The organism is Candidatus Nitrosotenuis chungbukensis (genome assembly GCF_000685395.1).
Classification (GTDB): Archaea; Thermoproteota; Nitrososphaeria; order Nitrososphaerales; family Nitrosopumilaceae; genus Nitrosotenuis; species Nitrosotenuis chungbukensis.
On sequence record NZ_AVSQ01000009.1, the window covers coordinates 1 to 112,866 of the forward strand.

Here is a 112,866-nt window from a genome sequence, read left to right on the forward strand (position 1 = left end):
TCTGTGAGCTGGTAAAACATCAGGATGTTTTTCATCGGAAAAAGTACGGGTTTGTGTCTTTTGCAAAAATTCAAGCTATTTGATTTTGAGTTTTGTTAGACTTTGGATTGCTAGTTTCTCGGTTTAGTAATTTTTGCTGGCGTAATTTTTTCCCTGTCAAAAATTTCTCAAAAAATCTTTTGATTAATTTTTGTTTTTGTAAATCAACTGACGGTGATTACCTCGCCGTGTTAATCGGGTCAGAATTATTACTAACCCATGTTTCCACTCCACGAACAATATTGCCAAAAAACGCATTCATTATAGTTAAATCTTTTTATTTAGAATCAAAAAACTTGGTTTGAACTTATGACACAAACTTCACGAAGTAGCGATAGATGTCCACGTTGCTCTAAAGGATCAATGTTAACAGATGGAAGTACAGGAGAGATGTTTTGTAATACCTGCGGTTTTGTCGCAACCGAAAGAGTTGAGGAAGAAGGACCAGAATGGCGTTCATTTTCAAAAGAAGAAGGAGAGAACCGAACTAGAACGGGAACCCCAACTTCGCTTGCAATGCACGATATGGGCCTTGCAACCATAATCGGTCAGGCAGACAAGGACGCATCGGGAAAGCCCCTTACATCCTCAATGAAAAGCACCATTGAGAGACTCCGAACTTGGGATAGCCGAAGCCAGGTACACGAACCAGTAGACAGGAACTTTAGACAGGCATTCAGCGAGTTAGACAGGCTAAAAGACAAGTTGGCACTATCTGATGCCGTAATCGAAAAGACCGCCTATATCTACAGAAAGGCACTTGATAAAGGCCTTGTTAGAGGTCGCTCAATTCCAGGACTAGTTGCTGCAGCGCTATATGCAGCGTGCAGAAATACAGAGACTCCAAGAACGCTTACAGATGTGGCAAATGGAATCAACATCAAGCGAAAGGATGTAGCAAGATGTTACAGATTGCTTCTCAGGGAGCTAGAACTGAAAATGCCAGTAGTAGATCCAATCAAGGGAGTTGCAAGGATTGCAAGTATTGCAGACCTAAGCGAGAAGACAAAAAGAAAGGCACTTGAATTCCTAAAGGAAGCTAGCCGTATTGAGGTATCTGCTGGAAAGGATCCGATGGGCCTTGCAGCAGCAGCACTTTACTTGGCTTGTGTGATGTTAGGAGAGAACAAGACTCAGAAAGACATCGCTCAAGCAGCAGGTGTAACAGAAGTAACAATCCGAAATCGATACAAGGGTCTTAAAGAAGCACTAAAACTCTAATCTTTTTTTAATTATTCTAAAATCTTAATATCGATTGATTTCCACTTTTACTTGTGGGAAAGAAACTGACAGTTATAGTCATGATCGTAATCACCATAGCTGCTGCAGCTGCAATTGGCTCATCGTCGTTTTCTGGAACAAAAAACCAACATGAGGAAATTTATCATGTAATGCTTGCAGATCCCAAATTATACCATGATGGAGTATTTACTGATACGTTTACTATCAAAGAGGGTACATACCAATTCAGATTTGTCCCAAATGGCGACAGCCCCAAAGTCCTGACAATCACGCTCAAGGGAAGTTCGTTTTCGTTTTCTGAAGACTTTATGCTGGAGGGAACGCTGCAGGACACCGGAATTTCGAAATACTATACATGGAAGTACAACGGGCAGGATACAATAAGCGTGCCAGAGGATCAAGAACTACAGATCAGTATTAATCCACAAGGAAATATTTTGGGGCCGGTTTCTGTTTATCTAATTAAATAGGCTGGCGTGGCCCCAAACGCAGAACTTGAGAGATTCCCTCTCACTTGCATAACGCAAATGCGTTAATGGTTTGCCTAATTGTTCTGCTGGACCACGCGTCCTTCAGTCGATAGGAATTATGTCCTTTCGCATTGTTTCATATAGGAATTTATCTTATTTAAGATTTAGTGTGAATTTTTACATAAAAGATCTCCTTATAATCAAATTATTTTGGCAATGCTTTGAAAAGCAATAATATCAAACCCTACGCAACCAAGTCATGAGTCTTTCAGGAAAGGTTGCCCTCGTAACGGGAGGCAGCAGAGGAATTGGAAAATCAATTGCCACGCTTTTTCTAAGAGAGGGTGCAAAGGTGGCAATAACTGGCAAGGACACGGACAGGCTTGAACAAGTAAGAAAAGAACTTGTAGATGTTTTGACAATACCTGCAGATATACGAAATGAAAAAAAGGTACAGTCTGCAGTAGAGAAAACAATAGAAAAATTTGGCAGACTAGATATCTTAGTAAACAATGCCGGAATACTTCCACGAGTCAAAATGCTACATCAGATCAGGGAATCAGAATGGAATGAGGTCATTGACGTAAACTTGACAGGGCAGTTTCGTTTTACAAAAGCAGCCATTCCATATTTGCAAAAGAACGGCGGAAGCATAATCAACATCGCATCAAACGCAGGACTAAAGGCGTTTGATAACTTTCATGCGGACGCATATACGGCGTCAAAGGGAGCCCTTGTTTTGCTGACAAAGTCATGGGCACTAGAATATGCCAAAGATAAGATCAGGGTAAATTGTATTTGCCCTGGCGTTGTCGATACTGACATGACAAAAGAATTTCTTACCACGCAAGCACAGAGGGAAATGCTTGATTTGGAATATCCGATTGGAAGAATTGGTACTGTGGAAGACATCGCAAGATCTGCACTGTATTTTGCATCTGACGGTTCAGGATGGGTCACAGGCTCTGTTTTGGCAATAGATGGCGGCGAGTCAGCAAAATAGTCCATCCCTCATAAATTCAAGCCAAATCAATTTAATATCGATGTTTCAAGGAAATTTGTTGAGTCCGCAAAAGAAAAGAAAGGCCAGGATTATCATTTTGCTTGCCATGATCTGGTTTGTGATTTCCCTTCCTTTGCCGTGGCTTTACCAAACACCTGAGGAGGCAAGGCCGCAAATGTACATCTTACTACAGATGATAGGCATTATTTCGATTCCATTCGTAGTACTTGGAGTTGCCTGGACACTAAAGCCGGAACTGACCACATAGTAAATTGTCAATCAAACTACCATTTGCAAATCCACTAGACGAGGCCAGACTTGCCGTTGACGCTGCAATACGGGCAAGTAAGGTAGTGATGGAAATTTATGCTCAGGATTTTGCAATAGAGCGCAAAGACGATGACTCCCCAATAACAAAGGCAGACTTGGAAAGCAATCAGATCATAAAAGAAACCCTCTCAAATTCTGGCTTGCCAATTTTGTCAGAAGAAGATGAGGATGACAAATCGAGGCTAGAACATGAGAAGATTTGGATTGTTGATCCGCTGGACGGCACAAGCGATTTTGTAAACAAGACTGGGGAGTTCACAATCATGATCGCCCTAGTCGAAAAGAAAAAACCCATTCTTGGGATAATTTCAAGGCCAACTACAGACATGTTGTTTTTGGCGCAAAAAGGAAGCGGCGCATTTGTTTTTGAAAAAGAATCGTGGAAAAGACTTGCCGTAAGTAAAACCAACGAATTAAAAAAATGCAATGCCGTTGGAAGCAGATTTCATTTAACAGAGGCAGAAAAGGAGTTTTTCAAAAGCCTTGGGGTTGAAAGTTTTGCAAGCAGGGGCAGCTCACTAAAGGTTGCGGAAATTTGCATGGGAATGGCTGACATTTATCTCACAACCTCAAGCAAGATAAAACAGTGGGATACTTGTGCGTCTTATTGTCTGATTACCGAATCTGGAGGAAAAATGACCGATATGTATGGGGGCGATATTCTATACAATACTGAAAGAATAAACCATGAAAACGGTCTACTTGTGACAAACAGTCTTGTGCATGATCAGATAATCAAAAAATACCAATCACTTGGCCAGGTTTTTTGATTTTAAGAAATTTAACAGATTTTGAACGCTTTGCTCTAGTGTTTCTTTTTCCGTATCAAGCACAAAGTCCGGATTTGGGGGGGCTTCGTATGGATCGCTTATGCCAGTAAAGTTCTTGATTTCGTTGGCTCGCGCCTTTTTGTACATTCCCTTGACATCGCGGGTTTCACACTCTTGTAACGAGCATTTTACGTACACCTCAAAGAACCGTGTGTCATCCCCGACTATTTTTCTTGCGTCCTCTCTGTTTTCAACAAATGGACTAACCAGAGAAACGCCGCATGGGACGTTGTGCTTCAGGAGCAGTTTTGCTAAATGTGCAACTTTTTTGTTGTGTTCGACTCGCCCCTCTTTGGAGAAGTCCTTTGGCGATAGCCATTCCCGCAATTCGTCGCCATCTAATATGGCAAGGTTTGGGACGTGTTTCTGCATTGCCCTAACTATCGTAGTCTTGCCAGAACATGGAAGGCCAGTCATCCATACCACAAATGTCATTTCATTTTAACTCAAAATTATAGTTCTTAAAGACTTTACGAAAATTACGAGATAAACCAGACTTGTTTTTCCAGATACTCGATCTCCTTCATTACAGTTTCAATCTTTGTTGATACGGCCATTACTGACTGGAACTGCTCATACATTGCCTGCTCCTCCTCTTTTGAGAGAACCTCAGGTGCTCTTTTGAAGAACTCGTCTTCCTTAGAGAGGTGGTCATTTAGGTAAATGGCATATGTCCGCAGGAACCTTGCAACCGGTTCTCGTGCGTCTTCGCCGTTTTTCCATCTTTGAACGTGTTTTGCAATGTTTTTTGCAATTCTCCTGCTAAATTCGTGTTCTATTGTGAATTTTCTAATTTCTTCTTTTAGTGTGTCATAACTGGCAACGCATGCAAAATACGAGTCCTCCTCCCTGGAATAATGAATTGCATCCAAAAACTCGGAAATTACAAAGGTGATTTTTTCTAAATCAGAAATGGGAATTGGTTTTTCTGCATACAGATCCTTGTGGCACTTTATGACGATTTTTTCTAGGCGCCTTATCTTGAGATGATCTTGCCGGAGGGTTTCAGTCGCACTCATTTGGTATTGGTATAATTTTGCAGATTATAAATTCAAGGTGAGCAGATTTTACAGTCGCACTTCATCATGCCGTCCTTCTGCATGCAGTTATCGTGCTTTTCTTCAAAGCATTTGAGGCAAATTACCATAAATCTAGTAAAATCATATCACTATTATCGGTTTGGCTAGAGGACAGAATTAGAGTTTGCGCCATCAAAGTTTATCGTGACGCCGGATAGATACTTGATTTTGTTTTCAACTATAGATTTGACAAAATTTCCAATTTCTGAAGGCTCCCCTAGTCTTTTCATCGGTAATGACTTTGCGTATTTGTTAATATCTCCAACCAGTTCTTTCATTCTGTCTGTGTTGATTGGCCCTGGCGCAATATTGATGCAATTGATATTTTTTGATACGAGTTCCTTGCTCAGTACTTTGAAAACTGCAGTGAACGCAAGTCGGTATGCGCTTGAGATTATCAATCTCGGGTTCGGTTCCTTGATAACATTAGATGTTATTACAAAAACATAGCCGCCATTCCTTACCTTTAGTTTTTGTAACAACAAACAGAATCCCAAGAATAGCTGGTTGTGGTATTTTTGCCAGTCCTTTTCGGTAACATCATGGAATTGTTTTGGTGCGGGGCCACCCGTGTTCAAAACCAAAATGTCCGTTTCTTTGTGTTTTTTGATGAAATTTTTTACACTGTTCAAATCTGATGTGTCAATGTCTTTTCGTGATGCAGCAAACACATCACATCCAATAGAAGACAATGATTCTGCAATTGCCTTGCCTATCCCACGTGTACCGCCAAGAACTATTGCCTTCATCATACAGTGATATTAGAGTAATTCATTTTAATTTACTGTTTATTCCAGGCCGAAGAGAATTACTTTTTTTGGATCGTGTTGGATTACGCCAAAATGCGGCTTTGCAAAGCCCCCACTATGGTGTCCTTGTGGGCCTCCGAGCCCAACTCGAAACAAATAGTTGCTGGTTTTGTCAATCTCAAACTCGCGTTTGTGCACAACAAACGATTCAATTTTTTCTGTTACGGGCTGAAATGGCCAAATGTTTGTAATTTCATTTTGGTTCTGCCGTATGGCTGCTTCTATGTGCTGATGGCCGCATAGGATAATGAAATTCTCAAGCTTAGTTTTCCCCTCCTCAAATGCAGAAGACGCCCTGTAATGATATCCATAATAACTGTAAAACTCGTTGTTTTCCTCAGATAGTCTTTGCCAGGTTTTTTGATACAGCCATGGATCTCCTCCCTCTTTGGTTATTTTTTTTGGGTCTAATGGCCCCCCGTGGACGCAGAGAAGCTTGTTTTTTGCATCTATTATTTGCTGCTCCCCAAACGTCCCATCCTTGTTTTGATGAAAAAATTCAAGGTCTTGTTCGGATAATAATTCATGCGCTCTTGCACTTGCAAACGAGCTACCGCTGATTGATTTTTTGTACAGTACACTCTCATCGTGATTTCCCATCACAGATATGACAGGATATGTTTTTGAAAGTCCTTGTATTTTTTGCAAGACCTCTTTTGGGCCGGTTCCCCTCTCCAAGAGATCTCCTAGATTAATTATTCTCGATATCTTGCCGTATTTTTCTTCAAATTCGGGGGAAAGTGCAATTTTCAGAATAGTCTCAAGTCCGTCCATGTCTGCGTGAATGTCGGAAAATACTAGATCCATTTTCGATAAACTATCTTAAATTTATTATATAATGCAATCATTTGTGAGGAAAAAATCATCATGTGCCGAATTGGAATTGGTTTTATGACATGGTGCCGAATTGGTCAATGCCGGTTAATAAAGCAAGTACGCACAGATTATAGATTAAGCCGATTCATGGTTGCCAAATGTATGACGATCTGGTAAAGGAGGCAGTACGTGGACAAACTGCAGACAGTGCGTCTGCCATAATGCAAAGCACCGTTCCAAACGAGGTAAAAGGATTCATCCCGGATTTAGTGTCGCAGCTAGACCAAGGAGTAGACCCGTCAGATGTCGCAGACCAGGCACTAAACAAGACATTTGACATCGTACAGTCGTCCTTGTTAGGAGATGCGTCAAACCACGTAATCGACAAATTCGGGCACAGGATAGTAGATCTGCTTTTTGGGGTACCGTTTCTGAATATTTTGCAAAAGGCATCACTACTCATATCAAATAGTACAAATCCGTTTTAGTTTGTATTTATGAAAAGGATGTGCAGTTGCAGCCCTTGACTAGGCATTTGCCGTTTTTGTCATGTATGGCAGAATCATGAAAACAGCCAGACATGAGATTTTTGCACTTCATAGACTTGATTAGAATTCCTGATTAATTCGCTTTATGCTATGACTACTTGGACTTGTCTTGATTCATGTTTGCAAATGTCCTTGTGCAGGTTTGCGTGCACCTCTTGTTTGAATGTCAGGTCGCATCTATAACATTTCCAAGCTGTTGTTGTCATAATGGAACAAACGATATTTTTGTATATAATTAAGACGTAGCTTTTATTCATAGAAATGATCAGTGTGTTTATTCGCCGTATAGCGATATTTTTGAGAAGTGCGTCTACAATACAACCCTTAGATGTCAAAACAGCGATTTCCCTCAAAATTTAAGAGTCCCCCTTAGTTCGTTGATTTGTTGTCTGTTACAGTAATTGGGGGAAAAGCATCAGAAGATCTGGCAAAAAAACTGTCTAAAAGACTAAAGGCAGACTTTATTTCATCGGATCTTAGAATTTTTCCAGACGGAGAAAGCAAAATTACCATAAACGCCAACCCAAAAAAAGGCAAAATCATTATTGTAAATTCGACATATCCACCGGTTGATTCCAATCTAATGCAGACATTATCGTTAATCGCAAAAGCAAGACAGTTTTCATCAGATGTGATCTCAGTCATACCCTACTTGGGTTATGCAAGACAGGACAGAGAGTTTCTTCCGGGTGAAATAGTGACTCTTTCAGTTATAGCGAAGCTGCTCAAGGCATCTGGCGCATCAAAGGTGATTGTTGTTGACATTCACAGTCAAATGGGTTTGAAACACTTTGACATTCCAATTAAAAATGTCTCTGCAGTACAAGAACTTGTAAATCATTTTAAAAAGCTAAAGCTAAAGGATCCGCTTGTTGTATCACCTGACCTTGGAGGAGCTACGCGTGCGGAAGAGTTTGCAAAATTATATGGAACTGATTTTATTGCACTTAAAAAACAACGTGACCGAAAGACCGGGAAAGTAGAAATCATGACTTTGAATTTGGACGGAGTAAAAGGTAGGGATTTGGTCCTAGTAGATGACATGATTAGCACAGGAGGTAGCATAGTAAAGGCAACGGAATTTCTCAGGAAGCAGAAATGCGGGAAAGTCTATGTTGCATGCACACATGCTTTACTAATTGACAGTGCGGAAAATAAGATAAGAAAGGCAGGCATCTCTGGAATCATCTCCACAAACACAATTCCAGGAAATACATCTGTTGTTGATGTTTCAGGAATCATAGCAAAGGCTATCTAGATGCCAGAAAGCTTTTTCATCGTTTCGAAAGAATATCTGGAGCTTGCAGTAGACGAGGTGACAGCTATTGCAAAAATGTATGATAGGTTCTGCAAAGTCAAGCCAATTTCAAATCTCATCATCATACAGTCAAAGACACCTTGGGAAAAAATAGCAGGTCGTGCCACATTTGTAAAAATCGCAGGCCAGATAGAGCGAAAAATGTCTGGCGTGTTTCTTGATGAGAAAAACTACAACCTACTATTTGGTGCAAAATCATTTATGTGTAAGGCAATCAATCTTTCACAAAAGACAATTAACATTACAGAAATAGAACGCTCATTAGGAAACATGGTTGTAACATTTTGCAATGCAAAGGTTTCCTTGGAAGATCCAGATGTTACTATTTATCTAATATTCACAGATACTGAAAACTTCTTTGGTTTTACGACAAGATTCAAACCGCTAGAACGACCAAAAAAACTAACAAAGTTCCATCATGAATTGGATTGGAAGTTGACTCGCGCAATGATTAATCTGGCAAGGTTAAATGATGATGAAGTTGTGTGTGATCCTTTTTGTGGCACCGGTAGTACGCTTTTGGAGGCAGAATCCATGGGAATAAAATCAATTGGGATTGATTTTGATGAAAAAATGTGTAAGATTTCAAAGGATAATCTAGCGGAGAATAATTTCAAATCCAAAGTAATCAATCAGAACTATGACTATATGCTACAAATCAAGGATAGTTTTGATGGAATAGTAACTGATTTGCCATACGGGACAGCGTCAAAAATATCGGAACCTCCGCAAAAACTAATGCAAAACTTTGTATCAAAAATGCCAAAAGGTAAAAAGTTTGCAATTATGTGCAAAAAAGGCCTTGATTCAAATCTCAAGATAAAACTAACAAAAAAATATGAAATCTATAGGCATAAGAGCTTGACGAGGATGATTCTGGTAAAATGAAACTGGTATTTTTAGGCACATCAGCCGCACAGCCAACAGAAAATCGCGGATTATCTTCTACGTGTCTTGAAAAAGACGGGGAAATTCTGATGTTTGATGCAGGGGAAGGCACCCAGGTTTCATATCTAAAATCCGGATTGGGATGGAATAAAAAGATGAAAATTTTTGTTACTCATTTGCACGGCGATCATTGCATCGGAGTGTTAGGGCTTTTGCAAACGATGACCTTACAGCACAGGACAGAGGCGATGGAAATCTACGGCCCTGACGGAATTGACATATTCATAGGTGAAAACGTCAGAATTCTAAATTTCGGTTTGTCATTTCCAGTCAAAATAACTGTAGTGACCCCAGGACTGGTTTGTGAAGAAAAAACTTATTCTGTATATGTGGAAGAGGCAGAACATTCCACCCCAGCATTTTCTTATTTGTTCGAAGAAAAAGACAAGCCAGGCAAATTTGATTTGCAAAAAATAAAAAGCCTTGGCATTCCAGAGGGAAGCCTCTGGCATGATCTCCAGATGGGAAAAGAAATTACATTTGAAAACAAGACGGTAAAACCGTCAGATATCATGGGAGAGAAAAGGCCTGGCAAAAAGATTGGGATATCTGGCGATACAAGACCTACAAAAAAGCTTGAGGCATTTTTTAAAAACTGTGATTATCTAAGCTTTGATTCCACATTTTCTGATAAAATAAAGGAAAAAGCGATAGAGACAGGACACAGTACGGCAAAGGAAGCGGCTACGCTTGCAAAAAACGCAAGTGTTTCAAATTTGATCTTGACTCATTTTTCTGCGCGATACAAAGACGAAGCGGAGTTGCTCGAAGAAGCAAAAAGCATTCATGGTTCGGTGATTGCAGCAAGAGACTTGCTGGAAATTGAGATAAAATAAGCATGTTTGAGTCTGTTTCAGACCGAATCAGAGACGCAGAAAAAATTGTCTTTGTGACAGGTGCTGGGATTTCGCAGGAAAGCGGAATTCCGACATTTAGGGGAAAAGACGGATATTGGAGAAAGTATGATCCTATGCAGCTTGCAACAATTGACGCGTTCTATCAAAATCCAAAACTTGTCTGGGAGTGGTACGAGGATAGAAGAAAAAACATCCTTGCTGCGCATCCAAACAAGGGTCATTTGGCAATTTCCGATCTTGCAAAATACAAAGACGTTATCGTACTGACGCAAAACATTGACGGGCTACACCAGAGAGCTGGAAGCAACCAGGTTCTTGAGCTTCACGGTAGCATAATTAGAATAAAATGCACTGTTTGTGATTTCAAAGATAACATTACAGGCAGTTTTGATGAATTGCCGCCAAAATGCAAGTGTGGTGGGATACTAAGGCCAGATGTTGTGTGGTTTGGAGAAGCCTTACCACAAGATATCTGGCGTGATGCCATAAATCACGCAAAGAGTTGCGATGTTATGATAATTGCAGGAACCTCGTTGGCCGTGTCTCCTGCAAACACTCTTCCAATCTTTGCAAAACAAAATGGAACTGTATTGATCGAAGTGAATCCAGAGCGAACCGTAATGTCTGAGCACATGGATCTGTCGATAATGGAAACATCCACAAATGCGCTGCCCCAACTGATTTCATTATTAGAGTAGTTTAGGCGCTGGCAATATAGCTCATTAGCATTCTACCAGCCATTAGTGCGCCAATTGAAAGTCCAACGTTTGCCATTATGTTAATTGCAGCAAGACCAAATTGCGAATTATCCATAAGATTTGTTGTTTGGAGTGCAAAGGCAGACATCGTAGTAAGCGAGCCACAAAAACCCACTGCCACAAAAAGCGCGTATTTTGCTTCGAGATTCCATTGCTGCGCAAGCACTACAAACATGCCAAGTATGAATGCACCAATGATGTTCACCACCAATATGCTAACAGAAAGCGTACCCAACATCATTTGGGAATCGGTGATTTTGTATCTTAGAAAGGTTCCAAGTACTCCCCCAACTGAAAGAAAGACAATCTCTAATCCTTTCATAGCTTTTCCTTAGCTAGGTGGTTGTGTAAATACACCATAGATGGCAGTATCCTGATCTCCTTGCGGATTGTAAACAGAGGATGATACCGTACCGTAATCTGGGTGCTCTACTACCATTTCAATTATGTGAGGACTAGACGATATATCATTTACATTAGTATCAAATTTTGATGAAAAGAATTCGCCTACAAATAACTGCTTTTCAGAATTTCGCAATGTTACCGTTACTTTGACTGTCTTTCCAGACGTATCTTCATACTGGATAGAGATTGTATTGTCATCATGTCGTACTGTCTTTAACTGCAAGGTTTCAAAGATTTTTGACTGTGGTAATGATTCTACTGCAATCGCTTCTGCATTTACAGGATTAGTTGTTTCTGTTACTTGAACTGGCTCTTGTTTTTGAAATTTGCAGTTTTCCAAGTCAATCGTATGCGTTAGTTCTTTTTTGCCGTTTACTGTCTTTGCCATTTGGGGGATTGAGATTTTGCATTTTTGCTGCTCTTCGTCTTTTTCATACACTTGGCCATAGTAGGTTTGCTGTTTTGGCGAGATCACCATGTCCTGTATTTGTTTGACTGGATTTAGATCGTCCGCACTTGGAGTCATTGTATCAATTTTGTTTTCTACCGTATCGACTGTTTGATCTATTGTTCCACTTACTTTACGGATTGTGTTATCTTTGAAATCACCAACGTCGTCCGCGACTGCATTAAAGGCGATATTGGCGCTAGAAGGCAATTTTGCTAAATATGGGTAAAGTGAAAATCCGCCTACGATGAGTATTGCGCTTATTACAACAAGCTTTAGCAGCATATAACCAAATGTTTTGAAATGGCGTTAAAAGTTCAGAAATTCATTCTAGCTGAGCAAATAGGAAAAAAAGCTGACTAATCAGTTAGCCATTCTATTACACGCTCGATGTTCTTTGAGCGTAGGGTTATCTTGATTGGTCCCAAGGCAGATTCATCTGCATGTTCACAAAGCGAAATGCTATTGACAAAAGCAGCCTGTTTGTTGAGATAAAACCAAGTTTCATCGCCATCCAAATTATCGTCCAAAAAACGCAAGTATACATTCTGTGAGCGATGTTTTTGAATCGACTCACGAATTTTTGATAGTGACTCTATTTCCCTCGATGTTGCGGTGATGGAGCCTTTGCCAATTTTAAATTCGGCATTGTTTAGCACGTTTGTCATTACCTGTTCAATTTTTTCTGGATCTTCAGAAGGATTGATCTCACAGAATGCCTCTATTTTACAGTCTAAAATTGGAATCAATTTACTTTAACCACTTTTGAATGAGATCATACGCAGTATCGATAAGCTCAGAAACTGTAAGGTTGTTATTTGATATAGTCTCGTCTGCAAGTGCAATTGATGCACTGATACCAACACCGATTTCCCTGCTGTCACGTTCGTCAAACATTGTTCTATCATGAGGATCGTCGGATCTTGCTCGTACGGTTAGAAAATTAAAGCGGGTGTTAGTTGATGCATGAATTGCCAATAATTTGACTGTTGCAATTTTTTTCAAGACTTCGATTTCCGCATTAGAGCGAACTCCGTCTATTATAACAACGTCAGATTTTGAATTGATGATTTGATCCTTGATTAGTTCTGCTACTGCGCCCTGCCCATTTTTTTCACGTAGATCAAGCATTAGCTTGCCGAGGTTCTGGCCTGTTGGTTCAAGATTTCTTCTTTTTGCTTCAGATCTAACAGCATCTCCCATGTTGATGCTTGTGAACCCTTTTTGCTGCAAACCAGATGCAATTGTCGACTTGCCAGCCCCTGGCATTCCCGTAAGACATACGATTAGTTTTGGCAACAAGCTTAGTTTTTTGTGCCTAGCGTATGAAGCTACCGGAAGCCATTAAAAAGCCGAAAACAAAAATCTGTAATGCGTACCTTTGTCGCAGTAGAGATAACAGATCAAAATATTTTAAATTCGATAAAGAATCTGCAATCCGATCTCAGAATAGAGGCAAAGCCCGTAGAGTCGCAAAACATGCACTTTACATTATTGTTTCTTGGTGAAATATCAGACGACATGGCACAAAGAGTACAAAACGAACTAAAAACTATCCAGTTTGATTCGTTTGATATTAGTTTTGAGGGAGTAGGAGCGTTTCCAAAGCCAAAATTCCCAAGAGTTGTGTGGATTGGGGTAAAAGGTGGTGCGGGGGAGCTTGTAGAACTTGCAAAGACTGTAGAAAAAAAACTGGCTCCTCTTGGATTTAAAAGTGATAAAGAGTTCAAACCACACATTACAGTATTTAGAATTAAAAATAAAATTGGCGACATTACAGACGAATTGGTAAAATATTCCAATGAAAAATTTGGCTCGCAGAAAATTTCAGGAATTAAATTCAAAAAAAGCATTCTTACGCCAAGCGGTCCAATCTACTCTGATTTGCAGGAGATAAAGGCGTCAAGATGAAAATTCTAAAGCAGGTAGAAAAAATCGTCATTCCTAATGCCAAGCTGCAAGAACATAAAAAATCAATTGTAGATAATGTGTTAGATCTTGTACAGAAACAAATTACAAAATATCCCCAAGTGACTGGAATCGAAGTAGGAGGATCTTATGCAAAAGGAACCTGGCTGCCGGAAAAAGCAGACATTGACGTTTTCATTAAATTCCAAACCAGCGTATCTGAGAAGGATTTTGCGAATATTGGAAAGAAAATAGGTTTTGATGCGCTAAAAAACTTCAAGCCATACATCAGATATGCAGAACATCCATTCGTCGAGGCAAAAATCAAGGACACCAAGGTGAATCTAGTACCCTGTTACGACGTGGAGGAAGGAAAATGGAAAAGTTCTGCTGACAGGTCCACTTTTCACACAAAATTCATGAAAAAATCACTTTCAGAATCCATGAAAGACGAAGTCAGAGTGCTCAAAAGGTTTCTTATGAACAACGGCATTTACGGTGCAGAGATTGCAAGGCAGGGCTTTAGTGGATATGTAGCAGAGGTACTGGTGCTGAATTTCGGAAGCTTTCTTGGAGTACTCAAGGCAATATCTGAGATAAAGCAGGGCCAGATCATCGGAAACGCAACAAAAGAATTCGATACCCCAATAGTAATTATGGATCCTATAGACGGAAAGAGAAATCTTGCTGCTGCCATTTCGACTGACAACATTGGAAACTTTGTGTTTGTATCAAGAGCATTTCTAAAAAATCCTTCAATCAAGTTTTTCATGCCGAGAAAAATTCAAAAAACACCAAAAAGCGTAACCAAAAACACACTAGTTCTGACATTCAGATACAGGCCACGAAGTCCCGACATAATTTGGGGTCAAGTAAAGAGGGCTGCAAATTCAATTGCCACACAAATAGGGCAGGCCGGCTTTGTTGTGTTGAAGAAATCCGCTCTAGTTGAGGAGGATACTTCAAGTGCCGCACTGCTGTTCTTGTTGCAAACAACCAAACTAGATGAAAGCTATCTTAGGGTTGGGCCAGATTTCTTTGGTGCTGATTTTTCTGCAAAATTCATCATAGCCAATAAGAAAAAGAGCATAATGATGTGGGTAAACGATGACGGCAAGGTGTGTTCCCTTCAGAAAAGGCCACAATCAGATGCATCGCTATTGGTGAAAAATTTACTGAAAAAGAATATTGAAAAATCCGGCATATCGGCCGGATTAAAAGAAGACATATCACGTTTCAATCTTGTATTGGGCGATAAAATAACAAGCAAATCCATTAAAGAGGCAATTGCAAAACTTGTCTCAACTGATGAAACCGTCTTTTCTTCCAGTTGACAAGCTAGCCCAAGAACCATACTCTGGAATACTTGGATATCCAAAGGCCACAAAAAAGCAGATTGCCTTGAGAATCGCAGAGCTGCAAGAGCTTGGAATATCAGGAGTATTGTTTGACGGTCCCATGACAATAGGCACTGTAAACGTACTAGGAAAGGGTTATGCAGGAATTGTTGTTTTGGCAAAAAAAGGAACAAAAAAAATTGCGCTGAAAATTAGAAGGACGGACTCCCCAAGGAAAACCATGGAACGGGAAACCATTTTGCTGCGAGCGGCAAACAAGGCAGGTGTTGGACCCATATTACTTCAGAGCAGCAAGAACTTTATTGTAATGGAGTATCTTGCAGGCAAGAAAATTTTTGACTGGATAAGCGATCTCAGAGGAGGAAGCGCATCCGAACTAAAAGCGGTCATAAAAAAAGTGCTTTCTGACTGTCATAGGTTGGATATGGCAGGAATTGATCATGGAGAGCTAAGCAACATCACAAAGCATGTCATTGTTGGAAAATCAATCAAGATCATTGATTTTGAAAGCTCAAGCCTTGAACGAAGAGTATCAAATGTTACATCAGCTACACAAGCCATTTTCATTGGATCAGGCCTTGCAAAAACAGTCCAAAAAATTTACAGTGTTCCACCAAGGCCGAAAATTATTAACGCATTACGGGAATATAAGAAACAACAAACACAGCAAAGTTTTGATAATGTGTTTAGAATACTAAAGCTCTGAATTGTCAGAAAAAGCAATAAGATTTTTAAAAAAAGATCCAAAGATGGCCAAAATAATTTACCAAGTTGGAGAATACAAAATCAGTCTTGTGAAAAATCCATACAGATCTTTGATTGATGCAATCATAACACAGCAGCTTTCCGGTGCAGCTGCGGATTCAATTTCAAAAAAATTCCAGAAGATATACCAGAGGTATCCAAAGCCAGTCGAGGTGATCAATACTTCTGATTCCAGGCTTAGATCAGCAGGACTATCGAAGATGAAAGTAGATTATATCAAAGACTTGTCAGAAAAGATTCAGTCAAAGGATCTCAGGCTCAGCTCGCTAAAGGACAAGTCAGATGAGGAGGTAATATCGCACCTGACACAGGTCAAAGGAATCGGCAGGTGGACCGCGGAGATGTTTCTAATTTTTTCACTTGGCAGGCTCGATGTTCTGCCTGTTGGTGATTTGGGCCTCAAAAAAGGCATTCAACGCCTTTACTCCATGCCCGATCTCCCTGAAAAAGAGGAAATTGAGAAAATCGCTGAGAAGTGGCGCCCATACAGGACGGTTGCAACGTGGTACATTTGGAAAAGCCTAAATCAATTTGGCAAAATCGGATAAAACTAGAATTGAGTAGCACCTTTTATTATTACGAATGTGGATTTAATGAGGTTGCAAAGCGTAATTCTTGTTTTGGCTGTAATTGTTATGATGTTTGCTGTAAGCTCAGCCTGCACCATGCATCTTGCATATGCAGAAGAAATTCCAAACTCCATAAAAAACAAGATCAGCTCTTGGGTTTCAAATCAGAGGGCAGACGATTTTTCTGATGCCATGACTAGTCTCAGCAATCTTGAAATTCTCAAAGCTAAGATCACATCAAAACAGAACATCTACTCCTTACCAAATTACGGCGAAACTACTTTCATCAAGATCTCAGGAAAGACGGGCGAACATGGTGAGGCAAAATACGTATCCCTTGCTGTAGTAGATCCAGACGGCGCAAAGTCAGAATATACCATTCCGGTGCTAGAGAGCGGGACATATTACACGATGATTCCCTTAACGCATAACTCACCAAAGGGAACTTACACCATAACAGCACAGTATGAGGGAAAAAGGCTTCCAGAATCATACTTTTATGTAGAGTATCCAAACGCGATAATCCCAAGCTGGGTCGCACGCGTTGCAAAATGGTGGCTTGAGGAAAAAATTACAGATGAGGATTTTCTTGCGGGAATTAGCTACCTAATTAACAACAAAATAATCAGGTTTGGTGCAGGCGATACAATTCAGGAATCTGCATTGAATGTAAGCGTGGACGGGCAAAAAGCAGTCAGACGTGGAACCGCTCAAAATATTTCAGTCCACGTTACAGATGCAGGCAGCCCAGTGGATGGCGCAACCGTGTTTGTACGGGTGGAAGATTATGGTGAGGATGTTTTTGAAGAATTTAATGGGTTCACGGATTCCAGAGGAGAATACAGTGTTTCATGGGAGATCAGCGAGGACTTTCCAAATCTCAAAACCCTGCTAGTATATGTAGATGTGACTGACGGACTGTCATCTATCACCAAGGTGTTTACATTTGAGGTGTATTGCCTATGCGGGGAGCCAAACTGCAAGTGTCGTACTTGAAAATGATGGGACCGGTGAGATTTGAACTCACGATCTCTAGCACCCCAGGCTAGCATCTTAACCAAGCTGGACTACGGCCCCTCAAAACTTGGAGCAAATTATGAAATTATAAATCGTAGGTTCGGCTAATAGAGATCATGAAACTCTGCTCCATTTGTCACAAAATTTCTGCAACAGATGATGATCACCTTCACTGTAAAGAAAAGCTGAGAATTGAGCTGGAGGCAGAGGACTTTAAAAATAGCATTCCTGAAAAGCTAGACATTGCAAGAAACGCAGGCGATGTTCAAACAGACATCAAGGCATTGCTTGGCCACATGTCAAGAGAAAAGAAGTCAGAATCATAGCCATTTTTCTAGTCGTTCTTTTTCGAATTGTTCCTTTTCTACCATGTGTTCAGTTGCCGGCTTGTCAAGTCGTGTTATTGGATTTGGCTCTGCAAACATGTCGACGTAAACATATCCGGCAGTCGTTCCCATCTCAACAAAACATCCTCCCCTTCCTTCGAAAATTGAATTTGTTTTTTCTTTCCTAATTTGAGAGATTATGTCTTGTGCAACTGCAACACCCTGGCCTTCTGCAAATATCCCAGCCTTTGGAACTGCAATTTTTTCTGTAGCCATCATGTTTGTGACATCACCAATGGCATAGACCTTATCGAATTGTGTCCTGCAGTCCCGCTTCACAGGGATGAACATCCCTTCTTGTGCGAGTCCGGTGTCATAGATTACTTGGGGTGCCTTGTGCGGAGGAACTGCAATCAGTAAATCAAAATTTGCAGTACTTTGATCTTCGAATTTTAACGTGTTTTGCTCGACTGATATGATCTTGTGCGAGCCGTGAAACCTGATGTTTTCTGATTCTAATATGTCCAAGAGTTGTTTGCTTACCACTGGCCCTGCTGCGGGAAGTGTGATTGGGCCCAAACTGTAAAAATCAATCGAGATGTTTTTTCTAGTTCCAATCTCTTGCAGCATAGAATTGATTATCAGTGCAGCTTCAAATGGAGCGGGAGGACACTTGTACGGCATCCCAGTGATTGCAAAGGCAATCTTGCCTGATTTTATATCAAGTATTTTTTGTCTGATCTTTGACACGTGTTCCAAATCATACAGGATCATTCCGTTTGCAGAAAGGCCTGGGATTTTTTCAGGCGCAAGTTCAACTCCTGCTGCAACAATCAGATAATCGTAGGAGAGTTCCTTTGTGGCTGTTTTTACTTTTTGTTGGCCTGTATCGATTAGTGTTACTTGCTCGTTTACAAAATCAATTCCTTTCTTCACTATTGTATTCAAAGGTCTTTTTGAGGTCTCGAATTTTCTTGTCCCCTTTATGATCCAAAGCTTGACTAGATCCATCATGAAATAGTCCTTCCTGTCGATGATGGTAATTTTTACATCGGATGGAAGGTTTGCCCGCAGTTCGTTTGCGGCTGCAAGTCCGCCAAATCCTCCTCCGATAATGAGAATTTGTAATGCCATTCTAGCGTTCTTGTGTCACGGGTCTGATCAGAATTTCATTTACGTTTACGTGGCTTGGGGCCTCTACTGCATACAGGATTGCATTTGCAATGTCTTCTCCTTGTAATGCCTCCATCTTTTTTGTAGACTCGACAAATGATTTGAGGTTGTCATCCGTTATGGTGTTTGTGAGCTCAGTTGCTACAACGCCTGGCTCAACGCATGTTACCCGTATTCCAGAGCGCTGGCTGAATTCTTGCCTGAGCCCTTCGCTTATGGCAGTTACTGCGTGCTTTGTTGCACAGTAGACGGTTCCTGAAGGAAACACGATTCTTCCTGCAACAGATGAAATGTTGACAATGTGTCCTGATTTTTTTGCATACATGTGCGGGATCACGGCAGCAGTGCAATAGAGCACGCCTTTTATGTTGACATCAATCATTTGATCCCATTCGTTTACTTTGAGATTTTTCATAAAACTCAATGGCATCAAGCCTGCGTTGTTTACTAGGATGTCTACCGTCCCCCATTTTTTGATCACCGCGTCAACAAACGAGTCACATTCTGATTTTTTTGTCACGTCAAGTTTTTGGACAAAGACCTCCCCCCCGTTTTTAGTAATTTGATCTTTCAGGGATTCCAATTTATCGGTGCGCCTTGCACCAATTGCCACCTTTGCGCCAGCCTTTGATAGTGCCAGGGCAGTTACGTATCCAATTCCGCTACTTGCGCCGGTAACTATGGCAACTTTATCTTTTATCATTACATCCAGTTTGGTTCTGATCATTGTTTTATGTTTTTGCAAAAACTTTACGGTTTATTAGATGACAAAACCAAATGTAGCCATTGAAGAAGGTCGATTGCTCATACTGTGGCAACGAAACAGAGTTACCGTTTGAATGCAATTACTGCAAAGATCCTTTCTGCTCTGAGCACAGGCTGCCAGAAGAACACAGGTGTGTCAAGCTGTCCCAGATCAGAGCAAAACGGTTTGGGCAAAAAAGCATAATCAGAGAGCAAAAGGGCGGAATTTTCAAAAAAATATTTCGTAGACGGAAAAACTAGTACAGTGATCTGCCAGGCTTTAGTTTTGAGAGCCTTGCCTGATAGAACAATGCTGCAGCAAGTGCAAACAAGACAAGTGCTGTAAGCCAGTGTGCAGTAATCAAGGTCAGATAGGCAATTGCAAACCCAATAGAAAGTATTGCCTGGGATGTCAGCTTTATCCAGTTTTTGAGCTTGATTGCCCTGCTTGCCATTTCTACAAGAAACAGTCCCGCAACTGGATAGATGGTAAGCAAGAGAAAGTCTACGACATCAATGTTGAGGTGAGACATCTTTGATTATTGTTTTGGCAGGTCAGTATAATTATCTAGTCTTCCAAATGCAGCTTAATTGAAATGTTTTTGGCAATCAAGGCCTGAGCGTTCTCGTTTGGGATTGTCGCAATATCTTCTGTCTTAAATGGCCCATATTTTGTAAAATCAGCACCTACAAACTGATCAAAGTCTTGTAGGAACCTAACCGTAATTGGTTTTGTCTTGTGTTTTTTCGATACGGATTCTAGGACCTTGGTTCTTCCATTCAGGGTTGCAGAGAGAATCATTTCCTTTCTTTCGCGAATGTCCTGCTGGGATTCCAAGATGAATTTTTCTGCATCAAGAAGATTTGTAAAGTCAAGATCTTTCTGCTCTATTACCTTTTCAATCCTAGTCTTCAACAGAAGCGTCGTGATTTGAGTTATCATCTCGACAAGCTTATTTTTTATCTTGTTCTCGATCCCGTCATACCCCTCACTTTTTAGCTTCCCGACATAATCTGAAATCGAAGCATAAAGCTCTGGATCCAGTTCCTGTACCGAATCATTCTCCACCTCTCTAAGTAGAACACTATACAACGAGTTTACATCTATTTTTTTTGCTTCTGACATTACGCACCTGAATCCTTAAATGGTAGATTCCTTCGTGTAAAATTGAAGAGAGTAAATTGCCATATAAAGTAACTCACGGTGAAGCAACGCAGATAAAATATTCCTCCGACGAGGTTTTCGCAAAGATAAAGCACGAGAACATCAGATTTATCGATTTACAGTTTTCTAGTCTGCTTGGCAGATTCCACCACACCACAATATCTGCCGATACTTTTACTCCCGAACAAATGCAGGACGGGCTTCCAAAGCTTGACGGATCCTCAATTGTCGGATTTACCAGCGTGGACGACTCCGATCTGGTCTTAAAGCCGGATCCAAACACATTTGCAATAATCCCGTGGATTACTGAGAAAAAAACGGCCAGACTGCTCTGCGACATTTACTGGGGTCGTGGAAGGGGAAGGCTAGAACGTGACCCGAGAGGAATTGCACAAAAGGCCGAAGAGTATCTAAAAACACAGGGCTTTGATTTCAGCTATTGGGGTCCTGAGGTAGAATTCTTTGTTTTTGACAAGGTTCACTGGGATGTTCTGACTCCATACAAGGGCCAGTCATATTCTATAGAATCAAAAGAAGCTCCATGGAGTCAGGAAGGAACGGGTTACCCGATGGGGCTGCAAGAAGGATACTATCCAAGTACGCCATCTGATACATTGACCTCGTTTAGAAATGAATGTGTGGATGTTCTGAATGAGTATTTTGGAATTTTGTGCGACAATCATCACCACGAGGTTGCTACTGCTGGTCAGTGTGAAATTGACATCAAATATGATTATTTGACTAATGCCGCAGACGGTGCACAGACATACAAGTTTGCCATTAGAAACATTGCTCAGAAGTTTGGCAAGGTTGCAACAATGATGCCAAAGCCGATTTCCATGGATGCCGGCTCTGGCATGCACACAAACGTCAGTCTATGGAAGAATAAGAAGAATGTATTTTATGACAAGGATGAAAAAGACGAGATCAGTCAAACTGGGAGATACTTTTGCGGTGGAGTTTTATCTCATGCAAGGGCATTATGTGCAATTACAAACCCAACTACAAACTCCTATCACAGGCTAGTTCCCGGATATGAGGCGCCAGTGTACATTGCATGGAGTCCTAGCAACAGGTCTGCTGCAATCAGAGTTCCACAACACTTTACTGGAGAAAAATACGCGTATCTTAAAAGATTTGAATACAGAGCGCCAGATCCTTCCGCAAACCCCTACCTGGTATTTGCAGCTGTATTATCAGCAGGTCTTGACGGAATAAAGAAAAAGACAGAGCCAGGCGATCCAGTTCTAGAAGACATTTACAAGATGTCAAAAGAAGAGCGTGCAAAACGTGGAATAAAGACGGTTCCGGCTAACTTGGGCGAGGCATTAGACGAACTGGAAAGCGACCGCAAGTTCCTCAACCCAATTTTCACAAACGATGTGATTGACAAAATAATAGAATTAGAAAGAAAGGATCATCGCGAGATTTCGATAAGACCTCATCCGCACGAGTTCTACCTTTACTTTGATGTCTAAAATATCGATCTTCCAGTAAACTGCAAAACATAAGTAAGCGATATTGCAACTAGGCCAAACCCAATTCCAATATAGATTCCGCGTCTTTTCTCTGAGGTTGCTGCCTTGTACACCAAGATTGTCCCTGCCAGACCGACAAACAGTATCGTCACTCCAAGAACCGTATAGTCAAGTGTACCACCCTGGATAAACGGGTAAAATATGCCAGAAAGCAATGCCAAAAATCCTATCAGATACGCGTACTTGACGCTGGTAATTACCTTAGTTGCGGTACTCAATGATTTTTTCTAAAGAATGTTGGCAAATAAACGTTTGAGGATATGGTTTGTAATTTGTATAACTACATCATTCCTTCCATGCCTTCCATACCAGGCATGCCGCCCATGCCACCCATTCCTGGCATGCCGCCCATGCCACCCATTCCTGGCATGCCGCCTTCTCCCCCTGGCGGTCCTGCGGACTTGGCAATTGCAATTACATCATCAATTCTAAGAAGCATACATGCGGCCTCGGTTGCTGAAGACACGATTTGATTCTTTACTGCTAGCGGTTCGATTATTTCGCTTGTTTTCATGTTGCCTACCTTGCCCTTCATGACGTCAATGCCGGTCCATTTTTCTCCCTTGAGCTGTTTTGAGCGCAAGTTAGTCAGCGTGTCAATGGGATCCATCCCGGCATTCTCAGAAAGCGTCAATGGGATTATTTCAAGCGAGTCTGCAAATTTTTCCACTGCAAGCTGCTCTCGGCCTTCAAGTGATTTTGCCCAAGATCTAATCTTTGTTGCAGCAAATGTTTCTGGAGCCCCGCCGCCTGCTACAATTGCCGGGTTTTCCATCACATCCTTTACTACCATTATTGCATCGTGAACTGATCTTTCAACCTCGTCAACTACCCTTTGTGAGCCGCCCCTTAACAGAAGTGTTACGGCCTTTGGATTCTTGCATCCTTCGACAAAGACCCATCTGTCTTCTTCAATTTTTCTTTCTTCCACTAGTTGTGCAGATCCGAGATCCTTTTCAAATAGGTCATCAAGGTTAGTAACTATTCTAGCACTGGTCGCTTTTGCAAGCTTTGTCAGGTCGCTTTCTTTTACTCTTCTTACTGCCAAGATCCCTGCTCGAGCCAGGTAGTGCTGCGCCATGTCATCGATTCCTTTTTGACACAGCAAGACGTTTGCGCCAGATGCGATAACCTTGTCCACCATGTTTTTGATCATTCTGTTTTCTTCATCTAGGAATGTCTTCATTTGTTGTGGATTTGAGATATTGATTTTAGCGTCAAATTCAGTTTTGTCAATTTCAAGCGCAGAGTTGATTAGTGCAATTTTTGCATCGGTGATCTTTTTTGGCATCCCGCTGTGTATTACTTCCTTGTCCAAGACTATGCCCTCAATTAGAACGGAATCCTTCATAGATCCTCCTGCCTTCTTTTCTACTTTGACGTCATCTTGGTCAATTACGAATTTGTTGTTGTCTTTTTCTGCTACAGATATTACTGCCTTTACAATAAGATCTGCCAGATAATCGGAATCCTTTCTCACGATTTTTGTCTGCATCGAGGTTCTTGCAATTTTTGTTAAAATTGATTTGTCGTTTGCGGTAACTTCTTCTGCGATTTCTTTTAGATATTGTAATGCTTTTCTTGATGCCTTTTTGTAGCCGTCAACTATGACTGTCGGGTGAACGTTCTGGGCTAGCAGTGATTCTGCGTTTTCCAACAGTGCGCCTGCCAAGACAACTGCAGATGTGGTTCCATCCCCTACTTCGGAGTCAGTTGTCTTTGAAATTTCAACTAGCATTTTTGCTGCAGGGTGCTGGACGTCAATTTCTTTTAGAATTGTGGCACCGTCGTTTGTTATTGTAACGTCGCCTAAGGCATCAACTAGCATTTTGTCCATTCCCCTTGGACCTAGGCTGCTACGGACTATTTCGGCAATAATTTTAGCTGCCTGAATGTTGTTTTTCTGGGCTTCGCGGCCTTTGCTTTCAGACGAGCCTTCTTTTAGTAAGATAACTGGTAAACTTCCCCTCTGGGTTTGCATACTCATAACGATCAAGATTTTATTTTTCCCCTTTTATACTTTGTTTGTTTTTTGAAATTACAAAATCGGTGTTTTTAAATTGGGAAAACAAGCCGCTACAACATGGCAAAGACCTCAAATCGAGACTCGTACAAGAAAATTCTATCGAGCCTTCAGACTCACAACAAGTGGTTTGAGAACTCTATACCGCTAATAGCAAGTGAAAATATTCCAAGCCCAGCCGTAAAAGAGGCGCTGCTTTCAGACTTTGGAAACAGATATGCAGAAGGCTGGCCCGGCGAGCGCGTTTATGCAGGCTGCATCTACATTGACGAGGTCGAATTTGAGTGCATGGCACTTGCAAAAAAACTCTTCAAGGCAGAGTTTGCTGACGTAAGACCAATTTCTGGCGTTGTGGCAAACCTTGCAATTTATTCTGCTTTTACCAATCCTGGAGACATCATGATTGCACCGTCAATTCCTGCAGGCGGCCACATTTCCCATGGCAAAAAGGAGCATTCTGGAACTGCAGGACTGGTACACGGACTTGATGTTGAATTCTATCCATTTGATGCCGAAGAAATGACTATCGATGTAGATAAAACCAAAGACAAAATTGAAGAGCTCAAAAAGGCAGGAAGGCTTCCCAAGATGGCAATGTTTGGAGGCTCGTTGTTTCTGTTTCCACATCCAGTAAAGGAGCTTGCCGATTTTATGAAAAGCCATAATATTTACATCAATTATGACGCGGCACACGTAGCAGGTCTGATTGCAGGAGGCCGGTTCCAAGATCCTCTAAGGGAGGGGGCAGACAGCATGACAATGAGTACGCACAAGACCCTGTTTGGCCCTCAGGGAGGCCTAGTCCTGGCATCTGCACAATACGGCGAGGCAATAAAAAAGGCAACGTTTCCTGGTCTTACGAGCAGCCATCACATTCATCACATGGCGGCAAAGGCAATCACCTTTACAGAAGCATTAGAGTTTGGCAAGGATTATGCAAAACAGGTGATAAAGAATGCAAAAATATTGGCAGAGGCTTTGAGCGAAAATGGGTTCAAGGTTTTGGGAGAAAGACGCGGGTTCACGGAATCTCACCAGATTGCAGTAAACGTTCTTGATTACAGTGATGGTGGAAAGGTAGAGGCAGACTTGGAAAAGGCAAACATTATCGTAAACAGGCAGCTGATCCCAGGCGACATCAAGGCAGGAAGAAACTATTTCCATCCAGGCGGAATCAGGCTAGGCGTTGCAGAGATAACAAGGCTTGGCATGAAGGGATCCGAAATGAAAGAGATTGCGTCATTTATCAAAAAAATTGTAATTGACAAAAAGGATCCAAAGAAAATGATATCAACTATCAAGAAATTCAGAAAGGACTATCAAAAGGTGCATTACTGCTTTGACAACAAGCTTGGCGCCTACGAATACGTAAAGCTCAGATAGAATTATTCGTAATCGGTAAGAAGTAATTGATCGCCTTTTCTTTTACCAAATACCAAGTCTATTTCGTCCGATAAAGTGTAGATTCTTCCCCTCAGGTATGGGCCCACCTCGTATTTTTCGACGAGTCTCTTTGCAAGTTTGAGGTATTTTTCAATAGAGGGCCTAGTTATTGTCTGGATTAGATTATTTCCGCAGATGCAGTGCTGGAGCAACGGGGTTCGCCTGTATTTTCTCCCGCACGCGGTACACCTGAATTTCTGCCTCCCGTATGCCCTCAGGTTTCCAATTATATCCGGAACAAGATGTGTCGTGATGACATTTGTGACAATCTCGTTTGCGTCAACTGCGTTTATGAGTTCGGCATTTCGAATCTGCATGTCGAATTTGTCAAGCATTGATCCAAGTGTAGAGTAGGCACTCCTTGATCTTGATGTGGTAAGAGTCGACGTGGAATGCGTGTAATGATACCCGTAGAATTGCTCATTTGTTTCAAGGCGTGATTTTATTATTTCAACGCAGGATATCTCTGAGGCCTTTTTTCCCTGGAATGTGGATTCAAAAAATTCAAGTGGAAGTTTTTTTGTCACCTCAAAGTTGTGGGCCTGCGGCTGGGATTCGTGAGGAAGAACTATCGGTTGTATTAAAAGCGGGGCGTCCATCAAACCACCTATTTTGTCTGACAGAAACTGTCTAGAAAAATTAAGCAGTGCGTCCATCAGCAGCATTATCGAGTCGGCGTCTCCATCTGCGTCACGACGTTTTGCAGAATGCCAGTTTGGTGTGCCGTAGCAGACATGTGTTTCAGTGTAACCAATTATTCTCCCCACTATGCCAACCGATGTATGCGGCGCCAGGCCAATTACCAAATGTCCAACAAGGTCATCTATGTTTCTTACATTATAGAATGCAGATTTTCCGTAGAACTTTTCAAGTTCAATGTCAATGTACCTGCACGTCTGCACGAGATACCTTCCACTTTCAAATGGGATGATCACATCCTGCATTCTGATTTCGACGATCTGATCAGGGCTTGTCAGTGGATTTCCGTCAGCATCGTGCGTGTAGCCCAATTCCCTGAGTTTTTCAACCGATGTTCCAATCCATGACGGTTTGAAGTGAGTCAGGGGCGAGTTTGTTGCATCAAAGCGCACAGTCCCGTCCTTGAACACTGTTAGATCCAGGCTCTGACGGATGAGTCCTTTCTCAAGGGGCTCTGCTATCCTGTCCTGGTTGATTAGTTCCATCACGCCCTTGAACGGCTCTTGCACCCGTATTCCCATTTTTTCCTGCGCAAGGAGTATCTTTTGTTTCAATGGGAATGGTTTGAACGAGTGAGTTGGCGCCTTTTTCTTGCATTTTTGGCAGTATGGGGCATCAAGGTCTGATCTGCAGACGGGACAGACATAATCAGTCGATGTTCTGTTTCCGCATTTTTGGCAGTTTATGCTAATTGACGGTTCATTGCAATTTTTGCACATGCGGTGGAAAATATTGCAGTAAAAGTCAGAAGATGCATTACTTGCCTTGAGCAGGTCACGTGTCATGCCACCCTTTTCGCCCACCGGGAATAGCGTGTGGACAGGCGGCTTCATTTGTCTTGCTGCCGCTTTTTCAGGCCTTCCGATTCTTACTCCAATCGAGATTGAAAATTTGGGTCGTATTTTGATTCCAGATGATTCTGAGATTATTTCCGGTACGGTGTTTTGGTTTTCAAATTTGATTGGATTTGCAAACAACAACTCGTAAAATATTCGAGCCTCCATTTCCCTAAGAATCAGGTCGTCCTCTGAGACCTCATGGGGAACCCCGAGTTTCTCTAGGATTATTTTGTGTTTTTTTGGATATGTGATTGTGTCATCTGCTATGTTTGTCGGTTGCAGGATTTCTTTTAGTTCGTCAACTGAAATCTGCTCCCAATAGTACAGGTACTTTGGGTGCAGAGGAATTTTGAAGTTTAATGAGATTTCCAACGCCTCGTCAAACGACGGCGTCTTCTCCAGCTTTTCCATCCCAGAGTTTGGCTCATATTTGATTAGTTTTTCACGCAGTTCCTCCACCCAGTATTCCTCGACGTAGCCACTTGGGAACAGTTGTGAGTTGTTCTCAAGAAAATCCCCATATGAGATTAGAATATCGCCGAGGTGGATTATTTTGTCTATGTCATTTTTGATTCTGATGCCGTGTTCTACGTTTTGGATTTTTACCACGTTTCCGTTTTTGAGCCTGACTATTGGGGTCTCAATGGTATCAACAAAGGCAACCGTTGCGCCCTTGCTTGGAACGTCAAGCTTTACCTGCGTGCCAACAGCTATTGTGTGGTGGAGTATTTCCGCCACCACTGGGTGCACGCCTACTGATGCAAAGCCCGTATTGCATGACCTGCCATAGCGAAGTCTGAATCCTCCAAGCTTGTTTGGCAGAGACAGGACGGATCTGCCTGCGATCACTTCCTTGAGCCTTTTTGCGGACGCGCCCTCGTCGTCGCCTGTCTGGACTGCGCCTTTTAGCTCATTTAGCCACTCCCACCCTTCTAGGCCATACAGCTCTATTCTTTTGAGCAGTTTCTTTGATCTTCCAATCAATCCGTCGTTTAAAACCCGAAGGGCGCCTCCCCTTACACGATCAGTCTTGATCCTAGCCATGTTTTTGTGGTTGACCACCTCGTTTGGATCAGTATCTACGCCATCAAGTTCAACAGGCAGGTTTGAAATTACTGTAACAATGTCCTCGTCAAGGACGTGAAACTGGAAACTTCCGACATCCCTCTCATAGATTCTAAGCTCCTCTACAAACCGGCCCGTTTCGTCGTCAAACGTGTTTGCCACGTATTTTGCAAGGCCTACTGCCTTTCTTACATGGTCTGCAATTAGCATCGTTACTGCGGATTCTGTCCCCCCCGCGGATCTCATCGGTCCTGCGATTGAAACTGAAAGATATTCAGAGCCATCCCTGTTGGTTTTGATTGTCACCTCGCTTATTCCCTGAAGCGGTGCAATTGTGACCCCTTCTGTGACTATTGCAAGGCCTACCCTTACTGCAAGGTCCAGTCTTTCTTCCAGTGATGAGTCCTCAGGCAAGTAATTTCCCAAGGCAATGCTTTTTGATAGTTCGAGGGCTGCAAGCTCCTTTCCCTTTACTTTTAACAGTTCGCGCAACGGGTCCGCTATGTCAATGTCGTGCATCTTTGCAACACGGTCGGCAAGGTCAAAGGCAATCTTTGGCTCCACTATTCCCGATGAATCCACGTGGGTCGATTTTGCTTCTGCCGCCTTTTCGAATGTCTGGTATGCCTTCTCCGATAGACGTCCATAATATTCCAGATAATAGTCAGGCATTGGAACCCCCTTAATTCGGGATATAGCCGTGTCTTCAGACATGTTATTTCTTAATATTCTTGATACTATTTGCTATTTCGGCTAGTCTTTTGAGGCTGTTGCCTTCTCTCTCAAGCATTGTTCCAATCACCAAGGCGTCTGCCCCAGCCGCAACTATCTCCTTTGCCGTGTTGACATCCCTTATGCCTCCACCTACGATTAGAAACCCCCTGAAGACCTTTCGCACAGCCCTCACCATCTCTGGCTTGACACTCTGCTTGGCGCCTGAGCCTGCCTCCAGGTAGACAAATCTCATGCCCAGAAACTGGGCTGCAAGGGAATATGCCGCAGCAATGCCTGCCTTGTCAAATGGGATCGCCCTAGCTGCGCCAACAAACCAGGCGGTTGTTCCCTCACCAATTATGATGTATGCTGTGGGAAGCGGCTCTAGCCCAAACTTTAGTACGCTTGGGGCTCCAAGAGCCTGAGCCTGCGTTATATAGTATGGATTTTCCGAGTTCAAAAGAGAGCTAAACAAAATAGCGTCGGCCTGTGGAACCACACCGGTAACATTGCCTGGAAATAGAATTATTGGAATTTTTATTGATTTTTTCAGAGTTTTTACAACTTGTGCCATCTCGATTTGATCGGTTGCTGAAGAACCTCCAACAAGTATGGCAGATGCACCTATTTTTTCCACGTTTTTTGCCAGCGTTACAGATTCTCTGATCTTTGATACTTCAGAATCAATCAGTACAAAGATTAATGCCGCTTTCTTCCTTCGTGATGCATGAAGGTATTCTTCGATTTTTCCCATACCAATGGTTCGGAATAAGCGCTTTAAAGTTTAATTGATATGGCGGTATACAGATTTGTATAGCTATGGCAGAGATTGAGGATTCTAATTTTAACAATATTATTCGTCAAATTATCAAAAAATCGTTGTTTACAGAGAAACAAATTAAAATTATTTTAAACCGGAAGAACATATCTGAGTTCGAGTTTAGCATCTCAAAAGGTGCTTATTTTAGGCAGGTAGGCCAGTCAAGGGACAAGCTAATGGGTCTATATTATTCGATAATATTGCTTCGTGGTTTGGGAGTATTGCTTCCAGATGATATCGATGTGATATCTAGGCTCGCAGAACAGGTTTCTGTGATAAAAGATAGTGATGTTTTTCCTGAAAGGGAGGAACAGGTGATAAACATCATAGACAAACTGGTTGCTCAGGCGTGTGGAATGTGATGTGTCACATGTTTTGTACGATTCAGATCTGAGTGATGTGACAGTAAATGACATTGGTGTTGATGTAAAGTGTGAAATTATGTTGGCCAATCACAATAAATCACAACAATTTATCATTTTAAGTGATGTTAGTAGAGATACCAGACCCTCAAATCATTGCTGGTGTGATAATTGCGTTCTTTGTAGGCATATTCGGCATGCTCGTTTACAATAAAATTAGGTCATTTACGAACCAAAAGGGTCCAGATCCCTCCCACCTATCACGCATGGAGTACTATGAAAGGCAGTTAATTGATATGAAAATACGCATGGACGCACTAGATTTGGAAGAAAAGCCCCCAGTTGAGGCGGTTTTGGAGAAAATAGAGCCCATAATTGAGAGAAAAGAGCAGGCTGTGGTCAAAAAAGAGCCTGAAAGACAGGTTCAGAAGCCCAGAATGCCCAATATGGACTTTAACGGTGTTGCAGAACACGTGTTGGGACTAATCACACTCAAGGAAATGACGTCACGTGACATCCAAATCACAATAGGAAGGAGTAGAGAGCATACTTCAAGGCTCATGAAGCGGCTTTTCGAGGAGGGCTTGGTGGAAAGAAATACCAAGCTAAAACCATTCACTTACAAGATAACCGAAAAGGGAAGAGCCAAATTGGGATCTCCAGAACAGGCAGTTACCGCCTAATTCGGACAATCATTAGTTTCAGTTTTCAGAATTTCTTGTCAAATTAAGTCGTTTTTTATTATAAAATTATTTTCTAATAATTTATAAATATCACAGATTATAAAATTATAATAATGCCAGAAAATGAAGAATTGGTCAAGATCACGGCCACAGGAACCATATCCATACCAAAACAGTTTAGGAAATACTTGGGAATGCAGAAAGGAGATTATGTCAAAGTCGTCCTTCAGGACGATTCCATGGTTCTAAAAAGAGCTGTTATTTCCTAATCGGGCCGTTTTTGTGCTATTTTGGCTATCTGGTAAACCCACTCTCTACCGTTTCGTAGGCGGTCTATCCTGCCTTTGGTGTTAAACCTGGCCAAATATGTCGAAATTATGCTAAGTTTTATCGGCTCGTTGTACTCATCCTCAAATTTCTCCAATAATTCAGTTGAGGTAAACTTGCCCATTGGGAAGTATTTGTCTACAATATGCCATATTTTTGCTCCAACCGAGTCTAATTGTGGCACCTCTTCCTGATCTTCAATGTTTAGTAGGTTCATCATTTCAAATATCTTCAATACCTTATCTCTAGTGATATTCCCCTCGATGTTAAAGTTGTATTTTGCACCGTCCGAGTCCTCCAAATCAATGCGTATGCGCTTCTTGGCCATCGTGATCGATCGTGTTAACTGGTTAACAATTGAACAGATCCTCTTAGAATTGTTAACAATTGGGGTTGTTAACGTTGACCGTATGGCTCACGCCTAGCCAATCTCTATATGTTAACAAATTAGCTTTACCTAATTATTTGGAATTACCTTGTTCCCATGCCTGGAGTGGAAATAATGGGGTCTATCTTGGCTCGTTAACATTGTTAATGCCATTCTTCACGCCTGGACTCGAAATAAAGGGGTCAAAATTGGCTTTTCTGGCGTCTGTCTTAACAACTCCTTAACTGTTTGTTAATTACTCACACACCTTCATTTCCACTCTTTCTTCTTTCAAATTTTTTTTGAAAAATAAATTAAAAATAATTAATTACGAACTAAACTACAACTACTAATTGTATTCTAAACATAACTAATTCATTGTTAAATGAAATGGTTATGGACTGGAAAAATAGGTGTGTGAGATTCAATGAATGATGATCCTGTAGACAGACTTTTGGATGCTGCAGAAAGCGGCAAATCAATCATAAAAGACAGGAAGGTATTACATTTTACCTATCTTCCAGACGTGATTTTACATAGGAAAGATGAGCAGGAAAAGCTTACCCAATCACTACTTCCAATATTAAAACAATCAAGGCCGTCAAACATTCTGATTTACGGCAAACCTGGTACTGGAAAAACACTAGTTGTAAAAAAAATACTAACTAAAATTCAACAACGAGTAGAAAAATCAAACTTTCCAATAAAATTGATTTATACAAACTCTAAGGACGAGACAACCCTTTATGGACTACTTGTGAGTATCGGGAGGCAACTTGGTTTAGAAAAAGAAGACCTGCCACCAACTGGGCTGGCAACGAGCGAGGTCTTCAAACGCCTTTTAAAATCAATTGAAACAAACCAATACAACATCATACTTGTTATAGACGAAATAGACTATCTGGCGCATCTGGTGTCAAAAACCGGGAAGGACATTCTTTATCAGCTTACTAGGGCAAATGAGCGGCTAAAGAAGGGAAGCATGACGCTTGTAGGAATATCAAACGACCTTACCTTCAAAGATAGGCTTGATGGACGCGTAATCAGCTCGCTAGGCGAAGAAGAGATCGTCTTTACCAATTATGACGTTAATCAGCTAAAGGAAATCCTTCTTGATAGGATCAAGGAGGCCTTTTTGGACGATGTGGTAGAGACATCAGCACTGAACCTATGTGCTGCAATGGCAGGACGTGAGCATGGGGATGCAAGAAGGGCAATCGACCTATTGAGGGTGGCAGGCGAGATCGCCGAAAGGCAGCAATCCGAAACCGTAAGGGAAGAACACGTGAGAATAGCGTCCCAGAAAATGGAGGAGGATAAGGAGGTAACGGCTCTTAAATCATACCCGCTTCACGAAAAACTACTGATTATAGCAGTGATGAAGGCATCTGGCCTATCCACAGGAGAAATATTTTCAGCCTACAAAAGCCTCTGCAAGGCAATACGGCAAAAAGAACTCACACAGAGGAGGGTCACCCAAATGCTTGGCGAAATAGAGATGTCTGGAATAATTTCGGGTAAGATTGTTCATCAGGGAATCCACGGAAGAACAAAAAAATTCACGCTCACCATTTCTGCTGAAACAGTGAAAGATACTTTCAAAAACGAAGTTACTCTGGAGGATATTATCTAATTTTTGGATGCAAAGTCTTTTGTGTAGACTTTGAAAGTTTTCAGATTAACCAAAACCACCATTCCCGGCGTCGGCGTAATTCCAACGCTTGTCTGGAACGGTGTTTGGGCCTGCCATGCACCTGAATTTAGGATTAGGACTCCTCTGTACAGGTCTAAATCTATGACATGGACATGGCCTCCATGGAAAATGTCTGGAACCTCATCAATCACCATAAGATCCTCCAATTCTGGCGCAATCGGGGTCTGACTGCCATAAATTGGACTCATATGCCTGGCCTTGAGCAAATACTGCATGACTTTTGCAGGCTTGTCGTAACTTAATCCAGGCGTGGTCTTTACAATATCATCGATGCTCTGACCGTGGAAAATGAGCACCTTTACCCCATTTAGTGAAACCATTGCCGGATTGCCAATCATGAAAAAATTCTTCCTGCCCCAGAGGTTTGGGTTGTATTTTGCAGGAATTGCAGGCTGCGGGAGAGCGCGTCTTCCCGGATCGTGGTTTCCGGGCGCTATGAAGACCTTGATATGTTTTGGAATCTTATCCAAAATGTCAAACACCATCTGGAGTTGCGCGCTTGTGTCAAGGGCCACTAGCTCCTTGTCCTGGTTTGGGTAGATTCCAATCCCGTCCACCACGTCGCCGCCCAGGACTATGAATCTCACTCTTCGCGCGATTGGATCTGGGCTTGAAAGCCACGAAATCATCTCTAGGAACTCTTTTTCCATAAAGTACTTGCTGCCTATGTGAAGATCGGACAAAAAGAGGGCATAAGTCTCGGTTTTTGAGCGGTTTGGCAGATGATCCGGAATATCAGGCAAAATGATGTCCTTGACAATAAAGCCGCCGTTCTTTGCCGCTACGATTTTTTCCATAATAAATTGGTCCATCAGCAAGGAAGACGCCACACTTTGCAGATCTTCGTCAATAACTATGGTCTCAATCGAACCTGTAATGTCATCTATGGTTATCTTGGTTATGTTTCTGTCCGTTTTTCTGTCCGTTACAAGGCCGCAGACATAGATTTCCTCCTTTGATTTGGTTGAAATCACTGCTGAGATGGATTTGAGCATTTTTGATTCTGGACGGTTTGATATGATTTTCTTTAGTTTGGCATACCTGCTTGAGAATAACGCAGTAAAGCCGTCAACTCCCTCAGCTGTGGCAATCTTTGTGGTTGGATCAAATAGAATTTCGTGAAAATCGTCTAGAATTTCATCTTCTGCGATTCCCAAAAATACCTCAAGATCCTGCTGGCTAATCAGGAACAGTTTCTGCCTTTCTTTTTCTCGAACAACCTGCTTGATGATTTTCTCTAATTCCTTCACATCTATCTGCTCTAGAATTCTGAGTGCGTTTGGATGGATCTGAAAGCCCTTGTTTAATGCAAAATCTAACGCAGAACTGACATCCCTTATCATGATGAAGGTTTCATAAAACAAGTTTTAATTAAATCTGTGGAAAACAAGACTCAAATAATCTACAACAAATTTTTTGTTGTGCTAAATCGGAGAATATTGTTCTTCTTTGTCTTTTTAGCCGTGTTCTCAATTGCCTTCTCTATCGGAGCCGAGATGGAGGTATCAGAGGAAGATGCCGGTCTTTTCCTAGACGAATTTAACAAATTGCTAGACTCACTAAAGGGCGAAAATTTTGGGTTAGAGATATTTCTTCATAACATAGAGATTGCGTTACCCATGTTTATCCCGGGCTTTGGTATTGTATGGGGAATATTCTCTGCGTTTTCTACAGGCTTTGCGTTTGCTGCCATAGCTACTACAAACTCACTATTGGAAAAAATCCCGCCAATTACAATGATCTTTACCACACCGTTTGGCCTAATGGAGCTTGCAGCATATTCTATTGGTATGTCACGAAGCTTCCTTTTGATAGCAGACATTCTCAAAAAAAGATCCATCTTACAACAATGGAAGCAGACGGTGCTGGAAATAGGCATTGTAATAGGACTGCTGTTGCTGGGAGGAATCGTAGAAGCATACATGATTGAAACACTCGCAGGCCCAAACGTCACACTTCCAAAAGTGAACTGATCCAATTGACAAAATTTAGTAGAATAGGCAAAAACAATTCATTAGTAAATTATAAACGAAATCAGAGGATAGTCATACTGTGAGACTTGTATATGTAGCAGGTTTGGTGCTGATTAGCGTTTTAGTTGGCATATCTGCTCAAAACGCAAACGCCCAGCTTGGCGTCAACAAGGCATTTACCCTAGAGGGAACTGGCTATGCGATATCTGGCAGCTCTGTTTTACCTGCAACCGCCGATTTACAATTTACAATAAACCAAAAGGGCACTAAGGCCGAATTTGTCCTGCAAAATGGATTACTTGACATAAATGGGGTGGAGCTTACTTCCTCCGATATTAGTGGTACATTGCTAAGAAATGGACAGTACTTTAGAATTGAATCCAATGTTTCAGATTCTGATGATCAAGAATTTTCACTCAAAGCATTTGGAAGATTGGTGGCAAAAACCCAGACCAACTCTATCTACAGTCTGACTGGAACGTTAACAGACTCTGCAGATATATCAACAAGACTGGTCTATACGATCAAAGTTTTAGAATTCACAACAACAGTAAAGCCGACAGATACGAGCAAAAAGAACGAAGTAATGGTTCGTATTTTGGAGGGCTCTGCAAGTCCAGAGGAGCAGACGTACAAAGAGAGAACAAATGACTTTTTCTTAAAATATTTTTCAGAGGATAGAATATCTATTCCGGTAGGTGGAACAGTTACGTTCGTAAATGAAGATGTGTCTTCTCACAGCCTAAAAAGTGGCATTGCTCATACTGTGTCACGTCACAAAATGTTCACTGCAGACGGAAAGATTTCAAGTGGTGACATATTACCAGGCAAGTCTTGGAGCGTGACGTTTGCAGAGCCTGGATTCTACAGGATCTTTGATGACAAATACCAATGGATGGACACAACAATTTTTGTGACCCAAGAATCCAGCTCAAAAACTCTGGGCTCTGGCAATCCGCGCAACTAGTCCTTGAAATTGATGTATGACTCTAAACTAGACTGATTGATCACCATTACGGAAAGATCGGAAAACTCCTTTCCTTCCAAATCTTTGACTGTACCTACAAACTCTGTTTCTCGCTCTGTGGTCAAAAATTCAAAAACATGTACCTTTAGGCTCGTGGTATCAAAACCGTTTTTTCTGAGGTAATGGGCAATCTCTGACTGCATAAAGTGTTTTTCAGGCGCTTTTGGCCATGGTCGTGGAACCAAAACAACACTAAATCCATCGATGAGTGCCTTTTGCAACTCAAGTTTCTTTTCTTCAATTGTGGTGGTTACATGCATTGTGATTACCTTGGATTTGTCCAGTGGAACTCTGGCCTTTGAAGCAGCAACTTGGATCGCACTAATTCCGGGGATTATTTCGACATCGCCAAAAATTTCGATCAACCTGTCTACGACCTCTGATTCAGAAAAATTAACATCGCCGGTAAACGGAATGACTAATTTTTTGTCGCCAAGCGTTTTAGCAACTTCCTGGTATGCTTCTTCCTGATTTTTCATTGTTATTTCATAGACTTGTTTTCCTTTGATCAGTAAGTCTATCGTGTTTAGAGTATACTTGTAACCAATAATGATATCACAATTCTGTATTACATCCTTGACAATTCCTGTGACATATCTGCTGGAGCCAGGTCCTACACCTACCGCATAAACTTGGGCCATTTACTTGGCCCTCTGCTTATTGATAAATTCCACGATTGGACTCCAGTTTACCTTGAGAAATTTTACTGGATCCTTAACCGGATACGTTACCCAATCCTTTACCACTGATAGCTGATAGTTTTTTTCCTTGCCATCTTTTTTTAGCTTTAATTTTAGGACGCTCCCCCATTTTTTTCCTTCAGACTCTACACCGACTACATTATCAAAGATGTATTCCTCATTTTTCTTATTTTCCAAGTCCTGCGCCAGTTCTTTCCCATCATACCCATCATGGATAAGCATTGGATCGTCTGATTTCAAAAGGGTAACCACCTGTCTTTCGACTGCAGCACTCCACCATCGTGATTTTGCCTCGGTTTTACTGACAAAAGCAAGACGCCTGTCGGTTAGAATAAACATGCATTCCTTCCCTCTGGAAAAAAGCTTCTTTTCCACTTTCCACACGGAAACCAAATGAGCTTTGATCTGTTCATCAGATTCCATAGTGTAATTCAAAAATTACTTGTTAAAAACTAATACAATTAGCTTTTATCTGCGAATTGTGGGGGGAGTATGTTGAAATTCGGACTGGTTTTCTCTCTTGCATCCGTAGTTGTATTTTTAGGAATCCTGCCCGTTTTTGCTCAAACAACCGAAGTATCAGACAAGGTAGTTGTCTTGCATACACAGTCAGGCGACATGGTAATTGAGCTTTTTCCAAACGACGCGCCAAAAACCGTTGCAAATTTTTTAAACCTAACTGAACACCAAATTTATGACAGGACTGTTTTTCATAGAGTCATAAAAGATTTCATGATTCAGGGTGGAGATCCAAAATCAAAACCTGGCGCATCTGAACATTTTTCAGATTGGGGAAGCGGTGATGTGGGATATACAATTCCCGGCGAATTTAATACAATTAAGCACAAACGTGGAATCGTCTCAATGGCACGCGGCTTTGATCCGGACAGTGCAAGCTCACAGTTTTTCATTGTTCATGAAGACTCATTCTTTTTAGACCAAAACTATGCCGCCTTTGGGCGTTTGGCAACAAACACTAGCTATGAGACCCTTGATAAAATTGCCAACCTGACAACTGGGGGGGAACAGATGAACAATCGCCCACTCGATTTTGAAAAGGGCGAAATTTTAAAAGCTGAAGTAAAAATGCGAGCAGAAATTCCAGACCTGCTTGATTTGGGTGAGCCAGAAAGGGTAGAGTCATTTACAAATCAGAATACGCAGGAATACTCCACCGAAAAGTTTGACATTTCATTTCTTGCGCCCGCTGGCTGGCTAGTGCAGGAACCGCCTACGAAAACTCCAAACTCTCCAGATATCGTTGCAGTGGGTCCAAAAATTGCTGGCTTTACCCCCGCCATTTCCATATCTGTAAAAGCTGCCAATGGAACATCGCTTGACGATTATTCAAACGAGATCAAAAATTCTCTACAAAAGACAATAGACGCTGGCAATCTCTCAATTCTGTCAGAAGACAAAACAGCAATCAATGGAAATGAGGCTATTACCAAAGTCATGTTGGCAAAATTCAACACAGGCAGTGGGCAAATCAATGTAAAGTTCAAAGAAACAATAATCAAGGCCAACGACAAATTCTACATCCTTACCTACACAAACAGCGACAGAAATTTTGACAATGCTCTTGACAAATTCAGCCAAGTCGTTGATTCTTTCAAGACGACGGCAGCGAAAACTCCGAATCCCGATAGCTCAGAAAAATCCGGATGCCTTATTGCGACTGCAGCATATGGCTCTGAACTTGCGCCACAAGTACAGCTGTTAAGGGAGGTACGGGATAACGTTCTGGGCACAAACTCCGGAACATCATTTATGACTGCATTTAACGCAGTTTACTATTCCTTTAGCCCAACCATATCTGATTGGGAAAGACAAAGCCCAATATTCAAAGATGCAGTAAGGATTACGCTTCAGCCGCTTTTATCATCGCTTTCAATTTTGAACTATGCTGAAATTGACTCTGAGCAAGAAATGCTGGGATATGGCATAGGTGTGATTTTACTTAACATCGGAATGTACTTTGTAGTTCCTGCAATTATTATCGTAAAGTCAAAAAATAAAATTCAGAAGTTTATTGCAAAAACCTAGGAATTTTCTTTAATGCGTGGGAAAGGGATATCCGGCCCGGTCCTATTGCAATTATTGCCAAGTTTCCTGCCAGCAAGATCAAGTCAATCTCGAATCCGCGCTCACCAGTCAAGCTTGCAGCCTGCTTTACTAGGAAAATTGCTCCAAGCATAACTATGGATAATAATGCAGAGGAAATTCTGGTCAAAACGCCAATAATTAATAGGATTCCTGGCACAAATTCTGCAAGTGCGATAGGAATTTGCATTTCTGCTGGGATGCCAAGGCTTGTCAAAAACCCAACAAATCCGGGATTGAATTTTTGGGAACCGTGTACCATGAAAATTACGCCAATTGCAGCCCTTATTCCAAAATGAGTAATGTCATGAAGTTTGCCTTGTCGAATTGCTGCATCCATCAATCGTATATGCTCTGACGATATAATAAAAGGTGTTGCCATAACTATAGAGAACTTGACAAGATCAAAGAAACTGTCTCATTTAGAATACAAGAAACGACTAATCAAAATCTGGAACGAAGTTGCCCCAAGATACCATAAGAGATGGGCAAAGTACGACATTGGCCCGTTTAGGAGCAGTTCAGAGCTAGTAAAACTGGCTGATGTTCGGCCCGGTCATATGGTTCTGGATTTGGCCTGTGGAACTGGTGCCATCACAAAAAGAATTGCCGCAAAGGTAGGTTCAACTGGCAGAGTCGTGGGTGTTGACAGCTCCATATCTGCAATTAAGATTGCAAAAAAAGAAATCAACAATAAAACCAATCTGGACTTTATTTTATCAGATGCGGAATTTATAAAATTCAATAAAAAATTTGATCTAGTTACGTGCCAATACGCATTGTTCTTTTTTCCAAACGCGGGCAAAGTCTTACGGAACATCAAACAGTATTTGAAAAAAAATGGAACGTTGGCGTTAACATTGCACGGGAATAAAGACACGGTTCCATATTTTAGTAGCATTTTGGATGTGGTGGAAAAATTCATACCCGATTATGTTCCGCAAGGAACGCCAAACCTTGATAGATTTGGAACTAGTTCTAATCTGAAAAAAACCATTTCAGCATCAGGCTTTATTGACATCAGAATACAAGAATACACATTTACCTACCGCCCTGGAACATTTTCTGACTACTGGCAAAACTACCTCAAATATCTTGCAAAACCACTAAGAGAAAAAATCAAAACGTTATCTGCTGAGCAAAGGAGAAAAATGAAGGACCAAATCAAGCAAAATACGCTTCCCCATACAAAAAAGAGCGGGCAAATCGTATTCCCGTGGAAAATTCTCATATTAACTGCAAAAAAACCTTAAAAAAATTGTTGGGGCTCCAATGAATTTTGGAAGCATACTCCCAACAACTGACTCCACTTGACACTATTGCAACAGATTTCTAATTAGGTTCATGTATGTACAAAATGAACAGCACATGTGATCAAGAGTTAGATGATCACTAAATCTTTTGTAAATTTATGCAAAACCATCGGCCTGTCTTTTACAATAACAGAGTCTTCTATTCTTACTCCAAACTTTTTTGGAATGTAGATGCCAGGCTCTACGGTTATTGCCATGTCCTTTTGCAAAATGGTCTGGCTTTTTTGGCTTATTGTCGGAAATTCGTGCACTTCAAGTCCAATCCCATGTCCAGTTGAGTGAATAAAATACTGACCATAATTTTTTTTATCGATATAATTTCTGCAAGCATCGTCTATTGATCTGCACAACGCTCCTATCCTTACATTTTTTAAACCAGCCTTCTGCGATTCCTTCACTATCTCGTAGACCTCTTTTGCATTATCACTGAGGGTTCCCAAACCAAACGTTCTAGTCGCATCGCTAACATATCCTTTGTAGCGTAGTGTGAGGTCAACTACTATCATGTCACCCCTGGCAAATTTTCTCCTAGTTACCTGTGCATGAGGCAATGCGCCGTTTGGCCCTCCTGCAATTATCAGAGGATTCAAAGTTGATCTGTATCCGGTACTGAACATCTCACGTTCCATGGCAAAAGACATCAAAATAGACTGAAGCTCCGATTCCCGTAACCCTGTCTTTATTTTTTTGACACAGAGCTCGTACATTTCGTCAATTATCTGTGATGCCTTCTTTAGAATGGTAATTTCCTTAGAGTCTTTTACTTCGCGTGCTCGATAAAATGGATCAGTCGAATATTTTATGGAGGGAATAGATTTTTTGAGCGATTCCATGGTAGGATAATTCTGGCAATCTGTGCATACTCTGCTGTTTTTTACTTTTGACGCCAAACTAGAAATCAAACCGACGCCGCGCTCTGCCGTAACCACTTTACAGTCAACGGATTCTTCTTCTGCCCTTCCAACTTCGAGCTCAGGCGAAATTATGGTAGTCTGGCCGTTTTTTTCTAATATGCCGACTGCCTCGCCCCAAAAACCAGTCATGTAATAGAGGTTTTCAGGCTCAAAAGATACAAGAACATCACAATCTAGACCGTGAGTATATTTGAGGAGCCTTTTTCGTCGTTCTTCCAATTTGAAATGATAACGGGTTAGTGGATTTATGTTTGTTGCAAAGTTTGTATATTGGAAACTCAGCTTTTCTAATGTTGGAAGAAAACACGGGGAAAAGAAAAGTTGTAGCACTGCTTTCAGGCGGTTTAGATAGTCAGCTTGCAGTAAAAATGATGCAAAGCCAGGGCTTTGAAGTATCTGCAGTTGCGATCAAGACTCCATTTTGTGATTTTGATTGTGGAAGAGGATGCGGTTTTGAAATTAGGGAAAGAGCAGATACGCTCGGTGTCAACCTGAAGACTGTTTACCTTGGAGATGAATACATTGAGATGTTAAAGAACCCAAAACATGGATTTGGATCGGGTATGAACCCATGCATTGACTGCAGATCAATGATGTTCAAGGCTGCAAAAAAACACATGGATGAGATCGGAGCTGATTTTATCATTTCAGGAGAAGTATTGGGACAAAGACCGATGAGTCAACATGGGCCAGCACTGAAAACCATAGAAAAAGAATCAGAGTTGGAAGGATACATAGTAAGGCCACTGTCTGGTGCGCTGTTGCCAAAAACAATACCTGAAGAAAATGGTTTGATCAAAAGAGAAAACTTGGGTATGGTTCGGGGCCGCACAAGAAGAATGCAATTGCAAATGGCACAGGAATATGGAATTGAGAATCCTCCAAATGCAGGAGGAGGTTGTCTTCTTACAGATCCTGCATTTGCAATACGAGCAAAAGATCTTTTTGCACACATTGATAACCCAACAACAAACGATATTGACTTACTAAAAATAGGAAGGCACTTTCGTCTTGATAAAACAACAAAACTAATTGTGGGGCGAAATCAGGACGAGAACAACATGATTAAAGCTCTGGCATTGCCAAATGATATTGTGTTTTATGCAAAAGATCATGTTGGACCAAACGCACTTTTGCGTGGTGACAATGTTGAAAACCACAAACAAATCTCTGCCGCGATAACATTGCGCTATTCCGATGCTCCAAAAGAAACTTCGGGAACCGTAATAGCTGAAAAAGCCAACGACAAATCGGACATCTCGGTAATCAGAGCAGAAGAATCTGAATATCTCCAGTACAGGGTTTAGGAACAAAAATTACGCACTATTTTACATTTGATGCGAAAGACTTTTTGAGGGTGTAGATCGCATTCATTATAGATGCAAAAACAGGAAAGCCCAACATACCTAAAGGCAATTACGATTCGTGACCCAAGTGACATTCATTCAATAAAAGACGACATGAAAAAAAACATGATACTCATACTACGGGTTACTCCGCTTGCACAAAAAGACGTAGAGCAACTACGAAAGCTAGTTGAGGAATTGTATAGTCTGGCAAAAAGCCATGATGCTGACATTGCAAGATTGGGCGAAGAAAGAATCATAGTTACACCACCAGGCGTTAAAATCTGGAAACCAGAATACGATCTAAAATAAAATATTAAAACAAAACGAATCATTCCTACGTCTACTTAATATCAAAACAACATCAAATGTTGTAAAATTGAGAAAATCTGTTTTATTGTTTACCTTGCTGTCAATCCTAACGCTTACATCTGGAGCACAACTAGCAGCTGCACAAAGCTCTGATAACAAGGAAAAAATGAACATAATTCAGAACTGCGAAAAAATTTATCCGGAATTACAAAAATTAGGAAACATCAAATTTCGTGAAAGGTATCAGTACTTTGATAGTTTTAGAGACTGTATCGTACTGTATAACGATTCTAGGTGGGATTCTACAGACTCAGATCGTATAGATCGACTAGTTTTACTCTTGGAAAAACCAATACAAACCAAAATCATACGAGATCGCTTCAATGATACTCCAAGCATTCCTCCATGGATAAAAGATGACGCAAAACGATGGGAGGAAGGAGATGAAAAAGACAACGTTTTTTCATATGGTATAAGGTACATGATGAATTCTAAAATAATAAAATCTGCAAACGCGTTAGACTACAAAAATTGTTCGTCTGGAAGCATTTGCTTGTCTCAGAATGATTTTGTGAAATACTCAATTAAAAACAGCGGTAATAACGATACAATCATTCTGACACACACATTTGGTGATGAATTCAACAACATCATACCTGTGATCTCAGAAGAATCTTCAAAAAACAGTAAATCTGTTACAAATTTTCAAATAAACAAAACAACGGGACTTGTGAAACACGACAAGAAATGTTGTATTCAATATCCGTTTGTACATCAAATTCCTATGGCTCTGGGAACAAAACTCAACCAAGAACATTCATCTGAGGTGGTAAGTGAGGTGATTTTTTCATTCAAGGATTACAAAAGACCCTCGTTTGTCGCAAAAGAAAAGACAGGGAAATACCTGGAAATCGTAGACAAAGAAACAGGAATAGTCTTTTTTTCAAAATATCAGGACAAAACAAAACCATTGCAGACAGTACAACTTGTTGACACTAATATTCTCAAAAAAGACACAACAATCCGATACAATGATATGAAAATTCCATTTTGGTTTAAAAACACCGTTAAATGGTGGACAGAAGGAAAAATTTCAGATTCTGAATACGTTTCAGGAATATCGTATCTGCTAAAAAATGATATTTTGCGTATCTGATAAGCTCAAAACAGCCTAACTGCTTCTTGGACCTGTGGGTAGTGTGCAGGAACTCTAAACATTCTGCGAACGGTCATCGCAAGATTTTCACATTTCCTTCTTTCGCCGTGATTTACAAGAACTCTTCTTAGCTTTGGCCTTAGTTTGTGGATAAATGAGAGCAGCTGATTATAGTCGCTGTGACCGCTAAATCCGTCAAGCTTTATCATTGAACAGTTGATGTTTACGACCTCCACCTTTCCGTCTTTTCCCAAGAGCGATACTTGTTTTGCGCCATCTAATACTCTGCGTCCAAGCGTTCCATTTACCTGATATGAGACAAAAATTATTTTGTTCTTGCTTCCCGGCGCAATGTTTTTGAAATATTCTAGGACGGGACCACCCTCCAGCATACCTGACGTTGCAAGTATGATACACGGCGTACCTTCCCGCAGCGGCTCTTCTCTTGCGTCAGAGTGTTCTATGTTAGTAAAGTATTCTGAATCAAACGGATTGTCATCAGTCTCAAGAATTTTCTGCCTAAGCTCACGTGCTAGATATTCTGGGTATGCCTCATGAATTGCGGTCGCTTCTGATATCATGCCCTCCATAAACACAGGCGCTTCCATCATTTGGCCTGCCTTCATGTAATGATCAATTACCATCATTATTTCCTGCGCGCGTCCAACTGCTGGAATGGGGATAAGCACCTTGCCGCCGTCGACAAGCGCATTATTGACTGCGTTAATGAATGCAGATTCGACTTCTTGCCTTGTCGGCTGAATGTCTTCTTTTGCACCATACGTACTTTCAATTAGCAGAGTTTCAACTCGTGGATAGTTCCATGAGGCACTTTCAAACAAAATACTTTTTCCAAACTTTATGTCTCCAGTGTATACAAAATTATGATCACCATTACCAATATGGAAATGACACGTTGCTGATCCTAAAATATGCCCTGCATTTGAAAAGACAAGTTTGATGTCAGGCGAAATATCTGTTACGGTTCCATATGGAATTGTAATTGCTTGCTTCATAATTTGCTTGACGTCTCTTTCTGCATACAATGCGGCTCGCCCCTGTGCAGCAGCTACCTTTACTGCATCCAACTGAATCAAATTCATCATCGGCAGTGTTGGCTCTGTGCAGTAGATCGGCCCTTTATATCCATACTTACAGAGAACTGGCAAGAATCCTGTATGATCCAAGTGCGCATGACCTATGACAATTGCATCAATCTCGTCCAACGTGACATTTGCCCAGTCAAGTCGTGGAAATGCCTCCATCGGGCTCCTAGCTCCTGGGTTGATGCCACAATCAATCAAAATTTTACTCTCAGGAGTAGTCAGTATCATGCTTGATCTTCCTACCTGGCCAAAGCCACCAAGGGTTAACAACGAAACTTCGGATTTTTGGGCTAGGCGAGGGCGGAATATGCTTTCACCAATCTGCTTGAGATGCTTTGCCCTGTCTGACGCGGAAACCTTGAGATTGTAGTTTATTGCCTGAATTGTGCTTGACGGAACCGTCGTTGCCTTTCTTACCCGTATTCTCCAACCCATGCTTTCTGTCAACTGTGGGCTGTTAAAGCTAGGATTATTGTACAGTAACCACGGTCGTTTTACCTCTATTGAGACCTCACCAGTGGTGGTGTCAAAAAAGGCACCCTGAAGCTCTGCTTCCTTAGGCAAAGCTTTTGCAATTACCTGTCTTGCCTCGTCCTCCGGCTTTCTGATGGATTCCTCGGTTCTTACTACGATTCTTTTTTTAATCACATTGACTAGATCAGAAATAATCTCGTTGTGCTCCATCAAGTATAGTGGAGATTTTGTGTATAGTGCAATCCTTGGCCCCTCGTAGTCGATTTTACTTACTTTGGCCTCTTTTGGAATACTTTGCAGTATGGTTGCCATTACATTCTGGGTTGTTGATTGTGTATCCTTTTCCTGTTGTTTTTTTTGCATGAAATCACTATAGTGCGATTATTGCTTTCTTTTGCTCTTTTGTCAAAAGACGGAATCCATCTTTGTCGATAACTGCGACATTGATGCCGTCGCCAGTTCCGATATTTCTTACGATTGCTGCCTTTACAGCACGTAACGCTATGACCTTGGCCTGTTCAGTTGTAAGATTGTCCTTGTACTCTTCTTCCAATAGACCGTATGCCACAGGAGACCCGCTGCCGGTGGTTACGTATTTCTTCTCCTCAACTGAGCCGAACATGTCTATATTTAGAAGTGCGGGACCGTTTTTGTCATATCCGCCAATCAAAATGTCTGCAATAAACGGATAGCCTCTGTTCTGATGGAACAAGAGCGAACAGAGTCTTGCAAGGGATTTGATTGGAATGTTCTCGTTCTTTTGGACTCGGTGTATGGCTGCATGATAGCGTAAGACGTCTGTTATGTTTTGTGCATCAGCGACACCGCCTGCTAATGTCAAACCTGCGTGTTTTGCCAGTTGCTGGATTTTCATGGTGTTGTTGTTGGCAATGAAATAGCCTGCGCTTGCACGCATGTCTGCGCAAAGGATTACTCCATCAGTAGCCTTGATACCTACAGTGGTAGTTCCGTGTAAAATCTTCTCTTCTACATTAGTTGACAAATAAAATGCTCCTAGATGTTCTGGAATGGCTTTGACCCTTTTAAATAACTTATTGTTGGAGGGAGGTTGATAAGGAGTGAAACTATCAACAATTTGTGCTCAACTCCGCCTCTCACACAATGGAGCTACCACGGCTAATTGTGATCGGTGACAAAAACCTCGGAAATATAGGGAAATTTCTACATTCCTTAAATGAGCCAAAAAAGGTCTCTGTAATTTCCGGCAGGCACGTTAAAAAAATAATTCAAAACAAATTTCAAAAATCCTTACTCAAGACCGGAATCAAAAGCGTCTGGCATGATGCCAATAACAACGATGAGACGTCAATAGACAAAATTCAGAATGACGTCAAAAAAGACAAAAGCGACCTAATCATTGGAATGGGCGGCGGCAGATCAGTGGACATTGCAAAAATGATCTCATTTAATCTGGAAAAGCCGTTTGTCAGCGTACCTACCGCCGCATCACACGATGGAATCGCAAGTCCTTTTGTCTCCATACGTGGCGACAAACCGCATTCTGTTGTGGCAACCGCACCGCTTGGTGTTTTTGTTGATATTGACGTGATTAAAAGGGCGCCAAAGAAACTCTTGGCAAGTGGATGCGGCGATCTGATTGCAAAAATCACCGCAGTCAGGGACTGGGAAATCGGGAGAGACAAAACAGGAGAATATTTTGGAAGATATTCTGCAAACCTTGCATCCATGAGTGCAAAAATCCTTCTAGAGGCATCAGAAAAGAGAAAAGTCCCAGACATAAGAGAAATAGTTGAGGCGTTGATCAGTGCAGGAGTTGCGTCGTGTATTGCGGGAAGCAGCAGACCGTGCTCTGGAGCAGAGCATCTCTTCTCACACGCGCTAGATAAGCTTGCCCCTGGAATAGGACTTCATGGGGAGAAATGTGGAATTGGTGCAATCATGATGGCAAAACTGCAAGGACAAGATTGGAAAAAAATAACAAAGACTTTGAAAAACGTCGGTGCGCCTACCACCGCAAAGGAAATCGGCCTGACACAAAACCTGCTTACAAAGGCACTTGTTATTGCACAGTCGCTAAGACCTGAAAGGTACACAATTCTAAAGGAAATTCACATGACTGAAAAAACGGCCTTAGATCTTGCAAAAAGCACTAACGTGCTGTGATTAAGCTGCCTTGGTCTCTTTTGCTTCGGAAGATTTTGCCTCTGCCTTTTTGTTGGCATAGCTTTCAATAAAGTTGATCTTCTCTAGGCTTGGCACGAACTTGAATATGTCGATCTGAGCAAAGTGTTTGATCACTCGCAAACCTTCTGCACCAAAAATTTCTTCAGGTATTGTGACATCAAGTGTTTTGCCGTTTAATTTTGAAACTATCTTTGAATCTTCAACTGGCAGGTGTCTCTTTAGAATCGCAGCAATCTTGTCTTCGTCAGTCTCAAGCGATTTGATGTTGTTCACATCATAGGTGATTGTCTTGCCCGCAAATCTGTGGTTAAAGTCAACTTGGACTCGACCAGATCCGATGAATCTGACAATTCCAACCTTTTGGTCTACCTCTATTGTATCTCCTACTGTTACCTTTTCTGCATCCTCGCCAAGCTTTCTAAGCGGGATCATTCTTACCTTTCCTGGATCACGATCGCCAAATCCCTTGTCAGGAGTGACATCTACTGTGAGTTTGTCGCCTGCCTTGGCATTTGCCAGCGCGTCGTCTAATCCTTTGATTACCCACGATTCTCCAACAGAAACAAGTTTTGGCTGGTACTTGGCATTTTCTTCAAAAATGGAGTGCTTTTTTGCCTCTTCTGCTATTGTTGTTTCAAAAACCTCGTTTGAGTCTTTTACTTTTGCAGTATAATCGATTAGAACAAGTGAACCTTTAGTGAAAGTCAACGCGATCCGTCATCGGATTTCCTTATATTAAGTTAAGGCGAGCTAAAGCGGTTTTAGTTTTTCTTCAGCTACTCTAAGTGCATCTGGATTAGTTTTGTAACCCATCATGTCAAGTGTGGATGAAATGGAAGATATGGTTCTCATGACATGGTACTTGTTTACCTCTCCCATGCAACCGACTCTGAACACCTTGCCTTTCAGATTTCCAAATCCTCCTGCCACTAGCACACGGAATTTTTCTGCAAGTGTGTTTCTGAATTTTTTATCTTCTAATCCTTCCAAGTAATTCAGTGCGACGACAACTGTCGAACGGTCAGCTTCTTTTGCAAAAGGAGTAAGTCCAATTGCGCTGAGCCCTGAGTATAATGCTTGAGAGCAAATTCTGTGGCGTCTGATTCGTGCATCCAGTCCTTCTTCTAAAATCATGCTCAATGCCTCTCTGTATGCATACAATAATGGCAGCGCTGGAGTAAACGGAGTGTGTTTTGCCTCTTCGTAGTATTTGAAATACCTTGATAAATTAAAGTACATTGTATTTGGGGGATTTTCCATCATGTATTTTTTTGCTCTCTTGTTTACTACGATTGGTGAAATTCCAGGTGGTGCGGCAAATGCTTTTTGTGCGCCAGTCATGCAAACATCAATTCCCCACTTGTCAACATACAGTTCCTCCCCCCCTACAATTGAGACACCGTCAACAACATAGTAAGAGTCGTTGCGTGCAGTAAGATCTTTTATTCTATCCAGATATTTTATCATGGTTCCTGTGGAAGTTTCATTCCATACGCAATAGAAAGCCTTGACATCCTTGTTATTGTCAAATGCAGCCTTTACATCGTCAAAGGTAGCGTTTTGTCCAGGCGTTGTCTCTAATTTTACTACGTTTGCCCCAGCCCACTCTAGCATCTGGGCAAGCCTGCCGCTGAATTCTCCGTTGACGGGAATTATTACCTTGTCTCCTTTTTTGATTAAGTTTATGACACTTGCCTCAACGGCACCAGTGCCGGAAGCAGATAGACAAACTGCCTCACCGTCTGTCTGAAACACTTTTTTTGTTTTCTCTACCGCGTCTTCATATAATTCAACAAAATCGTCACTTCTATGATTTATCATTGGAGTAATCATTGAACGCATCACTCTTTCTGGTACATTTGTTGGACCGGGTAACATGACTAAATATTCCAAATAATTTCGCCTGAAAGGATGTTTTAGTGGCTTTATTTATAATTAAAGATTGGTTAGTCTATTTTTGGCGTTGATCTTTAACAATACTTTTTGGGTGCCTTTTGGTACCAATTCCGCCCAATCCTGATCTTCCTTGATTCTGACTCGAATGTCTGTACCAGACAAAATTTCTCTTTGCTTTAGCGGAACTGAAATTACCCTGACTCCGCGTTTGCCAAAGAGCGTATGCGTAAATTCATCATTTGAAAACACCACATCGTATCTTGGAACTATCTCATCTACTCGATATGTCCACCTTTCGTGGTCATCTACATCTGGAATGTAGTAGATCCTCACTTTTTTTAATGTAGCATCATCAAGGGACGATTCTATCATTTCTCTTCTTTCGTCTGCAGTAAACGGATTTCTTTTTTCATTGGATTTGTTGGAGCTTCCTATTCCGATTAGTAATTCATCTACGTTTGATAGTGCAAATTTGACTGCATCCAAATGGCCAATATGAAACGGTTGAAACCTTCCTATTAAGAGGCCAATCACATTTTCTATTTTTTCTAATTTACATAAAAACTATCATAAGCAGTTAAGCTAGAGCAAATTCATGGAGATTTTGAAAATTGACGGCTCACACGGGGAAAGTGGAGGACAAATCCTCCGCAGCGCAGTAACATTATCGTCAATAACAGGAAGACCAATACAAATTGAAAACATTCGCAAAAACCGCAAGATACCTGGACTGAGAGCGCAACACCTATCAGCTGTAAAACTGCTTGCAAAACTCTGCAATGCCAAAGTGGAAGGGCTGCACATCGGATCTTCAACTATAGCATTTCATCCAAATCAACTACAGGACATGTCTTTACAGGAAAATGTCGGTACAGCTGGTAGCATCTCTTTGATTTTACAAGTATTGATACCTGCAGTTGCACTTGCAAGGAGGAAATTAGAACTATCTATAATTGGAGGAACAGACGTGCTTTGGAGCCCCACCGGTGATTATACAAAACATGTGCTAGGAGAGGCGTTCTCAAGAATAGGAATTAATTTTTCAATGAAAATAAAAAAGCGCGGATATTATCCAAAGGGGGGCGGAATAGTTGACGTTCTGGTACACCCATCAAAAAAACTAAATCCAATATTTCTTACAAAGCAAAATACAAAGGACGCAAAAGTACTATGCTCTCATTCTGGAATATATGACGTTGAGTCATTTGTGGATGATGTAAATAACACTCTGAAAAAAAATGGGTTTTCAGCGCAATCTCAAATTAATGAACAGCCCGCTCAAAATCAGGGTGCATCACTAGTTGTTTTCAGTCAGGATTCCACATCGATCAATGGCGCAGACGAATTGCTGGATTTTAAAAATAAAGACATCTTTGGCAAAAAATGCCAAAACAGTTTTCTTGAATCTAATCTTGGGGTTGACACCAACTTATCTGACATGCTGGTAGTACCGCTAAGCCTGATAAATGAAACGTCTGTTTTTACAGTAAGAGAAATTTCAGAACACCTGCAAACAAATCTTTACATCACGTCAAAAATTACCGGATGCAAGTACGGTGTAGGTAAAATTGATAACGGCTATGAAATAAGAATTCAAGGAAACTCAGACTCCAGCATCCAATAATGAGGCCATAAATAAAACCGCGACAGAAAGGCCCACAGTTACTTGGCCGACGATTATTATCTTTGTGCGTAGCTTTGTGATTTGAGAATCAGATAGCTGTTTTGACATTATTTTCTGTTCCACCTCCTTTCTAATTATTCTGACATGAACTCCAAACGCCACTAGCAAACCTATAACAAAAATTATTTTGATGACTAAAAGCATGCCATAACTGGTTGAAAATAAAAAATCCGGCCTAATCAGCATCTGGTGCGCATTAAATATTCCAGTTGCAATCATAATTACCAGTGATGGAATTGCGACTCGGTTGAACTTCCTTCCAACCTTTATCATAATTTGCAGCCTGTCCTCTACTGATGAGGACATTGTCTTTAGGACTGGAGCAAAAACCATTGCAATAAACAAAGAGCCCCCAACCCAAATAGCAGAAGCTACCAAATGAATCCACGTGATGATAGCTTGTTCAATTGCCATCACTCATGATGAATCTGTGTACAAATATTATCTATTTGACCTGAACAACATTTTTTAGTTGTAGTATTTTGGTACAAATGATTGTTCATTCAAGGAAAGGGCATAATTTATGTCGCAATAGCGGGGCTTTTAGCTATGCTTGGGGGAATCACTTGGTATGCAAGTCTTGACAACCCACAGCTTGGCATGGCAGAAATTCAACTGACCAATGTCAAAGTTGTAAACACAAATACCGTTGACAACCGAGTTACCCTAGAAGTCAGTTTTCTAATCAAAAATCCGAGCGAAAAAACATTCACAGTATCAAACATAGATTACGAGTTATTTGCAAATGGCAAACCTGTTGGAAAAGGCTCATACTCAACTGAGGACATTGCTCTTCCAGGACGAGCCGCATTCTATCCTGGCTCGCAAATTGAATTGCCAACAAACCTCAACTTGATACTCTCTGACAGCAATACCGATGAATACAATTCAATAATCAATGGTCAGGATCTAAAGTTTAGCGCAAAGGGTAAAATGGTTGTTGAATCGGCTTGGAGCCTAGTAGAAAGGGATTTTGACACCTCACAGTAAACAGAACGCAAAAACTTGTGGTGATTATTTAGTGGGCCGAGAGAGATTCGAACTCTCGATCACCGCCGTGTCGAGGCGGTATCCTAACCAGCTAGACTACCGGCCCAATGAAGTACAGAACCTGGTGCCTACATTATTAATCTTTAAACGGGAAGGAGCAAACTAGATTAAAATGAGCGACAAGTTTTCAAACCAAGAAAAATCCGGCCTATACAAGGCAATTTACACAAGGAGAGATGTTCGCTCCCACTTTAACTCAAAACCAATAGGCGACGAAATCTTGACACGAATCCTAAATGCCGCGCATCGTGCTCCATCTGTGGGATTTTCCCAACCGTGGAACTTTATTCTGATAAGAGACTCTCAAACAAAAGCAAAGGTAAAACAATCATTTGAAGAGGAAAAAAGCAGATCTACAAACCAAGTCGATGATTCAAAAAAAGAAAAATACACCTCGCTAAAACTGGAAGGAATTTTAGAATCAGACGTAAACATTTGCATCACTTATGATCCAACAAGATTTGGGCCATTTGTGATCGGAAGATCAAGCATACCGGAAACCGGAATCTATAGCGTATGCTGTGCAGTGCAGAACCTCTGGCTTGCCGCAAGATCAGAAGAGATAGGGGTGGGCTGGGTCAGCATTCTGTCCAATGATACGCTAAAAAAAGCACTAGATCTGCCTGATCACATTGTCCCCGTGGCGTACCTGTGCTTGGGACATGTGGAGGAATTTGCAGAAAAGCCTGATCTGGAAGCTGCAAAATGGCTGCCCCGATTAGAGCTAAAAGACGTTGTATATTTTGAGAAATGGGGGCAAACTCAAAACACGCCCATTTGGAGCCAAATACACGAGCTAATTAGGACAAACCTTGATTACGCTTTTAAATAATCACTCTGCAGTTTCTGGCTGGGCTTGTAGCGCAGAGTCAATTATGACGCGAAACATGGATAGCGCGGCAGCCTCCTAAGTTGCAGGTCGAGGGATCGAAGCCCTCCAAGCCCGTCCAATTTTTTTCAAAATATTATTTTAATTTAAATACAGAATGGTCAACAAGAGAGCGTGAAAACTGTAGTAATTTCCGGCAGCCCAAGAAAAACCGCAAATACCCAAATCATGATGAAATTTGTTTACGATTATGCCAAATCAAAGAACCAGGACATAAAATTCATTAATTTGTCAGAGGGTGGAATCGACTATTTCAGTGGATCAAATGAAAATTATAGCCAAACAACACTGCAAGCTGCCAAAGATATAATGGATGCAGACGTGTGGATTATAGGCACGCCGATTTATAATTCGTTTTTCAGTGCGGCACTAAAAAATCTCTTTGAGTTTGTCAATTACAAAAGCACGGCGGGAAAAACTGCAGGTCTTGCAATCCTTGCGTCCGGAAACATTGGCTTTATCGATGTTCAAACACTACTGACACAGCTAATGAGCTACTTTAGGGTAGTCACAAACCCAAAGGCCGTCTTCATGACTGTCGATGCAATAAAGGATGGCCAAATTGGAGAAAATGAAAAAACAAAACTAAAAGAACTGGTTGATGAAACTATGCTTCTTGCATCTAGGCAAAAGTAGAGCTTTTGTCAAGATACACCACTTTGAATATCTTGACAGTATAGTCGCCCTCAAAGATTTTAGTAACTACGTCATTTGTTACGTCTCTTACCCTGAACTTGTATTCGTATGAGCCGTCCTTTTTGACATCAGTTTGGGCAAAATGAACTGCCTCGCCATTTTTGTAAATCTGAATTATTACCGGATACTCCTCTACAGGACTTGCTATTTTTCCTTCAACAAAACCCCATGGTAATTTGTTTTCTTTTGGTGCATGAAAAGGCACGATTGTTTTTTCAAGTCCAATTGATGAGTTAATTGGAGTTATTGTTGTCTGAGTATCTACTGTTTCTGCAGATGAAGTAGAGATTGCCGAAAGAATTGCAATCATTGCAAAACTTGCAAATACTGTTTTGTTTAGAAACATTAGGAATAATCATGAAATAGTCAAATATTAACATGACGTATCAATTACACGTGTTAATGAACCAAGACATTCTAAATGACGGATGTGTGTGCAAATGCCACTTTGGTGGTGCAGTAAGTTGTCCTGGATGCAAACGAAATCACAAATCGAGTATATGCAAGCACTGTCAGTAGCTTATTTCTTCGTGCCCTTTTCTTTTGATGCAAGAACTTTGAGATTTGCAAGTTCTGCTTTGAGCGCCTCAATTTGAACTAGGGTTTCTAGACTTGCGATCTGCTGCTTTAATCGATCAATTTCGCCATCTTTGAGCTTTACAGTATCGTGTAATTCGTTTAACTGAGCTGTAAATGTGGTCTTGGCCGTGTTTAATTCGTCATATGTCGCTGTCTTTGCTTGTGCTGTTTGCGATCTGTGTTCTATGCTAGGTGAGCTTTTTTTTTCCTCATGACCATGTTTGTGGGCATAGTCAGCACTTTTTTGTGCAGCCCAACAAATTCCTACCAAAAACCACGTTACAATTGATGATACTAGTAGCAGTTGGTGTAGCGCGGCAGGCATTACAAAGTAAAGCCATGTCAAAATTGAAGCAAAAATAGCAACAACAACCGTGGCTAGATGGTTGCCCAGATAACCCATGTCTATGCGGAGACCATGTCGAATATAACAGTAATGCTTGATTTTGGAATTTGATAATAAAAGAAAAGATAAGCGAAGTTTATTCGTCTTTTTCTTGACTTGCAGCGGATTCCAGTTGTGGGATCTCTGATTGTAAAATTTTAATTTTTGTCAATAGTTCGTTTCTGAGATCTCTTGCAACTCTTCGTACTGTAGGTCGTGGAACGCCAAGCTCATCAACCACTTTGGAGTAAATGTCTTGTTTGTCAGTTAGCCCCTTTTCAAGATAAGAATTGATTGCTTGTTTAATGACGGTGCTTTGATTTGTGCGATTCACAATCTGTAATTTTTTCCGTTCTATATAAGACTATAACTTTTTCAAACAAACATTAGAGCTGTATTTTACTTCAAAAAATTCTTATACCATTTAATATTCCAAACTTGATTTTAATTGTAAAATAAATATTCTATAACTTGGTACCAAATTAAAAAACGCATCAAAACAAAACTTTGTAATAATTACAATCTTGCTTGAATTACTTAGCTAAAAATAGTAAGACTCTTATGATAAAGACGGAGCCTGTCATTGTTTGGCAAAGGTAACAATAGAAACCAGATTTGGAAAAATTGTATTTAAACTATTACCTGAAATTGCTCCGGAAACCGTTAGAAACTTTGCAAAGCTTGCCGGCTCTGGATTTTATGATGGGACGCTATTCCATAGAGTTATTCCTGGCTTTATGATTCAGGGGGGGGATCCGAATACCAAAAAGCCAGACAAAGGTAGGTGGGGACAAGGTGGCCCTGGCTACACGGTCAAAGCCGAATTCAATTCCCGCTCACATTTACGTGGAATAGTGTCGATGGCAAGAGCAACGGATCCAAACAGCGCAGGCTCGCAGTTCTTTATAGTTACCACCGACAGCACGTTTTTAGACAGACAGTATACCGTGTTTGGGGAGGTAATTGAGGGAATGAGTGTGGCAGATGCCATAGTCAATCAGCCACGTGATAGAAACGACTGTCCGCTCCAGGACATACAGATGTCAAAGGTAACGATGTCAGAATAATAAAAATGAAAAAAATCATACTTGGAATCATACTTGGCGTATTATTTTCATCAGTAGGCACTGTATTTGCGCAACAAGCAACAATTGGCAACCCTCCAACACAGATAGTAAAAATCACAATAGACGAGGATGGATCTGCCCATGTTATTCATGTGGTGGAACCGAGCATACAGCCACAACAAGTAACTGTCATTCAGAACAATTTTACTAATTTGCAAATTAAAGAGGAGAACGGCTACATACCTCAGTATGGGGAGGTAAGCGGAAATGTAAAGAGCTTCATGCTGTTCCCAACAGACAAAAGAACTCTCATCGAATATGATCTGAAAAACGTAGTGAAGCTAAAAGATGGAATGTGGAGATGGGACTATGTGTATCTTGCAGAGACCAAGTTCTATCTTCCAGAAGATGCTAATCTAATATTTACAAATGAAACCCCAATCAACCTTGCCGAGAAAAGGGGAGTCAACTGTCACGGTTGCCAAGTAAAACTAGAATATGAGTTGGGCCAGACAGAAATTGTAAAGCAGGTTCAATGGCAAGACAAAAAATTCGACGTCAGAATCATAACACTGGCCGATATCTCGTCATTCAAATTTGATCAACCAAACAAAAAAATCACATTTGATGTAAACGATGAAAACAAGTACGTTACATTGATCATACCACTCGAATTGCTTTGGAATCCTTACCAAGTGCTACTTAATGGAAATACCACACTGGATAATGAATTTTATTCGGACGGCAAAACCATGTGGCTTGGCATAAAGCCTGACAAAGTAGGTACCGTAGAAATAATTGGCGTTTCTGCAGTGCCCGAATTTCCTCTAGTGTCACTTTTGATATTTGGCTCCGCAATGGTTGTTGCCGTAAGATACAAGAACAAATTTAGTCTCCGCTAGAACCACAGGAACAGAACCCATACTCATCGATTCTTACATTGCAGAGGGGGCATTTTTCCCCGTAATCGACCTCCCACGGCTCCTTACCAAACAACTTGAAATGATCGTCAATTTCTTCCGGTACGATTCGCTTTTTTGCCAATAATCCAATATGGTAAAAAAAGGTATAATAGCATTCAATAACAAAAAATCAAATTTGTGAATTTATTAATAGAAATGACCTGATCAATCTATGAGGTGTGACTGTGGATGTCATTGCATAAGGTGCAAGAGCACAAACCTTGAGTCATTCCAAGTGGGAAATGTAGAACCTGATGGGTATTTTGACATGCATCACACCTGTAAAGAATGTAATACGCATTTTGATCATCTGGATGGCACTGTTTTTGCCAAATGTGATATCTGCAAACACGATTAGCTGATAATTTGGGGTTCCTTGAAATAGTAGGTTTTATTTTCCTGCGAGTTTTTCTCAAGTTCCTTATGAAATGCCATTCTTGATAGTGCTTTTGATACATCAAGGGGGCTTGCGATCCAACCGTATTCTCTTAGGTGCTCTACTGTCTCTGAAACTGTTCTCGGTTTTGCAAAGAACAGATCTCTTTCTAACAGTTCAATCTTACTTGGCACCTCATCCTGGTCTATGGGGGTTGGCGGTGAAAATTCTGGTTCATGCACTTCGGCGTCATTTAGTATCTTAAGGTAATCCAAATTTGCTTGATATGCCTGCGTTATTTCTCTTGGCGGCTCTAGCGAAACGACCTCATCGCTGATAATTCTGGCCCTGCCTTCTCCAAGCCTGCTTGTAAGGTCAGAAATCACTTGGCCTATTGTTTCATTATCTATGTAAAAGTCTCTAGATTCAACTTCTACCTCGTTTTCACCGAATTTGAGCCTAATTTTTGCCATTTGTATTAAAAACGACAAATTTTCATTTATTCTACTAGCTCTAAGTAGCTTTAAGATTGGATCAAAAATTTTACACATCTTATCGGAAATTTTTTGTCCCTGTTATAGAAAAACAAATTTTTGATCAATAGGCATGGGTAAAAAAGCACTTGCCGTCATTCTGGTTATAACAGGCATTGCCGTATTTGGATATACTCAATACGCGTCAGCTTCTCAAATTAGCGTTGCAATAACTAGCAGCAAACTAATTGAAAAAACTGACAAGGGCTCATTGTACAATCTGGAGCTGGAATTCAAAAATCCGTCACTATTGATGCTTAATGCAGGAAAAACTGATTTTACGTTATCAACTGAGGACAAAACGCTGGGAGGAGGAACCTTGGATCCGTTCATGCTTCCAGCTATGGGAAAGATTACAACAAATGGTATGTTTTTAAAAGATCAGAGCACCGATTCTAAGAATCCACAGGTAAAGATCTCTGGAACCACAAAATACCAGTTGCTGTTTGCCACACTTGATGTGCCGTTTACATACTATCCGACACAGGACCAAACTAGAGAATTTATACAAGACTCTTAATTTTTCCAATTAATGCTTACTGTTTTTGGATCAACTGCGTTAGACACCATACGAACCCCAAACAAGGTTCTCAAGGATGTCTTGGGCGGTGCGGCGACTTTTGCCGGAATCTCTGCCAGTTTCTTTGTGGACACTGGATTAATCGCCGTGGTTGGAAGCGACTTTCCAAAAAAATACCACAACACACTTGCAAAATATCTTGATCTGCGGGGATTTGTTATTCAAAAAGGAAAAACGTTTCGTTATGACGGCAGCTATGATCAAACCCTCAGTACTAGAACAACGAATAAGACTGAGTTGAATGTTCTTGGTACGTTCAAACCCGAGGTTCCTGAGTCATATAAAAAATCGGAATTTGTATACCTTGCAAACAATGATCCTGATCAAAATTCATCACTGATACGGGAATTTGACAACCTAAAATTCTCAATGTGTGATACTATAGAATTTTGGATTTCAACAAAACGCAATTCTGTCATAAAAATGATAAAGAATGTAGATGCCGTTGTGATTAATGACGAGGAGGCAAAACTCCTCACAAAAGAACACAATTTGATCAAATGCGCAAAAAAGATGATGAGCTGGGGCGCAAAATACATAATCATCAAAAAGGGGGAGCATGGCTCGCTTCTCTTTTTTGATGACGTTATTTTTCCATCCGTCGCATTTTCGCTTGAAGATATTGTAGATCCAACTGGAGCTGGCGACTCGTTTGCAGGCGCAATGATTGGGTATTTGGCAAGCAAAAAAAGCACAAATCTTTCTGACATAAAAAAATCCGTAATCTATGGAAATGTGATGGGATCGTTTGCAGTAGAAAGATTTGGCCTAGATGGACTACTTTGTACGAACAAGAAAAAAATCGAAGCTAGGATACAACAATACCAAAAAATGATCGACTTCTGAAAGGTTATAGACAACAGATCCAAAAAGCAAACCATGGATAAACTAGAATCTCTCTTCTCACTCCAAAAAGGACTTTCGGAAATGATGAACCTTGATAGATACCCAAAAGACACCGAGGGAAAAATATCTGCACTATGTACTGCAATAATTCACGAAGCTACCGAGTTGCAGCGCACAACAAATTGGAAGTGGTGGAAAAAACCGACTCCGTTTGATATAGCAGACGCAAAAGAAGAACTAATTGACATCTGGCATTTTGTAGTACAGGCATCACTTGAGCTAAATTTGACACCTGATGACATACTAGACGAGTACAAAAGAAAAAATGAAATTAACCGAAACAGACAGAAAAACGGATACTAGATTTTAGATAATCCTGTCCAGTCTGGTTTCCCCAATTCTGTCCACAAGTGTTATTTGTTTTTGAAATTTTTCCACGTCTTTTCTTGAAACAGTAAGAAATGGGCTTGGACTGTGCGAGTTTACTATTCTACTGTCATCGTCAATACCGTACTTGTATAATGACACCAATGCATGACCTGTCTTGTGACCCGAGACTTCTTTTCCGCAAACAATCAGAGTTTGAAGATTTGGGTTTTTGATAATGTTACGGATCAACTCGTCAATTCCCTTGTTTTCGGAAAGCAATCTTCCAGATATGGCAATTTTTCCCATCAAATCAGAATTTGATATTTCCTTCAAGAGTTCCATGCTTGACAAAGTACACACGGCAATCGTTGACTCGCTGTTTCCAAGAAAAACCTCCTCATGTATTGGAAATATTATTTTGCAAACTTCTCCTGCGATATTTAATAGCGGATTCAAGTCAGTACGCTGCGGATTGTTCTGGCAGTTAGTCTCAAATTGTCTTCTGTGACCATTGGCTGTACGGGCAGGGAAAGGACACTGCGCGCAGCCCAGTCCGTAACTGGCAGATTTAGCTTTTTACCATAGTATGGTGTCTTGTGGACAGGCGTGGAATAATAAATTGCAGCACCAATCCCATTTGAATTCAAATCCTTCATTATCCTGCCTCTTAATCTTGTGGCAACAGTGTAAAGATACCAGTTTACCTCCTCATACTTTCTTTTTTGTGGAAGGATTAGATCCAAACCTGAAAGCAGATCTGTGAGAATTTTTGCATTTGTCTTCCGCTTGAGCAAAAATTTTGGTAACTTTTTCATCTGTACTTTGGCAATTGCCGCATTGATCTCCGGCAGCCTAAAATTCAGGCCAAGTATCCTCGTATCGTATCCGTGAACCATTCCGTGATTTCTTATCATGAGAAGCTTTTCCCGCAGACTTTTGTTGCTTGTAACTATGACTCCGCCCTCACCCGAAGTCATTACCTTTGCTGCATACAGACTAAAACAACCAAGCTCAGAAAACGTGCCAGTTTGCTTTCCTTTGTAGCTTGATCCCATAGATTGAGCTGCATCCTCAATTATGCGCAAACTGTGCTTTCTCGCAATCTCGGAAATCTCATCCATGTATGCGACATTGCCGTACAGGTGAACTGGGATTATGACCTTTGATTTTTTTGTTATCTTTTTTTCCAAATCTGTTGGATCCATGGTGTAATTGTCGCGTCTAATATCAACAAAGATTGGCTTTGCGCCAACTGATACGACTGCATTTGCAGTTGCAACAAATGTGAAGGAAGGCAAAAGGACCTCGTCGCCACTTTTTATATCAAGTGCGTATAGCGCTGCCTGTAATGCAGCTGTGCCTGAATTTACTGCTATTGCATACTTTGATTTTACAAAGGAAGATGCCAATTTTTCAAACTCTTGAACGTTTTTTCCGCCAAGATTTGCAGCAGAGGTAAGCGCACCTTTTTTCAGAACTGACACAACTTCGGAAATCTCTTCCTTTCCAATAATCGGAATATTTACTGGAATCGTCATGGCTTGCTTTTCCAAATAACTCTAATAAACTTGGTTAATTTTTATAGCTAGTACTCAGAGTTGTGACATTAATGAAAGTAGATTACTTGCGTGAAAACGAAACAGGCTACAAAGTGTTTTTGTACATTTTCTATACTTGTTCATTTTTGATGCTATCAATCACAGCGTACGGGGTTTATGCGATGTTACAAGAATGGAGTGCACATGGAACATACGTGATGGGCGAAGTCTTGGTAAAAACCGAATTCCCATTTCCGCATTTTGCCAAACTCACAACCTGGTTGTTCTTCTCTACAATTATCGGCTGGTACTGCTGTTCGCGAATAGGCTGGAAAAGAACAGTGAGGCTTTACACGTGGAAGATGGCACTACTGCAGCTAATGCTTCTAGGATTTACTGTAATCTGTCTTTATGAAGTCTTGTACAACTTTATGGTGCTAAACGCGCAAGTTACCGCCGGAATCAAGGATGGAAACGTGCCAGACATTGACGCACTCACAATCGCATATCCTGATCCGTCAAGACCCTGGAATCTCATTTTTGCAACAAAGATGTTCCTTGCAGGATTTTTGATCAGTGCCCATGCGTTCTATCTTAGCACAAAACCAAGAAAGTCAATTGACGACATAAACCCGTAAATCCAAACTCGGAAAATGTTTTAAACATATGTGAGAAAAGTCAAGCATATGTCAGTAAAACCAATTCCGGATGGTTATGGTACAGTTACGCCTACCATAACGGTACATGAGGCAGCAAAGGCAATTGAGTTTTATAAAAAAGCATTTGACGCACAAGAAATTTTTCGATTTCCAAGCCCTGATGGAAAAACAATAATGCATGCAGAAATTAAAATTGGAAATTCAATTGTAATGCTAAATGATGAGTTTCCACAAATGAACTGCCGTTCTCCACAATCAATAGGTGGTACAGGCTCATCTATTTTTCTGTACGTCAATGATGCTGATGCAACATTTAACAAAGCGATTTCTGCTGGGGCAAAACCACTCGTGCCGTTAATGGATGCATTCTGGGGAGACAGATTTGGCTCAATTCAGGATCCTTTCGGACATGTTTGGAGCATTGCAACTCACAAAAAGGACATGACTCCTGAGGAAATAAAGACGGCCCAAGAAGCGTTCAAAAACACATGCCAATAATCTACGATTTTTCATAACGTCCAGTCATTAGCTTTATAGGGTTACAAGTAAAAGTTGAACCAAATTGGATGTTACAACAAAGATAGATCTTGTCGCAAGGCCGCCAACTGAGGAAATAGTAACAAAAGAAGAACTGACAAATCTTTTTGAAACAAATTCAAAACCAAAGCACTACATTGGGCTTGAGATTTCCGGGTTTCTCCACCTAGGCAGCCTGATCAGTACGGGGTTTAAGATTAATGACTTTATCAAAGCAGGCGTACAATGTAATGTCTTTTTGGCCGATTGGCACACGTTAATCAACGATAAGCTTGGCGGAAACTGGGAAACAATCTCCAAAGTTTCAAAGTATTATGAGGATGCATTCAAAACAGTATGCCCAGGCGTTGGAATAATCCGTGGAACCGAACTATACAACTCTACAAAAGAATACTGGAAAGACCTAGTTCAATTCACAAAACACATGTCACTTGCAAGAACCATGAGAACGCTTACCATAATGGGAAGATCTGAAAGCGAGGAAAAAATAGACCTGGCAAAGCTTCTCTATCCGCCGATGCAGGCAGTGGACATTCATTCCATGGAAATTGATATTGCGCATGCGGGAATGGATCAGAGAAAAATCCACATGCTTGTTAGAGAAATTTTTCCAAAAATGAAGTGGAAGGTTCCAGTCGCGGTACACCACAGCCTGCTTCCGGGGTTGCTAGAGCCGGTACCAGACGATGATTTAGGATCAAAAATGAGCAAATCAAAGCCGGGATCAGGAATTTTCATTCATGATTCTGATGAGGAAATAGGAAACAAAATAAAAAAGGCTTGGTGCGATGTTGCACAGATATCAAACAATCCAATTCTACAAATTGTAAAGAATGTGATTTTCCACGAATTCAACGAAATCTATATCGCACGGCCACAAAAATTCGGAGGAAACGTAACGTATGGTAATTATCCTCAACTCGAAGCAGACTTTGCCGCAGGAAAACTGCATCCGTCTGACCTAAAACAAACAGTTGCAGATCACTTGATAAAAATAATTGCCCCAATTCGTGACAAGATTGCGCTGGATCCGGAGCTATACTCCACAATAAAAAACAGTGTTTAGCTTTGCAGATTATATTTCGATGTGTAGCCACGTGGATTAATCATTAAATTCTTAAAGTTATAGGTTGACGAGTTGCCAATTATCACAGTACTGATCATGCCAAGCTTGTCTGCATGCTCTTCCATGTTTTCAAGATCTGTCATGACTATTGTCTGGGATTCACGGAACGCTCCTTTTATTATTGCAACCGGAGTGTCTGGTTTGCGATATTTCAGCAGGAGCTTTCTTGTGTCTTGCAGCTGATGAATTCTTTTTTTGCTTGATGGATTGTATATTACAATTACATAGTCGCCTTGCGCTGCAGCCTCTACTCTTTTCGTTATTATCTCCCATGGAACCAAAAGATCGCTCATTGACACAACTGCAAAATCCGTCATGAGTGGCGAGCCGACCAGAGATGCGCACGAGTTAAGAGCGGATACGCCTGGAATGATTTCCACCTGCAACCCTGTTTTCGGATCCCATCCTGCCTCTGCTAATGTCTCGTAAATCAGCCCTGCCATGCCGTAGATTCCGGGATCTCCGCTTGATACTAGCGAGACTATCTTTCCCTCCTGTGCCAAATCTATGCACTGTTTGGCGCGCTCTACCTCTTGGGTCATTGCGTATCTGTAGATGTCTTTTCCCTTGATGAGATCCTCAACCAAAGTCACGTACGTATCGTATCCGACTATGGTATCGCTTTCCTCAATTACCTCTTTTGCGCGAAATGTCATGTGGTCGTGACTTCCTGGTCCGACACCAACAATGTAGAGTTTTCCTGCCAAGCGATTCTAGTCTTCTGTAAGATAATTTATCCTTTGTTTTGGAATTTAGCTGGGGGGTTCTATTAGCGGACAGTTTACAATATGGTCGCTGCTTAACGGTCTTGCAAGCTGAACAGTTATCATTTTTTCTGATTTTTTACTGTTAATATCAGAAACAGTTTCAAGAATTCCTGCATAGATAGGATCATTCCACTCCACTATGGATACTCGGCAAACTGGCACGTAGCTTCCTTCTTCTAAAGTTGATGACATAACACTTGCTTGATATCCCAAAGGCCCAGGTCCCTTGACTCCATTTTTAAACTGGTACATTTCTGAGACGATCGAATTTGACAATGCGTTTGCAAGCTTTGGTACATTAGGTACTCCCAAAAGATTTGCAGGTCCCATCGGAGTTGCATCTGTTATGATATAGTATGTGGTCCTGCCGTCAGCCCCCCATCCTCTATGTGCAACAAAAGTTACTTTTTTTGTCTCGTTACTGACTGAAAGGACCTGTCCTTTGTCAAATGATGATTCATCTGTTATGCTGGTGCTGTTTCTTAGCTGCATCTGTCCTCCAGGCCACAATATGTGTGGCATATTGATCACCACATTTGTTTTTACCAGTTTTACTCTGCTTTCTTTTTCTGCCTTTAGAATTGCCTCTGCAGAGTTTAGAACCTGTGCCTTTTGTCCCTGCTTCCACGATACGGTTACTAGGGAATGAAGCGGGCTGTACGAATCAGGCTGGGAAGGACTGCTTGAGAATACTTCGTTTTGATAGCCATGCAGGCCTTCTCCTTTGATACCGTTTGTGAACGAGTAAACCGTACTCTGTGCAGAAGATGATATCTTTGCAAGTCTTGGAGAAAATTCTACTGACCAATTTTGCTTGCCCGTTATTTTGTCACCAAATGTCTTGTTGCTCGAATCTGTAATGATATAGGAAACAGGTCCGCCTGCAAAAAATCCGGAATGCATTGGAATGATTACTGGAACGTGCGGCTTTGGAAGCGTAAATGACTGCTGTTTTGGCTCTATCTTCTGTACTTCCATCTGTTTTGGCTCGCCCCTTATCCACCCATCCACGCTTGCAGTAACGGTAAATGGCACTTTGCTCCTAAATCCAAGTGCTGCGCCGGTAAAGTCAAGCGAATCTGCCTTTGCTGGTGGCCCTATAATCGAAATCCCGTAGATGGTATTCCCATCAACGCTCCATGTTGCCTGCCCATTTACGTCCCGCTTGTCAAGATCATGCAGTACTATGATTTCAACTGGCACACTCGATGTGTATGTTACAGAGCCATGGTACAGACTTTTCTGGTTTGCAGATAAGAGCAGTGCAAATTGAAATCCTTCCTGTCCTATTCCGGGATCGTCAAACGAATCAAGTGTCTTTGTAAACTGGATCTTTGTTTGAGGTACTGCTATTGCGAGCTGGTCAATGATGGACAACGATACTGCAACTGTTGAAATTATTAAAACTGCAAAAGCGATTATAATCTTATTCACGAATGATCCAGTTTCTTAAACATCTTTAAGTTTTTCAATGATTGTTTGCAAGATTGAACTCGTCATGCAGTGCTTTTACTACGGATTCACAGTCGTTATCCTTTACGACAAATGCCAAATTTAGCTCGGACGAACCTTGTGCAATCATGATCACGTTTACCTTGTTTCTTGCAGCAGCTCCAAACACTTTGGAGGCAACGCCTACCATTCCACGCATTCCAGAGCCGATTAGAGCTATTATGGCAACGTCTATTGTAACGTCAATTTTCTTTATGACCTTGCCAAGAAGGTTCATCTCAAGCGTGTTTACTGCCCTGTCAAGATCATTTTTCTTTACTACGATTGAAATGCTTGATTCTGAGGGGCTCTGAGAAATCATCATGATGTTTACACCTGCCTTTGCCAAAAGTGAAAATATTGTAGCTGCAGTACCGGGCGCGCCAACCATGCTTCCGCCTCTGACGTCGATTAATCCGTTGTGTCGTATGGCACTAACGCACTTGACTGTCCTGTTTGTCGCCTCATCAGGCGTGGCAGTAACTAGGGTTCCCGGGTTTTCCACATTGAAGGTGTTTCGGATTCGCATTGGGATTTTCTTTGACAGGAGAGGCTCAAACGAGCGGGGATGGATCTGTTTTGCGCCGAAAAGTGCCATCTCCATTGCCTCTACATATGAGACCTCCGGTATCACCTTTGCATTTTTGACCAGTTTTGGATCAGCACTCATCAGCCCGTCAACGTCGCTCATCAGCCAAACCTCGTCTGCCTTGATACACGATGCGATTATGGTTGCAGTATAGTCTGATCCGCCCCTGCCAAAAGTCGTGATATGTCCGTGCTGATCCGCACCAGCAAAGCCGCCTATCACCGGAATGGCTTTCTTTCCAAGAAGTGGCTCCAAAGTCTTTGAGACCCTTAGTCTTGTTGTATCCATCAGTGGCTTTGATGAGCCAAAATTAGAATCAGTTACAATTCCTACATCCTTTCCTGTAAGAGTGACTGATTTTTCTTTTAGATCAGACAATGCATGTGAAACAATTTCAATTGAGAGCCTTTCCCCGAACGATATTAGATAGTCAAGCGATCTGGGAGTGACCTCACCTAACAGTATCATTCCATGGAGCAAGCCCTCCAGCTCCGACAGACTGGAGTCAAGTTTTTCAAAAAGCTTTTTCCTTATCTTTTGGCTTAAAACAGAATCCTTTGCTAGCTGTTTGTGCTCTTTTATTATTTTGAGCATCAGAGAATTCGCAGAATCCTTGTTTCCCTTTTGTATGAATTCTGATATGTCAAGCAGCTGGTCAGTTACATCGTTTACTGCAGAGCAGACCACTATGACTTGATTTTTTCTGGAGAGTGAATGTATAAACCTGGCAACACTCCTGATGTTTTTTGCAGTAGAAATCGAGGTTCCGCCGAACTTTACTACTAATCTCAAACTAGATGTCATTTGGATCTAAACCTTAAATGCTTTTAACTTTCGACTCGCGGCGCTAGGTAAAAATGAATTCGTCCCATGTTTGCCACCTTGAACTCTATACGCAACGGCTTGGCAGATGAATACTCACAAACAATCGAGCCTGAGGCTGTGCCCACTGCCTTTACTATTGGGTTTAGGTATTCGAGGCTGTAAGTGCCTATGCTTTCCTCTTTTACTGAAATTTCAGACAGCTCATCCTGCTGCTTTTGGAGTGATATCAGCACTTCGCCAGAATCGCCCTTGCCTGAAAATTCTGATTTTGTGGCATTTGTCTTTATTGTCAGATAATCGGAAACAACTTGGACATCTCCAAGAATTTTATCAAACAGGCCAGTTGCCAAACTAATTCTAGTGTCATATGGGATCTTTGGCAGTGGGGTATCTGTTGCAGAGCTCTCAATTAATCTCATCTTGTACTGTTTGTTTTTCCCAATTGATATCAACAACATATTGTCCGAAAGACTGATCTCAATTGCCTCCGTCTTGTCTGATCTTTTGATTAATTTTGAGAACTCGTCGATTCTTACACCAAATTTTATGTCGCCGTCACATTCGTATTTTTCAAAGGCAGAGTTTGGCCAAGAAATGTCGATTAGCGCAACGTGTGACGGATCCATTCCTCTAAATGAAATTCCTTCCGCGGTAGCTTCAAAGGTTGCCTCTTCTACCAGTGTAGAAATTGCTGAAAGTATTGCTTTCCATTCATCTGATCCGCTTGTTTTAGCTGAAAACACCAAAGCTAAATGAAATGTCTTAAAGCTTCCAGTTAAACGTTATGCGTAGTTACGCCAAGTATGGTTGCATTGTATGCAACGATAAAATTGCGTGGTAGGCTCATCTGCACTTCTTGTTTGCAACATCCACCAGACAGCTTCTGTGTGGCCGCATTTTTCACAATCTATTGTAATCGTAGGCAAAGTTTGCTTGGTATCGTTTTCATCCAAAATTGTCAGTTCTGATTTTTGTTCCTGTGATTTCTTTTTTGTGTCTTGCTTGGCTTCGTTTTCAGCATGACCGCATTTCTGACAAGTTCCTTTTTTTAGTCGTATGCCACACTTGGGGCAAAATTGCATCTAAACACCCTTGAATTTTGAATGAATAAGTTGTTTCATTTGTCCCGCAAACTCGATTGCCGAATCAGTAGCCTTTACTATTTCCTTAATTGGACTGCTCTTTGCATTTACGCGCATCCAGTACTCGTTTGTGAGTGGATGTCTGAGAATTACCCCTGCAAAGTCAACTTGGTGATCCTTTAACAACTCGTGCTGTACTATGTACAAAGTACCAATGTCCGATCCCTTTAGCGAGATACTTGTCTCCTTTGTGGATGACTTTATTATTTGGGCATTCATTCTATCGGAAAACCACTTATTGCGGATATAAATCATCGTGCATTATGGGAAGCGAAAATACACTTTCAGACATAAGCCTGACTCCTGACAAGGAGGAATACTCACAAAATGACGAGATCACAATTGGAGTCAAATTTTCAATCCAGGGCGGACTCAGGGACGCATTTAATGAAAAAAACTGGACAGAGTCTTACAACAAATATGATAACCTATTCAAGCTAAAATACGGAATAAAGCTGGCCTCAGGCGGATTTAGAAAGCATGAGCTAAAGTCAATTGACACATACAGAAAAGCCTCGTTTTTTTGGACACGCAATCCTAAACTGGTAAACCCGATGAAGGAAAAAAGAGTCTGGGTCCAAGTTGCAAAAAACTTTGAGCCAATCATAAGACTGACAGAGGACGAAGTACGACAGGAATTATTTGACTTTGAAGAAAAACTTACCTTTAAGGCATCAGAACTTGGATCGGGAAAACACAAAATTGGTGCCGAAGTATTTGCTTCTTGGCAAAAGCATCACTATACAGAACCTGACAATGTCAAATCAAACGCACAGGAAATTGAAATAAAAATCAATTAAGGATTATAAAACAGGAGAAATCGACAAAACCAATGGCAAAATATGATGGACTTTTGGGCCAGCCTGTACTCGAAGTGGAAGAACCCGATTCAGAGGGCGGGATTACTTTGATTTTCAAGGACAATAGATTTCTGTTTGTCAAACTGGTGGATGGAAAGATAGATACAATCTCTATTCCAGAATAAATTCAATTTTTTTATTGTCAGTCTTTGTGTTTTAGGTATTTTTCATACATGGATACCGCCATTTCCTGCACATCTGATTGGACGGAGCCAGGCCTTTCATTTCTTAGCTTTTCGATTGCGTCCTTTGCTGTCATTTTTTGGTACTTGATCAAATAACTTGCCAAAATAGTCCCAGTCCTTCCAATTCCAGCAGCACAGTGTACCATTACCGGTTCTTTGTTTTTGATTCGCTCATCGATATAATCAACTGCACTATCAATTTTTTCAAGATCCGGTGCGGTTAGGTCTTCGGTTGGAACGTGTAAGTATTCTATTTCGTCTAGCCATGAATTGGGTAGACTTTCTTCCGTCATTGTTACAATTGACTTGACACCCTGATTTCTAATCCAGTTCATTTCCTCAAAGCTTGTCGGCATTCCGCAGCCTGCCAGCTTGTTTTCTATAAGCCATGAAAAGTTTGTGGGTCTCTTTGTTATTTTGCCATGGATTTTGCGCCAAAGATTTCCCGGCTTGCTCATTTGATACGTATGGTATTTTTGGCATATTTAGACAATGAGATCTGTTTATATTACAAATTGCTGTAATAGTGTAGTTTTGACCAGAGAGGCTATTCTTTATGAAAAGTTACCTGATGATAAGGTAAAGTGTACTGCATGTGCTAGATACTGTGAGATCAAAGATTCCCAGATAGGCCTTTGCGGGGTTAGGGGAAACGTCGGCGGCAAGCTTGAGCTCTTTGTCTATGGCAAAGTAATTGTAGGAAACGTCGACCCAATTGAAAAAAAACCGGTAATCCACTATCGACCCGGAACTAAGATATTCTCAATAGCAACGACTGGCTGTAATTGGCTTTGCAAGTACTGCCAAAACTACGACATTTCCCAGCGAAGAAAAATAGAGGGAACCGATATGACACCAGAACAGGTGGCAGAATCTGCCGTATCTTGTGGTGCGGATGGAATTGCATATACGTACAACGAGCCCTCAATTTTCATCGAGTTTGCACGTGACTGCGGCATTGCCGCAAGAAAAAGAGGGCTGTTTAACGTCTTTGTCTCAAATGGCTATGATACTCCCCAGAGTGTAAAAATGATGGGAGAATTTTTGGACTGCATCACAGTTGACTTTAAGGGAAGCGCAGAACCTGAATTTACAAGAAAATACATTGGAGTCCCAGACCCAAAACCAATCTTTGACTCTCTCTTAGAAATTAGGGATACGACAAAAATTCATGTCGAGATAACGGATCTAATTGTGCCGCAGGTCGGCGACAGTTTGGAACATGCAAAAAAATTATCCAAATTTATCTACGATGAGTTTGGGCCGGAAATGCCGATTCATTTCCTGAGATTTCATCCGGACTACAAGATGATGGAATTTCCCTCAACCCCAATCGAAACTTTGGAAAAACATTACGAAATTGCAAAAAAAGAGGGACTGCAATACGTGTATTTGGGAAACGTCCCAGGACACAAATACGAGCACACATACTGCCCAGAGTGTAAAAATATTGCAGTCGGGCGATACGGGTTTGACATTACACAGTGGAATTTAGATGATCATAACAGGTGCAAGTTTTGCTCAAAGCAAATCCCGATCATTGGGCCGCTGGACAAAAAATACAAAAGAAACAGATTTCAGTTTGTAGTCTAAAACGCGACTGCGCGAACAGGGGATCCTGTCGCGCCTTGAAGCTTCAATGGTAACGCGATTATCCCAAAATGTGTCTTTTTTATTCTGTCAAGGTTGCAGAGGTTCTCCAAAATCAAGACGTCTGATTTTAATAGTATCTTGTGAGCTGAAAAAGATGCATTTGAGCCAATGTCGATACTTGGCGAATCAATCCCAACAAGGCTTATTTTCTTCAAAGACAGGTATCTTGCAGCAGACTCTGTTATGCCCGGATTTTTCTCAAAAAAGTCCTTTCTTTCCAAGTTATCGTTCCACCCAGTGTGGAAAATGGCCGCAGATTTTGCAGGAATAGAGCCATGCTTGCTTTCAAACTCAATAATATCCCTTTTTGTGATTTTATAATTTGGTGTTCCCTTGACTCTGATCAGAATTGCGTTGCACACAAATCTCTCAGGACTAATTTGGTGAATTTTTCTTCCATTTTTTATAAAGTGATATGGAGCATCGACATGGGTTCCAGTGTGGGTGCTCAAAAAAAGCATCTCTAGATTGTACTTTTCCTTTTTGATTTCAGCCCATGGCATAAAGTGGGGTCTTGGCGATCCTGGGAAACTAGGGATGTCTTGCGAAATGGTCAGCGTAAGATCTATTGGTTTCACAAAAAATCTAGAATCCAAGTTCTATTTGATGATGATCAAAGATATTAAATAACACCCATTCAAAATACTTCTACGTTGCCAACCGCATTCATACTTTTGAACTCTGATCTGGGTTCGGACCAAGAAATTATCGTGAAGCTAAAGGAGATTCTCGCAGTCGAAAAGGGCATCAAGTTTGAGGTTCAAGGAGTCTATGGAATCTACGATATTGTAGTCAAAATAGAAGCAGACAACCCAGACCACCTAAGAAGCATTATCACAAATAAGATAAGAAAAATCGAAAAAGTCCAGTCCACTCTTACCATGATGGTAATCGAAGAACAAGAAGGCCTATAGCTTCTTTATCGCGTCAACCGTTTTTAGAATATCCGTTTCTGTGTTAAAAAAATGCGGTGCCGCACGCACGATTTTTGTGTCTGATATTTCCCTTACTGCCAAGACGATGCCGCGTTTTTCCAGCTGTTCTACTACTTCTTGCGGTAATTTTTTGCCTATGGAAAACGGTACAATGCTGGTCCTTCTTTCCTGATCTTCTGGACCATACAGAGTTACATCTGGAATTTTCGCAATTTCATCTCTGAACAAGTTTGCAAGACTGATGACTTTTTTCCTAATGTTGTCTAGTCCCAAATGCAACAAATATGAAACAGACGTTTCCAACCCGATAACTGCAGGGTAATTTCTAAACCCTGCCTGAAATTTATCGGGAATGTCCTTGTATGCTATTTTGTCATTGTCGTATATCATTGCCGATTCTCCTCCTATCTGGGTTGGCTCTAGCAAATTGGCAGAGTCTTTTTTGCAGTAAAATATCCCAATACCCATTGGGCCGCAGAGCCACTTGTAACCATTAAAGGCCATAAAGCTGCACTTCGTTCTACTAAAATCATAATCGCCAATGCAGCCAACCGTTTGAGCTGCATCTAAAAAGTATGGGATGTTTTTCTCTTCTAGGATTTTACCGATTTGCTCAACTGGCATGATTGCCCCAGTATTGTACAATGCATGACTCAATGAAACTAGCCTTGTATTTTCGTCTAGCAGTTTTTCAAATTCAGAAATCTCGAAAAACCCATTTGTGTCATTAGATACGCTGCGTAACTCGACTGACTTGGCGAGGCGTAACCACGGATAATAATTAGAATGATGCTCATGAGTGGTGCCTCTAATTACGATGTTGGAATTTTTTGGAAAAGACAGTCCGCCTGCAACCGTATTGATTCCTTCTGTGGTACTCTGGGTCAAAATCACTTCTTCCGGTCTGCATCGTATCAGCTTGGAAATGGTTTGCCTTAGCTGATTGTATCTTTCTGCAAGATTGACTCCAAAATCAATCGAATCTGGCCCTGATTCATTATACTGTATGATAAAGTCAGTCATAGCCTTGATGCTTTTTAGGGGAAGTAGAGACGAAGACGCATTGTTCAGATAGATCTTGTTTGAGCCGATAAACGCGCCATATGTGTCCAGATCGAAATTCATTATTATATCTCACATGAAACTATCTGCTGTTGGATAAAAATCATCAGGCAAATATCATGAAAGATATTCAAAAGGTGATTTCTTCTGAAAGTCTCAACTCCATATCGTTTGACGACGCAATAACAAAGACGTATTTTTTTCATAAACTGATTTCCTCAATAGATATTCCGACAATTTATCTTGATTTTGATCTGTTGTACAGCGGGTATGTTGCGGCAAACATTTTGCCACAGTCTGACGATATCCGACTTTTCCAGCCAACAGAGCAGACGTGGAGCAAACTGCTCGTACAAATACTAGATGAGATATCAAAAGAACAACATATTGTAATAATTGATTCGCTAAACGGCTTTTACAACATATTTACGAATGAAAAAGACGCCGGCAGGCTGATCAACAGCTTTATCATGCTTCTAGTCAGTATTGGGCAAAAAACAAAATCTATTGTTCTAGTTGGAAGTCTTGCTAAATTCAAAAAGGACGAGGGCTGGGTTTTGTTAGCTATTGGACGCCATGTAATTGAAGCCAACAAAATGAATCGGCTAGTTTTGCAAAAACAAAACTCGGAGCTTTATCTTACCTTATTGGATCAAAACAACTCAAAAAAGTCCACTCTAAAATTATCTGATCTTGATTTGTTTTAGTATGATTTTCAAAAACCAAAAACTAGCGATCAGAATTTTATAACAGCGTTAAAAATTGCCTAACGCCGTTATAATTCGAACTTTTTAGGGAAATTATATTAAGATCTAAAATCAAGTTAATTTGAAATAAAATGCCAGTAGCAATTTTACCAGACATTGGTGAACAAATGTGCATCGGATGCGCACTATGCGTTGAAATCTGCACAACATTGGGACCAGATGTACTCAGAGTAAAACCAGTCGAAGGCTGGAAAAGAGGAAAGGCATTCGTCTTTTACCCAGAAAGATGCATCTCCGACGGAGCATGCATTGGAGTTTGCCCAACAAAAGCAATCTTCTGGATGAGACCAATGGACTTCACCGTAGGTCAACCAGTTCCTCTGTACAAGAACTCAGTCTTCGTTAAGGGCTGGACTGAACTCATCGATTAAGTTCAGTCATCATAATTTCTTTTTAATTTCTATGTGCTGGTGGAAACTAGGTTTTTGATATGGATTCTGTAACCAAGTCTTGTACTGTAGATTTTCCAAAAACCCACGTCTTTGATTTTTGTCCAATATAGAAAACCCCCAAAATAGTTCACTGATTTATCCAAAAAATAATGTCAGTTTACGGCAAATACAAGGCCATCACTCCAATAGGCTTGGTGCGCATGATTCCATTTGGCAGATGTTCTGTGAGTGGATAAAATTTGAAGTAGGAAATATCAAAAAAATATTTCCTACTTTTAAAAAAGAAAAAGATTAGGCTACTGCCGATGTAGACGTTGGGGCGACTCGAACTTTTCGAACTGCCTCTACTAGGTCGTTCTGTGTGATCTTGATTTCTTTGACTGACTTTTTCTCACTGCTGACATATCTTCTTAGTGCAGCAAATGCAGCCCTATCGCATACTGCGGCAATCTCTGCCCCGCTGTATCCGTTTGTCATTTCTACGATCTTTGCCAAGTCAACGTTTGATTCAAGTGGTTTTTTCTTTGTGTGAATCTCAAAGATGTGCTTTCGTCCTTTTTCGTCTGGTTTTGGAACCTCGATTATCCTGTCAAATCTTCCAGGTCTTAACAAGGCAGAATCTACCATGTCTAACCTGTTTGTCGCACCAATCACCAGTACGTCGTTTAACTCTTCAAGGCCATCGATTTCTGTGAGTATTTGTGATACTACATTTTCTGAAACGTGCGAAGAATCCATTCCACTTCTTGTTGGAATGAGCGCATCTATCTCATCGAAGAATATGATGCATGGCGCAGCCTGCCTTGCTTTTCTGAATATCTCTCGTACTCCCTTCTCTGACTCGCCAACCCACTTTGATAGCAGCTCAGGCCCCTTTACGCTGATAAAGTTAGATTCGGTCATCTTTGCAATTGCCTTTGCGATCAGGGTTTTTCCAGTACCTGGTGGACCATGTAGGAGAATTCCCTTTGGCGCTGCAACGTCGACATATTCTAGTGCCTCTTTGTGCTTTAGTGGCCACTCGATTGCCTCGTGTAACTCTTCTTTGAGCGACTCTAATCCACCTACGTCATCCCATGTTACGTTTGGCACCTCTACTAGGACCTCTCTTAGCGCGGATGGCTTTACCTCTTTGAGAGCTTCTTTAAAGTCGTCAGACGTTATCTTGATTTTCTGCAGTATTTCAGCTGAAATCTTGTCCTGTGCAAGGTCGATTTCTGGCAAAATTTTTCGAAGCGATCTGATTGCAGCTTCTTTTGCCAATACCTCAAGATCCGCTCCGACAAATCCATGCGTTACCTTTGCAATTTGTTGTAGGTTTACGTTCTCCTCAACTGGCATTCCACGGGTATGGATGTTTAGAATTTCCAGCCTTCCTTCCTCGTCTGGAATTCCTATCTCAATTTCCCTGTCAAATCGTCCTGGCCTTCTAAGTGCCGGGTCAATTGAGTCTGGCCTGTTTGTTGCGGCAATCACTACAACTTTGCCCCTTGATTTCATCCCGTCCATCAGTGTCAAAAGCTGGGAAACGATTCTTTTTTCTACCTCGCCTGATACCTCGTCACGCTTTGGCGCAATGGAGTCGATTTCGTCGATAAATATTATGCTTGGAGTGTTTTCTTCTGCCTGCTTGAACACATCACGTAGTCTTTCCTCGCTTTCTCCATAGTATTTTCCAAAGATTTCAGGGCCGGAAATTGAAGTAAAGTGCGCGTTTGTCTCGCCTGCAACTGCCTTTGCAAGAAGGGTTTTTCCCGTGCCCGGAGGTCCGTACAAAAGGACACCTTTTGGAGCCTCGATTCCTAGCTTTTCGAAGAGCTCAGGATGTCGCATTGGCAACTCTACCATTTCTCTAATCTTTATGACCTCTTTTCTTAGTCCGCCCAGATCGTCATATGTTATCCTTGGTACGGAATTGTCAACTGCCTTTGTCATGGAGCCTAGCTTGAATGTGGTATCCTCAGTTACAATTACCGGCTTTGCGGGTGTGGTTGCAGTTACAACAAGCTGAGTTTTTCCACCAAGCTGTGTATTTACTATGATGGTATCGCCAGTTGTAAAGACATGTCCCTCATACAAAGAAGACATGTATTCCTGTAGCCCTTCAATCGATATTTTCTCAATTGGGGACAAGACAACCTGTTCTGCCTCTGCGGCGTTTACACCTTTGACTGAAACCTTTTCGCCGATTCCTGCGCCAATATTGTGCCTTGTCAAGCCGTCAATTCTGATAATCCCAGTACCAAAATCATCGCCCGAGCTTGGCCAGATTTTCACATGGGTCTTCTTGTTTGCCATGAGCTCTACGATTTGGCCTGCCTGCCACTTGTTGTCCTTTACTACTTTGGGATCGATTACAGCTATTCCCTTTCCAACATGTCGTTGGGAAATCTCATCAATTTTTAATATTATTTCACTCATTTTCATCACCAAAAAAATTAGAGGTTTAGTTAACCTCCACTGTTTTGCCCTTTGGCTTTTGCTCCTTTAGCTTAAAGACCATCTCCAAGATCCCATTTGTATATGTGGCCTTTACCGAGTCCTCATCTACCTCATGCCTTATCGGTGCATTGCCGTGGTACTTTTTCTCACCGTGTTCTGCATCAATGTGTACTGTTTTGCCCTCAACTACAACGCTGATGTCTTTCTTCTCGACACCTGGCATTTCCGCAATCAGTTTGAGGGTTTTTTCCTTTTCGTCAATAATCGCATCGATTAGTGGCTCCCTGGATTCTGAGCTTGGGAGTAACCCGGGCTTTACATTTCCATATTCTTTTATCACAGGCTTGCCGTCTTGTCCAACGGTCATTGAATAACCGTAATAGAATGGACCAAAAGTCGTGCTACCTGATTTTCCAGATTCCTCAAAGACATTGTCTAGATCCATAAAGGAGCTGGACATTTTCTTGAAGATTCTGTCAAATTCGTCGTCGAATAACACTGTCATATTCACCTAGGGTATGTAATATACATGACATTATTTAAAGATTATGTAATTTCTTAGATAAAATTACATAAGACTAATAAATCTGACACCACATAAAGTTCTTGTGAGAACAACCATTGCTTCCGTGCCAGAAGCGGTAAGGGAGATCATAACTAAGAATCGCTCAATTTATGACTGCATGAAAATGGACGTCATTAACTATACTGCGCTTGCAGTCAAAATCCAGCCAGATGTTGAACGCCAGATTGGCAATCCTGTGAATCTCAATACTATCGTGGTTGCGATAAAGCGCTACGCTGATTCATTTTTAGAAAAAGACGAAATCAAGACAGAGTCCATACTGAAAAACGCTAGGCTTTCTTTGACTGATGGAATACTGAACATACGATTCTCAACAAACGAGCTTGATGCAAACGAGGCGGCATCCCTTATGAACAAGTTTTCAGAGATGGACTCCGATTACGAGTTCTTTAGACTGGCTGATTCGTTTAGGGTCCTAACCGAGGATCTAGTTGATGTCAGAAAACTCTTCGAGTCATTCCCACACGAAAAGGAGCTGTTTAGTACGGGACTTGCAAAAATCAAAATCAGAATATCGCAGGAGCAAAATCGCTCCGACGTGGTATCGTATGTTGCAGAACTACTCCACAGCAACGGAATCGAGCTTGAAAATGCATTTTTTTCCCAAGACGACATAGTGTTGGTCCTAAAGGAAGAGGATGCATCAAAGGCATATGAAATTTTGAGAACAGAAATTTCTAGATGAGCTTATACACCAGATAATTCGGCTTTAGAGATCTCAAGGTAAACCTTGTCGCCTACTGATATGCCAAGATCCTTGTATTCCCGCATGTCTACCTTGAGTGATGTAAGGCCGCTTTGTCCCCCAAATGCCCCTCCAGATAACATCTTGTTTAGGTTTTTCATCATGTCGTCCATGTTTGTAAATCCCATCACTCCTCCACCAAATGGAGACTGGAGCGGCTGATTGCTTTCCTTAAAATCCTTGGTTAGCGACAATGACAGTATGACATATGGCGCGCCGTCTGGTGCTGCGTCAATTCTGACCACGACATATTCTTTCTTCATGAGTATGTAATTTCATGTGCAATATTTATGCGCTTCAGCACCTAGATAGCAAAAATTATAGGAAAAGTTGATGAATTTAGTGAATCAACCGTTATATCGATTGATCTGGAAGAATAAAGATGACAAACAAGCGTATCTTGGTCTTAGGCGGCGGGTTTGCCGGAATAGACTGCACAAGAGCACTTGAATCTCATTTTAAAAAGGACAAGGAGGCCGAAATTACGCTAGTTTCTGAGGACAATTTTCTGCTTTTTACGCCCATGCTGCCGCAGGTGGCATCAGGAATGATTGAAACCCGACACATTGTAATGCCGATAAGGCAGCTTTGCAAAAAGGCAAGATTTTACGAGGGCAAAGTCAAAAACATAGACCCGTATGGAAAACGGGTCACCCTATACGGGACTAATGAAAAGAGGGGAATTTCCCTAGGTTATGATTATTTGATAGTGGCGCTGGGAAGTCAGACGAATTTCTTTGGAAACAAGAGTGTTGAAATTTATGCATACACAATGAAGACACTCAACGACGCAGTCGTATTGCGAAACAGGGTGATAGACATGCTGGAGCAGGCTGAAAATGAAAATGATCCTATCTTGCGACAGAGCTTGCTGACATTTGTCATAGTTGGTGGCGGATTTGCAGGAATTGAGACTGCTGGGGAACTGCTTGACTTTGTACACGATACAAAAAAACACTATCCGCATATTCATGAAAATGAAATCAAGGTGATTATCCTAGAGGCCATGCCTGCCATACTTCCTGGATTTAGCGAAAGACTTGCGCAGTTTACAAAGGACAAGATGATTCAGCGCGGAATCGAAATCATGCTGAACACTTTGGTTGTAAACTTTGATGGCTCCGAGGTAATAATAAAGGACGCAGTTGATCCAACAAAAACTCCTGTCAAGGACAAAACATTATCATCAATACAAACAAAGACACTCGTCTGGACTGCTGGTGTTACACCGGTTGATACCATCAAGAACTCGGTATTCAAGACTGAGAGGGGTAGAATAATTGTTAACGAATTTTTAGAAACCCCTGACTTTCCAGGAGTATACGTGATTGGCGACTGCAGTCTTGCAATTGATCCTAGTACAAAAAAACCATATCCGCCAACTGCGCAAAATGCAGAAGCACAAGGGAAAACTGCAGCATACAATATTTTTGCAGGCATAAATGGCCAACAAAAAAAGAAAATTGAATATTACTCAAAGGGCCAGATGGCAATAATTGGAAAACGAACTGGAATAGCGTCCATATTTGGCATGAACATTCATGGGTTTTTGGCCTGGTGGATCTGGAGATCGATATACCTTAGCAAAATTCCGAGATTAGACAAAAGACTGAGGGTTTTGCTCGACTGGACTGCAGACCTGTTTTTTGACAGGGACATCTCGAGATTGAAAATCTTTCGCAAAGAGCCTCCAGTTGACTATCGAGAACTAGACGAAGTTGACGATGTATGGTAAAAAGGGAAAACCACTTGTCAGGTGTTTACACGAGATCACCATGTCTAAAAAAGTGTTATTTACCGATCTCATTCCTTTAAGATAGAAAATGCCGTTTTTTTTAGATGTACACAAGCTTGGAGATTACAGTAGACATGAGCTTGAAAAATCGATAAGTGAAGGCATAGATGAATTTGGCGTCAAGGTTTATCAATTACTGTTTAACAAAGATGAAGACGTTTTGTATTGTATTTGTGAGGCTCCGTCAAAAGAATCGATAATCAATCACCATAAAAAATTCGATTGTATTTGCGATAGGATAGTAGAAACTGATTACATAAAAACAGCAGAGATGCTAAAATCAGAAAAGCTGCAGACAATAGGTGAACTTGCAGCAAGAATTGCTCATGATCTTAGGAATCCACTATCGGTAATCAAAGGTTCCTTGGAGATAATGCACCTCAAAAATCCGGAATTATACGAAAAATCTCATGATGATTTTGACAGAATAAACAAATCAATGATCAGAATCATGCATCAAGTTGACAACGTACTCGATTTTGTAAAGCCAAAACAGCTGCGTTTAGAAAAAATGAAAATTTGTAGAATAATTGAAAATTCACTTCTAAAGTTAAATATTCCAGACGGAATAAAGATCACTTTTACAAAACTTGACTATGAATTAATTTGCGACGAAGAAAAACTCGAAATCGTGTTTGTCAATCTCATTTCAAACGCAATTCAGGCGATCAATGATAAAGGAAAAATTGATATCAGAGTTTTTGATAATGGACAAAACATCGTAATAGAAATCGAAGATTCAGGTCATGGAATTCCGGAGTACATAGTACCAAGAATTTTTGAGCCATTGTTTACCACTAGACAAATTGGAACAGGACTTGGATTACCAAGCTGCAAAACCATTGTAGAGCAACATGGTGGAAAAATTAGCGTTAAAACAATGTTAGACAAAGGAACTACATTTATCATTGAACTGCCAAAATTGTAAATTTGTCCTAAAATTATCGATGACGTACTCTATTTTCATTCCTCTGGAAATATATTGGTAAATTCCAGAACTTGTTTTTTAAGGATTTTATCGCATAAAAATTCCTATATAATATGTTGCCAGTTTATTGTAAAAACCAAACAAATTTTCAATTAACCGATAATCTTCTTTATTAGATTGGCAAGTGATAATACGATAGGCGTTTTACTTGTCATTGTTTAGATATCTCCTGAAGGGAAGATGATTCCAAATTGAACATATATGATACAAAGGTAATACGATGTACCAGATGTAACAAATGCATTGGGGAAGTAGAATATGATGCAGAAATTGTTTTTCCAAAATGTGGTAATTGCGCAAATCCAATGCCAGACGGTTTTGACAAACTAACATACACCGTAAACAGTTTTAATAATAAAAAAGAAAACCCCGTATTCGTAGAATAGCCAAGTACGAATATTTTATTATTGATAATTTTGGTAAGGTGATGCTGTTCTTGTTAGAAGCTATGAACTCAATAATGTGTAAGGCAAACAGGTTCACATCGTGCTAGGAGATTTCTGGCAAGAGATCGTCCTATTTGCCTGAGTACACATTTAGTTTTTCTGATTAAAAAGGAACACGTAGAATTCCTAACTAAATACATAACTAGTTCAGAGAGAATAAATCATTAATGGAAAAATATCATGGAGTAGAGCTAATCAAGACAGAAGACGAGACATCCCCGAGGAACATTGAGATAATGAAGATCAACTCGTTAATTTTCATTGCAAACGAACTAGCAGAAGCAAATGAGCTAAAACGAAGAGAGTTGGTAAGGGCCAATCAATTATAGTCAAAACCGCCCTGTAACAACAAACTCACTAGTTTGCAGAATTCATCAAAATTTACTTGAGATTCTCTTCCCTTATTCCACTAGTTTCTATTTCAAATCGTAATGGTGCAGGCAGCTCTTGGTACGACTTGTTTACTAGAATCTTGATTTGTTCGTCTGGAACCTGGACTGCCCTAAGTAAATTTCCACGTTGATGTGCAAACGCCCTTTTCCAAAACCCGGCTCCGTCAAATGTTCCTATCTTTGGCAAGTATTTTCCAGTCTTCAAAACTTCTCTGACTTTATTTTCGTGCTATAAAAAGCCAAAGCCACAAACATCAACCCACTAGTTGGATTTTGAACAAAGGTTATTTGTCAGCCAATAAACATACAGCTATGAAGCTTATATGCCGTGACTATGGTTTTGACTGTGATTTTATTGCAGAAGGCAAAGAAATTCCAGTTGTCCTAGATGAGTTTGGAAAACATACACTAGATGAGCACGGAATAGAATACAGCAAAGAAGCTCTAATGCAATTTATACTCCGAAAAGGCGGATAATATTAGATAAATCATGAATAATGATGAGATCTGCAATACATTACTCAAAACAAACGAAGCTATACGATTTGTAGGTGTTCTCGGAAGAAACGGCGATCTTGTAGCTGGGGGCCATAACTCTGGCATAGAACAACTACTTACACCCGACGAAGTAAAAATGTCGATTCACTATGCGGCAAAAAGGTGGGAAACTCGAAGAAACATGTCTCATAGAGTCGGCAACGCAAAATATTCCATTACGGAATATGACAAGGTAAAGCAAATTAGTATTCCATTAAGTGACAGTGAATTGCTGTTGATAAGCACAGACACAAAAACAGATTTTAAAGAAATCATTGACTCCGTCAATCAAATACTGGGCAAAAACTACTCTCTTTAAAATCAACTGGATAGTCTTAAAAATTAGGCTTCAGGAAAATCCTTGATGAAAATATATCTCAAGCCAACCTGCATAACGTGTAGAAGGGCTGTAACGGAACTGGACAGGTTAAAGCTGGACGTGCAAAAGCGGGACATCTTCAAAGACAAGCTAACTGAGTCTGAAATTAAAAAAATCATACAACTGACAGGAATAAAACCGCGCGATCTTATCAGAAAAAAAGATAAAATGTTCAAGGAATTGCATTTAGACGACTCACGGTTTACAGATTCCCAAATAATCAAAATCCTATCAGAACATCCCGGCTTGATACGACGACCCATCGTTTTTGCAAAAAATAAGATTCTTATCGGAAAGTTTGATTCTAAAGAACTAAAGCACTAGTTATCCATTCAAAACGAGATGTGTGCACATTATACACCAATCTTCATCTAATCTGAAACTGGCGATTCAGGCATTAACTTATTTCATAAATCCAAATATGTTGACGCCTAGAAAAGAGAACACGCTTCCAATCTGCTCTAGTATGCTTGATGGTTTTTCTTCTTTCTGTACTTTTACTACAGTCTCTAGCTGTTTCTCAGACACCTGAATTATGGAACTACTTGCTGGTTCTTGTTTTTGATTCTTATTAAGCATGAGAATTTTTGCACTTGCCTTCTCGAGGTTGTCCTGCGCTACAGCATATGTTGGTTCATGATCCAAGACCAAATTGTACAGCGATATTGCTTCCTTGAAGTTACCAAGCTCCGCTAGAACGTTTGCCTTGTTGTTTATTGCCGGTAAATAATCCGGATCAATTTTGAGCACCGAGTCATAGTAAGTTATTGCCTCATTGTAATGGCCAAGCTTGACTAGGGCAGATCCTTTGTTGGTAAGAACTTCGATGTTTTCTGGGTTCTCCTCTAGGGATTCGTCAAAAAATGTAATGGCTGAATCATACTTGCATAACCGCATTAGGGCAGGACCCATTCCATCATAATACGAGATTGAATCGACATATTCGCTGTTATCGCAGTTCAAAGTCATCTGGTTTAGCATCTTTCCTAACTCGACGTCTTCTACTGTAAGATTATCCTGCTTCTCTGGTTCTTTCTCTTGGATTTTTACAGATTCCTTAGTTTCAACTGTTTTTGAGTTGCTGCTTTGGATAACTGGAGTGAGGGCTACTGGGTTGGTGTTTTGAATGGATGTAGTTTTTGGTACCATTTTGATTTCCGGTTTTTTCTCAGGAATGTTGTTTATGGGAGGATTTTCTTTGGGCGGTTCTGTTATGCCGCTGAATCCAAAACTAATCTCACGCTTTGACTCTTCGTAATGGGCCTTGACCATATACGACCCTTGAGTCTTGAAATTAATCCCGTATTTTGCCAAAAATGAAACTGAAAACTTGAGATCCGAACCTATATCTCCAAAATAAAATCCAGTCGGAGTGCCAAATGGATCGTATATTCCAACCAGAACCGATGGCTCACCAGCTGCGGAAACAGTTCCGGAAATTGTAATGAAATCATTGTCTTGGTACGTGGGTTTGTCCGTAGCAAGTGTAAGTACCTCTGGAATGATTTTTTCAGTATTTACTTCTGGCTGATCTGCTTGGCTGCCAAATACCTCAAAAGTTATCTCAGCCTCTGTCTTTCCGTAATCAAACTTGATCAGATACATTCCGGACTTGTCATAAAATGGCGAATCCAAAGATATGGTCCTTGAAAAGGAATTAAACTCATCAATTTCCACACTGTTTGCAGAAATTATCACCCCATCCGGATCATACATTCTCACTGCAATTACTGGCATCTTTTTCTCTTCAATGAATCCAGATACTGTTAGAACTTCTCCGGTGTGGTATTGCTCCTTGTCCGTTAGAACCGTTATGCTCTGATTGTCTGCGGAAACAGGAATAACTGCAAAAGCGATCAGAATTGGGAAGAACAACAGCTGTTTTTTGCTCAAATCACGTACGCAAGCGTGATTTTGTATTTAATAATCTCGTAGAAATCATACTCCTAGCTTTTAAACAAATTGTGAGAAAACAAATCAGTCATTTGCAAAGAGATTCAACTAGGGTGCATTGTCAATGTTAAAACAAAACCAGCGATCAGAAAAAATACCTCAAAAACCACATCACTTTCACCTGAACAAATCTCTTTTGATGGGTGTGATTGCATGTTTTCTTTCTATTTCATTGATGACGTCGGCATCTGCAAAAGAGCTCCGCATCAACCTGACCGAATCTCTTGACATGAGTAACAACGACAAAAAGCCAAAAGATCTAGCTCAAAAAGTAAAACCAAAAGAAAAAGCAAAATTGGACAAAAAAGAAGTCAAAAAACCGGAAAAACCTAAACCAAAACCGACTGTAAAAGCAAAGCTAGCTGACACAAAGAAAAAACCAGCCGACGTAAAAGCAAAGCTCCCTCAGGCAAACAGTGCGAAGACAAAATACAATACCATAAAGAACTCAATCAATAACGTCAAATAACAAGAAACATAATTTACCAAACACTAAATCATAAAGTTGCAAATTCGAAAAGCTACCAAATCCGATAAAAAACCAGTTTTGGATTTTTGTCAAAGCCCATATTCAGGAATTGATTATATTGCAAATGTCTGGGATTTCTGGCTAAAAGATGGAGTATTTCTTACAATGGAGCATGAAGGAAAACCAATTGGCGTCTGCCATGCCTCATTCTCAAAAAACCAAGTCTGGGTTGAAGGATTGAGAATTAATCCAAAATTTTGGCAAAGGGGATATGGAAGCAGCCTTGTTTTAAAGACTGAACAAATTGCCAAAAGAAAAAACTACAAAATTTCAAGGATGATAATATCAAATGGCAACAAAAAATCAATCAAGCTTGCAAAATCCCTTGGCTATAAAATTGAAGATAAGTGGTATCTGTATAACATAAGACCAAAAAGAAAACAATCTCTCGTCATTCCAGCTATCAATTCGAAACAGATTGAAAACCTAATTGACTCCGATACATATTCAAAGTCATGGAAATGGTTCGAATTTGACAAACCTGCTATGTCTGAGCTAATAAAAAAGAAAAAGATACTTGTTTTCACACAAAACAAAAAAACTCTGGCAGTCGGCATCTGGAATGACTCTGAAATAGATGATGATGTACTACAAGTTGGTTATCTGAACGGCACAAAAGCTGGTATGAAAAAGATTTTGTCTTATATGCAAAACAAAGGATATGAACAAAACTCAAGACGAATCCAGATCTTGGCTCAGCAAAAAATCAAGTTAAAAATGAAAGACTTGGACAAGAGAATGCTCTTCTGCCTTATGAAAAAAGAATTATGAATTATTTTGAAAAAGAAATTCCGTCACACGCCTCAATAAACCATTTTGGAAGATCATTTTTCTGGTGATATACCATTCTTTCTGCCTTTGAATCAAGAACATATGTCATTGCATAATCTTTCACATGCCTGACTGAACGTCCTGCCATTTGCAATAGCCTGAAAGCGGATTTCAAGTAATATCTACGGTGGTCAGGTTCTGAGTTGTAAATTTTCTTCATTCGCATATCGTCCATTGTGGGATAGTATGGCGCCTTTACAATAATCTGGAATCTACTCTCATCATCAGGCAAATTCACGCCAGACTCCAATCCTGGCGATATCAGGACAGAGTTCTTTGTGTTTCGGTGAAGCTCCAACGCCTCCCCTTTGTCTTGGCCTTTGTATAGCGGAAGCAGTCTTGTTTTTAAATGCGGTGCAATATTTTCCAAAATATAGTCCATTTGGGAATAACTCGTAAGCAGAATTACTCCACGTTGCTCCGATCTAATCTTCAAAATAGCCTCAATCTGTGATATGATTTTCTGTGGAAGAACCGACTCTGTATCGCCTGATTCTATATATTCAGTTTTGAGAAAAACAATTTTCCTATTTTCTTTTGGAATGTTGGAATCTTCATTGATAAAGAAAACCTCATCTTTTCTAAATCCGGTTTCCTTGCAGAATAATTCTAGATTTATTGTAGCTGACATGAATAATGTAATGTCAAAATTTCCCGTAAGCTCATCCATAAACCAGTGTATGTGCCACGGTTTGATTGTGATTTCATCAAAATTATACGGGAGGTTTTTTCCTTGATCCTGTGTTTTTGACTGGATGTCGGTAATGATGTAGTTTTGATCAGATGACGACAGTCCCTTTTGTAGGATTTTCATTTTTGTAGTATAATTCTTCAGCTCGTTTAGCACAAAATGGTTAATGTATCTGTGATCGTTTTCACAGTCAACATGTTCTTTACATTTTAGGAATTCCTTTGTCTTGATGTACTCTCGCACCTTACCGCAGGAAGTGCAGCCGTCTTTGATTTTGACGCCGTGTCTGATGCAGGAATAGTGTTTTTTGATATGATCCTCTGACTGTAAGAATAATGTGTGCTCTGCACAGTTTTTCATGATAGATTCTCTTTTTTGAAACGTGTCTGAAAACGAATTTACATAATTTCTGATGCTGTCTATATTGGAATCAACTGAAAACTTGGGCATCTCTATTCCCAAAATTTCACCATAGAATCCGTTAAGATTGGTTGCAAGCTGATTTGCTAGCTCTTCGTCTAGCTCATGCGCCTCATCACACACCAATAATTTTCTCTTTGGCATTTCTTCCCCTGATAACAAATGCGAAAGATATGATGCGTACGAATATGCAACAAAGCTTGATTTTTTTCCAATCTCTATTTGGTCATAATACGGGCACTTTCTTGGAAGGTCGTCACCTGTTATTGTTTCAGCCATAGTTCCGCGCTTGAAAATCGTATATGATTCCGGCTGCGGTCTGTATGCACAGTCGTTACAGTAGCCTTGTGTGCAATCAAAAACTCGGTTTGACTGTTCACACAAAAACCGCTTTTTTCCCCGCACCGTATTAAAAAAGCCAAACTCATTTTTGTACTGGTCCTGCAAAAGAACAGTAGAAGTAAGAACAGTAGAAGACTTGAGATATAATGACAATGCGATCGCAATCCAGCTTTTCCCAGTACCTGTCGGGGCAGAAAGAAGAATTTTCTTGTAGCCTGATCCCATCGCATGCTGGATCTTTTTGATTATATCTCGCTGTTTCTGGGTCGGCTCCTTTCCCACATATTTTCCGACCAGATCCAGCGCGTCCATCAGGGAGAGTGGCTCATGCATACTTGCCTTTTTAAAATCTACATCAGAAACACTTGAACCAGTCCGTATTCTGTTGCCGTAAGAATCAAACTGCATTGATGAAAGCAAAAGCTGTTGTTTTATAAATCTGGAGGCAAGAGAATCTCAGATTATTTTGTGACGAATTGCAGGTAATAACATAATAACCGTCATCACAAATCTAACGAATTCATAATATGCACATGTCAGAGCTAGGCAAAGTGGAAGAACGTCATGGTATTGATATGAACTTTTACCTGTTACCATGTAAAGCCGAAACAGGATTGGGTTCAGACATATTACCACAGGGACTGCGGGAATGCACGCCTGTAGAGATCAGAAACTCGGTCGCTGAAGCAGGAAGCTGTTATGGACTTGTCCTGCAGTAGTTCACAATTGTAGACTGCGTGATTTTTAGCTAACCACTAATCAATACTCAATCAATGATACCGTTGATAAAGAATACAAACCATACTGGAATCATGAAAGCAAAATTCAAAACATCCTGCGTCGAATGCGGCGACCAGATCTCACCGGGTAAAGAGATAGCTAAAAACGGATCAGGAACTTGGGTCCACAAGCACTGTGCACCAGAAGCACTAGAATTTGCCTAAATTTTTTCTAAACAGCTAAATCAATCAATATACAATGTATATTATATATAATGAATAAACATTATATATACAAAGTGTATAATGTATATTGTGCAAGCAAGCCAGGCGGATTTATTCCTAGATTCAGTTTATGTGATGTCTCATAGTAGGAGCACGGTTATTTCGTATCGTCTATCAATCAAAGTCCTACGGGAATTTCTCAATGAAAGATATTCAATAGATGAGATACAACTCATTGAGAAGGTCAAAAATGATGAGATTGACATCTATTCTTTTTTACGTGACCTTGTAGTGTATAGGGACAAAAAAGGCAACACTGCAAGAACTATCAGAACCTACATGAGTGGTATCAAAGGATATTTGCGATATCTGGGAATAAAAATAAGCACAGATGAATACAAACAGCTAGTAAAATCTCCTAGAATAGTCACTGTACGAGATGAACCAATAACAAAGGAGATGATTGTACGTTTACTACATAATTCACCACCAAAGCTTCAGACAGCAATATTAGTTGCAGTTGCAAGCGGTATGAGAATTGGTGAAATTGTACAGTTACGATTATCCGATATTGATTTTAGATCTATTCCAACAAAGATCAAGATCAGATCAGACACTACAAAGACAAGACAATCAAGGGAGACATTTATCACAGCAGAGGCCACAAAAGCACTCAAGGACTATCTGACAAGTAATTTTGGCTGGAAAGAAAATGAAAACAATTCTCATTTGTTGAATCAGATAATATTCTCAAGGACGATGAGCAATAAAATAAAGTACAAGCATCCTGAAAACGAGAAGAGCTGCGCACAGTTATGCCTGCAAAAGTCATTGCAAACCCATGTTGAAAAGATCCCAGAACTTGATATGAGAAATGAGAACGGTCGTAAGACAATTCATTTTCATGGATTCCGCAAATACTTTAGGACAACTGTAGGAAATGTTTGTGGAAGAGACTTTGCAGAAGCATTGATTGGTCATGGATTCTATATGGATACTTACTATGTCTTGTCAGAAGAACAGAAGAGAGAACTGTACTTGAAGGCAGAACCATATCTTACAATTTCTGATTTTAAAGCAGTTGAGCAAAACATCAAAGATCTATCTGAAAAGTATGTAAAGCTAGAGAAAGTGGTTAGTAATCTTCAAGACTATCTCAGGACAAACAGTATCGAAGTTCCTTCTTCAATTATATCATTGAATTAAATTGACAGTTGAAAAAGCTATTAGGATTTTGGATTCATTGATTAAAATCAGAAAAGAAGGTTTAGATCGATTGAAGGAAATGACAAAAGATTGGGAATTAGATTCTACGAGCCTAGAACAATCTATTATTAATTTACTTGAACAGGAAATAGAAGTTTCTCAATTTTTACAAAAAGAAATCCAAACACCTTCAATCATAAAAAATAATTCTAAATTGATACATAATAGGAAGAAAACTAAATGATGCGTTATTCACTTTGTAATTTATATCGAAATTTATGCCTGAAAATAACTGAAAATAGAAGATCAGTTTTAAGTCATATTATTTTTATTCATAATAATTGGCAAAAATTAGAAGAAAAAAATCATCAAAAAAAGCCAAAAATATTCCAATTGAAGGAACTCAGCCAAGTGATAAAATTAAACAATATTTTCATAATTATACGAAACGAGTCAATAACCCGCCAGTGGGTTTAGTTACACCTGAAACAGATATGGAATTACCAACAAAACACTATTCTTATGATCCTCATCTAGATCCACAGCTTATTTGGGCCGGTAAAAAAGAACATAATAATTTTGAAGTAGATACAGTTTCTCTTCATGTTCATGAAAGAATTGATCCAATGACGATTATTGAGAAAGTCCTTAAACACCCGAGAAGTGAATATGTTCAGAGAACATTATTTCCATTTTTTGGTTCTCCTGAAAATAATCCACCATTAAGGGAAGCAATCGAATTTTACAAACATGATCAAAGTTGGTCCAATCGACTAATTGCAGGAGATTCACGGATAGTAATGAACTCATTATTGGAAAAAGAAGGCATGAAAGAAAAAATACAAATGATCTACATCGATCCTCCATATGGTATCAAATATGGTTCCAATTTCCAACCCTTTGTAAATAAAAAAAATGTAGTAGATGGAAAGGATGAGGACCTTACTCAAGAACCAGAAACAATTAGGGCATTTCGGGATACTTGGGAACTTGGAATCCATTCATACTTAACATATCTCCGTGATCGTTTATTGCTAGCACGTGAATTGCTTACGGAATCAGGTTCAATCTTTGTGCAAATTAGTGATGAGAATGTACATCATGTACGAGAACTGATGGATGAGGTATTTCAGGCAAATAATTTTGTTAGTCTTATTGTGATTAGAACTAGGAGTACATCTACAAGTAAATTTGTTTCTACTCTAAATGACTATATTGTTTGGTATGCAAAGAATATTGAACAATTAAAATATCACCAATTGTACGAAGAAAAAGAAGCTGATTATTCTAGATTTTGCTTTGCAGAGATAAAAGAGAAAATAATTAATGTCAACACCTTTGATGAAAATGAAAGAAAAAAACTTAACCCTTTTTCAAGTAGTAGTCTAAACTCAACAACAGGCGGAACATCTTCAAATATAGGTTTTAACTATAAAGGTAAAACCTATTTTCCTGCACCTGGAAGAAGTTGGCGTTGTTCAATTGAAGGATTAGAAAAATTAGCAAAAAACGATAGGATTTTTGTACAAGGTAATAACATTCGTTACAAGTACTATTATGATGATTTTCCATTTACTCCACTAACAAACCTATGGATTGAACAAATATCAGAACAAAACAAAATATTTGTGGTTCAAACAGGAACCGAAGCTATTCGTCGCTGTATGCTAATGACAACGGATCCAAGCGATCTTGTATTCGACCCTACTTGTGGCTCAGGTACAACTGCATTTACCGCTGAAAAATGGGGACGACGATGGATTACATGTGACTCATCAAGAGTAGCGATTACTCTGGCAAAACAACGTCTTATGACATCTTTGTTTGATTACTATGAATTTGCTCATCCAAATGAGGGTTCAAGATCTGGTTTCAAATACAAAACAGTGCCGCATATTACCTTAAAATCAATTGCAAACAATGAACTACCACCGCAAGAAATACTATATGATCACCCATTAATAGATAAAACAAAAACTAGAGTTACAGGTCCATTTACAGTAGAAGCTGTTCCATCACCAATTGTTAAATCATTTGACTCTGATCCAAAATTAGAGTCTGAAATAGATATCTCATTATCTCGTGTTGGTGAAACGCTACGTCAAGATGAATGGAGAAACGAACTTCTAAAAACAGGAATCCGCGGTAAGAGTGGCCAAAAAATTGAATTTAGTAGAGCAGAAATACTTTCTGGAACACAATGGTTACAGGTAGATGCAGAAACAAAAGAAAAAGAACCAAAACGAGTAGTTGTATCATTTGGACCAGAATATGCACCTTTAGAACAAAGACAAGTATCTCTTGCTATTGATGAGGCACAAAAACTTGTACCTAAACCAAAAATCATTGTTTTTGCAGCCTTTCAATTTGATCCCGAAGCAGCAAAGGATATTGATGAACTCAATTGGCCTGGTGTGACTATCTTAAAAGTTCAAATGAATGCAGATCTACTCACTGGAGATCTTAAAAAGGAAAGATCTAACAATGAATCATTTTGGCTAATGGGACAACCCGATGTTGAATTAAAGAAAGATCAAGATAACAAATATGTTGTAGAAGTTAATGGTTTTGACTACTATAACACTAAAACAGGTGAAATTGAATCCGGCGATTCTTCACGAATATCCATGTGGATGCTTGATACTGATTATGATGGAAGAAGTTTGTATCCACAACAAGTTTTCTTCCCAATGTCGAGAGCTACTGATGTGTGGGGCAAGTTAGGAAAAACTCTCAAAACAGAAATCAATGAAGAATTACTTGAACAATATAGTGGTACAATATCATTACCATTTATTCCAGGTGCAAATAAGCAAATGGCAGTAAAAATCATTGACGATCGCGGTATTGAGTCATTAAGAATTCTACAGGTTGAATAATGTCACAGATTGATCATTTAATAATTAATAGTCCATTTGAGGAACCAAAATCTCATTGGAAATACGATCGAGAAAAACGTAAATTTGTTTTGGAACAAGGACGAAGACCTGCAGGCTATCTTGTAGCGTCTAAAGATTCTAAATCGTTTGATGATCCAGGAGAATTTCGTGAATTACCGCTAGTTAACCAAATTAGAAATCGCGTTGATGATTGGAGAAAAAATGGTTATTCTAACGTTACGGGAATCACAAAACGATTGTTAGAATTTTGGAACGATCCGCAAGAAAGAACTAATCCATTCTTTTTTTGTCAATTAGAAGCCATTGAAACCATAATCTGGTTAACTGAAGCTACAGACAACGAAAAACAAGGAATTTTCATTCCTTCAGATGGAGGTCCTTTTCAAAGAATCTGCTCAAAGATGGCCACAGGTTCTGGCAAAACTATGGTCATGGGAATGTTAACTGCATGGCAAATTCTTAACAAAGTTACTTATCCGACAGATACTAGATTCTCAAAAAACATTCTTGTAATTGCACCAGGTTTAACCGTAAAAAATCGACTAGAAGTTCTAAAGCCATCCGTAGATGATAGTGTCTACATACAGTTCAGAATAGTGCCTGATTCTTTGTTTGATAAATTAAGGCAAGGCCGTGTTGTAGTACATAATTGGCATACTCTAATGCCATTGGAGGCAAGTAAACGAAGTGTTGTCAAAAAAGGGAGAGAAAGTAACGAAGCATTCACAAGAAGAATTCTTGGTGAAATGTCATCTGCAACAAACATCACCGTAATAAATGATGAAGCACATCACGCATGGAGAATAAAACCAGAAATTCAATTGGATGCTGATGAAGAAATTATTGAAGAAGCTACACGATGGATGGAAGGACTAGACAAAATTCATGCTACCAGAAATATTTCAAAGTGCTACGATCTTTCTGCTACTCCATTTATACCATCAGGAAAAAATGTATCAGAAGAACTTCTCTTTGAATGGGTTGTTTCAGATTTTTCTCTTAATGATGCTATTGAATCTGGTTTGGTAAAAACTCCAAGAATTGCAATTCGAGATGATAGTGGAAAATTCAGTAAAGATTATCGTTCAAGATTTTATCATATCTACAAAGATCCTGATGTCAAAGAAGATATCAACAGAAGGGCAAAACCCGAAGAACCACTGCCAGATTTAATAAAAAATGCATATTACTTATTAGGAGAAGATTGGCTTGCAACAAAGAAAAAATGGGACGAAAATAAATCGCAAGTTCCTCCAGTCATGATCACCGTATGCAACAGAACCGAGACAGCTGCTAGAATAAAATTCTCTTTTGAAAACAAAAAATTTGAATTAGAAGAACTTACTGATCCTACAAAAATCCTTCATATTGATTCCAAAGTTCTCAAAGCCGCTGAGGAAAAGGAATCCATAGAAAAAGATAACACGACAGATTCAGAAAATGATACAAAAATATCTAGTAAGTCTAAAGAGGAAGAATTACGTGAAAAAGTAGACACTGTAGGGAAAATAGGCAAACCTGGAGAACAAATTCAGAATATTATCGCAGTTTCGATGCTTTCTGAAGGCTGGGATGCAAGAACCGTTACTCAGATTATGGGTTTGAGAGCCTTTACCAGTCAATTATTATGTGAACAAGTAGTAGGTAGAGGACTTAGAAGAACTTCATATGAAATTAATCCAGAAACAGGCTTTTTTGATCCTGAGTATGTGAATATTTTTGGTGTGCCGTTTACCTTTTTACCGCATGAAGGAAGTACTGATGCACCTCCACCACCTCCATCACCACAAACAAGAATTGAAGCGGATTCCGACAAAATAGAACACAAAATTTCATGGCCTAACGTTGATCGAATAGAACGAGTTTACTCTCCAAAATTATCCCTTGATTGGAGTAAAGTAAAAACATTAGAACTCAGACCTGACGAAGTAAGTGTTACCGTAGATATGGCACAAGTAATAGATGGAAAACCTGCAATTGACAAAATGTCCGATATTGATCTTGAAAAATTAGGAAAGAAAGTTAGAATGCAGTGGTTAATCTTTCATGCCGCAAGAGATGTTTATGATAATTTTAACCATGAATGGAAAGGAAACAAAGAAGAACTAATGTTACAACTAGTAAATCTTGTTGAAGGATTTATCAAGTCTGGAAAAATCCAAGTCTTGAATATTTTAGAAAGTGAAGAATTACGAAAGCGACTCACTATTGCATTTAATATGACAAAAGTAGCCCAGCATATTTTTGAAGCAATAAAATTTGAAAACACAGAAAAACGAACACTAGTATTCAACAAAGAAAAGCCAATCAAATCAACATCAGACATGCAACCTTGGTACACCAAAAAACCAAATGAGTGGACCAAAAAATCCCATATCAGCCATGCTGTACACGATAGTCGATGGGAGATGAGTACTGCTTATGAGCTCGAACGAAATTCTGAGGTTGAATCTTGGGCAAAAAATGACCACATTGGATTTGAAATACAATATGTGTACAATGGTACAGTTCACAAGTATTATCCAGATTATCTGATTCGACTTGCTAATGGAGTTACACTTGTTTTAGAAATCAAAGGTGAAGATTCGCAACAAAACCAAGCAAAAAGGAAGGCGCTTGATGAATGGATAAATGCCGTAAATGAAGATGGCAGATTTGGCACTTGGGTATGGGATGTAGCCTTTGGTCCGTCGGAAGTAAAACCAAAAATTACACAACACTCAAAGATGGAAGTCAAAAGTGAAATTAACGCAAAATGTCCTGTATGTAGCAAAGTAGCTAATTCAAGAGAACAAATTGACACCATGTTTGGTTTTAGAAACATGGATGGAATAGTACGACCTCAATCATGGTGTAGAGATTGTCGCAAAAACAAAAAAGTGACTGTTTGACAGAAAAAACTATAACAAATTACTAGTGTTAACTTGATGTGAAGGCTTCAGAAAAAACATTAGAACTTAATGTTAGTGAAAATCTTTTACAAGATATACGTGATCTCTATCCAAATGCATTCTTACAGGGATTCACATTACATCATGAGGCAATAAATGGTTTAGATGTTTCTATTTCTGTACCTAATGTACAAATTGGCTTAGGATTACAATTTAAAAGACCAACCAGTCAAAGGAATGGAATTTACAAATTCTCTATCAATAATAACAGGAAACATGATCAGCATGTCATACTTTATGAATTAGTCGAACTCTTTACTCTCTTACTTGGTCGTCAACCTCCATTTTATTATGCATTTCCAACAATACTGGACGATACAGAAGTTCTACAAGCAACTCCTAATTTCTATGCTAGAACGTATTTGGTTAGTCCGTTAGACATTCCTTTTCACATCATAGATGGTAATATTCATCACGTTGAAATAGATACAAGACATAATGAAATCACCGTTCATTCCGAATCCTCTAAAATTGTAAATTTTTTTACAGCCGATAAATTAATTTCAAAATATCGTAATCCAAGAAAAAAAATACAAGAAGTAAAAGAAAAACTAGATCCAATTCATGTGGGTAAATTACGAGAATTAATACATAATAAACAAAAAAAGCAAATCTTAGAATCAGTTTATACAAAAAATACAGATAAAGAGATTGTACTGACAAAATTATTCAAAGGAAATTGGCATATTGATATGCATGGAATAATGTTGCCATGAGACGTACGGTATTATGAATAAAACAAAGTCGAATGCTTAATTGTTGGGGATCCGCAATTTTCGTTCGTCATATAATCATCAAAATTTCTCAATTTACTACCTCTATACACAATTGCAAGACCTAATTGTGATATGACGTACCGTATTTTCAGGAACAATTCCAATTAAATAATCGATTCACCATACTATGGGAATGTTCATCAGGAAAAACCAAGTCAAGGCATGCAATCGATGCGGCTGTATCTATTCCAATACAATATCTACCAAATGTCCTGTATGTAACAGCATAATCCAAAATACCATCGAAGGGTTCCAGTAGGAATTCTCCACGCTACATGCTGTACAGTAATAATCCCTCACTTGGTCGACATACAAAATATAAAAAATGGTAAAAGTCACGTACCAAACTTCGAACAATATCGAATTTCCGAACAATTTGGTACGCTCATGCTTTCACGCCTGAGCTGAACTTGTAACATTCGTCTGGTTCTGGCCTAACAGTATTTCCTGTAGGTGCTCTTTTGGCAAAGTGTTCCTGCCCTTGTCAATTATGTATAGCGTGTAACCCGTCGAATGTTTTTCAAGTTCGTCTATTCCTGTTTTTACGAATAAAGGATCCGCCTTCGATTGTTCGATTATCTTCTCCCTTATGTAATCAAACTCTCTTTTAATGATGTCTGATATCTTTTTGTAAAGATACCCCCTTGCATCGTTGGGGTTTGTCCTTGAGGCTAGCACTCCTGCATAGTAGAGTGGCGTTAGGTAATTTTCCAGAATCTTTTTTGGGTTCGTGCTTTTGCCAGTGATCTCCCTGTACTTGACGGCAAGATCCGCGCTGGTGATCTCCCCGTCTATTTTGCCCGCTACTGCCTTCTCAAAGACCTGTTCAAAGAACTTTACCTTATCCGGTGGAAGGTGGCTTGGCTTTCCCAAAAGTAGAATGGTTCTCTCTATCTCATGAAGGGATACTATAGGACATTCTTTTTTGGTCTGATCCTTCTCATAGACAATCTTGCATCTTTGATATGAGTTGATGAATGTCTCTAGATTGCACAATGCAAAGAATTGTTTTGCAACTCTCATCATTGCCCCCTCATTGCTTGGGAGTAATTCTGCAATTATCCTGTAAAATGGGTTGTATACCCCATTGCCGTCTTGCGAGATCTCACAGATCATCTTCTTTAGCAAGCCCACGTAACACTTTGACCTGTCTTTTCCTCTGGGATCCGAACACAGCATTGTCTCGGCAAAATGCGGAATGCTTTGTTTTGTAGCGGTGAGATGGTTTGCTTTTTTATATTTTGCAATCTCTGTGTTTGGACTGGCAATGAGAAATCTTGTCTCTATTTCTGCCCAGTCTGGAAACCCCTCCTCATTTTTTGCAGAGCAGTATATCACCGCAGGCCATCCACGGATAATTGTGTTTTTCGTCATCAGAGTGCCCTTACCAGTCTTGTCTGTTACTTTGAATTGTATGGATTCCCTGTCGTGGGAAAGGATTGGCTTTAGTTTTCTCCATAGATTCCAGTCAGGCGTGTCCAAAAACACGAGTATCTTTCCGCCCATATCTATTAGGTTCCTTGAATTATTCAGGAGGGCTCTCTTTTGCTGTTCAAGTTCTCTTTTTCTGTTGGTATCATGGCATTGCCTGATCTCATTATCCAGAGTGTCTACTCTATCTTCTATTGGATGATCATTTTCATCAACAATGATGCCCCTTTCATGGATCAGAGCTGACGGTGACATGCCGCCAAGGAACAACACATCCTCGTTTGGAAACAGTGAGATCACTTGGTTGACCGCATATGATTTGCCCTCAGATGATGGTGCCTTTACCATTAGGTTGAGAGGATTTTTTGTGTATGCGGAAAGCCCGACGCGCAGAATTATGCTGACAAGATCCTTGTCGTCAACTATCTCAGTGTCAAGATAATTCTCAATGTCTTCAATAAATGTGGTCAATTTGATCTCACCATTTTTTGCAATTTTAGATTTGAACAAGTTAGTACAAGCTTGTCATTATCTATTGCAACCTCAAATTCTGGAATGCCATTACAGACATGAATCCATTTTGAATCCAAAGATAGTATGAGATGTTCACCCATGAGGTAGGGAGAGGCTTTTGCAATTTGTTTGACTGTCATTTGTTTTCCCCTAATGCCTCTTTTCCCAAAACCGATCACAATAGTCTGCGTGATTCATTAGCTCATTGACAACTGAATCCCACGTGCTTCCTTTGATACCAAATTTGGCCAACTTTTCCTTGGTCTCCTTTTTGAGCCAAATTGCTGATATTTTTCTGATTCTCTCATTGCTCAAATCGTTTTCACCTCTGCAAATTTTTCACATTTTTCCACATGCAATAAAATCTTGGAAATTAACTGGTCATAGGTTTCGTTCTTCTGACCAAATTTATCCAACAAATTTTTTGTATTTGTTGAAAGAGTTACTGTAGTAATTTTTTCCATGTCTACTATAAGTTTAATTAAAATATAGGCCATATTTCGATAATATGGCCACTAAGCATAGTCAATACGTACCTAAACAAGGACGGTTTTTAGGAGGATCCATATCACCAGCATATCAATCTGATTTTGATTCATCTATTGTGCCTATTTTTGGGCATAAGCAAAAGGGTAAACACAAAAAAGATATTCTTTCGGGCTTGGCATTAATAGGATCATCTACTCTTTACGGAGTTGCAAAATTTGTATTAGAAAAAGAAAATGAAACATTTATCTTAAAACGGGGGGAAGATTCGGGAAAGCCTAAGCATATTGGACAAAGAGCAAAATCATATCAGAATCTTGTAGAAGGTAGACATGATGCAAATAATCCAACTAAATTAAAAGACGATTATGTGTTTTTGACCGGAATACAAAATGGGAAAAAGTATTTTTTAACATTAAAGGGATGTTTTGTAGCTTTAGGGTTTCAATTTAATGATGCTGAATTTACAATCTTCGTAAAAAATGCTTCAAAATATCACCTATTTTTTGCATTTCTACAACATTTTCTCAATAATGAAATTCCAATTAGATTTGTAAAGGAAATTTTTATCAAGCCACTTCACGAAAAGTTGATAAAAAATGGGAAATTTATTTTTGATGAAAGCCTGTCATTTTATTTTACAAAGATCGCGGAGTTGTATGGTGAAGAAGTTTTGAGAAAAATTAGTGATATTTTGGGAAATGTATCACCAACATCGAAACCATTAGAGTTCGAAATTGGACCACTGGAATGTATCCCAGATGGTAAAGTATTGACACAGATCTATAAAATAAATAAAAAATTATACAAGAAAAATCCTAACGAAAACTGGAGTACAAAAATGATGATCTTATTTGGTGTTAACATTATTGGAACTGATGACGACTTGTGTATGGAATCTCGTTTATTGTGGTTGGTAATGAGAGAATTAGATCAGGCCTTCTCTTATGCATTATAGGTTAAAATCACCTGTTAGCTTTTTTGTAAGACTTAATCATTTCTGCAAGAGCATCATCCATGGTTGTTAATTTGCCTGTTTCAGCCTGAATTTCACCCTGAATTTTGAGCATTTCTTTGTGGTTTTCGTCAGAAATACGGAGAGTTTTGACCATAATGCATATTTTGTATATGTAATATATGAAATCAACTATCAAGAAAAGGAACTTCAGCTCATCCATATATGCTCAATTTGTCCTTTGATCTTATTGCAGTCTGTATGAATTTTTGTCCCTGCTGATCACCAAGCATTACATTTTTGTCTACAGATTCCTGTGATATTGAAATTCCATTTTTTGCTAAACCTTTTGCAATATTTTTGAAATCAAAATAATATTTACTATCTTTTGGCATTTTAAAAGAGAGTGTGAATGCAGCAGCTTTGATAGCTTTGTCTATATCAGAGGCTTTTACATTCTCTCGCAAAAGATTTACTACTTTACTTAGTAATCTTTCGTACTTGATTTTTTTCTTTACTTCATAAAATGCATAACGCACATCAACTGAATCCCCATTCTCATCAATTTCTTTTTCAATTATGCGTTTTTCATCAGTTGGTTTTGTTTTACCTAAATATTCATCAGTAAATTGTTCATCGTCTAAAAAGTCTAATATTTTTCTTTTATACCATCCAGTCTTTAATTCACCGCTTTCAAATTGTTCGATATTTTTTGCAAATAGATCTATATGATAAAGATATGGCAATACATTTTGACCGTATTTGTATTCCAAATAATATGCCTTAATTTCATTTATTTTGTTTGTTGAAAGATATGTTAACTCATCAATGGTTTTTACAATAATTGGCTGTTCATGAAAATTAACTAGCTCAAATATTATTTTTCCAATCGCTAGATTTTTTTTAACTGCTTTTTCTAGGTATGCAGCAATCTTTCTCTTATCTGATAACTCATCTAGATCATCTATTCTATGTGTTGTCAATAAAGCAAATTCATTACCTATTTTACGTGGCCTTTCTCCTTCCTGCTCATATTTCTTACTAGTTTCAGCCTTAATTTTTTTGAGTAATGCAAGAATCTTGTCTCTAGCATCAGGGTACCCATGCAGAGAACGTGTCATGCGTGAAATTTCATCAAATAAATTTTCATTTGAAAGACCGTCATGATCCTCACCTACTATCTGACCTAGATAATATGGCAGTAGTTCTAACATGACCTCTCTTGAATATGACCAATCAAAAGTTGGAGTGTTATTTTCCCACATCATCATAGAATCAATGGCACGAGAAAGTTCTGACAATCTTGCAAAAAGGATTTCCAGCATTTCTTCTTTCCATTGTGGAAGTTTTTTTGGAGAAACTCCAAACATAATGAATTGAGCATGAGTAGTATAGAAACCTCCATATGTCCAACTCCAAACTTTTTTATTTTTTTTACATTTATCAATAAACTGTGCTGTAATGTCAATCTCATCAACATTTGTTGGAAGCGTTTTTTGATAACGAGCAGTGCTAATTTTTTTAATTAATCCCTTGCTTGCTAGAGATTCTAAAATGTTTGAAACATCTCTTGGTTTTATATCGTCTGCCTTACTCTGTAGACAATTTCTAAATTCAGTATTTGTGAACTCATTCTTCATGTTCTGAAGACAATCTTTTGCTGACTGTTTCATGGATATAGTATGTAGTGTCTTGTTGGTAAATTTTGTTACTTAAGAAAATTCTGAGAATCTTTGTTTAAATACGGATTAATGTAATTCTGTCTCATCTGATAATCAAACTCTGATCCATGTTTTCCAAATTTGTTAACTTGCATTTCTCTTGTTTTGGAATAAAGTTTACCGTGGGATACAGTAAAAAGTTAACCAAGAGCTAATTTATTTACCGTTAGTTGATAATAATAGGCATGGTTGATAAGGCAAAAGGAGCAAAAACCGATATCAAGTCTCTTATAGTCTTAGAGGACTATCTTTCGATCTTACTTGAGGCTTATCCAAATCCTATACGTGCAACAGATCTAGCAAAAAAAACCGATAAAAGTAAAGCAGCTATCTCTAAGATCCGGAAACGAATTCTACAAGTTTGTGATCCAAAAACAATGATTTTTGGAAGGAGTTTTCTCCTATCTGACGATCTAAATACTCTCCAAACGCTGTTTGTAGTATTTGCAGCAGCGGGAAAACATAGGCAGTTTCTCTCAAGTAAACTTGTAAGGCATTTTCTTAGTAGAAAAGCCATTCATCCTAGAATTATTGAACAATTTCCTACCTATGCTAAATATTTTGAAGTGGGTGATACCGAGTTTCTTTTTGATAAACTACTTGGTATGATCTCAAAAGTAGATCCAAAAGATCTTGAGAGCCTAATAAAGGGTTATTATATTAATGGCTCAGTTCTAGATCCAAGAAATCTACCATATTTCTCAAAAGTTCTTAATAAAATCCAACTTGAATTTAAAAATGACAAGGAATTATTACGCATGCTTTCTATTCGTGACAAATTCTTCTATCTCATAAGAGACACTCTTTGGTCGCATATTGAAAAAATGTCAATCTTGGATAATCTTACACAGCAAGAACGAGAAACTTATCTTAATGTTTACAAGCATACCGTTGATTTCTATTTAAAAAAGATCTTTAGTCAACTAAATGAGCCTCTTGTTAATGCTGCAATAACAATTGGCCTGAATAAGAATACACTTCCATTAGAAGTAGGATCGACTGCATTGGTGAAATAATGAGAAATGAACCTAATATCTACACCTCAAAAGGAGGAAACATCTGACATTGATGCTAAATTTCTATATGATCTAGTTTCTCAATGTCTTGGTAGAAAACTTGATCCATGTGTGGATAAATTAGCCTTGTCGAAGCCAGATTGGAACTCTCGTAGTGCTCAATTACACACTATACTATGCCAAATTAATCAGGATGGGTATGTTATGCTAAAGCGTTGCGCCGATAATCCATGTTATATACGACGTGAATATGTTATCGCAAAGATCAAAGAGAAAATAAAATGGCTTCCAAATTATAATGGCATTAAACAAAGTGGTATCAAATTAAGAGTAAATTCAGCTGATAATAATTGTGAATTACTATTAGGTTGGGAGAACAAAGAATTTGTTGTAATTGACATTGGAAATTATAAACTTACAAAAAGAATTTTTGAATTAGAACTAGCTGATATTGAAGATTTGGGAAGATTTTGTTTTGAATATGGGAGATGGGCCGCTTTTAATTATTTATTTGTAATTCGTGATAGAAATAATGCTAATTTCGTTTTCTTTACTAATACACACATACTTCATTCAATTGATAACGAAGATGGACCATTTGATTCAAATGGAAATAATGCTGGAACTGCAGATATTGTTACTAGTACAAGACAACACATTGAGAGATTAATTGTAGGACAAAATAGACCGCAATATATTCAAAAATTAATTGAAGGTTTTATAGATGGATGGAAAATGATAAGTGAACATATAGAATGCATTGATAATCTGGAACCAAATGAATTTGATTTACTAAAGAAAATGTTAAAAGATCCTGCTAGTGAAATAGCAGAAGCTATTTTTGTTTAGGAGAGTTTGTACGATGAATACTGTGTAGATTTATCTTTTGGATTGAATACACCGACACATGCAGTTTTGAAATTTGTGGTTTCTAATTCTTTTTCGAATTTTTGTTTTTGTTGATTAATTTCTACCCATTCAAAAGAACGCTTGTCTGTAATTAACCAAGATATTTCGCTTTGTTTCTGAACATCTTTTATGTATTTTAGAAATTCTTTTTTTGCTATAGATGTTTGCTCTCCTACAAGAAACCTTGAAGTTGTGTCAGTCATACATCAATTATTACAGTATTACCTTATAATCTGATCCAAAATTCACTTGTTTGATCAACTGTTTATAGACTTAAAATCAACTTCAAATTATCTGTTGTAGCCATTTCATGCCTGAAAATATACCATTCAAAATTTGAAATTATAAAATATTACGGGCGACGGCATAGTATGAATTTTATCTATAATTTTTCTTATAGTTAAATCAATTTATTGGATGATACGGTAAACCATACATCTTGATTGAGAACGAAAACACCTGGGCAAACGCAGTAAAAAACAACACGACTGACGAATTTCACAAAAAATTTGATCATGCACTAGAGTCATTTCAAAAAGATCTTGGAAAAACCTACCCTATGATAATTGGAGGGAAAGAAGTGTTTTCAGATGATTACTTTGAGGTAAAATCGCCATCTGATACAAAAATTATACTAGGGAAATTTCCGCTTGCAACAAAGGAACAAACGCAAAATGCAATCGAGTCTGCACACGATGCGTTTCCCAAATGGAGCCAAACCCCATACCAGGAGCGCGTTTCCTTATTTCGGGATATGGCGAGTCAGTTTTCAGCGCAAAAATTCATACTAGCTGCTATAGTTAGCATGGAAAACGGCAAAAACAGAACTGAGGCAATGGGAGAAATTGACGAAACGATAGACTTTCTCAGATTTTACGCAGAGCAGCTGGAAGCAAACTATGGATTTGTAAAACCAACGAAAAGCGCAAATCCGAAAGAAAGGACACAGAGTGTTTTAAAGCCATACGGAGTATGGGGTATAATTTCTCCGTTTAACTTTCCATCGGCTATTGCAATTGGAATGAGCAGCGGCGCGTTGATCACGGGAAATGCTGTTGTGCTAAAACCTGCAAGCGATACACCAATTTCCGCATTCCAGTTTGTCAATGCAATCTACAAAAGAATCCCATCATCTGCAATAAACTTGGTCACAGGTAGGGGTGGAGTAGTCGGACAAGCGATAGTTGAAAGTCCCCTAGTAAGTGGAATCGCATTTACAGGATCAAAGGAGGTAGGCATTTCAGGATTCAGGACATTTACCCGCGAATCCCCAAGGCCATTCATATCAGAGATGGGAGGAAAGAATCCCGTCATAGTGACGGAGTCGGCTGATCTAGAAAAGGCAACAGATGGTGTCTTACGAGCTGCATTTGGTTATGGCGGACAAAAATGCAGTGCGTGCTCTAGAGTTTACGTGCAAAAAAATATCGCCCCTCAGTTTACAGAAAAACTAGTCAGCAAAGTAAAAGAGCTTAAAATTGGCAAGCCATGGGAAAAGGACACCTATCTTGGACCAATCATAAATGATGCAGCGCAAAAAAAATTCGAAAGAGCAGTAGAAGTTGCAAAAAAGGACGGGAAAATAGCATATGGGGGGTCTGTCCTAAAAAACGGAATATACCAAAATGGCTACTATGTCCAGCCGACAGTTGTGACAAATCTACCACTGAATCATCAGTTGGTAAAAGAAGAGTTATTCCTGCCGTTTCTGTGTGTTGAAGAATTTGAAAACTTTGATGACGCAATAAAACAGGCAAACGAATCAGAATACGGCCTTACCGCAGGCATATTCAGCCAAGACAAAAAGCAAATTGACGAATTTTTCTCAAAAATAGAAGCGGGTGTAACATATGCAAACAGAGCTCAAAGCGCAACTACAGGTGCAATGGTACAATCTCAGCCATTTGTTGGATGGAAGAACTCTGGAATCTCAGGAAAGGGTGCAGGTGGGCAATACTATCTGACACAGTTTTTGCGGGAGCAAACCCAGACTATCTGCAATGAGTCATAGATTAGATTCTGTTTTCAATTTGCTTTCTAATAAATTTTGAAATTTCAACCTTATTCTTTCTTCCAGAACTGGTCACTTTTCCAGAGCTGTCTACTATCAAGATTTCGTTGTACTGGGGATCTTTTTGGTATTTGTAGCCGATGTCATTTGCGATTATCATATCTGCATCTGACTCGCGGAGCTTTTTTCTTGCAGATTCGATGAGTGATTTTTTGGAAATGTCAGTTTCTGCCTTGAACCCAACAAGAAAAACATCTGGCTGCATTTTCTTGACATGATCTATGATTTTTGGCGCCCTGTGTAATTTTATGACCAAGTTTTTGTTTGTGCTTTTTATTTTGGATCTTGCTTTTAGTGTGGTATAATCAGATGCGGCCGCTGATAAAATTACAATGTCATATTTTTTTTTCATTTCCTTTTTTACTGCACCAAACATTTCATTTACGGTTTTGACTGGTATGATTTTGGCCCCCTTTGGCGGCTCTTCTCTTCCAGGACCGTACACCAGTGTTACCTTTGCTCCTGCAGAAACAAGCTGGGATGCAAGCAATACGCCTGTTTTCCCAGTGCTCTGGTTTGTAATCACGCGAACGGGGTCAATGTATTCTATTGTCGGGCCTGCAGTGATCAGAATTTTTTTCCCATCTAGTATGGGGGAATGACCAAACTTTTTCAAAACATATTCCAAGACATCTTCAGGTTCGGCGACCTTTGCCTTTCCCTCAATCATTTGAGGCGAAATAAACCCGATTTTATCTTTGAGAAACCCGATATTTCGTAATACTGCAGAGTTTTCATACATTGCCTCATGCATTGCAAGTGCCATCAAAATTGGAATCTTTGCACCAAACCCGACAGTCAGGACAGTTGATACTGGAGTATCATCAATTCCATTTGCAAGCTTACCAAGCGTGTTTGCAGTAGCTGGGTACACCACAATGATATCTGACTGTCTGTAATCTGCTAGTTTGATGTGCTCCAGATCCCCAGTAAGCTTTGTAATTACCTCATTTCCAGTTGCCCACTTGAAGTAGTCTGGCTGGATCAGCTTGGTCACTGCATCGCTTGCAACACAAATCACATCCGCACCATGTCTCATCAAAAGTCTTGCAAGCTCAAGTGCCTTGTATGCTGCAACGCTTCCTGATATACACAGAACAATTTTTTTCCCTGACAGCTCTGTTCCGTATGACTCCACTATATCTAAAGATGGGTGCTTATTTGCCAATTTCCTTTCTTAATTTTTCAAGCTCGGATTTGTCCATTGAAAACCAGTTTTCCTCTGCAGGAAATTTTCCAGATTCAACATCTGTTCTATAGTTTGATACTGCCTTTGTTATCTGATCTGATAATGACAAGTATTGCTTTACAAATTTTGGTTTGAGCTTATCATACATGCCCAAAATATCGTGAACCACAAGCACCTGACCGTCACAATACTTTCCTGAGCCAATTCCAATTGTCGGAACGGAAATGGCTTCTGAAATTATCTTTGATACCTCATCTGTCACCATTTCAAGAGCTATGCTGAATACGCCTGCTTCTTCTAGCGCCTTTGCGTCCTCGATTAGTCTTACAGCGGCATCCTTGGTTCTTCCCTGAACTTTGTAGCCTTGTGCAAGCGTGGTGGTCTGGGGCTGAAACCCAATGTGCCCCATCACGGGAATGCCTGTTTCTACTATTGCCTTGATTGTACCTGACATTGCTTTTCCGCCTTCAAGCTTTACTGCATCTGCTCCCGCCTTTACCAGTCTGCCAGAGTTTGCGATTGCATCGCTAGTGCTTGCCTGGTACGACATAAATGGAAGATCGGAAACTATGAGTGCATTTTGGCGCGCCCTACTTACTGCCTCTGTAAACAAAACCATTTGATCCATGGTAACTGGAATGGTACTCTCATATCCTAACATCACCATGCCTGCACTATCGCCAACAAGCAGAATGTCAATTCCCGCCTTGTCACATAATGATGCCATGGTATAGTCATATGCGGTGATTACGGAAATTTTTGTTCCAGACTGTCTTTTTTCCAAGATGTCTCTTACTGACTTATGCAATCCTTGCCCTCCTTGTCAAGTAATTTCTTATTTCAGAGATGGATTTTGCAAGATTTTTTTTGTTATCAAACGGCATGTTGCGCAGTTTTTTCTTTTGCGTTTTTTCACAAGCGTCAATCAACTCCCTTATTCCACGAACGACATTGTCCACAATAGTAATGTCTGCTGTTTGTGCGGTCCTGGATAGTGGATTTAGGTCAAACGTAATGACTTTCTTTCCTGCTTTTTTGAGTGCTATAGTTCTGTCGCCGTCTTCCAGTGGGACCAACACTACGTCTGCAATGTAAATTCCATCCCTGTCTACAATTCTTCTTGCACTGTCTAGGCCAGAAATTCTAGTGGAGTTTTTCTTGTCCACACCAAGGATTTCTTTTGCACCGTTTTTGTGCAATACCTTCAAAATGGTTTGCTTTCTTTTTTCGTTGGCATAAAACAGATTTATCTCAATTTTTGCATTTGCTACCTTTGATAGTTCTATTATCTCCCTTGGACACAGCCCTGCAATGTTGCCGTTTACCGAGATAACAGGATGTTTTGCAGAAACAAGCGCAAATGCGGCTGCCTTTATCGCGTTTTTTGCAGATTTTGATGTTTTTTCACCTATCAAATAATCAAATGCCTCGCCACGGCCATGCGCCATGAGGCCTTCTTTTGCAACCAGTCCGTCATCAAACGCATTGACAAGTCGTTCCCTAACATACAGAGAATGAGCTCTTGGATGATTCTTTGGAATTAGATTTGTCATTTAGCTAACTAGTCTTGCTCCAAGATCATCAATTTTTGACTTGATAATGATTCCGTCATTGTACTTTTCCAATATTTTCAAAACTTTGTCTTTCAAATCTTGTGAAACAAGTGTGAAAATCGTCTCACCAAAAAGTGCAACACCACATTTTATTCCGTTTTTGTGCAGATCATCTATCACTGCTTTCATTTTGGGGGTTATGATGTTCACATAGTTTGCAAATTCTACAGATGAATCATGGAACTCATTGATGTCTTCTGACTGTACCAGTTTGTTTACCATTTTTCCGCCAAGACCGTTTATCGACGACATTCTCTCCTTCATGAACTGTTTTGTCGAAATTGGAGCAAAGCAAATCATGATTGCAGAATATGATTCGGTTGATATTTTTTTAATGGATCCAATTCCTGGAGCACCGCCTTTAACTCTGATCTCGAATCCGCCGTGATATGACGCCAAGACATCACCAAGACCTGTCTGGCAAGACACTTCTGCAACATGGGCAATCCTTCCGAGTTTTTCATTTGAAAATCCAGTTCCAAATGCTTGGTTTAGTGCAAAGGCAAGTGACAATGCAACCGCGGCGGAGCAGCCAAATCCATATCCAACTGGAACTTTGATGTCGTGGTGTATGCTGAGAAAATAACTTCCCTTGATATTTTTCAAAAATTCCCTGATCACAAATTCAGAGACTTGTGTGTTATCTGACTGATATCCTGTAACTCTGATCTTAAAATCAGTGTAATCAGATTCCTCGATTTCTACCGTAGTGATGACGCCTGATTGAATTGAAAACCCGGCCCCCAAAGACCCTTGAAATTCAGGCCTTTGTTTTTCATCTAACTCTGCCTTGAAAAATCCCGTTATGTGTGCAGGACTGAACGCCATTCCCCTCATGATCGCAGTTTAAATTTTACTAAAAATATAAGAATATGGCTTAAATTAATTATATTAGTATAAATTGACTAAATTCATTCGACGCCTGCAAAAGATTGGAAGCAGCATTCTGGTATCACTCCCAAAGGAATGGGTGGATGCAAACAAGCTTGAAAAAAGTACCGAAGTAGAAATTGAAACAAACGAAAACACCATCTCAATCACAGTAAACAAAACGGAAAGGCCCTCAAAGGAGGTGGTGATTTCGTATCCGCTTCCGCAGGACGAAAACATTGTTGCAGATATCACGGGCGCATATCTTCTTGGATATGACATAATTCGAATAAAGGGAAAGACTAGCATCCCAGTTGAGGACAGGGAAAAAATTCGTAACTCCATGAGAAGACTGGTCGGAATGGAAATAGTAGAGGAGGATTCTTCTAACATAAATGTCCAATTTCTCTTGGATGCAACCACACTAAATCCCGATAAAATTCTAAAACGAATTAGCTCAATTGCGCTAGGCATGTTCAATGACATCTCGCTGGCGCTAATCTCCGATGACAAGTCAAATCTTCAGACCCTTCCAAATAGGGACGACGAGGTAGACAGACAGTATTTCTTGCTTGTCAGATTAATTCGAAGCACAATGCTTGACAAAAGGCTTGCAACCACGTTTCATCTTGAAAACATTGATGTCTTGGATTATAGAATAGCTGCAAACATTTTGGAAACAGCCTGCGATACTCTGGTGGAAATTGCAAACACTATATCAAATACACATCTGTCTAAAAACGACCTTCGCAAAATTTACGATCTCACAAAGGACATTGAAAGCATACACCAAAAATCAATTGACGCATTCATTGGGCATAATAGAAGGCTAGCAATAGATGCAATATCACATCATAGAAAATTTCAGAGAAAAATATCTGATATTCGTTCCTCAATTGAGGAAAAAAACCAACTTCCGATAGATCTGGTGGATCTCATCTATATGTTTGAAAGAGTTTCAAGATCTTGGGCAGATATCTCGGATCTGGTAAAACCCATCTATAACTAGTATATCTTATTTTTTAGCGCATAGGTCAAAACCGCACATATGGTTTTAGAGTCAATGATCTTGCCGTTTTTTATCATGCCTAGTAATTTTTTCATATCTATTTTTACCACCGACATGATTTCATCGTCATCTAACATTTGGTCGCTGACTTTCTGTAGATTCTTTGCCACAAAACAGTGTATTGCCTCCTTGTTGTAGCCAACAGATGGATAATACGTGATAAGATGAGTCAGTTTCCTTGCCTTGTAGCCGGTTTCTTCTTGGATTTCGCGAAATGCGCATTTTTCAGGCTTTTCTCCCTTTTCAAGTGTGCCTGCAGGAATTTCTAAAATGTAGCCATGAGGAAATCTATGCTGCTTTACCAAAATTACCCTGCCTTTCTCATCAAAACCAAGTATTGCTGCTGCCCCACGGTGCTCAATTACCTCTCGTCTTACCTTTCTACCGTTTATGGTTAGATCGTATATGGTCAGACCTAGAATTTTCCCCTCATAGATTGTTTTTTTCTTCAACTGATGATTTTTTAGTTGAATGCTATTTTAATTTGTCTGGTACATCAAATGCAGCTTTCCAGAAGATTTTGAGCTCTTGATGGTATCCTTGATCCATTGCTGTGGCAGTTCTATCTTTTTTGGGATAAACAAATCTGCAATGGATACTCCTTTTACCATTCTTACCTGCTGCGTTATGTTGTCAAGCTCAAATATGTTATTGCTGTACAAGAATAGCACAATTTGGTTTTTTGCAATGAATGGCTTTTGCAAAAAATAGCCTGAAAATTCTTTTTTCAATCTGTTTAGGGTTTCATTTAGGTTTCCATCAATCCATGCCAATACAGCAAACGGTATGTACTGATCAAATTTTGAAGGATTGAAAATTAGAGTAAACTGGATTGCCTCGTCATTTTGTAATTTCTTTAATGATCTTGCAACTGTTTTTGTGGACAGCTTGGCGGTCTTTGCAAGATCTTCAATTTTCATTCTTGGGTTTTTCATGAGCTGGTTTATTATTTCAAGATCCGTTTTTATCAAATCTGATCTCACGCCAGGATTGACAGCTTCAAAAATGCTGAGAACTCTAACATCTTTCATGAGATTTTTCATGATCTCTATTTTTTGCTGCACGTCTTCTTTTACCACGATGCCGCAAACTGTAATTCCGCCAACACAAGGAACCATGAAAAATGGTTCGCCGATTAGTTTTACCTGCTTTAGGATTTCATCGGAATCTTGGCCTGTCGTTACGATGTAGATTAGATTGTAACCTAACACCGGCGGCTCTATCTTTAATGTGAAATTTTCAATCATTTTGCTCTGAATCATCTTTTCAATTCTGGACTTCACCGCAGCACCAGAAATTCCGATTCTATTGCCTATTTGCCTGTCTGATTCCCTACAGTTGTCCAGCAATGAGCCTAGGATTTTTAGGTCTAATTTGTCCAATTTGTTATTTTTAGGCATTAATTTCTTATTAAAGGATACTATTCTTATGTAAAAGTGTCTATTATATTCAAAATATGTAGATAATATATTAAATATCGGACTATTCTGTATTAATCGTTGGATTACAGGATTCAGCTGGCAACTAGAATGCTTGCAAACAAGAGGGGCAGTTTGCTTGGCGCAATCATGGCAGTATCCATTGGAATTTTGGTAATTCATGTTAATTTTGTAATATTTCAGGGATTGTATGACGCAATAATTCGTGACTTGTCAGGATATAGGTTTGGAGACGTGCTTGTGACAAACAGAGAAGACGTCATTACGGAAAAATCCGACGTTTTTTTAGTAAATTGGTTTGAGAGAATACCGTATGTAGAGGCTGCTGCCCCTAGGATGTCCTCATCAGCCTCAATCAATGTTACCAAGTCTGGAAAAATAATTCAAGATTTTCAGGTTCCAGTTGTTGGAGTTGACCCATTTCAGGACACCAGAGTGTCAACCGTCCATGAAACAGTAAGTGAGGGACAGTACGTCTTTTCAAGAAACTCAATTGTTGTTGGTTCTATTGTAGCGCGTGATCTTGGTGGTGTAACTGTTGGGGATAATCTGCAGCTAAAGATAGTAAACAGGCATGGTGAGGACGCAATAAAGCGTTTTATTGTAACTGGCATAGCAAGATCACCCGGTGGACAAGGGTTTGACTCTGACGTTGTCATACATATTGATACACTACGAGATATGCTGGATCGTAACAAAGAAACCGGCCAGATTCTTGTCAAACTAAACGATCCAACAAAAGCTGACGAGGTAAAGGATCTCTTTTTGCGTTCTTTTCCAAACGATGACTTTAAGGCAGAAACAATAGAAGAATCCGCCGAGCAAACTCTGAGTGGATTCAGATCAGGAATCGCAATGATCAACATGATTGGTTATTTTGGAATGATGTCGTCTGCTTTTGCAGTGGTGACAATTCAGATAATGCTGGTGTCAAGCAAGACACGTGAAGTGGGAATTATGAGGGCAATCGGAGCAAAAAGGAAGGATATTCTCATAATCTTCTTGTTTCAGGGCATGATTATAGGCATGGTGGGCGCAGGAGTGGGAACGGCCTTTGGCCTGAGCTACACATTTTATGCAAAGGAGACCAAAATGTCATTTCAAGGAAGTCTTCCGCTTCAGGTAAGCTATGATTGGTCCAAGATAACACAGACTGCAATCATGGCATTCGGACTTGCAGT

Annotated in this window: 134 protein-coding genes and 3 tRNA genes (1 of these 137 only partly in view); 72 read left to right on the forward strand and 65 right to left on the reverse strand. The window is 39.9% G+C overall.

Annotated elements, in window-relative coordinates:
* Window positions 1-348: 348 nt before the first annotated feature.
* The 5 genes from NKMY2_RS01950 to NKMY2_RS01970 all read left to right on the forward strand — a co-directional run bounded on the left by NKMY2_RS01950 (window position 349) and on the right by NKMY2_RS01970 (window position 3,854).
* On the forward strand, window positions 349-1,260 hold the full coding sequence (locus NKMY2_RS01950) for a transcription initiation factor IIB (RefSeq protein ID WP_042683975.1): 912 nt from the start codon (window positions 349-351) through the stop codon (window positions 1,258-1,260).
* Window positions 1,261-1,313: 53 nt separating this feature from the next.
* Window positions 1,314-1,751, forward strand: a complete 438-nt coding sequence (locus tag NKMY2_RS01955) for a hypothetical protein (RefSeq protein ID WP_042683976.1) — start codon at window positions 1,314-1,316, stop codon at window positions 1,749-1,751.
* A gap of 259 nt (window positions 1,752-2,010) precedes the next feature.
* Window positions 2,011-2,754 carry a glucose 1-dehydrogenase gene (locus NKMY2_RS01960; RefSeq protein WP_042683978.1) on the forward strand — a complete coding sequence of 248 codons (744 nt, stop codon included), beginning with the start codon at window positions 2,011-2,013 and terminating at the stop codon, window positions 2,752-2,754.
* 58 nt (window positions 2,755-2,812) lie between these two features.
* Window positions 2,813-3,022 (forward strand): hypothetical protein, encoded by a 210-nt coding sequence (locus tag NKMY2_RS01965; RefSeq protein WP_179367822.1) that lies wholly within the window; start codon window positions 2,813-2,815, stop codon window positions 3,020-3,022.
* Between the two features lie 4 nt (window positions 3,023-3,026).
* A complete protein-coding gene (locus NKMY2_RS01970; RefSeq protein WP_238549742.1) occupies window positions 3,027-3,854 on the forward strand; it encodes a 3'(2'),5'-bisphosphate nucleotidase CysQ family protein in 828 nt (275 codons plus the stop codon).
* Here the strand turns inward: NKMY2_RS01970 and cysC are convergent.
* The 4 genes from cysC to NKMY2_RS01990 form a co-directional block, all read right to left on the reverse strand.
* Window positions 3,834-4,349, reverse strand: a complete 516-nt coding sequence (gene cysC / locus NKMY2_RS01975; RefSeq protein ID WP_238549743.1) for an adenylyl-sulfate kinase — start codon at window positions 4,347-4,349, stop codon at window positions 3,834-3,836. The two genes, NKMY2_RS01970 and cysC, sit on opposite strands and share 21 nt — an antisense overlap.
* A gap of 44 nt (window positions 4,350-4,393) precedes the next feature.
* The gene (locus NKMY2_RS01980) at window positions 4,394-4,933 is read right to left on the reverse strand and encodes a hemerythrin domain-containing protein (RefSeq protein ID WP_042683981.1); all 540 of its coding nucleotides are present in this window, start codon (window positions 4,931-4,933) and stop codon (window positions 4,394-4,396) included.
* A gap of 164 nt (window positions 4,934-5,097) precedes the next feature.
* Entirely contained in the window at window positions 5,098-5,745 is a 648-nt protein-coding gene (locus NKMY2_RS01985; protein WP_042683983.1) for an SDR family oxidoreductase, read from the reverse strand.
* Window positions 5,746-5,781: 36 nt separating this feature from the next.
* Window positions 5,782-6,609: a metallophosphoesterase family protein gene (locus NKMY2_RS01990; RefSeq protein WP_052347458.1), complete on the reverse strand. Its 828-nt coding sequence runs from the start codon at window positions 6,607-6,609 to the stop codon at window positions 5,782-5,784.
* 167 nt (window positions 6,610-6,776) lie between these two features.
* On the opposite strand from NKMY2_RS01990, the gene NKMY2_RS01995 reads away from it, so the two are divergent.
* Window positions 6,777-7,106 carry a hypothetical protein gene (locus NKMY2_RS01995; RefSeq protein ID WP_042683984.1) on the forward strand — a complete coding sequence of 110 codons (330 nt, stop codon included), beginning with the start codon at window positions 6,777-6,779 and terminating at the stop codon, window positions 7,104-7,106.
* A gap of 143 nt (window positions 7,107-7,249) precedes the next feature.
* On the opposite strand, the gene NKMY2_RS11000 is transcribed toward NKMY2_RS01995, so the two are convergent.
* On the reverse strand, window positions 7,250-7,372 hold the full coding sequence (locus tag NKMY2_RS11000) for a hypothetical protein (RefSeq protein WP_255347488.1): 123 nt from the start codon (window positions 7,370-7,372) through the stop codon (window positions 7,250-7,252).
* Between the two features lie 176 nt (window positions 7,373-7,548).
* Here NKMY2_RS11000 and NKMY2_RS02000 point away from each other — a divergent pair, with 176 nt between their 5' ends.
* The 4 genes from NKMY2_RS02000 to NKMY2_RS02015 are packed head-to-tail and all read left to right on the forward strand — an operon-like array spanning window position 7,549 to window position 10,987.
* A complete protein-coding gene (locus NKMY2_RS02000; protein ID WP_042683986.1) occupies window positions 7,549-8,424 on the forward strand; it encodes a ribose-phosphate diphosphokinase in 876 nt (291 codons plus the stop codon).
* Entirely contained in the window at window positions 8,425-9,372 is a 948-nt protein-coding gene (locus tag NKMY2_RS02005; RefSeq protein WP_042683988.1) for a DNA methyltransferase, read from the forward strand. It abuts the gene before it with no gap.
* Entirely contained in the window at window positions 9,369-10,268 is a 900-nt protein-coding gene (gene rnz, locus NKMY2_RS02010) for a ribonuclease Z (RefSeq protein WP_042683989.1), read from the forward strand. The genes NKMY2_RS02005 and rnz overlap by 4 nt, the downstream gene beginning before the upstream one ends.
* A gap of 2 nt (window positions 10,269-10,270) precedes the next feature.
* Window positions 10,271-10,987, forward strand: coding sequence for an SIR2 family NAD-dependent protein deacylase (locus tag NKMY2_RS02015; protein ID WP_042683991.1), 717 nt, complete (start codon window positions 10,271-10,273; stop codon window positions 10,985-10,987).
* A 1-nt stretch (window position 10,988) separates the two neighbouring features.
* Here the strand turns inward: NKMY2_RS02015 and crcB are convergent, their stop codons facing one another.
* From crcB to NKMY2_RS02035, 4 genes are all read right to left on the reverse strand, one after another.
* Entirely contained in the window at window positions 10,989-11,369 is a 381-nt protein-coding gene (crcB, locus tag NKMY2_RS02020) for a fluoride efflux transporter CrcB (RefSeq protein WP_042683992.1), read from the reverse strand.
* 9 nt (window positions 11,370-11,378) lie between these two features.
* Window positions 11,379-12,185 (reverse strand): hypothetical protein, encoded by an 807-nt coding sequence (locus NKMY2_RS10180; RefSeq protein WP_052347459.1) that lies wholly within the window; start codon window positions 12,183-12,185, stop codon window positions 11,379-11,381.
* Window positions 12,186-12,259: 74 nt separating this feature from the next.
* Window positions 12,260-12,649, reverse strand: a complete 390-nt coding sequence (locus NKMY2_RS02030) for an RNA-binding domain-containing protein (RefSeq protein WP_042683994.1) — start codon at window positions 12,647-12,649, stop codon at window positions 12,260-12,262.
* Window position 12,650: 1 nt separating this feature from the next.
* Window positions 12,651-13,199: an AAA family ATPase gene (locus NKMY2_RS02035; RefSeq protein ID WP_238549744.1), complete on the reverse strand. Its 549-nt coding sequence runs from the start codon at window positions 13,197-13,199 to the stop codon at window positions 12,651-12,653.
* A gap of 72 nt (window positions 13,200-13,271) precedes the next feature.
* Here NKMY2_RS02035 and thpR point away from each other — a divergent pair, with 72 nt between their 5' ends.
* From thpR to NKMY2_RS02060, 5 genes are read left to right on the forward strand one after another with little or no spacing between them, the layout of a single operon-like run.
* Entirely contained in the window at window positions 13,272-13,811 is a 540-nt protein-coding gene (gene thpR / locus NKMY2_RS02040; protein ID WP_042683997.1) for an RNA 2',3'-cyclic phosphodiesterase, read from the forward strand.
* Window positions 13,808-15,142, forward strand: a complete 1,335-nt coding sequence (gene cca, locus NKMY2_RS02045) for a CCA tRNA nucleotidyltransferase (RefSeq protein ID WP_042683998.1) — start codon at window positions 13,808-13,810, stop codon at window positions 15,140-15,142. The genes thpR and cca overlap by 4 nt, the downstream gene beginning before the upstream one ends.
* Entirely contained in the window at window positions 15,117-15,872 is a 756-nt protein-coding gene (locus NKMY2_RS02050) for a serine/threonine protein kinase (protein ID WP_042683999.1), read from the forward strand. Before cca ends, NKMY2_RS02050 begins: the two co-directional genes overlap by 26 nt.
* Window positions 15,873-15,915: 43 nt before the next feature.
* Window positions 15,916-16,479 (forward strand): DNA-3-methyladenine glycosylase family protein, encoded by a 564-nt coding sequence (locus tag NKMY2_RS02055; protein ID WP_076613371.1) that lies wholly within the window; start codon window positions 15,916-15,918, stop codon window positions 16,477-16,479.
* Window positions 16,480-16,524: 45 nt separating this feature from the next.
* Window positions 16,525-17,496 carry a carboxypeptidase-like regulatory domain-containing protein gene (locus tag NKMY2_RS02060; protein ID WP_157832416.1) on the forward strand — a complete coding sequence of 324 codons (972 nt, stop codon included), beginning with the start codon at window positions 16,525-16,527 and terminating at the stop codon, window positions 17,494-17,496.
* 6 nt (window positions 17,497-17,502) lie between these two features.
* Here NKMY2_RS02060 and NKMY2_RS02065 read toward each other — a convergent pair.
* Window positions 17,503-17,577: transfer RNA gene (locus NKMY2_RS02065), tRNA-Pro, on the reverse strand.
* Window positions 17,578-17,633: 56 nt separating this feature from the next.
* Here NKMY2_RS02065 and NKMY2_RS02070 point away from each other — a divergent pair.
* Window positions 17,634-17,843, forward strand: coding sequence for a hypothetical protein (locus tag NKMY2_RS02070; protein WP_042684003.1), 210 nt, complete (start codon window positions 17,634-17,636; stop codon window positions 17,841-17,843).
* Here the strand turns inward: NKMY2_RS02070 and NKMY2_RS02075 are convergent.
* Together NKMY2_RS02075 and NKMY2_RS02080 are read right to left on the reverse strand one after the other, a co-directional pair.
* Window positions 17,838-18,977, reverse strand: coding sequence for an NAD(P)/FAD-dependent oxidoreductase (locus NKMY2_RS02075; RefSeq protein WP_042684004.1), 1,140 nt, complete (start codon window positions 18,975-18,977; stop codon window positions 17,838-17,840). The genes NKMY2_RS02070 and NKMY2_RS02075 overlap by 6 nt on opposite strands.
* 1 nt (window position 18,978) lies before the next feature.
* Window positions 18,979-19,719: an SDR family oxidoreductase gene (locus NKMY2_RS02080; protein ID WP_042684236.1), complete on the reverse strand. Its 741-nt coding sequence runs from the start codon at window positions 19,717-19,719 to the stop codon at window positions 18,979-18,981.
* Window positions 19,720-19,802: 83 nt separating this feature from the next.
* Between NKMY2_RS02080 and NKMY2_RS02085 the strand changes: the two genes are divergently transcribed.
* Entirely contained in the window at window positions 19,803-20,021 is a 219-nt protein-coding gene (locus NKMY2_RS02085) for an AN1-type zinc finger domain-containing protein (protein ID WP_042684006.1), read from the forward strand.
* Here NKMY2_RS02085 and NKMY2_RS02090 read toward each other — a convergent pair.
* Together NKMY2_RS02090 and NKMY2_RS02095 are read right to left on the reverse strand one after the other, a co-directional pair.
* A complete protein-coding gene (locus NKMY2_RS02090; protein WP_042684007.1) occupies window positions 20,018-20,293 on the reverse strand; it encodes a hypothetical protein in 276 nt (91 codons plus the stop codon). The two genes, NKMY2_RS02085 and NKMY2_RS02090, sit on opposite strands and share 4 nt — an antisense overlap.
* A gap of 35 nt (window positions 20,294-20,328) precedes the next feature.
* Window positions 20,329-20,886 (reverse strand): DNA replication complex subunit Gins51, encoded by a 558-nt coding sequence (locus NKMY2_RS02095; RefSeq protein WP_042684008.1) that lies wholly within the window; start codon window positions 20,884-20,886, stop codon window positions 20,329-20,331.
* Window positions 20,887-20,942: 56 nt separating this feature from the next.
* On the opposite strand from NKMY2_RS02095, the gene glnA reads away from it, so the two are divergent.
* Window positions 20,943-22,403: a type I glutamate--ammonia ligase gene (gene glnA / locus NKMY2_RS02100; RefSeq protein WP_042684010.1), complete on the forward strand. Its 1,461-nt coding sequence runs from the start codon at window positions 20,943-20,945 to the stop codon at window positions 22,401-22,403.
* On the opposite strand, the gene NKMY2_RS02105 is transcribed toward glnA, so the two are convergent.
* Window positions 22,400-22,681: a hypothetical protein gene (locus NKMY2_RS02105; protein WP_042684012.1), complete on the reverse strand. Its 282-nt coding sequence runs from the start codon at window positions 22,679-22,681 to the stop codon at window positions 22,400-22,402. The genes glnA and NKMY2_RS02105 overlap by 4 nt on opposite strands.
* A 62-nt stretch (window positions 22,682-22,743) precedes the next feature.
* Window positions 22,744-24,450: a thermosome subunit beta gene (gene thsB / locus NKMY2_RS02110; RefSeq protein WP_042684013.1), complete on the reverse strand. Its 1,707-nt coding sequence runs from the start codon at window positions 24,448-24,450 to the stop codon at window positions 22,744-22,746.
* Between the two features lie 96 nt (window positions 24,451-24,546).
* Here thsB and NKMY2_RS02115 point away from each other — a divergent pair, with 96 nt between their 5' ends.
* Entirely contained in the window at window positions 24,547-25,869 is a 1,323-nt protein-coding gene (locus NKMY2_RS02115; protein WP_042684014.1) for a serine hydroxymethyltransferase, read from the forward strand.
* 2 nt (window positions 25,870-25,871) lie between these two features.
* Here NKMY2_RS02115 and NKMY2_RS02120 read toward each other — a convergent pair whose 3' ends face one another.
* Both NKMY2_RS02120 and NKMY2_RS02125 read right to left on the reverse strand, forming a co-directional pair.
* Window positions 25,872-29,246 carry a DNA polymerase II large subunit gene (locus NKMY2_RS02120; protein ID WP_042684016.1) on the reverse strand — a complete coding sequence of 1,125 codons (3,375 nt, stop codon included), beginning with the start codon at window positions 29,244-29,246 and terminating at the stop codon, window positions 25,872-25,874.
* A gap of 1 nt (window position 29,247) precedes the next feature.
* Window positions 29,248-30,000 (reverse strand): phosphoglycerol geranylgeranyltransferase, encoded by a 753-nt coding sequence (locus NKMY2_RS02125; RefSeq protein WP_042684017.1) that lies wholly within the window; start codon window positions 29,998-30,000, stop codon window positions 29,248-29,250.
* Window positions 30,001-30,065: 65 nt separating this feature from the next.
* On the opposite strand from NKMY2_RS02125, the gene NKMY2_RS02130 reads away from it, so the two are divergent.
* The 3 genes from NKMY2_RS02130 (at window position 30,066) to NKMY2_RS02140 (ending at window position 31,380) form a co-directional block, all read left to right on the forward strand.
* Window positions 30,066-30,428 carry a hypothetical protein gene (locus tag NKMY2_RS02130; RefSeq protein ID WP_042684018.1) on the forward strand — a complete coding sequence of 121 codons (363 nt, stop codon included), beginning with the start codon at window positions 30,066-30,068 and terminating at the stop codon, window positions 30,426-30,428.
* A 125-nt stretch (window positions 30,429-30,553) separates the two neighbouring features.
* Window positions 30,554-31,111, forward strand: a complete 558-nt coding sequence (locus tag NKMY2_RS02135; RefSeq protein ID WP_042684020.1) for a winged helix DNA-binding protein — start codon at window positions 30,554-30,556, stop codon at window positions 31,109-31,111.
* Between the two features lie 113 nt (window positions 31,112-31,224).
* Window positions 31,225-31,380 carry an AbrB/MazE/SpoVT family DNA-binding domain-containing protein gene (locus NKMY2_RS02140; RefSeq protein ID WP_320408946.1) on the forward strand — a complete coding sequence of 52 codons (156 nt, stop codon included), beginning with the start codon at window positions 31,225-31,227 and terminating at the stop codon, window positions 31,378-31,380.
* Here NKMY2_RS02140 and NKMY2_RS02145 read toward each other — a convergent pair.
* Window positions 31,377-31,766: a hypothetical protein gene (locus NKMY2_RS02145; RefSeq protein ID WP_042684023.1), complete on the reverse strand. Its 390-nt coding sequence runs from the start codon at window positions 31,764-31,766 to the stop codon at window positions 31,377-31,379. The genes NKMY2_RS02140 and NKMY2_RS02145 overlap by 4 nt on opposite strands.
* A 466-nt stretch (window positions 31,767-32,232) precedes the next feature.
* Between NKMY2_RS02145 and NKMY2_RS02150 the strand changes: the two genes are divergently transcribed.
* Entirely contained in the window at window positions 32,233-33,438 is a 1,206-nt protein-coding gene (locus NKMY2_RS02150) for a Cdc6/Cdc18 family protein (RefSeq protein WP_042684024.1), read from the forward strand.
* Here NKMY2_RS02150 and NKMY2_RS02155 read toward each other — a convergent pair.
* Window positions 33,435-34,862 carry a DNA-directed DNA polymerase II small subunit gene (locus tag NKMY2_RS02155; protein ID WP_042684239.1) on the reverse strand — a complete coding sequence of 476 codons (1,428 nt, stop codon included), beginning with the start codon at window positions 34,860-34,862 and terminating at the stop codon, window positions 33,435-33,437. The genes NKMY2_RS02150 and NKMY2_RS02155 overlap by 4 nt on opposite strands.
* A 78-nt stretch (window positions 34,863-34,940) precedes the next feature.
* Here NKMY2_RS02155 and NKMY2_RS02160 point away from each other — a divergent pair, with 78 nt between their 5' ends.
* A complete protein-coding gene (locus NKMY2_RS02160) occupies window positions 34,941-35,492 on the forward strand; it encodes a stage II sporulation protein M (protein ID WP_255347489.1) in 552 nt (183 codons plus the stop codon).
* Between the two features lie 79 nt (window positions 35,493-35,571).
* Window positions 35,572-36,459 (forward strand): cupredoxin domain-containing protein, encoded by an 888-nt coding sequence (locus tag NKMY2_RS02165; RefSeq protein WP_042684026.1) that lies wholly within the window; start codon window positions 35,572-35,574, stop codon window positions 36,457-36,459.
* On the opposite strand, the gene NKMY2_RS02170 is transcribed toward NKMY2_RS02165, so the two are convergent.
* Together NKMY2_RS02170 and NKMY2_RS02175 are read right to left on the reverse strand one after the other, a co-directional pair.
* Window positions 36,456-37,160, reverse strand: coding sequence for an SAM-dependent methyltransferase (locus tag NKMY2_RS02170; protein ID WP_042684028.1), 705 nt, complete (start codon window positions 37,158-37,160; stop codon window positions 36,456-36,458). The two genes, NKMY2_RS02165 and NKMY2_RS02170, sit on opposite strands and share 4 nt — an antisense overlap.
* On the reverse strand, window positions 37,161-37,643 hold the full coding sequence (locus NKMY2_RS02175) for a hypothetical protein (protein WP_042684029.1): 483 nt from the start codon (window positions 37,641-37,643) through the stop codon (window positions 37,161-37,163).
* Between the two features lie 69 nt (window positions 37,644-37,712).
* Between NKMY2_RS02175 and NKMY2_RS02180 the strand changes: the two genes are divergently transcribed.
* Window positions 37,713-39,266, forward strand: coding sequence for a peptidylprolyl isomerase (locus NKMY2_RS02180; protein WP_042684030.1), 1,554 nt, complete (start codon window positions 37,713-37,715; stop codon window positions 39,264-39,266).
* Here the strand turns inward: NKMY2_RS02180 and NKMY2_RS02185 are convergent.
* Window positions 39,250-39,663, reverse strand: a complete 414-nt coding sequence (locus NKMY2_RS02185) for a DoxX family protein (RefSeq protein ID WP_042684032.1) — start codon at window positions 39,661-39,663, stop codon at window positions 39,250-39,252. The two genes, NKMY2_RS02180 and NKMY2_RS02185, sit on opposite strands and share 17 nt — an antisense overlap.
* Window positions 39,664-39,718: 55 nt before the next feature.
* On the opposite strand from NKMY2_RS02185, the gene NKMY2_RS02190 reads away from it, so the two are divergent.
* On the forward strand, window positions 39,719-40,576 hold the full coding sequence (locus NKMY2_RS02190) for a class I SAM-dependent methyltransferase (RefSeq protein WP_042684033.1): 858 nt from the start codon (window positions 39,719-39,721) through the stop codon (window positions 40,574-40,576).
* Between the two features lie 128 nt (window positions 40,577-40,704).
* On the opposite strand, the gene NKMY2_RS02195 is transcribed toward NKMY2_RS02190, so the two are convergent.
* Window positions 40,705-41,769, reverse strand: coding sequence for a M24 family metallopeptidase (locus NKMY2_RS02195; protein ID WP_042684034.1), 1,065 nt, complete (start codon window positions 41,767-41,769; stop codon window positions 40,705-40,707).
* Window positions 41,770-41,840: 71 nt separating this feature from the next.
* Here NKMY2_RS02195 and NKMY2_RS02200 point away from each other — a divergent pair, with 71 nt between their 5' ends.
* The 3 genes from NKMY2_RS02200 (at window position 41,841) to NKMY2_RS02210 (ending at window position 44,364) form a co-directional block, all read left to right on the forward strand.
* Window positions 41,841-42,857 carry a DUF814 domain-containing protein gene (locus NKMY2_RS02200; RefSeq protein WP_042684243.1) on the forward strand — a complete coding sequence of 339 codons (1,017 nt, stop codon included), beginning with the start codon at window positions 41,841-41,843 and terminating at the stop codon, window positions 42,855-42,857.
* A gap of 72 nt (window positions 42,858-42,929) precedes the next feature.
* On the forward strand, window positions 42,930-43,208 hold the full coding sequence (sepF, locus tag NKMY2_RS02205; RefSeq protein ID WP_042684035.1) for a cell division protein SepF: 279 nt from the start codon (window positions 42,930-42,932) through the stop codon (window positions 43,206-43,208).
* Between the two features lie 67 nt (window positions 43,209-43,275).
* Window positions 43,276-44,364: a hypothetical protein gene (locus NKMY2_RS02210; RefSeq protein WP_157832417.1), complete on the forward strand. Its 1,089-nt coding sequence runs from the start codon at window positions 43,276-43,278 to the stop codon at window positions 44,362-44,364.
* Between the two features lie 5 nt (window positions 44,365-44,369).
* On the opposite strand, the gene NKMY2_RS02215 is transcribed toward NKMY2_RS02210, so the two are convergent.
* A complete protein-coding gene (locus tag NKMY2_RS02215; RefSeq protein ID WP_042684039.1) occupies window positions 44,370-46,307 on the reverse strand; it encodes a beta-CASP ribonuclease aCPSF1 in 1,938 nt (645 codons plus the stop codon).
* Window positions 46,308-46,314: 7 nt separating this feature from the next.
* Window positions 46,315-46,947, reverse strand: coding sequence for an Ntn hydrolase family protein (locus NKMY2_RS02220; protein ID WP_042684040.1), 633 nt, complete (start codon window positions 46,945-46,947; stop codon window positions 46,315-46,317).
* A gap of 119 nt (window positions 46,948-47,066) precedes the next feature.
* Here NKMY2_RS02220 and NKMY2_RS02225 point away from each other — a divergent pair, with 119 nt between their 5' ends.
* Window positions 47,067-48,089: a sn-glycerol-1-phosphate dehydrogenase gene (locus tag NKMY2_RS02225; RefSeq protein ID WP_052347460.1), complete on the forward strand. Its 1,023-nt coding sequence runs from the start codon at window positions 47,067-47,069 to the stop codon at window positions 48,087-48,089.
* Here NKMY2_RS02225 and NKMY2_RS02230 read toward each other — a convergent pair whose 3' ends face one another.
* From NKMY2_RS02230 to NKMY2_RS02240, 3 genes are read right to left on the reverse strand one after another with little or no spacing between them, the layout of a single operon-like run.
* Window positions 48,090-48,818: a peptidylprolyl isomerase gene (locus tag NKMY2_RS02230; RefSeq protein WP_042684044.1), complete on the reverse strand. Its 729-nt coding sequence runs from the start codon at window positions 48,816-48,818 to the stop codon at window positions 48,090-48,092.
* A 42-nt stretch (window positions 48,819-48,860) separates the two neighbouring features.
* A complete protein-coding gene (locus NKMY2_RS02235; RefSeq protein ID WP_177316497.1) occupies window positions 48,861-49,988 on the reverse strand; it encodes a pyridoxal-phosphate-dependent aminotransferase family protein in 1,128 nt (375 codons plus the stop codon).
* Between the two features lie 57 nt (window positions 49,989-50,045).
* Entirely contained in the window at window positions 50,046-50,540 is a 495-nt protein-coding gene (locus tag NKMY2_RS02240) for a nicotinamide-nucleotide adenylyltransferase (RefSeq protein ID WP_042684047.1), read from the reverse strand.
* A 61-nt stretch (window positions 50,541-50,601) separates the two neighbouring features.
* On the opposite strand from NKMY2_RS02240, the gene rtcA reads away from it, so the two are divergent.
* Window positions 50,602-51,630: an RNA 3'-terminal phosphate cyclase gene (rtcA, locus tag NKMY2_RS02245; RefSeq protein WP_042684048.1), complete on the forward strand. Its 1,029-nt coding sequence runs from the start codon at window positions 50,602-50,604 to the stop codon at window positions 51,628-51,630.
* Here the strand turns inward: rtcA and NKMY2_RS02250 are convergent.
* Window positions 51,610-52,104, reverse strand: a complete 495-nt coding sequence (locus NKMY2_RS02250; protein WP_238549746.1) for a CopD family protein — start codon at window positions 52,102-52,104, stop codon at window positions 51,610-51,612. The genes rtcA and NKMY2_RS02250 overlap by 21 nt on opposite strands.
* A gap of 81 nt (window positions 52,105-52,185) precedes the next feature.
* Between NKMY2_RS02250 and NKMY2_RS02255 the strand changes: the two genes are divergently transcribed.
* The gene (locus NKMY2_RS02255; protein ID WP_042684051.1) at window positions 52,186-52,680 is read left to right on the forward strand and encodes a hypothetical protein; all 495 of its coding nucleotides are present in this window, start codon (window positions 52,186-52,188) and stop codon (window positions 52,678-52,680) included.
* Window positions 52,681-52,712: 32 nt separating this feature from the next.
* On the opposite strand, the gene NKMY2_RS02260 is transcribed toward NKMY2_RS02255, so the two are convergent.
* Window positions 52,713-52,786 (reverse strand) — tRNA-Val (locus NKMY2_RS02260).
* Window positions 52,787-52,852: 66 nt separating this feature from the next.
* Between NKMY2_RS02260 and bluB the strand changes: the two genes are divergently transcribed.
* The 3 genes from bluB to NKMY2_RS02270 all read left to right on the forward strand — a co-directional run bounded on the left by bluB (window position 52,853) and on the right by NKMY2_RS02270 (window position 54,265).
* Window positions 52,853-53,572: a 5,6-dimethylbenzimidazole synthase gene (gene bluB / locus NKMY2_RS02265; RefSeq protein ID WP_042684052.1), complete on the forward strand. Its 720-nt coding sequence runs from the start codon at window positions 52,853-52,855 to the stop codon at window positions 53,570-53,572.
* 20 nt (window positions 53,573-53,592) lie between these two features.
* Window positions 53,593-53,686: transfer RNA gene (locus NKMY2_RS10690), tRNA-Arg, on the forward strand.
* A 57-nt stretch (window positions 53,687-53,743) separates the two neighbouring features.
* Window positions 53,744-54,265, forward strand: coding sequence for an NADPH-dependent FMN reductase (locus NKMY2_RS02270; protein WP_042684054.1), 522 nt, complete (start codon window positions 53,744-53,746; stop codon window positions 54,263-54,265).
* Here the strand turns inward: NKMY2_RS02270 and NKMY2_RS02275 are convergent.
* The 3 genes from NKMY2_RS02275 to NKMY2_RS02285 form a co-directional block, all read right to left on the reverse strand.
* On the reverse strand, window positions 54,252-54,671 hold the full coding sequence (locus tag NKMY2_RS02275) for a hypothetical protein (protein WP_042684055.1): 420 nt from the start codon (window positions 54,669-54,671) through the stop codon (window positions 54,252-54,254). The genes NKMY2_RS02270 and NKMY2_RS02275 overlap by 14 nt on opposite strands.
* A 174-nt stretch (window positions 54,672-54,845) precedes the next feature.
* Complete coding sequence (locus tag NKMY2_RS02280) at window positions 54,846-55,307, reverse strand: hypothetical protein (protein WP_042684057.1); 462 nt, start codon at window positions 55,305-55,307, stop codon at window positions 54,846-54,848.
* 79 nt (window positions 55,308-55,386) lie between these two features.
* Complete coding sequence (locus NKMY2_RS02285; RefSeq protein ID WP_042684059.1) at window positions 55,387-55,623, reverse strand: hypothetical protein; 237 nt, start codon at window positions 55,621-55,623, stop codon at window positions 55,387-55,389.
* Between the two features lie 253 nt (window positions 55,624-55,876).
* Between NKMY2_RS02285 and NKMY2_RS02290 the strand changes: the two genes are divergently transcribed.
* Together NKMY2_RS02290 and NKMY2_RS02295 are read left to right on the forward strand one after the other, a co-directional pair.
* Window positions 55,877-56,356 carry a peptidylprolyl isomerase gene (locus NKMY2_RS02290; protein WP_042684060.1) on the forward strand — a complete coding sequence of 160 codons (480 nt, stop codon included), beginning with the start codon at window positions 55,877-55,879 and terminating at the stop codon, window positions 56,354-56,356.
* A gap of 5 nt (window positions 56,357-56,361) precedes the next feature.
* Complete coding sequence (locus tag NKMY2_RS02295; protein WP_052347461.1) at window positions 56,362-57,258, forward strand: hypothetical protein; 897 nt, start codon at window positions 56,362-56,364, stop codon at window positions 57,256-57,258.
* On the opposite strand, the gene NKMY2_RS10845 is transcribed toward NKMY2_RS02295, so the two are convergent.
* Together NKMY2_RS10845 and NKMY2_RS02300 are read right to left on the reverse strand one after the other, a co-directional pair.
* On the reverse strand, window positions 57,245-57,400 hold the full coding sequence (locus NKMY2_RS10845) for a hypothetical protein (protein WP_177316498.1): 156 nt from the start codon (window positions 57,398-57,400) through the stop codon (window positions 57,245-57,247). The two genes, NKMY2_RS02295 and NKMY2_RS10845, sit on opposite strands and share 14 nt — an antisense overlap.
* A gap of 272 nt (window positions 57,401-57,672) precedes the next feature.
* Entirely contained in the window at window positions 57,673-58,167 is a 495-nt protein-coding gene (locus NKMY2_RS02300; protein WP_042684247.1) for a hypothetical protein, read from the reverse strand.
* Window positions 58,168-58,300: 133 nt separating this feature from the next.
* On the opposite strand from NKMY2_RS02300, the gene NKMY2_RS02305 reads away from it, so the two are divergent.
* From NKMY2_RS02305 to NKMY2_RS02315, 3 genes are read left to right on the forward strand one after another with little or no spacing between them, the layout of a single operon-like run.
* Entirely contained in the window at window positions 58,301-58,747 is a 447-nt protein-coding gene (locus NKMY2_RS02305) for a hypothetical protein (protein WP_042684061.1), read from the forward strand.
* 12 nt (window positions 58,748-58,759) lie between these two features.
* Window positions 58,760-59,653, forward strand: coding sequence for a PfkB family carbohydrate kinase (locus tag NKMY2_RS02310; RefSeq protein WP_042684062.1), 894 nt, complete (start codon window positions 58,760-58,762; stop codon window positions 59,651-59,653).
* Window positions 59,654-59,686: 33 nt separating this feature from the next.
* Window positions 59,687-60,016 (forward strand): dUTPase, encoded by a 330-nt coding sequence (locus NKMY2_RS02315; RefSeq protein ID WP_042684063.1) that lies wholly within the window; start codon window positions 59,687-59,689, stop codon window positions 60,014-60,016.
* A gap of 3 nt (window positions 60,017-60,019) precedes the next feature.
* On the opposite strand, the gene NKMY2_RS02320 is transcribed toward NKMY2_RS02315, so the two are convergent.
* Together NKMY2_RS02320 and NKMY2_RS02325 are read right to left on the reverse strand one after the other, a co-directional pair.
* Window positions 60,020-60,478: a tetrahydromethanopterin S-methyltransferase subunit A gene (locus tag NKMY2_RS02320; protein WP_042684064.1), complete on the reverse strand. Its 459-nt coding sequence runs from the start codon at window positions 60,476-60,478 to the stop codon at window positions 60,020-60,022.
* The gene (locus NKMY2_RS02325; protein ID WP_042684249.1) at window positions 60,475-61,560 is read right to left on the reverse strand and encodes a DegT/DnrJ/EryC1/StrS family aminotransferase; all 1,086 of its coding nucleotides are present in this window, start codon (window positions 61,558-61,560) and stop codon (window positions 60,475-60,477) included. Before NKMY2_RS02325 ends, NKMY2_RS02320 begins: the two co-directional genes overlap by 4 nt.
* A gap of 71 nt (window positions 61,561-61,631) precedes the next feature.
* On the opposite strand from NKMY2_RS02325, the gene NKMY2_RS02330 reads away from it, so the two are divergent.
* From NKMY2_RS02330 to NKMY2_RS02340, 3 genes are all read left to right on the forward strand, one after another.
* On the forward strand, window positions 61,632-62,198 hold the full coding sequence (locus tag NKMY2_RS02330; protein WP_042684065.1) for a hypothetical protein: 567 nt from the start codon (window positions 61,632-61,634) through the stop codon (window positions 62,196-62,198).
* Window positions 62,199-62,246: 48 nt separating this feature from the next.
* Window positions 62,247-62,717: a VOC family protein gene (locus NKMY2_RS02335; protein WP_042684067.1), complete on the forward strand. Its 471-nt coding sequence runs from the start codon at window positions 62,247-62,249 to the stop codon at window positions 62,715-62,717.
* Window positions 62,718-62,781: 64 nt separating this feature from the next.
* Window positions 62,782-63,822: a tyrosine--tRNA ligase gene (locus tag NKMY2_RS02340; RefSeq protein WP_042684068.1), complete on the forward strand. Its 1,041-nt coding sequence runs from the start codon at window positions 62,782-62,784 to the stop codon at window positions 63,820-63,822.
* Here the strand turns inward: NKMY2_RS02340 and cobJ are convergent.
* From cobJ to NKMY2_RS02370, 6 genes are read right to left on the reverse strand one after another with little or no spacing between them, the layout of a single operon-like run.
* On the reverse strand, window positions 63,819-64,589 hold the full coding sequence (cobJ, locus tag NKMY2_RS02345; RefSeq protein ID WP_042684070.1) for a precorrin-3B C(17)-methyltransferase: 771 nt from the start codon (window positions 64,587-64,589) through the stop codon (window positions 63,819-63,821). The genes NKMY2_RS02340 and cobJ overlap by 4 nt on opposite strands.
* A 45-nt stretch (window positions 64,590-64,634) precedes the next feature.
* Window positions 64,635-66,083, reverse strand: coding sequence for a DUF7482 domain-containing protein (locus tag NKMY2_RS02350; RefSeq protein WP_042684072.1), 1,449 nt, complete (start codon window positions 66,081-66,083; stop codon window positions 64,635-64,637).
* Window positions 66,084-66,117: 34 nt separating this feature from the next.
* Complete coding sequence (locus tag NKMY2_RS02355) at window positions 66,118-67,521, reverse strand: aspartate kinase (protein ID WP_042684073.1); 1,404 nt, start codon at window positions 67,519-67,521, stop codon at window positions 66,118-66,120.
* 35 nt (window positions 67,522-67,556) lie between these two features.
* Window positions 67,557-68,300: a proliferating cell nuclear antigen (pcna) gene (gene pcn, locus NKMY2_RS02360; RefSeq protein WP_042684075.1), complete on the reverse strand. Its 744-nt coding sequence runs from the start codon at window positions 68,298-68,300 to the stop codon at window positions 67,557-67,559.
* A gap of 36 nt (window positions 68,301-68,336) precedes the next feature.
* The gene (locus tag NKMY2_RS02365) at window positions 68,337-68,636 is read right to left on the reverse strand and encodes a transcription factor S (RefSeq protein WP_042684076.1); all 300 of its coding nucleotides are present in this window, start codon (window positions 68,634-68,636) and stop codon (window positions 68,337-68,339) included.
* Entirely contained in the window at window positions 68,637-68,915 is a 279-nt protein-coding gene (locus tag NKMY2_RS02370; protein ID WP_042684077.1) for an RpoL/Rpb11 RNA polymerase subunit family protein, read from the reverse strand. It lies immediately after the preceding gene.
* Between the two features lie 44 nt (window positions 68,916-68,959).
* On the opposite strand from NKMY2_RS02370, the gene NKMY2_RS02375 reads away from it, so the two are divergent.
* Together NKMY2_RS02375 and NKMY2_RS10850 are read left to right on the forward strand one after the other, a co-directional pair.
* The gene (locus NKMY2_RS02375; protein WP_042684078.1) at window positions 68,960-69,496 is read left to right on the forward strand and encodes a hypothetical protein; all 537 of its coding nucleotides are present in this window, start codon (window positions 68,960-68,962) and stop codon (window positions 69,494-69,496) included.
* Between the two features lie 32 nt (window positions 69,497-69,528).
* Window positions 69,529-69,681 carry a hypothetical protein gene (locus tag NKMY2_RS10850; protein WP_177316499.1) on the forward strand — a complete coding sequence of 51 codons (153 nt, stop codon included), beginning with the start codon at window positions 69,529-69,531 and terminating at the stop codon, window positions 69,679-69,681.
* A gap of 17 nt (window positions 69,682-69,698) precedes the next feature.
* Here the strand turns inward: NKMY2_RS10850 and NKMY2_RS02380 are convergent, their stop codons facing one another.
* Window positions 69,699-70,199, reverse strand: a complete 501-nt coding sequence (locus NKMY2_RS02380) for a dual specificity protein phosphatase 23 (RefSeq protein WP_042684079.1) — start codon at window positions 70,197-70,199, stop codon at window positions 69,699-69,701.
* A 34-nt stretch (window positions 70,200-70,233) separates the two neighbouring features.
* Between NKMY2_RS02380 and amrS the strand changes: the two genes are divergently transcribed.
* Entirely contained in the window at window positions 70,234-71,334 is a 1,101-nt protein-coding gene (amrS, locus tag NKMY2_RS02385; protein WP_052347462.1) for an AmmeMemoRadiSam system radical SAM enzyme, read from the forward strand.
* On the opposite strand, the gene NKMY2_RS02390 is transcribed toward amrS, so the two are convergent.
* On the reverse strand, window positions 71,331-71,972 hold the full coding sequence (locus NKMY2_RS02390) for a cyclase family protein (protein ID WP_042684083.1): 642 nt from the start codon (window positions 71,970-71,972) through the stop codon (window positions 71,331-71,333). The genes amrS and NKMY2_RS02390 overlap by 4 nt on opposite strands.
* A 75-nt stretch (window positions 71,973-72,047) precedes the next feature.
* Here NKMY2_RS02390 and NKMY2_RS02395 point away from each other — a divergent pair, with 75 nt between their 5' ends.
* Complete coding sequence (locus NKMY2_RS02395) at window positions 72,048-72,308, forward strand: Lrp/AsnC ligand binding domain-containing protein (protein WP_042684086.1); 261 nt, start codon at window positions 72,048-72,050, stop codon at window positions 72,306-72,308.
* On the opposite strand, the gene NKMY2_RS02400 is transcribed toward NKMY2_RS02395, so the two are convergent.
* Window positions 72,303-73,454, reverse strand: a complete 1,152-nt coding sequence (locus NKMY2_RS02400) for an aminotransferase class V-fold PLP-dependent enzyme (protein ID WP_042684087.1) — start codon at window positions 73,452-73,454, stop codon at window positions 72,303-72,305. The genes NKMY2_RS02395 and NKMY2_RS02400 overlap by 6 nt on opposite strands.
* A 56-nt stretch (window positions 73,455-73,510) precedes the next feature.
* On the opposite strand from NKMY2_RS02400, the gene NKMY2_RS02405 reads away from it, so the two are divergent.
* Together NKMY2_RS02405 and NKMY2_RS02410 are read left to right on the forward strand one after the other, a co-directional pair.
* Window positions 73,511-74,098 (forward strand): hypothetical protein, encoded by a 588-nt coding sequence (locus tag NKMY2_RS02405; protein WP_157832418.1) that lies wholly within the window; start codon window positions 73,511-73,513, stop codon window positions 74,096-74,098.
* Between the two features lie 131 nt (window positions 74,099-74,229).
* Window positions 74,230-74,529, forward strand: coding sequence for an NADH-quinone oxidoreductase subunit I (locus NKMY2_RS02410; protein WP_042684089.1), 300 nt, complete (start codon window positions 74,230-74,232; stop codon window positions 74,527-74,529).
* A gap of 312 nt (window positions 74,530-74,841) precedes the next feature.
* Here NKMY2_RS02410 and NKMY2_RS02420 read toward each other — a convergent pair whose 3' ends face one another.
* Both NKMY2_RS02420 and hsp20 read right to left on the reverse strand, forming a co-directional pair.
* Entirely contained in the window at window positions 74,842-76,971 is a 2,130-nt protein-coding gene (locus NKMY2_RS02420; RefSeq protein ID WP_042684250.1) for a CDC48 family AAA ATPase, read from the reverse strand.
* Between the two features lie 25 nt (window positions 76,972-76,996).
* Complete coding sequence (hsp20, locus tag NKMY2_RS02425) at window positions 76,997-77,497, reverse strand: archaeal heat shock protein Hsp20 (RefSeq protein ID WP_042684093.1); 501 nt, start codon at window positions 77,495-77,497, stop codon at window positions 76,997-76,999.
* A 103-nt stretch (window positions 77,498-77,600) separates the two neighbouring features.
* On the opposite strand from hsp20, the gene NKMY2_RS02430 reads away from it, so the two are divergent.
* The gene (locus NKMY2_RS02430) at window positions 77,601-78,263 is read left to right on the forward strand and encodes a hypothetical protein (RefSeq protein ID WP_042684094.1); all 663 of its coding nucleotides are present in this window, start codon (window positions 77,601-77,603) and stop codon (window positions 78,261-78,263) included.
* Between the two features lie 2 nt (window positions 78,264-78,265).
* On the opposite strand, the gene NKMY2_RS02435 is transcribed toward NKMY2_RS02430, so the two are convergent.
* Window positions 78,266-78,586, reverse strand: coding sequence for a hypothetical protein (locus NKMY2_RS02435; RefSeq protein ID WP_042684095.1), 321 nt, complete (start codon window positions 78,584-78,586; stop codon window positions 78,266-78,268).
* A 119-nt stretch (window positions 78,587-78,705) separates the two neighbouring features.
* Here NKMY2_RS02435 and NKMY2_RS02440 point away from each other — a divergent pair, with 119 nt between their 5' ends.
* The 4 genes from NKMY2_RS02440 (at window position 78,706) to NKMY2_RS10695 (ending at window position 81,881) form a co-directional block, all read left to right on the forward strand.
* Window positions 78,706-80,058: an NAD(P)/FAD-dependent oxidoreductase gene (locus tag NKMY2_RS02440; RefSeq protein ID WP_042684096.1), complete on the forward strand. Its 1,353-nt coding sequence runs from the start codon at window positions 78,706-78,708 to the stop codon at window positions 80,056-80,058.
* A gap of 88 nt (window positions 80,059-80,146) precedes the next feature.
* Entirely contained in the window at window positions 80,147-81,046 is a 900-nt protein-coding gene (locus tag NKMY2_RS02445; protein WP_042684097.1) for a nickel-binding protein, read from the forward strand.
* A gap of 251 nt (window positions 81,047-81,297) precedes the next feature.
* Window positions 81,298-81,492 (forward strand): hypothetical protein, encoded by a 195-nt coding sequence (locus NKMY2_RS02450; protein WP_042684098.1) that lies wholly within the window; start codon window positions 81,298-81,300, stop codon window positions 81,490-81,492.
* A 227-nt stretch (window positions 81,493-81,719) separates the two neighbouring features.
* On the forward strand, window positions 81,720-81,881 hold the full coding sequence (locus NKMY2_RS10695) for a hypothetical protein (RefSeq protein ID WP_157832419.1): 162 nt from the start codon (window positions 81,720-81,722) through the stop codon (window positions 81,879-81,881).
* A gap of 52 nt (window positions 81,882-81,933) precedes the next feature.
* Here NKMY2_RS10695 and NKMY2_RS02455 read toward each other — a convergent pair whose 3' ends face one another.
* The gene (locus tag NKMY2_RS02455; protein WP_042684101.1) at window positions 81,934-82,149 is read right to left on the reverse strand and encodes a hypothetical protein; all 216 of its coding nucleotides are present in this window, start codon (window positions 82,147-82,149) and stop codon (window positions 81,934-81,936) included.
* A gap of 107 nt (window positions 82,150-82,256) precedes the next feature.
* On the opposite strand from NKMY2_RS02455, the gene NKMY2_RS02460 reads away from it, so the two are divergent.
* Genes NKMY2_RS02460 through NKMY2_RS02470 form a run of 3 tightly spaced genes read left to right on the forward strand, consistent with a single transcriptional unit; the run spans window position 82,257 to window position 83,184 of the window.
* Window positions 82,257-82,421, forward strand: a complete 165-nt coding sequence (locus tag NKMY2_RS02460) for a DUF1059 domain-containing protein (RefSeq protein ID WP_076613373.1) — start codon at window positions 82,257-82,259, stop codon at window positions 82,419-82,421.
* A 13-nt stretch (window positions 82,422-82,434) separates the two neighbouring features.
* Complete coding sequence (locus tag NKMY2_RS02465; protein ID WP_042684104.1) at window positions 82,435-82,800, forward strand: DUF6659 family protein; 366 nt, start codon at window positions 82,435-82,437, stop codon at window positions 82,798-82,800.
* A 45-nt stretch (window positions 82,801-82,845) separates the two neighbouring features.
* Entirely contained in the window at window positions 82,846-83,184 is a 339-nt protein-coding gene (locus tag NKMY2_RS02470; RefSeq protein WP_042684106.1) for an arsenate reductase family protein, read from the forward strand.
* Between the two features lie 78 nt (window positions 83,185-83,262).
* Here NKMY2_RS02470 and NKMY2_RS02475 read toward each other — a convergent pair whose 3' ends face one another.
* Entirely contained in the window at window positions 83,263-84,753 is a 1,491-nt protein-coding gene (locus tag NKMY2_RS02475; RefSeq protein WP_042684108.1) for a tetratricopeptide repeat protein, read from the reverse strand.
* A gap of 124 nt (window positions 84,754-84,877) precedes the next feature.
* On the opposite strand from NKMY2_RS02475, the gene NKMY2_RS02480 reads away from it, so the two are divergent.
* Both NKMY2_RS02480 and NKMY2_RS02485 read left to right on the forward strand, forming a co-directional pair.
* Entirely contained in the window at window positions 84,878-85,282 is a 405-nt protein-coding gene (locus NKMY2_RS02480; RefSeq protein WP_042684114.1) for a hypothetical protein, read from the forward strand.
* A gap of 36 nt (window positions 85,283-85,318) precedes the next feature.
* On the forward strand, window positions 85,319-86,113 hold the full coding sequence (locus NKMY2_RS02485) for a GNAT family N-acetyltransferase (protein ID WP_042684115.1): 795 nt from the start codon (window positions 85,319-85,321) through the stop codon (window positions 86,111-86,113).
* Between the two features lies 1 nt (window position 86,114).
* Here NKMY2_RS02485 and NKMY2_RS02490 read toward each other — a convergent pair whose 3' ends face one another.
* Window positions 86,115-88,034, reverse strand: a complete 1,920-nt coding sequence (locus NKMY2_RS02490; protein WP_042684117.1) for a helicase C-terminal domain-containing protein — start codon at window positions 88,032-88,034, stop codon at window positions 86,115-86,117.
* Window positions 88,035-88,408: 374 nt separating this feature from the next.
* Between NKMY2_RS02490 and NKMY2_RS10700 the strand changes: the two genes are divergently transcribed.
* From NKMY2_RS10700 to NKMY2_RS02515, 6 genes are all read left to right on the forward strand, one after another.
* Window positions 88,409-88,570, forward strand: a complete 162-nt coding sequence (locus tag NKMY2_RS10700) for a hypothetical protein (protein WP_157832420.1) — start codon at window positions 88,409-88,411, stop codon at window positions 88,568-88,570.
* A gap of 90 nt (window positions 88,571-88,660) precedes the next feature.
* Window positions 88,661-89,776, forward strand: a complete 1,116-nt coding sequence (locus tag NKMY2_RS02495) for a tyrosine-type recombinase/integrase (RefSeq protein ID WP_177316500.1) — start codon at window positions 88,661-88,663, stop codon at window positions 89,774-89,776.
* Between the two features lies 1 nt (window position 89,777).
* Complete coding sequence (locus tag NKMY2_RS02500; protein WP_042684122.1) at window positions 89,778-90,020, forward strand: hypothetical protein; 243 nt, start codon at window positions 89,778-89,780, stop codon at window positions 90,018-90,020.
* 97 nt (window positions 90,021-90,117) lie between these two features.
* A complete protein-coding gene (locus tag NKMY2_RS02505) occupies window positions 90,118-92,655 on the forward strand; it encodes a site-specific DNA-methyltransferase (protein ID WP_320408948.1) in 2,538 nt (845 codons plus the stop codon).
* Window positions 92,655-95,567, forward strand: a complete 2,913-nt coding sequence (locus NKMY2_RS02510) for a BPTD_3080 family restriction endonuclease (protein ID WP_076613369.1) — start codon at window positions 92,655-92,657, stop codon at window positions 95,565-95,567. Before NKMY2_RS02505 ends, NKMY2_RS02510 begins: the two co-directional genes overlap by 1 nt.
* A gap of 38 nt (window positions 95,568-95,605) precedes the next feature.
* Window positions 95,606-96,343: a hypothetical protein gene (locus tag NKMY2_RS02515; protein ID WP_042684126.1), complete on the forward strand. Its 738-nt coding sequence runs from the start codon at window positions 95,606-95,608 to the stop codon at window positions 96,341-96,343.
* Window positions 96,344-96,796: 453 nt separating this feature from the next.
* Here the strand turns inward: NKMY2_RS02515 and NKMY2_RS02520 are convergent, their stop codons facing one another.
* The 3 genes from NKMY2_RS02520 to NKMY2_RS10705 all read right to left on the reverse strand — a co-directional run bounded on the left by NKMY2_RS02520 (window position 96,797) and on the right by NKMY2_RS10705 (window position 98,811).
* Window positions 96,797-98,305, reverse strand: coding sequence for a hypothetical protein (locus NKMY2_RS02520; protein WP_157832421.1), 1,509 nt, complete (start codon window positions 98,303-98,305; stop codon window positions 96,797-96,799).
* Window positions 98,302-98,487: a hypothetical protein gene (locus NKMY2_RS02525; RefSeq protein ID WP_042684129.1), complete on the reverse strand. Its 186-nt coding sequence runs from the start codon at window positions 98,485-98,487 to the stop codon at window positions 98,302-98,304. The genes NKMY2_RS02520 and NKMY2_RS02525 overlap by 4 nt, the downstream gene beginning before the upstream one ends.
* Before the next feature lie 171 nt (window positions 98,488-98,658).
* The gene (locus NKMY2_RS10705; protein ID WP_157832422.1) at window positions 98,659-98,811 is read right to left on the reverse strand and encodes a hypothetical protein; all 153 of its coding nucleotides are present in this window, start codon (window positions 98,809-98,811) and stop codon (window positions 98,659-98,661) included.
* A gap of 44 nt (window positions 98,812-98,855) precedes the next feature.
* On the opposite strand from NKMY2_RS10705, the gene NKMY2_RS02530 reads away from it, so the two are divergent.
* Window positions 98,856-99,791, forward strand: a complete 936-nt coding sequence (locus NKMY2_RS02530; protein WP_042684130.1) for a hypothetical protein — start codon at window positions 98,856-98,858, stop codon at window positions 99,789-99,791.
* 7 nt (window positions 99,792-99,798) lie between these two features.
* Here the strand turns inward: NKMY2_RS02530 and NKMY2_RS02535 are convergent, their stop codons facing one another.
* Window positions 99,799-99,987, reverse strand: a complete 189-nt coding sequence (locus NKMY2_RS02535) for a hypothetical protein (protein ID WP_157832423.1) — start codon at window positions 99,985-99,987, stop codon at window positions 99,799-99,801.
* Window positions 99,988-100,003: 16 nt separating this feature from the next.
* Window positions 100,004-101,461, reverse strand: coding sequence for a hypothetical protein (locus tag NKMY2_RS02540; RefSeq protein ID WP_042684135.1), 1,458 nt, complete (start codon window positions 101,459-101,461; stop codon window positions 100,004-100,006).
* Window positions 101,462-101,694: 233 nt separating this feature from the next.
* On the opposite strand from NKMY2_RS02540, the gene NKMY2_RS02545 reads away from it, so the two are divergent.
* Window positions 101,695-102,525 (forward strand): hypothetical protein, encoded by an 831-nt coding sequence (locus NKMY2_RS02545; protein WP_042684137.1) that lies wholly within the window; start codon window positions 101,695-101,697, stop codon window positions 102,523-102,525.
* Window positions 102,526-102,531: 6 nt separating this feature from the next.
* Entirely contained in the window at window positions 102,532-103,374 is an 843-nt protein-coding gene (locus NKMY2_RS02550; RefSeq protein WP_042684140.1) for a hypothetical protein, read from the forward strand.
* On the opposite strand, the gene NKMY2_RS02555 is transcribed toward NKMY2_RS02550, so the two are convergent.
* Complete coding sequence (locus tag NKMY2_RS02555) at window positions 103,371-103,637, reverse strand: hypothetical protein (RefSeq protein WP_042684143.1); 267 nt, start codon at window positions 103,635-103,637, stop codon at window positions 103,371-103,373. The genes NKMY2_RS02550 and NKMY2_RS02555 overlap by 4 nt on opposite strands.
* A 236-nt stretch (window positions 103,638-103,873) precedes the next feature.
* Between NKMY2_RS02555 and NKMY2_RS02560 the strand changes: the two genes are divergently transcribed.
* Window positions 103,874-105,445 (forward strand): aldehyde dehydrogenase family protein, encoded by a 1,572-nt coding sequence (locus NKMY2_RS02560; protein WP_052347464.1) that lies wholly within the window; start codon window positions 103,874-103,876, stop codon window positions 105,443-105,445.
* 1 nt (window position 105,446) lies between these two features.
* Here NKMY2_RS02560 and coaBC read toward each other — a convergent pair whose 3' ends face one another.
* The 4 genes from coaBC to NKMY2_RS02580 are packed head-to-tail and all read right to left on the reverse strand — an operon-like array spanning window position 105,447 to window position 109,144.
* Complete coding sequence (gene coaBC, locus NKMY2_RS02565) at window positions 105,447-106,673, reverse strand: bifunctional phosphopantothenoylcysteine decarboxylase/phosphopantothenate--cysteine ligase CoaBC (RefSeq protein ID WP_042684153.1); 1,227 nt, start codon at window positions 106,671-106,673, stop codon at window positions 105,447-105,449.
* Window positions 106,663-107,502 carry a 3-methyl-2-oxobutanoate hydroxymethyltransferase gene (gene panB / locus NKMY2_RS02570; protein WP_042684155.1) on the reverse strand — a complete coding sequence of 280 codons (840 nt, stop codon included), beginning with the start codon at window positions 107,500-107,502 and terminating at the stop codon, window positions 106,663-106,665. Before panB ends, coaBC begins: the two co-directional genes overlap by 11 nt.
* Entirely contained in the window at window positions 107,495-108,247 is a 753-nt protein-coding gene (locus NKMY2_RS02575) for a 4-phosphopantoate--beta-alanine ligase (protein WP_042684157.1), read from the reverse strand. Before NKMY2_RS02575 ends, panB begins: the two co-directional genes overlap by 8 nt.
* Window positions 108,248-109,144 (reverse strand): pantoate kinase, encoded by an 897-nt coding sequence (locus NKMY2_RS02580; RefSeq protein WP_042684159.1) that lies wholly within the window; start codon window positions 109,142-109,144, stop codon window positions 108,248-108,250.
* 64 nt (window positions 109,145-109,208) lie between these two features.
* Here NKMY2_RS02580 and NKMY2_RS02585 point away from each other — a divergent pair, with 64 nt between their 5' ends.
* Window positions 109,209-110,186 carry a phosphate signaling complex PhoU family protein gene (locus NKMY2_RS02585; protein WP_042684163.1) on the forward strand — a complete coding sequence of 326 codons (978 nt, stop codon included), beginning with the start codon at window positions 109,209-109,211 and terminating at the stop codon, window positions 110,184-110,186.
* On the opposite strand, the gene NKMY2_RS02590 is transcribed toward NKMY2_RS02585, so the two are convergent.
* Window positions 110,183-110,698 (reverse strand): NUDIX hydrolase, encoded by a 516-nt coding sequence (locus NKMY2_RS02590; protein ID WP_042684166.1) that lies wholly within the window; start codon window positions 110,696-110,698, stop codon window positions 110,183-110,185. The genes NKMY2_RS02585 and NKMY2_RS02590 overlap by 4 nt on opposite strands.
* Window positions 110,699-110,725: 27 nt before the next feature.
* Window positions 110,726-111,628, reverse strand: coding sequence for an AsnC family transcriptional regulator (locus NKMY2_RS02595; RefSeq protein WP_042684261.1), 903 nt, complete (start codon window positions 111,626-111,628; stop codon window positions 110,726-110,728).
* A 147-nt stretch (window positions 111,629-111,775) separates the two neighbouring features.
* On the opposite strand from NKMY2_RS02595, the gene NKMY2_RS02600 reads away from it, so the two are divergent.
* Window positions 111,776-112,866, forward strand: the 5' portion of a protein-coding gene (locus NKMY2_RS02600; RefSeq protein WP_042684264.1) for an ABC transporter permease. 70 nt of this gene lie beyond the right edge of the window; 1,091 of the gene's 1,161 nt are visible here — the first part of the coding sequence; it begins with the start codon at window positions 111,776-111,778; its stop codon lies beyond the right edge, outside the window.

Bases quoted from the DNA above. Each gene is read 5' to 3' on its own strand.
- NKMY2_RS01950 (WP_042683975.1), top strand. From the start codon at position 349: ATGACACAAACTTCACGAAGTAGCGATAGATGTCCACGTTGCTCTAAA.
- NKMY2_RS01960 (WP_042683978.1), top strand. From the start codon at position 2,011: ATGAGTCTTTCAGGAAAGGTTGCCCTCGTAACGGGAGGCAGCAGAGGA.
- cysC (WP_238549743.1), bottom strand. From the start codon at position 4,349: ATGACATTTGTGGTATGGATGACTGGCCTTCCATGTTCTGGCAAGACT.
- NKMY2_RS01980 (WP_042683981.1), bottom strand. From the start codon at position 4,933: ATGAGTGCGACTGAAACCCTCCGGCAAGATCATCTCAAGATAAGGCGC.
- NKMY2_RS01985 (WP_042683983.1), bottom strand. From the start codon at position 5,745: ATGATGAAGGCAATAGTTCTTGGCGGTACACGTGGGATAGGCAAGGCA.
- NKMY2_RS01990 (WP_052347458.1), bottom strand. From the start codon at position 6,609: ATGGATCTAGTATTTTCCGACATTCACGCAGACATGGACGGACTTGAG.
- NKMY2_RS01995 (WP_042683984.1), top strand. From the start codon at position 6,777: ATGTATGACGATCTGGTAAAGGAGGCAGTACGTGGACAAACTGCAGAC.
- NKMY2_RS11000 (WP_255347488.1), bottom strand. From the start codon at position 7,372: ATGACAACAACAGCTTGGAAATGTTATAGATGCGACCTGACATTCAAA.
- NKMY2_RS02005 (WP_042683988.1), top strand. From the start codon at position 8,425: ATGCCAGAAAGCTTTTTCATCGTTTCGAAAGAATATCTGGAGCTTGCA.
- rnz (WP_042683989.1), top strand. From the start codon at position 9,369: ATGAAACTGGTATTTTTAGGCACATCAGCCGCACAGCCAACAGAAAAT.
- NKMY2_RS02015 (WP_042683991.1), top strand. From the start codon at position 10,271: ATGTTTGAGTCTGTTTCAGACCGAATCAGAGACGCAGAAAAAATTGTC.
- crcB (WP_042683992.1), bottom strand. From the start codon at position 11,369: ATGAAAGGATTAGAGATTGTCTTTCTTTCAGTTGGGGGAGTACTTGGA.
- NKMY2_RS10180 (WP_052347459.1), bottom strand. From the start codon at position 12,185: ATGCTGCTAAAGCTTGTTGTAATAAGCGCAATACTCATCGTAGGCGGA.
- thpR (WP_042683997.1), top strand. From the start codon at position 13,272: ATGCGTACCTTTGTCGCAGTAGAGATAACAGATCAAAATATTTTAAAT.
- cca (WP_042683998.1), top strand. From the start codon at position 13,808: ATGAAAATTCTAAAGCAGGTAGAAAAAATCGTCATTCCTAATGCCAAG.
- NKMY2_RS02050 (WP_042683999.1), top strand. From the start codon at position 15,117: ATGAAACCGTCTTTTCTTCCAGTTGACAAGCTAGCCCAAGAACCATAC.
- NKMY2_RS02055 (WP_076613371.1), top strand. From the start codon at position 15,916: ATGGCCAAAATAATTTACCAAGTTGGAGAATACAAAATCAGTCTTGTG.
- NKMY2_RS02060 (WP_157832416.1), top strand. From the start codon at position 16,525: ATGAGGTTGCAAAGCGTAATTCTTGTTTTGGCTGTAATTGTTATGATG.
- NKMY2_RS02070 (WP_042684003.1), top strand. From the start codon at position 17,634: ATGAAACTCTGCTCCATTTGTCACAAAATTTCTGCAACAGATGATGAT.
- NKMY2_RS02075 (WP_042684004.1), bottom strand. From the start codon at position 18,977: ATGGCATTACAAATTCTCATTATCGGAGGAGGATTTGGCGGACTTGCA.
- NKMY2_RS02080 (WP_042684236.1), bottom strand. From the start codon at position 19,719: ATGATAAAAGATAAAGTTGCCATAGTTACCGGCGCAAGTAGCGGAATT.
- NKMY2_RS02090 (WP_042684007.1), bottom strand. From the start codon at position 20,293: ATGTCTCACCTCAACATTGATGTCGTAGACTTTCTCTTGCTTACCATC.
- NKMY2_RS02095 (WP_042684008.1), bottom strand. From the start codon at position 20,886: ATGTCAGAAGCAAAAAAAATAGATGTAAACTCGTTGTATAGTGTTCTA.
- thsB (WP_042684013.1), bottom strand. From the start codon at position 24,450: ATGAGTATGCAAACCCAGAGGGGAAGTTTACCAGTTATCTTACTAAAA.
- NKMY2_RS02115 (WP_042684014.1), top strand. From the start codon at position 24,547: ATGGCAAAGACCTCAAATCGAGACTCGTACAAGAAAATTCTATCGAGC.
- NKMY2_RS02120 (WP_042684016.1), bottom strand. From the start codon at position 29,246: ATGTCTGAAGACACGGCTATATCCCGAATTAAGGGGGTTCCAATGCCT.
- NKMY2_RS02125 (WP_042684017.1), bottom strand. From the start codon at position 30,000: ATGGGAAAAATCGAAGAATACCTTCATGCATCACGAAGGAAGAAAGCG.
- NKMY2_RS02130 (WP_042684018.1), top strand. From the start codon at position 30,066: ATGGCAGAGATTGAGGATTCTAATTTTAACAATATTATTCGTCAAATT.
- NKMY2_RS02135 (WP_042684020.1), top strand. From the start codon at position 30,554: ATGTTAGTAGAGATACCAGACCCTCAAATCATTGCTGGTGTGATAATT.
- NKMY2_RS02140 (WP_320408946.1), top strand. From the start codon at position 31,225: ATGCCAGAAAATGAAGAATTGGTCAAGATCACGGCCACAGGAACCATA.
- NKMY2_RS02145 (WP_042684023.1), bottom strand. From the start codon at position 31,766: ATGGCCAAGAAGCGCATACGCATTGATTTGGAGGACTCGGACGGTGCA.
- NKMY2_RS02150 (WP_042684024.1), top strand. From the start codon at position 32,233: ATGAATGATGATCCTGTAGACAGACTTTTGGATGCTGCAGAAAGCGGC.
- NKMY2_RS02155 (WP_042684239.1), bottom strand. From the start codon at position 34,862: ATGATAAGGGATGTCAGTTCTGCGTTAGATTTTGCATTAAACAAGGGC.
- NKMY2_RS02170 (WP_042684028.1), bottom strand. From the start codon at position 37,160: ATGGCCCAAGTTTATGCGGTAGGTGTAGGACCTGGCTCCAGCAGATAT.
- NKMY2_RS02175 (WP_042684029.1), bottom strand. From the start codon at position 37,643: ATGGAATCTGATGAACAGATCAAAGCTCATTTGGTTTCCGTGTGGAAA.
- NKMY2_RS02180 (WP_042684030.1), top strand. From the start codon at position 37,713: ATGTTGAAATTCGGACTGGTTTTCTCTCTTGCATCCGTAGTTGTATTT.
- NKMY2_RS02185 (WP_042684032.1), bottom strand. From the start codon at position 39,663: ATGGATGCAGCAATTCGACAAGGCAAACTTCATGACATTACTCATTTT.
- NKMY2_RS02200 (WP_042684243.1), top strand. From the start codon at position 41,841: ATGTTGGAAGAAAACACGGGGAAAAGAAAAGTTGTAGCACTGCTTTCA.
- sepF (WP_042684035.1), top strand. From the start codon at position 42,930: ATGCAAAAACAGGAAAGCCCAACATACCTAAAGGCAATTACGATTCGT.
- NKMY2_RS02215 (WP_042684039.1), bottom strand. From the start codon at position 46,307: ATGCAAAAAAAACAACAGGAAAAGGATACACAATCAACAACCCAGAAT.
- NKMY2_RS02225 (WP_052347460.1), top strand. From the start codon at position 47,067: ATGGAGCTACCACGGCTAATTGTGATCGGTGACAAAAACCTCGGAAAT.
- NKMY2_RS02235 (WP_177316497.1), bottom strand. From the start codon at position 49,988: ATGTTACCCGGTCCAACAAATGTACCAGAAAGAGTGATGCGTTCAATG.
- rtcA (WP_042684048.1), top strand. From the start codon at position 50,602: ATGGAGATTTTGAAAATTGACGGCTCACACGGGGAAAGTGGAGGACAA.
- NKMY2_RS02250 (WP_238549746.1), bottom strand. From the start codon at position 52,104: ATGGCAATTGAACAAGCTATCATCACGTGGATTCATTTGGTAGCTTCT.
- bluB (WP_042684052.1), top strand. From the start codon at position 52,853: ATGAGCGACAAGTTTTCAAACCAAGAAAAATCCGGCCTATACAAGGCA.
- NKMY2_RS02275 (WP_042684055.1), bottom strand. From the start codon at position 54,671: ATGTTTCTAAACAAAACAGTATTTGCAAGTTTTGCAATGATTGCAATT.
- NKMY2_RS02280 (WP_042684057.1), bottom strand. From the start codon at position 55,307: ATGGGTTATCTGGGCAACCATCTAGCCACGGTTGTTGTTGCTATTTTT.
- NKMY2_RS02295 (WP_052347461.1), top strand. From the start codon at position 56,362: ATGAAAAAAATCATACTTGGAATCATACTTGGCGTATTATTTTCATCA.
- NKMY2_RS02300 (WP_042684247.1), bottom strand. From the start codon at position 58,167: ATGGCAAAAATTAGGCTCAAATTCGGTGAAAACGAGGTAGAAGTTGAA.
- NKMY2_RS02305 (WP_042684061.1), top strand. From the start codon at position 58,301: ATGGGTAAAAAAGCACTTGCCGTCATTCTGGTTATAACAGGCATTGCC.
- NKMY2_RS02310 (WP_042684062.1), top strand. From the start codon at position 58,760: ATGCTTACTGTTTTTGGATCAACTGCGTTAGACACCATACGAACCCCA.
- NKMY2_RS02315 (WP_042684063.1), top strand. From the start codon at position 59,687: ATGGATAAACTAGAATCTCTCTTCTCACTCCAAAAAGGACTTTCGGAA.
- NKMY2_RS02325 (WP_042684249.1), bottom strand. From the start codon at position 61,560: ATGACGATTCCAGTAAATATTCCGATTATTGGAAAGGAAGAGATTTCC.
- NKMY2_RS02330 (WP_042684065.1), top strand. From the start codon at position 61,632: ATGAAAGTAGATTACTTGCGTGAAAACGAAACAGGCTACAAAGTGTTT.
- NKMY2_RS02335 (WP_042684067.1), top strand. From the start codon at position 62,247: ATGTCAGTAAAACCAATTCCGGATGGTTATGGTACAGTTACGCCTACC.
- NKMY2_RS02365 (WP_042684076.1), bottom strand. From the start codon at position 68,636: ATGCAATTTTGCCCCAAGTGTGGCATACGACTAAAAAAAGGAACTTGT.
- NKMY2_RS02370 (WP_042684077.1), bottom strand. From the start codon at position 68,915: ATGAATGCCCAAATAATAAAGTCATCCACAAAGGAGACAAGTATCTCG.
- NKMY2_RS02375 (WP_042684078.1), top strand. From the start codon at position 68,960: ATGGGAAGCGAAAATACACTTTCAGACATAAGCCTGACTCCTGACAAG.
- NKMY2_RS10850 (WP_177316499.1), top strand. From the start codon at position 69,529: ATGGCAAAATATGATGGACTTTTGGGCCAGCCTGTACTCGAAGTGGAA.
- NKMY2_RS02380 (WP_042684079.1), bottom strand. From the start codon at position 70,199: ATGAGCAAGCCGGGAAATCTTTGGCGCAAAATCCATGGCAAAATAACA.
- amrS (WP_052347462.1), top strand. From the start codon at position 70,234: ATGAGATCTGTTTATATTACAAATTGCTGTAATAGTGTAGTTTTGACC.
- NKMY2_RS02400 (WP_042684087.1), bottom strand. From the start codon at position 73,454: ATGAATTTCGATCTGGACACATATGGCGCGTTTATCGGCTCAAACAAG.
- NKMY2_RS02405 (WP_157832418.1), top strand. From the start codon at position 73,511: ATGAAAGATATTCAAAAGGTGATTTCTTCTGAAAGTCTCAACTCCATA.
- NKMY2_RS02410 (WP_042684089.1), top strand. From the start codon at position 74,230: ATGCCAGTAGCAATTTTACCAGACATTGGTGAACAAATGTGCATCGGA.
- NKMY2_RS02420 (WP_042684250.1), bottom strand. From the start codon at position 76,971: ATGAGTGAAATAATATTAAAAATTGATGAGATTTCCCAACGACATGTT.
- hsp20 (WP_042684093.1), bottom strand. From the start codon at position 77,497: ATGACAGTGTTATTCGACGACGAATTTGACAGAATCTTCAAGAAAATG.
- NKMY2_RS02435 (WP_042684095.1), bottom strand. From the start codon at position 78,586: ATGAAGAAAGAATATGTCGTGGTCAGAATTGACGCAGCACCAGACGGC.
- NKMY2_RS02440 (WP_042684096.1), top strand. From the start codon at position 78,706: ATGACAAACAAGCGTATCTTGGTCTTAGGCGGCGGGTTTGCCGGAATA.
- NKMY2_RS02445 (WP_042684097.1), top strand. From the start codon at position 80,147: ATGCCGTTTTTTTTAGATGTACACAAGCTTGGAGATTACAGTAGACAT.
- NKMY2_RS10695 (WP_157832419.1), top strand. From the start codon at position 81,720: ATGGAAAAATATCATGGAGTAGAGCTAATCAAGACAGAAGACGAGACA.
- NKMY2_RS02460 (WP_076613373.1), top strand. From the start codon at position 82,257: ATGAAGCTTATATGCCGTGACTATGGTTTTGACTGTGATTTTATTGCA.
- NKMY2_RS02465 (WP_042684104.1), top strand. From the start codon at position 82,435: ATGAATAATGATGAGATCTGCAATACATTACTCAAAACAAACGAAGCT.
- NKMY2_RS02470 (WP_042684106.1), top strand. From the start codon at position 82,846: ATGAAAATATATCTCAAGCCAACCTGCATAACGTGTAGAAGGGCTGTA.
- NKMY2_RS02480 (WP_042684114.1), top strand. From the start codon at position 84,878: ATGTTAAAACAAAACCAGCGATCAGAAAAAATACCTCAAAAACCACAT.
- NKMY2_RS02490 (WP_042684117.1), bottom strand. From the start codon at position 88,034: ATGCAGTTTGATTCTTACGGCAACAGAATACGGACTGGTTCAAGTGTT.
- NKMY2_RS02510 (WP_076613369.1), top strand. From the start codon at position 92,655: ATGTCACAGATTGATCATTTAATAATTAATAGTCCATTTGAGGAACCA.
- NKMY2_RS02525 (WP_042684129.1), bottom strand. From the start codon at position 98,487: ATGACAGTCAAACAAATTGCAAAAGCCTCTCCCTACCTCATGGGTGAA.
- NKMY2_RS10705 (WP_157832422.1), bottom strand. From the start codon at position 98,811: ATGGAAAAAATTACTACAGTAACTCTTTCAACAAATACAAAAAATTTG.
- NKMY2_RS02530 (WP_042684130.1), top strand. From the start codon at position 98,856: ATGGCCACTAAGCATAGTCAATACGTACCTAAACAAGGACGGTTTTTA.
- NKMY2_RS02540 (WP_042684135.1), bottom strand. From the start codon at position 101,461: ATGAAACAGTCAGCAAAAGATTGTCTTCAGAACATGAAGAATGAGTTC.
- NKMY2_RS02545 (WP_042684137.1), top strand. From the start codon at position 101,695: ATGGTTGATAAGGCAAAAGGAGCAAAAACCGATATCAAGTCTCTTATA.
- NKMY2_RS02550 (WP_042684140.1), top strand. From the start codon at position 102,532: ATGAACCTAATATCTACACCTCAAAAGGAGGAAACATCTGACATTGAT.
- NKMY2_RS02555 (WP_042684143.1), bottom strand. From the start codon at position 103,637: ATGACTGACACAACTTCAAGGTTTCTTGTAGGAGAGCAAACATCTATA.
- NKMY2_RS02575 (WP_042684157.1), bottom strand. From the start codon at position 108,247: ATGACAAATCTAATTCCAAAGAATCATCCAAGAGCTCATTCTCTGTAT.
- NKMY2_RS02580 (WP_042684159.1), bottom strand. From the start codon at position 109,144: ATGAGGGGAATGGCGTTCAGTCCTGCACACATAACGGGATTTTTCAAG.